Raw genomic sequence first — 115,343 nt, forward strand, 5'->3', positions numbered from 1 at the left:
CTAATGAAGTTCTGACTGCATCATAGCAGCTCTAATTAGGTGGCCAAATTAACTATGCCACTACACTGACTTTAAAAATGGCGAAATTGTGTATTTAGGATATCCAGCCCCATTGGGGGGCAATGATGTAAAGCTTTCGTAACCTTCTCTATATTTAGAGATGTACTCGAAAACAAATTTTCCTAAATTTTCAATTCCAATGCTCATATTTTCCTTTGGCATTTAACAGTTTAATAGACGGCGAAGCGCCGTGTTTAAACACGGCGCTTCGCCGTACTTTTACATCGCTATTTTGTAGCATGCCCCGACGCCCTTGCCTAGCAAGACTAATCAGGTTGCACCATCTTGGTGCTGTGGAAAGGCGGCGATGTTCCGCCCTATTGCTGTTATACGCTAACAATGGGTCGTCCTGCTCTTCTCCGTGCCCTCTGTGCCTCTGTGGTGAAAAATCTGTCCTAAAAACATAGATAACCACAGAGGCACGAAGAGCACAGAGTTTTTAAAGTGTTACTGCGCACTCAGCGTCACAGCGAGAAACCGATGTGCACCGCCGAGACGCAGAGACCCCAGAGATCTAAAGGGCCTGGACTAAAAAATCTCCTGCTCTTCTCCGTGCCCTCTGTGCCTCTGTGGTGAAATCTGTTCAAAAGCACAAATAACCACAGAGGCACGGAGAGCACAGAGTATTTGAAAGTACTAATACGAAATGAGTGTCACTGCGAGAAGCCTTTATTAACCGCCGAGACGTAGAGAATCCAGATATTTCAATGGCTTAGGTTAAAATATCTCCTGCTCTTCTCCGTGCCCTCTGTGCCTCTGTGGTGAAAAATCTGTCCTAAAAAACATAAACAACCACAGAGTTTTCAAAGGGTTATATCAGCGTCCGCCGTTGATTGCTTTACCGGCCTGCCATAAACGGCTCAGTGGATTAAGGCCTACCTGATAAGCCAACTGGTTGGGGTGGCTGATATCCAGCAATTGCATATCGGCCTGCATACCCACTTTTAACTGGCCGAGCTGTTCCTGTACGCCCAGCGCTTTGGCGGCATTTAAGGTAATGCCCTGCAAGGCTTCCAGTGGTGTCAGGGCGAACAGAGTACAGGCCATATTCAGCATCAGTGGCAGGTTCAGAATAGGCGAAGAGCCGGGGTTAAAGTCGGTGGCAATGGCCATAGGCACTTGATGTTTGCGCAGCAGGTCAATGGGCGGTTTCTGCGTTTCCTTCAGATAATAGAATGCGCCTGGCAATAGGGTAGCGACCGTACCGCTTTGGGCTATGGCCTTGACGCCGGCTTCGCTCAGGAATTCGATATGGTCCACCGACAAGGCCTGGTATTCGGCTGCCAGTTCGCTGCCACCGAGATTGGACAGCTGCTCGGCATGTAACTTAACTGGTAACCCCAGTTGCCTGGCGGTATCAAACACCTGGCGGGTATGCGCCAGACTAAAGCCGATATTTTCACAGAATACGTCGACGGCATCGGCCAGTTGTTGTTCGGCAATGGCAGGCAACATCTGCTGGCAGACCCTGTCGATATAGCCCTGGGCATTGTCCTGAAATTCTAGCGGCAGGGCATGGGCACCTAAGAAGGTGGTTTTTACCGTGATTGGCAGGTGTTTATCGATTTGCCTGGCCACCCGCAGCATTTTCAGCTCTGTGTCCAGATCCAAACCATAGCCGGATTTTACTTCCACACAAGTCACGCCCTGGCTTAGCAGCGTTTCGGCCCGTTTTAACGCCAGTGCTAACAGTTCCGCTTCACTGGCCTGCCGGGTAGCGCTAACCGTACGGCGAATACCACCGCCCTGTTTGGCGATATCGGCATAGCTGACACCTTGCAGACGCTGCTCAAATTCATCGGCGCGGTTACCGGCAAACACCAGATGCGTATGGCAATCGATAAAGCCGGGTAACAGCCACTGGCCCTGACAATCCAGCGCCTGTTTTACTTCGCCCAGGCTTGGCAGGTCCTGCTGTGGGCCCAGCCATTGAATTCTCCCTTCGCGCACCAGTAATGCGCCTTGTTCGATAATGCCGTAAGAGCCAAGAGCAGGGTCAAGGGTGGCCAAATTAGCATTGGTTAGCAGTAAGTCAGCAGAGTGGGTAACCGGCATGGCAAGTTTCCTTAACGGAGTATGTGTGTTGCCTATCTTGTATAGACAAGTTCTTTGTGTCAATTTATATAACCATGTTAATCGACAGTTAAGTACTTTGCAGGGGCGACGGGTGGCAGACAGCAAATACCAACAAATCAAAACCTATATTCTGCAGCAGATTGAAACCGGTCTGTGGGCTGAAGGGGATGCGGTGCCGTCTGAAAACCAGTTGGCCGCTGAGTTTGGCGTCAGCCGGATGACCGCCCGACGCGCCCTGCAGGAACTGGCGGAACAAGGCGTATTGCAACGCACTCAGGGTGCCGCCACCTGTGTGGCGCCGCTGAAAAGCCAATCGTCGATGCTGCAAATTCGCAATATTGCCGATGAGATTCGCGAACGTCAGCATCAACACCGTGCCCAGGTACTGGAGCTGGTCGAAGTGAAGGCCGACAAGGCGCTGGCAGTACATTTTGCTTTGCAACCCGGTGCCCCCTTGTATTACAGCCTGATTTGCCATTGGCAGGATGATGAGCCATTGCAACTGGAGCAACGCTACGTTAATCCGGCGTTGGCTCCTGACTACCTCAAGCAGGATTTCAGCCAACTGACCCCACACGAATATCTGTGCAGCGCCGCGCCGCTTACCGAAGCCGAGCACAAAGTGCAGGCCATGCTGGCCGACGCACTGGCGCAACAACATCTGGCCATGGCAGCGGGCGCGCCTTGCCTGAGATTACACCGTACCACCTGGAGCCGCGATGGCGTGGTCAGCCATGCACTGTTGACCCATCCAGGTGAAAAATACCAGCTTGGTGGTCATTTGACCTTTGTACCAGGTGAACGAATTAACAGGAGACAAGCATGAACAACCGACATGATCCGGCCCGCGTAATCCGCGCGCCCCATGGCAGCCAGCTGAGCTGCAAACACTGGCAGGCAGAAGCTGCACTGCGAATGCTGATGAACAATCTGGACCCGGATGTGGCCGAGCGCCCGGAAGATCTGGTGGTGTATGGCGGCATTGGCCGTGCGGCCAGAGACTGGGCCTGCTTTGATAAGATTGTTGAGGTGTTACAGCGCCTGGAACTGGATGAATCGCTGTTGATTCAATCCGGCAAGCCCGTTGGCGTGTTTAAAACCCATGCGGATGCGCCGCGGGTACTGATTGCCAACTCCAACCTGGTGCCACATTGGGCCAACTGGGAGCACTTCAATCAGTTGGATAAACAAGGCCTGATGATGTATGGCCAGATGACCGCCGGTAGCTGGATCTATATTGGTAGCCAGGGCATTGTACAGGGCACCTATGAAACCTTTGGAGCCGTCGCCAGGCAGCACTTCAATGGCGAAGTAAATGGAAAGTGGGTACTTACTGGGGGGCTTGGTGGCATGGGCGGCGCCCAACCTCTGGCGGCCACTATGGCCGGTTTCTCTATGCTGGCGGTGGATGTGGATGAAACCCGCATCGATTTTCGTCTGCGCACCCGCTACCTGGATAAAAAAGCGGCATCATTGGATGAGGCGTTGGCCATCATCAAGGCTTCAGCGAGCCCTGTGTCCGTTGGCCTGCTGGGCAATGCCGCCGATATCTTTGCCGAGCTGGTGGAGCGCAATATCACCCCGGATGTGGTCACCGACCAGACCTCTGCCCATGATCCATTAAACGGTTATCTGCCGCAGGGCTGGACTCTGGAACAGGCAGCCAACATGCGCCAGCAGGACGAAGCAGCAGTGGTAAAGGCGGCCAAACAGTCCATGGCGGTACAGGTTCGCGCTATGCTGACCTTGCAAGAGCGGGGTGCAGCTACTCTGGATTATGGCAACAACATTCGCCAGATGGCTTTTGAAGAAGGCGTAGACAATGCCTTTGATTTCCCAGGTTTTGTACCGGCTTATATTCGCCCGCTGTTCTGCGAAGGCATTGGCCCATTCCGCTGGGCGGCCTTGTCTGGCGATCCAGACGATATTTATAAAACCGACCAGAAGGTTAAAGAACTGATCCCCGATAATCCACACCTGCATAACTGGCTGGACATGGCCCGCGAGCGCATTCAGTTTCAGGGCCTGCCGGCGCGTATCTGCTGGATCGGCCTGAAAGACCGTGCCCGTGTCGCACTGGCCTTCAACGAAATGGTCAAAAATGGTGAGCTGAAAGCCCCGGTGGTGATTGGCCGTGACCATCTTGACTCCGGCTCGGTCGCCAGCCCCAACCGCGAAACTGAGAGCATGCTGGACGGCTCAGACGCCGTATCTGATTGGCCATTGCTAAATGCCCTGTTGTCCACTGCCGGTGGCGCGACCTGGGTTAGTTTGCATCACGGTGGTGGTGTAGGCATGGGCTTTTCACAGCACGCCGGGGTGGTGATCTTGTGTGACGGCACAGACGCCGCGGCCCAACGGGTAGGCCGGGTATTGTGGAATGACCCGGCAACCGGCGTGATGCGTCACGCCGATGCGGGTTATGAGATTGCCAAGCGCTGTGCCAGAGAGCAGGGCTTGGATCTACCGATGCTGGAGAATCAATAATGACAGCTTTAACGCTATTTCCCGGCCAGTTGAATCTGGCGCAACTGCGTGCCGTCAGCCGCGCCGCAGTAAATGTCAGGCTGGATGAGCAGGCCAAGCCAGCCATTAACGCCTCGGCCGCTACAGTGAAGAAAATCCTTGATGAAGGCCGGGTGGTGTATGGCATTAACACCGGTTTTGGTTTGCTGGCCAATACCCGAATCAAGCCTGAAGAGCTGGAATTGTTGCAGCGCAGTATCGTGCTTTCCCATGCGGCGGGTACCGGCCAGTTGATGGACGACAATACCGTCAGGTTGATGATGCTATTAAAAATCAACAGCCTGGCCCGTGGTTTCTCCGGTATCCGTTTGTTGGTGATTGAGAACCTGATCGCGCTGCTGAATGCAGACGTTTACCCTTGTGTACCGAAAAAAGGTTCTGTAGGCGCCAGCGGCGACCTGGCACCTTTGGCACATATGAGTATGCCACTGATGGGTGAAGGCCATGTGCGCTATAAGGGCGAGATTCTGACCGGGGCCGAGGGCCTGAAAATTGCCGGACTTGCACCTGTGACCTTTGCGCCTAAAGAAGGGCTGGCGCTGTTAAACGGTACCCAGGCTTCAACGGCTTTTGCCCTGGAAGGGTTATTCTATGCTGAAGACTTGTTAGCCGCTGCTACCGTGGGCGGCGCCATGTGCGTGGAAGCGGCGCTGGGCAGCCGTGCCCCTTTTGATGCACGAATTCATGCAGCCCGTGGTCAGCGCGGCCAGATAGATATGGCAGCGGCTTACCGTGATCTGCTGGGTGATGAGTCCGAAATTGGACAATCACACCATGACTGCGAAAAGGTGCAAGATCCTTATTCCCTGCGTTGTCAGCCGCAAGTAATGGGTGCCTGCTTAACTCAGATGCGCCAGGCCGCCGAAGTATTGCTGGTGGAGGCCAATGGCGTGACCGATAACCCGCTGGTATTTGGTGACGACATTATCTCTGGCGGTAACTTCCACGCCGAACCTGTGGCCATGGCGGCGGATAATCTGGCCTTGGCCATAGCCGAAATCGGGGCCTTGTCCGAGCGCAGAATGGCGCTGCTGATTGACAGCGGTTTGTCTAAGCTGCCGCCCTTTTTGGTTAATAACGGCGGGGTGAACTCAGGCTTTATGCTGGCCCAGGTAACGGCCGCTGCACTGGCTTCCGAGAACAAGACCTTTGCCCATCCTGCCTCGGTGGACAGCTTGCCCACGTCTGCCAACCAGGAAGACCATGTGTCGATGGCCACCTTTGCCGGTCGTCGTCTGGCCGATATGGCGGAAAATACCCGGGGTATTCTGGCGGTGGAATTACTGGCCGCTGCCCAGGGGATGGATTTTCGTCGGCCGCTACGTTCCAGCCCTAAAGTAGAGCAAGGCTATGCTTTGGTGCGTGAGCGGGTAGGGTTTTATGACCACGATAGATACTTCTCGCCTGATATAGAAGCCATCGCCTCGCAAATCGGCACGGGGGCTTACAACCATTTGGTTGAGGCGCTGCTGGTAAGTCATCAAGCCTAAAGTCGCTGCTTGAAAACAAAAAAAGGCCTGATATCTCAGGCCTTTTTGCTTTTCAGTGGTGGCTCAGAGAATATCCAGCAGTTCCACATCAAAAATCAGGGTGCTGTAAGGCTTGATCGCCGCGCCTGCACCTTGCTCACCGTAGGCCAGTTGATAAGGCACATACAAACGCCACTTGGCACCGACCTGCATCAATTGCAGGGCTTCGGTCCAACCTTTAATCACGCCACCTACCGGGAACTCGGCTGGTTGGCCACGTTCGTAGGAGCTGTCAAATACGGTACCGTCGATCAGCGTGCCATGGTAATGGGTACGTACGGTGGAAGAGGCAACCGGCTTGTCACCGCTGCCGGCATTCAGTACTTCATACTGCAGACCAGAATCGGTCACGGTCACACCGTCACGCTTGGCATTGTCGGCCAGGAAGTCTTCGCCTTCGGCAATCACGGCTTTGGATTGCTCAGCCTTGGCTGCCTGCATCTTCTGGTGAATGGCGTTAAAGGCCACGCGCAGGTCTTCATTGCTTACCGCACTGGGCAGTTTGTGAAAGGCGGTGGCCAGGCCGTCTTGTACCGCGTCAATGTCCAGCCCGTCAAAAGGGTTGGATGCCAGTTGTTCGCCCATTTGCAGGCCGATGCCGTAGCTGGCCTGCAGCTCTGGGGTGGTATAAGTCTTAGACATGATTATTCCTGTAGTTAAGGAGAGATGATTGGATATGGACCAATCTGATGAACTTAGCCGTATTGCTGTGGCGCAAGCATACCCGCTAATAGCATAAATTGACAGTTCAGCGCAGCCAGATAAGGGCAAAGCGTTGTCAGATTTTTTAACAGTTCAGTGTTAAATGTTTGCTTATCCAATTGAAATATAAGTGTAAAAATACAAGGCCTGAATTTTGCTTAAGGCCTCCCCTGCTCTTGCACAGCAGATTAGTAATAAAACAATAATAGGGAACAATAATGATAAAAAAATTAGTCGCAGCTATGGGGCTTGTGTGCCTGTCTTCTACCGCCATGGCAGGGGTAATTCGTCACGATGTCAGTGACGATATTTATAAAGCCATTGGCAGTAACCCGGCCTTTAACTCAGTGGGAGCCATTTTATTTGATACACCCGATGGTGGATATATTTGCAGTGGTACAGCTATTTCGTCCAACTGGATTCTGACGGCTGCACATTGCGTAGACGAAGCCACTAGTATGACATTCTATCAATATAACGGCTCCGGTATGGGCCATACGGCTTATCAGGCCAGCCGCTGGTTTGCCCATGAAAGCTGGACCGGTGACTTGCTGGCCGGTTGGGATATCGGCCTGATGTATGTAAAAGACGCGTTGACTGTGCCATTCGCCAAATTGTATGAAGGTGCCAGTGAGTTCTTGTCAATTGCCACTCACGTTGGCTATGGTGCAACAGGTACGGGCGAAACTGGCTCAACATTGCCATCTGGGGAGCGTCGTGGTGGACAGAATATTATTGATGACCAGTTTTCTACCGAAGGTAATGGTGATCATATTTTGTTCTCCGACTTTGATCATCCAACAAACCCGCTCTTCAACGCTTTAGACTTCGATGGTTATACTTTCGATGACTTAGCGATTGACTATGAATACTCCATTGCTGGTGGTGACTCTGGTGGTGGGCTTTTCATTGAAGAAAATGGCGAGTTTTTCCTGGCAGGTGTACATTCTCTCGGTTTTGATTGGGATGGAAATGGAGCCTATGCAGGCTATGGAGATGTTTATGGCTCAACACGGGTCAGTACATTTGTTGACTGGATCAACGCCAGAGCGGTACCGGAGCCAGGTACTATCAGTATGTTTGCATTAGCGTTGGGTATGTTGCTGATGGGGGGACGTCGCAAGGCGCTGTCCAAATAAGCTACCCAGCTAGGTAAGAAGAAGCCGCGCATTGCGCGGCTTTTCGTTTTTCGTTAGTGCGCGGCAGCGTAAGCTTCCACCTGGCGCCAAACCCTTAGCAGGTTACCTGACAGAATTTTGCGGATATCCGCTTCACTGTAGCCCCTGTCCAGTAAGCCCTGAACCAGGTTGGGATAAGTGGACACGTCTTTCAGATCGGTGGGCAGTGAATCGCCGACACCATCATAGTCTGAACCAATGCCTATATAGTCAATACCCACCAAATCACGCACATGGTCAATATGGTCCAGAACGATTTTCAGGGTGGCAAAAGGATATGGGTTATTCTGACGGTAGGTTTTGTCAAATGCCTCGCGATCTTTAACGTCGGCTTCCTTCATGGCTTCACTGCGTTTTTTGCCCCAGGCCTGTGCCTGATTGGAAACAAAACTGGAGCCGAAGTTAATCATCACTACCCCGCCATTTTTAGCCAGCGCCTTGATCATATCGTCGTTCATGTTGCGCTCAAAGCCGGGAGTAAACTTACGCAATGAAGAGTGCGAGGCAATCACCGGCGCTTTGGTCAATTCGATAACCTGATAAAAAGCATCGTCTGACACATGAGAAATATCGATCATCATGCCGATGTTATTCATTTCGGTAACCAGCTTCTTACCAAAATCGCTCAGGCCATGCCATTTGCGACGCAAGTCGTAAGAAGAATCCGAGATATGGTTTGCTTGTGAATGGGCCAGGGTGATGTAACGCACACCGCGTTGGTAGAAGTGCTTAAGGTTGTCAAAGCTACCTTCCAAAGGGGTGCCGTTTTCCATCCCCATGGGCAACGCGATTTTGCCATTCTTAAAGGCCGCTTCTACATCGGCCACCGAATGGGCAATGGCAAATTTGTCCGGGGCGCGGCCGACAATGGCCTCAACACTGTCGATTAAGCGGTTTGCCAACAATACACTGCCACCGGCCTCTTCATAGCCGGCCGGAATATAAATAGACATAAAGGGTGCATTCAGACCGCCTTCCACTGCTCTGGGATAGTCAAAATCGCCCTTGTCTGTGGCCAGCGTCACATCTTCCCATTCATCGTTCAGGCGGTAGGGTACGTCGATATGACCGTCAACAATGATAGTATCTTTGGCCAGCCGCTTCGCCTGTTCGGAAGGCTGAATGGCCAGCACACTGCCGGAAGCCAGCAAAGCAGCGATGGTCAGGGCAATTTTGTTCTTCATATTGTTATTCCTGTTGTTATTGTGACTCAGGCCAGGCCCAGATCCCGGGTCATGTTTTCATTCCTTTCCCGGTGTACGATGACGTTATCTTCAATACGGATACCGCCGAAGGGCCTGAAGCTGTCTACTTTGTCCCAGTTGATATACTTGGATTGCTCACTGCCTTTAAGGTCAGCCAGCAGACTATCTATAAAATACAGTCCCGGCTCAACAGTAAAGACCTGACGGGCTTCAACGAGACGGGTAGCGCGCAGAAACGGATGTTCTGCGGGCGGTGGTGCCGGAGTGCCGCGGTCATCATTCATCAAACCGCCCATATCATGTACCTGCAGCCCTAAGTGGTGGCCAATACCATGGGGAAAGAAAGTGCGGCTGATACCCTGTTCGACAATATCGTCGGCGTCCAGATTTACGATACCAAAGCTTTTTAACAGTGCCGCAACTTTGCTGTGTGCGGCAATATGTAAATCCGGATAAGGGATGCCGGGTTTCAGCATGTCCACCAGATCCAGGGTAACCTGGTCCATGGCCAGTATCAGGTCAGCAAAGTCGTTGTTGTGCCTGGCATAGGTGCGGGTAATATCAGCGGCATAGCCGTTAAACTGAGCACCGGCATCGATTAGAAACGAGCGGTGTTCGGCTGGCTTGTGCGTTTCCACTGTCATATTGTGCAATATGGCGGCGTTTTCATTCAGGGCCACAATATTGCCATAAGGCACATCGTTGATGCCCTGGCGCACGGCTGACAAATACGCCTGATTAATATCAAATTCACTTTGTTCGGCAAAAAAGGCGGCCCTGGCGGCCTGGTGCCCGGCCACTGCAATGCGGTTGGCTTCACGCAGACAAGCCAGCTCATAGTCGGTTTTGTAGGCGCGATGGTAATGCAGGTAATGCATGACCCGGTCCGGGTTCACCAGCTCAAAACCGAGTGCCTTTGCCACTTCAATGTACTCGCCGATGTAAGCGTAACGGCGTTTATCATAAGGCAGATGCTTTTCCACCAGGTTCGCCTGCGCCAGCAACACAATGTCAAACTGTTCGGCCCAGAAGTCACTGGGCGGTGGCGGGACCTTGTGCCAAAAATCCTTGGGGCGATAGAAGATAAGTTTGGGTTTGTCTGCACCGTTAACAATCAGCCAGCAGTTTGGGTTGTCCAGAACCGGCAACCAGGCCTTAAACTGCGGATTGACGCTGAAGGGGTAATCCATATCATCAAGGAACTTACGTTTGGCCTGGCCGGAATGAATAATCAGGCCGTCAATGCCTTCGCGCTGGATGGCTTCCAGGGTACGGGACTGAAGCTCGGCAATATGTTGCGGATAAAGAGACGCCAGTTGCTGCATAAAGTGCTCCGGGACAGAGAATTTTTGCCGGTACACTAGCATAACTGGCGCTGAACTCCTAACCCGTCCAATACCATTGGACGGCGCTTGGTGTCTACATAGCTGTCATGGATGATGAGATTTTCATATTGGCCAAATCCTCGAACAGATTCTGCTGTTGACCCAGACGCTGTTTATAGATCTGCTTATAGGCCATCACGGCTTTCACGTAATTACGGGTTTCCTTGTAAGGGATGGTTTCCACCCATACGTCCATGGGCACGTCTTCTTTTGGCAACCAGCGTTTAACCCTGCTCATTCCGGCGTTGTATGCGGCGGTGGCCAGCACCGGATTGTCCTGCATCTTGTCCATCAGGTAACGCAGGTACTGTGTGCCATATTCGACGTTTTTTTCCGGATCGAACAACACCTGGTTGGACACTTTTTTCTTGGCCAGATGTCTGGCGGTACCCGGCATCACCTGCATTAGCCCTTTGGCACCGACCCCAGAATTGGCGTCCACCATAAAGGAACTTTCACGCCGGGCGATGGCGAATGCCCAGGCCGGATCCACATGGTGTTTACTGGCGTTGTGCATCAAGGTTTGGTCGTAGGCCAGCGGAAAGCGGCGCTTTACGTCATCCAGATAGCCCAGACGCGAAAAAGCAAAAATGGCCTGATCATGCCAGCCCCAGCGATCGGCCAATACGGCTGCGGCCAGACCCTGTTGATAGGTTAACTGGCTTTGTAATTGGATCCATTCGCGGCGGGCTGCGGTGTAGCGTTTTAGTGCCAGTAACTCCCTGGCGCGTTTGGCAGCTGGCAAATTTTCAACGGTCGACAGCTCCAGATCGGAAATCTGTAATGGCGTATCCGCCAGGTTGGGCGCTTTGGCTAACTTACCCGCGGCCAGAAAGCCGTAATAATGGCGAACGTTAGACAGGGCGTCGTACTGGCGTTTGGCGTTGACGGGGTCATTCAGGTGTTCATAACTGCGTGCCAGCCAGTAGCGGCTGGAATAATCCTCTTCCAGTGCCGCAGGGGCCATGTTTACCACGTCGGCCACATGTTGCCAGTCCTGATGACGCAGCACATGGGTCAGGTGCCAGCGAAAAATCTCTTCGTTACCGTCGCCCCGGTTGGCGCGCTCCAGCCAGAATTCTGCCTGAGGATGGTCTTCCACCGCCATGGCAATGGCAAACCCGGCTGCCACTTCCTGTTCCTCGCTGGGGTCGAAGCGGTATTTGTCACTGGCTTGCTGCCAGGTTTTGATGGCCAGGGGTTTATCACGCCACACCAGTCGTTTAAGGGCATACAGAACAATTTGCTTTTCTTTGTCAGGGTACTTAACCGGAAAGCGACTCAGGCGGGCTACCGAAGATGGATTTCGTCTGGCATCCAGCCACAGGTCACCCAGGTATTGCTGAGGGGCAGGAAGTAGTGACTTCAGATAGGGCACCAGGGTGTGGTCGCCACCGTCAGCAGCCAGTACCAGGCGTTGCCAGATCATCTGTTCAGTGCGCTGACCTGCGTCTGTCCATTGCTTAAACACCTTGTCACAGGCTTTGTCCTGAGATTTACCCACCAGCCATAGCTCAGGTACCAGTGCAAAGGCTTGCTGACGGTTTTGTGTTTGATTCAGATGGTAGGCTGCATTGGTACAGCGCAATGTGTCATCGCCGGTATCCCGGTAGTACTTTAAGAAGCGTGCTTGGTCATTGCGTTTGGCCAGATAAGTCAGCCATTTTTCCCGCAATTCACGGTCAAGGGGGGTATCAGCATAATCTTGTAGAAACCCGGCAATGGCTTGCTCATTGTTTAGCTTCACACTGGCCAGTAACGCGGTTTGCTGCAAATAGGGCAGCAGCGGGTAATCTGCCAGATTCACCAGCGCATCCTGGTAGGCCTGGCTGTCCGGGTAATAGCTCCATTTCTCTGTATCGAGGAACTGAGCACGTTGTTGCTCAAGCTTGCTATCCGCCAACAAACTCAGGGGATACAAGGCCATGACAACCAGACAATTTCGCAATGTAGAGACGCTTAACACCACCAGCCTCCTGAAGCGCAGGGACCCTTTAGATTAATGATAGTCGCTGGATAATCAAGTATGTGACCAGCATCTTAGGTGTATATTTTGTCTGTTTTTTGTGCAGCCTTGCTGAAGGTAGGCTTAGCTAATTGACTTTATTCAGGTTTTTATCAGGATGAAAAATTATTTAAACGATTGTTTGAATTTCGGTTGAAATTTAATACGCCTTCAACAAGAATTGAGCCACCCTACACTTGCGTGCCGGTTTAAACCGGACGTTGCACCATCAGTATAGATGGCCAAAGGAGAGCAACATGATTTATCAAGGTAACAGCCTGTCTGCGTCCTTGCTGGAAGATGGCATTGCCGAAGTGGTGTTTGATGCCGCCGGCTCAGTCAATAAGTTTGACCAGCAGACGGTATCCGAACTCAACGAACTTTGCGCAGCACTGGAAGCCAACGGCGAGGTGAAAGGTGCGTTAGTGCGTTCTAACAAAGGCGCCTTTATCGTAGGCGCCGATATTACCGAATTTAATGGTTTGTTTGCCTTACCCGAGCAGGAAGTGCTGAGCTGGGTGGCCAAAACGTCCAAAGTGTTCGACCGCTTTGAAGACTTGCCTTTCCCCACATTGGCTGCCATTAACGGTTTCGCATTGGGCGGCGGTTGTGAAATGACCCTGGCTTGTGATTTTCGTCTGGCCGACAGCAGCGCCAGGATTGGCCTACCCGAAGTAAAACTGGGTTTAATGCCAGGCTTTGGTGGTACGGTGCGCCTGCCGCGTATCATTGGTGCCGACAATGCCCTTGAATGGATGACCAGCGGCCGTGACAAAAAACCTGAGCAGGCGTTAAGCGATGGCGCGGTGGATGCGGTGGTGGCTCCGGACAAACTGCGTGATGCGGCGCTTGCTATGTTAAAGCAGGCCATTGCCGGTAAGCTGGATTGGCAAAAGCGCCGTACCCAGAAAACCTCACCACTGAGTCTGAATGCCAATGAATCCATGATGAGTTTTGCCACTGCCAAGGCCATGGTCAGTGCCGTAGCCGGGCGTCACTATCCGGCGCCGCATATGATGGTTGACACCGTAGCCAAGGCTGCCGGGCTGGACCGTGAAGGCGCGCTGAAGCTGGAAAATGAAGGCTTTGTTGCGCTGTCTAAAACAGACGCTGCTACCGCGCAGATTGGCATTTTTATGGCCGATCAACTGGTTAAGAGCAAAGGCAAGAAACAGGCTAAAGCGGCCAATAAAGAGATCCAGCAAGCCGCGGTGCTGGGTGCCGGTATTATGGGCGGCGGTATTGCCTATCAGTCTGCGGTCAAAGGCACACCGACAGTGATGAAAGACATTCGTCAGGACGCGCTGCAACTTGGTCTGAATGAAGCGGCCAAGATTCTGGGTAAAGGTATGGAGCGCGGTAAGGTCGATGCTAAAACCATGGCCGCGACGTTAAACAATATCGTACCCAGTCTTGAGTACAGCGCGATCAAAGATGCCGACGTGGTGATTGAGGCCGTGGTGGAAAACCCTAAAGTCAAAGCAGCGGTGCTCAAAGAAACCGAGCAAAGCGTGGCGGCTGATAGCATTATCTGCTCTAACACTTCCACCATCTCGATCAACAGCTTGGCTGATGCCCTGGAAAAACCCGAACGCTTCTGTGGCATGCACTTCTTTAATCCGGTACATAAAATGCCGCTGGTGGAAATTATCCGTGGCGAAAAGACCAGTGATGACACCATTGCAGCCGTGGTGGCTTTTTCCTTGAAGATGGGTAAAACCCCGATAGTGGTTAATGACTGCCCTGGCTTCCTGGTAAACCGGGTGCTGTTTCCATACTTTGCCGGATTCAGTCAGTTATTGTTGGACGGCGCTGACTTTGTTGCCGTAGACAAGGTGATGGAGAAACTGTTTGGCTGGCCGATGGGCCCGGCTTACTTGCTGGACGTGGTTGGGCTGGATACCGCCGACCATGCGGCTGGTGTTATGGCTGACGGCATTCCTGAGCGTATGCAGCGTATTCAACAAGACCCGATTCAGAGTCTTTACCAGGCGGGCCGCCTGGGCCAGAAAAACGCTAAAGGTTTCTATGACTTTGGCGTGGATAAGCGTGGTAAGCCGACTAAAGCCCCTTCCGCCGAAGCCTATAAGCTAATCAACATTGAACACCAAGAGTTTGATGCAGAAGAGGTGATTGCCCGCTTGATGATCCCGATGGCCAATGAGGCGGTACGCTGTTTAGAAGAGGGGATCGTTGGTAGTGCAGCCGAGGCGGATATGGCCCTGTTGTACGGGCTTGGCTTCCCGCCTTTCCGTGGCGGTATCTTCCGCTATATGGAAACCCTGGGTCTGCAGAACTTTGTGGCGTTGGCCGACAAGTATGCGAGTTTGGGACCCATTTATCAGATCACCGACGGATTGCGCGAAATGGCCGCATCCGGCAAGTCCTATTTCGCTTAAGGTTGGGAGAACATCATGAAAGACGTGGTAATAGTGGATTGCATTCGTACGCCAATGGGCCGCTCAAAAGGCGGTGTATTCCGTAACGTACGGGCCGAAACCCTGTCCGCCCATCTGATGACTCAACTGCTTGAGCGCAATGGAGCATTGGATCCGGCTGAGATCGACGACATTATATGGGGCTGCGTGCAGCAGACTAAAGAGCAGGGCTTTAACATTGCCCGTAATGCGCAGTTGTTAACCAATATTCCCCGCTCGGTAGCCGCCGTTACGGTAAACCGTTTGTGTGGCTCTTCCATGCAAGCCTTACATGATGCTGCATGTGGCATTATGGCGGGCAAAGGGGATGTCTATATTATTGGTGGTGTAGAGCATATGGGTCATGTGCCCATGGACTTTAACATTGATTTTCACCCAGGGCTGGCCAAGCACACTGCTAAAGCGTCCGGTAATATGGGCATGACCGCAGAATTACTTGGGCGTCAGAATGGTATCAGCCGTGAAATGCAGGACGCCTTTGGCGCAAGATCGCATCAGCGTGCCCATCTGGCCACTGTCGAGGGCCGCTGGGCAACCGAAATCGCCGCTATCGAGGGGCATGATGCGGATGGTGCCCTGACACTGATTGAGTCTGATGAGGTGATTCGTCCGGATACCACTGTGGATACTCTGGCGGGCTTGCGTCCTGTGTTTGATCCGGTTAATGGCACAGTTACCGCCGGTACGGCATCCGCCATATCTGACGGCGCTTCTGCCATGCTGGTTATGTCAGCCGATAAGGCCAAAGCATTGGGATTGACCCCAAGGGCAAGAATCCGCTCTATGGGTGTGGCTGGCTGTGATGCAGCCATTATGGGCTATGGACCGGTACCTGCCACTAAAAAGGCACTGAAGGCCGCTGGTATGAGCATGGACGATATCGAAATCGCTGAGTTTAATGAGGCCTTTGCCGCACAGGCTTTGTCTTGTATTAAACAGCTGGGCTGGCTGGAAAGCTATGACGAGAAAGTCAACCTCAATGGCGGTGCTATCGCGCTGGGCCATCCGCTTGGTTGCTCGGGGGCGCGGATCTCCTCCACCCTGATTAATCTGATGGAAGCCAATAACAAGTCTGTGGGCCTGGCAACTATGTGTATCGGTCTGGGACAGGGTATTGCTACGGTGTTTGAACGCGTCTAACACTGCGTGTTAACAGCAACATAGCTCTATCCATGAACATAAAAAACGCCGCATTCAGCGGCGTTTTCTATTTGCCAGCACCTTAGGCGCTATATGGATGACGCAATACTATGGTTTCAACCCGATCCGGACCGGTGGAAACGATATCCACGGGTACGCCGGTGAGTTCCTCTATGCGTTTAATGTAGTCACGGGCAGCCTGCGGCAGCGCATCCAGGGACGTCGCACCGAAGGTGTTGTCCTGCCAGCCAGGCATCTCTTCGTAAACCGGCGTGACTTTCTCATAGCCGTCGGCAGCCATGGGGGGCACATCACGAACTGAGCCGTCGGGGAATTTATAGCCGACACAGATTTTCAGCGTCTGCAGACCGTCCAGTACATCCAGCTTGGTCAGACAAAAACCACTGATGCTGTTGATCTGCACTGCACGTTTCATGGCGACCGCGTCAAACCAACCGGTGCGGCGTTTACGACCTGTGGTGGCACCAAACTCGTGACCTTTAGTACCCAAGTGGGCACCCACTTCACAATCCAGCTCGGTAGGGAAAGGGCCTGAACCAACACGAGTGGTATAGGCTTTAACAATACCCAGCACGTAATCCAGATTTAGCGGGCCGAAACCAGCGCCTGTGGCTACACCGCCAGCGGTGGTATTAGACGAAGTTACATAAGGATAGGTACCATGGTCAATATCCAGCAGAGTACCTTGTGCGCCTTCAAACATAATGGCATCGCCATTTTTGCGGGCTTTGTCCAGCATGTCCGGCACATCCACAACCATGGCCTTAATAATGTCGGCAATCGCCATGGTTTGCTGCAGGACGTCTTCGTAGCTGACCGGCTCTACTTTGTAGTATTGCGTCAGGGCGAAGTTATGGAATTCCACAATCTCTTTCAGGCGGGCGGCAAAAGTCTCGGCACAGAACAAATCACCTACGCGCAGACAGCGACGGGCAATTTTGTCTTCATAAGCCGGACCAATACCACGGCCGGTGGTGCCAATGGGGTTGTTACCCCTGGCTTTCTCACGGGCCAGGTCCAGGGCGATATGGTAAGGCAGGATCAGCGGACAAGCTTCGCTGATAACCAGGCGTTCTTTAACAGGCACACCACGCTCTTCCAGCATTTTGATTTCTTTCATCAATGCTTCGGGGCTGAGAACCACGCCGTTGCCGATAACACAGGTGACATTGTCACGCAGAACACCAGACGGGATAAGGTGTAGTACGGTTTTTTCGCCATTGATAACTAAGGTGTGGCCAGCATTGTGGCCACCTTGATAACGGACGACGAATTTGGCCTTGTCTGTTAAAAGATCAACGACCTTACCTTTACCCTCATCACCCCACTGGGTGCCGAGTACTACAACGTTTTTTGCCATGGATTAAAAAGTGGTCAGAAAATTAGGCGGGGATTCTATCAAATTTCGACCAGCCAGATCACCTGTTTTCCGGTAATTCCCGGTCGGTGACAGCTAATTCCTTGCTACAAAGGGAATTTCCGGTTATTTCAACAGGAAATATAACGCCACCAATCCTATGGTCACCATGGTGCCTCCCATGGTACGCAACTGTTGTGCTGACTGACTGGCTAACTGGCGCATAAAGCTTTGCCACTTATTGGGAAACAGCATAGGGCCGATACCTTCCAGTATCAGCACCAACGCCAGGGCAACCCAGATCATCTCACTCATGGCATGTCCTGCAGGCAGCGTAAGTCATATTCGGCGGCATTATGGTAAAGGGCGAAGCCGAATCTTAACCTGTCTCCCCTGGCGTCCGTTATCACGCCATGTTTATGCAAATGTTGGTGCAGCGCCTGCACCCTTTGCTGACTGGCCAGCTTAAAGGTCAGGAAATGACCGTGATGATGGGGGTCAGCCATCAGCAGATTACCGCCGTGCAAATCGCGATGTCCTATGGCATCAAGCTTTTGCAGAAAAGCCTGTTGCAGGCCTTGCACATAGGCATGAATAGTGGCGACATCCAAGCCTTGTTGTTGATAAAGCGCCTGTACTGCGGCAAGGCGATAAAGAGGGGCGAAGTCCATAGTGGCACCGGCAAAGCGCATCCCATTGGTGGCATAGTTCACCTGACCGGTCTTGGCCTGGTCAAGTTCGCCAAACTCAGCAAACCAACCAGTATAGGTGGGCCTGAGCTGGCATTGGGGCGGCACGTGTACAAAACAGCAGCCTTCTCCACCCTGGGCGTACTTATAACTGCCGGCCAGATAAAATACCCTGTTGGCAATGGCAGATAAGTCAGTGGGGAGCGCCATAAAGCCGTGATAGCCGTCTATCACAAACAAGCTATGTGCTGCAGCTCTTGCCACTAAGGCATCCAGATTTCTGACTGCCAAAGCTGAATTAAAGAACACCTGACTGATAAAAATTAAATCCCAGCTGTCGCTTTCGATGGCATCAAAAAAACGCTGCTCAAAATTGTTGAAAGGCAAGGTTTCAATGCAGGTTAGTTGCAGATTGTCCAGTTCGGCCAGGCGCTGAATCTGCCGGTTGAAGCTGTGGAATTCACTGTCAGTGGTAAGAATTTTCAGCGGTTTCTGCCAATCCAGGCAACTGAGTATCCGATACAATAATTCATGGGTGTTCGGAGCAAAGGCTAACTGAGATGGCATGCCGGTATTCAGCGTGTCGGCGATATACTGTTGTACCTGCGGGAGCTTTTGCGAAAACAGATATTGCCATTTGTCGTCCACCATGGCGGCGGTGTCATCCCAATACTGCAACATAGCGTCACGGGTGACATCCGGCCAGTAGTGATGACTGTGACAGGCAAAATGCTGTTTACCTGGATTAGCGTCCAGAAAGCGTTGATACAGATGCTGGTACAAGGTCACGTCCCTCTCATAGCAAAAGGGCCCCTGCGGGCCCTTTTATCAGTTTTTCTTACCTTTAGTGTCGTTCATGTAGCGGAAGAAGTCGCTATCCGGCTCTAGAATCAACACATCCTGCTTATTGTTAAAGCTCTTACGGTAGGCATCCATACTGCGTAAGAAAGCATAAAACTCAGCATTTTTGGTGTAAGCGTCGGCATAAATCTTAGCGGCTTCGGCATCACCTTCACCGCGCAGTTTACGCGCATTACGCTCTGCATCCGCCAGCATAACCGTCACCTTGGCATCGATATCGGCGCGATGGATTTCCGCTTGCTCACGGCCTTGTGATCTGTGCTCTTTCGCCACAGCAGCCCGCTCAGCGCGCATACGGTCATAAATGGAGTTACTGATTTCCAGTGGCAGGTTAATTTGTTTTACCCGCACATCCACAATTTCAATACCCAGTTCCACCGCACTTTCAGCAGATTGTTTCATGGCTTTGTTCATCAGCTCAGAACGCTCACCCGATACAATTTCAGAAATGGTACGGCTACCGAATTCGGTACGCAGGCCGTTATTTACTTTCTGTTTCAGCAGGGTTTCCGCCTGATCCTTAAAACCACCAGTGGCCAGATAATAGGTAGCAAAATCCTTAATGCGCCACTTCACATAGGAGTCAACGATAAGGTCTTTCTTTTCAGCCGTGACGAAACGATTAGCGCCGTCATCCAAGGTCTGTACTTTGGATGTCAGTTGTTTAACCGTATCGATAAAAGGCAGCTTCAGGTAAATACCTGGCTCATACACAACAGTCTGGCCGGTTTCGCTATCACGGCGTACCTTACCAAACTGAATAACGATGCCACGATAGCCCTCTTCCACCACAAACACAGAACCAAAACCGAGGATCACCAGTACGATCAGTAGTGCGATAATAAAGTTCTTCATACCTTACTCCCTCCCGGTGCGGTATCTGTCAGATCTTGAGCCCGTCGTACTGCTACTGCCATTTGATGCGGACTGGTTCTGAGTATTGGTGCGCAGGCCTTCCAGGGTGTTGGATGACACTGGTGCCGCATTGTTTGCATTCTGGCGTTCCAGAATTTTATCCAGTGGCAGGTACATCATATTGCCACTGCCCTTGGTATCCACCATGATCTTACTGGTGTTGCCATAGACTTCTTCCAGAGTTTCCAGATACAGGCGCTGACGGGTCACTTCAGGTGCAGCAACGTACTGAGGAAGCAGTTCCTCAAAACGTGCCACTTCACCGCGGGCTTCCAGGGTTACTCGCTGTTTATAAGCGGTCGCTTCCTGTTCCATACGGTTAACCTGACCACGGGCACGCGGTTCGATCTCACGGGCGTATGCTTCTGCTTCACGGATGTAGCGCTGCTCATCTTCCTGGGCGGCAATGGCATCGTCGAATGCGGCTTTGACTTCCTCAGGCGGACGGGCATCTTTAAAGTTCACATCCAGAATTTCAATGCCCATGCCGTAAGGTGCGATGATACCGTTAAGTTCCTCGCGCACTTCCTGACGGGCCACTTCACGACCACGGGTCAGCACATCATCCATTTTGGAGTGACCAACAACGTAGCGAATGGCTGCATCCAACGCATGGCGCAGGCTCTCGTCAGGATCTACCACGGCGAAGGTATATTTGAACGGATCCATAACCCGATACTGGATCTCCATATCAACGCGCACCACGTTCTCATCTTCTGTCAGCATAAAGCCAGATGAGGGCATGGAACGTACCGACTGCACATTAACCGGATATACTTTATCAACAAAAGTTGGTTTCCAGCGCAGACCGGGCTCCTGGAAGCTATGGAACTTGCCGAAGCGCAGTACCACACCACGTTCTGCTTCTTTCAGGGTGTAAAAACCGCTGATAAACCAAACGGCGACCAGAATACCAACGATTAAGCCCAAACCCAGGCCGCCAAAGCCTTTACCTGATGACTTATTGCCGCCACCAAAACCGCCCAACTTATCGAAGAACTTCTTAAAGACTTCGTCTAAATCAGGAGGACCCTGATCGCGGCTACCGCGATTTTTCCAGGGGTCATTGTTGTTGCCTCCAGGCTCATTCCAAGCCATGTGTTTCTCCGTATTGATAGATAAAAAAATTGAGTTGCTCAGTGTTTATGGATGACGAAAGACGCCAGATTGCTGGTCATATGTTTTTCCAGCCTGTGCCAGTCTTTGGCCGGCATTCTTACATCCACCAACCAGTCGCCATCCTCTGCGTACGACTCTGCCGAGATACACTGCATACGATAAAGTGCACCGCGCAGTTTTCCTTCCTTGGGGGGAATTCGCAATTGATATTGCACCATACTGCGTCCCAGACATTCAGTCAGGGCCTGAAACAGCAGGTCAATACCTAATCCCTGATGGGCCGACAACCATACTCGCACAGGTCGGCCCTCATCGTCGTAGTCGATGCGTGGGGTGACTTCCTGTAATAGGTCTATCTTGTTACAAATCATAAGCTGTGGCACGTCACCCGCGTCGATCTCATCCAGCACCAGATTGACCTGGTCAATATTGTCTTTGTGCTGTTCATCGGCATAGTCAACCACATGCAGCAGCAGGTCAGCTTCCTGAGTCTCCTGCAGGGTGGCTTTAAATGCTGCCACCAGATCATGGGGGAGGTGGCGAATAAATCCAACCGTATCGGCGAGAATTGCCGGCCCCACATCTTGTAACTGAATCTTGCGTAGTGTCGGATCCAGCGTAGCAAACAGCTGGTCAGCGGCATATACGCCTGCGGCGGTCAGGGTATTGAACAAGGTGGACTTGCCAGCGTTAGTGTAGCCAACCAGTGATACGGTAGGGATCTCAGCCCGGGTTCTGGCTCGTCGTCCCTGTTCACGCTGTTTCTGGACCTTCGCCAGACGTTTTAAAATATGATCTATTCTGGCGCGCAGCAACCGGCGGTCAGTTTCCAACTGTGTTTCACCCGGTCCGCGCAGGCCGATACCGCCTTTTTGCCGTTCAAGGTGAGTCCAGCCGCGAATCAGGCGGGTTGATATATGTCTGAGCTGAGCCAGCTCAACCTGCAATTTACCCTCATGAGTACGGGCCCGCTGGGCAAAAATGTCCAGAATCAGACCAGTACGATCTAATACCCGGCACTTACACAGCTTTTCCAGGTTGCGTTCTTGTGAGGGACTGAGAGCATGGTTAAAAATAACCACATCGGCACCAGTCAGCTGTACCTGCTGGGCGATTTCATCTGCTTTACCGCTGCCGACAAAAAATTTGGCACTGGGGGTGGAACGGGAACCCGTCACTAAACCCACAGCTTCGACACCAGCAGACGAAACCAGCATCTGCAACTCGTGCAGGTCTTCTCTGCTGCTTTCGTCGGGGAAGTCTATATGTACCAGTACAGCCTGCTCGCCTGCTTCATAACGGTCAAACAAGCGTCATCTCCAAAAGGAATGGTTAGTCCTCGTCATTATCTTGGTTTGACTGAGGATTAGCAATCATTGGAATAGGACGGGCTGGCACTACTGTTGAGATAGCATGCTTATATACCATCTGGCTGACAGTATTTTTCAGAAGAATCACAAATTGATCAAAGGATTCCACCTGACCCTGCAGCTTAATGCCGTTTACAAGGTAAATAGAAACAGGCACCCGTTCCTTTCTCAGCGCATTTAAAAAGGGATCTTGCAGTGATTGGCCTTTCGCCATTTTCATTATCCTTTTATTTTTATTATCTCAGCGCCCCCGCACCACTTATGGAGACACCTCGCCAGCTTTTCGATTATACAGTTTTTGTCCCGCCTGTATAGCCGCAGCCCGTTAAGGGACGCGGCTTTTTAGCGTTTTCATCACCTGCTGCAGATTGTCCTTTGCAAAGGTATCCAGCCAGTGAATTGGTTGCCAACTGCGCAACCAGGTCAATTGGCGCTTGGCCAACTGCCGGGTGGCTACTATAGCCCGATAACGCATCTCCTGATGGTCATACCTGCCATCAAGATATTCCCACATCTGACGGTAGCCAACACATCTTACAGAAGGCAAGTTTAGATGCAGATCCGCCCGAGCGTAAAATTTTTTTACTTCCTCTTCAAAGCCTTGCGCCAGCATCTGATCAAAACGCAGTGCTATCCTGTTATGTAGCACGGCTCGGTCCTGTGGCGCTATAGCAAATTGGAATACCTGATAAGGTAATGGGGGTGATTTTTCCTCAGTCAAGACCGTCAGGCTTTTGCCGGTTAAATAGATCACTTCCAATGCCCGGGTTAACCTTTGGGGGTCATTGGGGTGGATGCGTGCCGCTGAGACCGGATCTTTTTCTGCAAGTTCAGCATGCAAAGCCTGCCAGCCCTCTGCGGCGGCACGAGCTTCAATTTTGGCCCTGACTTGGGCATCGGAGGAAGGTAATGGTGAAATTCCTTCCAGCAGCACTTTGAAATACATCATAGTTCCGCCCACCAGCAGGGGGATATTGCCTCTGGCCCGGATATCGGCCATTTCCCTGAGCGCATCATGGCGAAAATCTGCCGCAGAATAGGCATCGGCCGGATCCAATATATCGATTAAACGATGCGGTGCGGCCGCGAGTTCTTCGCTGCTGGGTTTAGCGGTGCCGATATCCATGCCTTTATAAATCATGGCTGAATCAACACTGATAATTTCACAGGGTAGATTTTGCACTAGGCTGATTGCCAGATCGGTTTTACCTGAGGCCGTTGGACCCATCAGGAATATGGCGGGTGGCAAATTAGTCTGCATTGTTTTGAATCCAATCTGCCAGGGGCAGTTCTGTGGCTTGCGCTGTCAGTATCTCGTTAAGCAGATTGCGTTGCTGACACCATTGCCACAATTGCTGCACTTGCTCGTGGGTATAGGACTGTTTGGTATCTGTCAGAGCACCGAGCAGGCAATTCAGTGCTTCTCCTGCTGGACAGTCTATCAACAAGGGCAGTAAATCAGGCCAGTGGTATTGGCGAAAGCCTGCAGGCACTTGCTTGAGCATCAGTTTATGTTTGTCAATTTTGACAACAAAACCCAGCGCCTCAAGTTCATTCTGCTTGTTGGTCAGGTTTGCTGCTGAGTCCGACAGATTGACTGCCACAGGCATTAAAAGTGGCTGGCTGACAGGTGCCTTCAGACTTTCTTTCAGTTGAGTCTTGGCCAGTTTTCTGACCTCAAGCAAATAAGCCTTTTGTTGCTGCTCTAGCAGTAGAAAACGGCCCTGCACTAATAACCATGGTGGGTTATTTAGCTGAGGAGCTGTGGCAGCTGTGGGGCTGGGGCGCATAAGCTGCTGATAGTTATCTGCTGCCCGGGCTGGTAAGCCAGTACCCCGATACATGCCGGTACTTTCGCCGACTTTGGCTTGTAAGGGGCGAATATAGTCATGTCTGGGCTCTGCGTCCGGCATCTGCCGTACTTGTGGCTGGGCTAATTCTTCTTCAAACTGGGGGCGCTCTATAGCATCCTGTAGTGCCCGAAAGATAAAGTCATGCACCAGTCTGGCCTGGTGAAAACGCACTTCATGCTTGGCTGGATGCACATTTACATCCACCTCTTTGGCGTCCAGTTGCAAATACAAAACATAGGCAGGGTGGCAATCAGGAGCGAGGATACCTTCAAACGCCTGGCGAATGGCGTGGTTAATCAGCTTATCGCGCATCATCCGGCCATTAACGTAAAAGTATTGTTGATCCTGGCTGGTGCTGCCCTGATTCAGTAGCCAGCCGTTCAATATCAAACCCTGATATTCACTCTGAATGCTCAGGGCTTGCTGGCCAAAGGCCTGTCCACATACCAGTGACAGTCTTTTTTGCCTGGCTACCTGCGATTCCGCTTTAGGATAGTGACGTAAGAGCTTGCCGTTATGTTTCAGGCTGAATGCCACATCAAAGCGCGACAAAGCAATACGTTTGACTGTTTCATCAATATGCTGGAATTCGGTTTTTTCACTACGCAGGAATTTACGTCTGGCTGGCGTATTAAAAAACAGATCCAGCACTTCAACGCTGGTGCCGTTTGGGTGTGCGACAGGTTGAAGCTGCACTGCCATGTCCCGTCCTTCGGCCCTGGCCTGCCAGGCTTGCGCTTGACTGGCGGGCTTGGACGTCAAGGTAAGGCGCGCGACCGAGCTGATACTGGCCAACGCTTCGCCGCGAAAACCGAGGCTAAGAATTTGTTCAAGATCGTCCAGACAACTTATTTTACTGGTGGCATGACGGCTTAAAGCCAGCTCCAGTTCGTCCTGAACGATACCGTTGCCGTTATCTCTGATCAGAATGCGCTTGTGGCCACCGCGGTCAATTTCCAGTTCAATTTTATCGGCGCCAGCATCCAGGCTGTTTTCAACCAGTTCTTTAATAACCGAAGCGGGGCGCTCTACCACCTCACCTGCAGCAATCTGGTTGGCAAGACGGGCGGGTAAGATTTGTATCGACAAGATATTGTTACTTTTAGTTGGGAATGGTCAGCACTTGTCCGATGCGCACCAAATCCGAGTCAAGATTATTGGCGGCCTTCAACTTGCTGACCGGCACATTGTAACGCTGTGCAAGCAGGGACAAAGATTCACCGGCTGACACTTTGTGGGTGCGGTTCTCTCTTTTCAGTTTGGCCCACATTGTGCCATCCGGAGGCATACGTTTGAAATAGCGTTGTACCGCATTGTACATGGCGTCGGCCAGATTCTCGCGGAACTTCGACCAATTAAGATTTTTCTCTTCATCTTTGTTAGAGATAAAGCCCGTTTCCACCAAAATGGACGGGATATCTGGTGACGTCAACACGGCTAAGCTGGCGGCCTGAGGAACGGATTTATGCAATTTGGTAATCTGGCGCATTTCTTTGAGTACTTCGCGGCTGACCTCGTAGCTGGTAGATATGGAATGGTCCATCGACATATCCAGCAAGGCTTGAGTCAGATAGCGCTCGCTGGCGGTATCCTGGATCACCTCGGCAGCGCCCCCCAGCAGTTCTGAATGCTTCTCGCTGTTTTCCAGCCAGCGGCCCAACTCTGAATTCGCCCGGCGCATAGACAATACCCATACCGATGCACCACTGGGTTGTGGCGTGGTGTAGGCGTCAGCGTGAATGGATACAAACAGATCGGCTTTTTGCCGTCTGGCCATATCCGCCCTTTTATTCGGGTGAATATAATAGTCGCCGGTGCGGATCATGGCCGCTTTCATGCCCGGCGTATTATCGATTTTCTGCGCCAGCATCTTCGCCACGCTGAGCGTGACATTTTTTTCGTAGCTACCAGCATAGCCAATAGAGCCAGGGTCTTCGCCACCATGGCCGGCATCGATAGCAATGATGATGTCCCGGTCAGCTAACTGGTCACTGCGTTTAACATTGCTTGACGCCGTTTCTCCTTTACTGCCGATATCAATCACCAGACGATTGCCGTAAGGGGCGGTAGGAGGTAAGGAAAAAATCTGCGTGTCGACAGCCTCATTCAGGTCAAATACCACTCTGATGCTCTGCTTATCCTTGGCATTGCTGTAACGCAGGCGCTTAATCAATTTGCTGTCGTTCTGGATCTTGTCAAAGTCCAGGCCTTTACTGGTGTCGGCCAGATCAATCACCAGACGGGTGGGGTTGCTGAGGGTAAAGTAGCTGTAATCGGGCGCTTCACGCATATCAAACACCACCCTGGTATTGGAGGGTGAAGGCCAGATACGTACGCCTTCCATCTTATTCTTGGCAAATGCCAGGCTGCTGAATAACATCAGCGCTGTTGCCAGCCAGGGAATCAGTCTTCTATGTGCCATGTGCTCTATTGTAGTTGTGCAAGCAACGCTTCTCCCTGTTCTGACAAGGGAAGCAGCTCAATGGTTCGGCCAGGGTCACTAAAAGCTATGTTAATCTGCAAATCCGCCGGGGCCAAGAGTTGACCACCTTTTTGTGGCCATTCAATCAAACACAGGCAGTCCTGTTCGAAATAATCACGAATGCCAATAAACTCCAGTTCTTCCGGGTCGGCCAATCGATACAAGTCAAAATGGAAAATACGCCAGCCGGCTGTTTCGTATGGTTCCACTAGCGTATAAGTGGGGCTTTTTACTCTGCCCTGATAGCCTAATGCCTGGATAAAGCTGCGGCAAAAACTGGTTTTGCCAGCTCCCAGATCGCCGTGCAAATAAATTACGGTTGCCTGCTTACAGGCCTTTGCCAGTTTAGCCGCCAGCTCTGCTGTACCTTGTTCGTCGTTAACTTGTATTTGTGTTGTCATTCAGCGGTTTACCAGCTTACGTATAAAGGGCAACAAATCGCTGGCCATCATACCACGTTCGCCATGCTGTTGTGCAGCCAGGTCGCCCGCAGCTGCATGCAGGCTTGCACCATAAACTGCCGCCGCGGCGCTATCCATGCCCTGGGCCATCAAAGCTCCAATCACACCGCTTAACAAATCCCCCATGCCGGGGATGGCCATTCCTGGATTTCCATTGCTAATGACATAGCAATGATCCTGACCTGATACCAGGCTACCGGCGCCTTTTAACACCACATGGCATTGATATTGTTGCTGCAACTGCTGAAGCGCTGCATACCGATCAGCTTGTACTTGTTGAGTGGTGATGGACAACAGTCTGCCCGCTTCTCCGGGGTGAGGGGTGATTACCACATTGCAAGAGAGTTTGCGGGGCACTTTTGCCAGCAGATTTAATGCGTCGGCGTCAAGCAACAGGGGTTTATGACTGGTTTGCTGATAGGTTAATACTGCATCAAATAGTTGCTGCGCCCAGTCATCCTGCCCCAGGCCGGGTCCCAGAACCAGACAGCTGGCCCAGTCCAGCAAGGCTGTTAGCTGATTCTGTTGCGCCAGCATCAGTTCGGGCCGCCCCAGGCCCACCAACATCTGATTATCCGGGTGACACAGGACGTTAACCAGCCCTGCCCCAGTGCGCAATGCCGCCTCACCTGTGAGTCTGATTGCCCCCGGCATGCCCAGGTTGCCGCCCAGGCACAGCAGGCGGCCAAATGCGCCTTTATGGCTATTCAGCGGCCGGGCTGGCAGAGGGGAAAGCTGAGTAAAGTCGACGATATGAGCACTGGGGGTAGCCAGTGCACCAAAGGACTCGGCGATGCCTAAATCGGCAAAGCTGAGTTTGCCGGAAAACTGCTTGCCCTGACCGGTGACAAGACCAGGTTTAATACCGACAAAGGTCAGGGTGTGTGTGGCGGTAAGCGCTATACCAGCTTCTGCACCACTATCGGCCAGTAGTCCAGAGGGCACATCCAGGCTTAAGACCGGAATGTCAGTGTTTTTCAGTACCTTGATCACACTGGCATAAGGTTCTCTGAGCTGCCCTTTGGTGCCGGTGCCCAGCATCGCATCCACAATCAGGTCGAAATCTGCCAGTGGCTGAGGCCAACAGCTGATTTCACCGCCAGCCTGTTGCCAGTTATTGCAGGCCTGCAACGTATCCGGACTAAACTTTGATTGGTCGCCCAATGATACCAGGCAAACCTTAAGGCCGGCTTTTTTAGCCATGCGCGCCAAGACAAAACCATCACCACCGTTATTGCCATGGCCACTCAACACTAATATACGTCTGGCCTGCGGGAATTCGCTTTGTAAGGTGACAAATGCCGCAGCCCCAGCTCTTTCCATCAGCTCATACATACTGATACCCACATGTTTGGCCGCAGTGACTTCATGTTGGTGTACCTGCTCCGCGGTAAAGGCTTTATATGCTAGACTGGCGGGCATTGTGATAGTGAATCGATTCAATGGCTGAACTCTGCGACAAGTTATTAGCTGACCTGACCGAGCATATCAAGAACCTGGGTAAATCGCTGGGTTTTCAGCAGGTCGGTATTTGTGATGTGGATTTAAGCCGCCATGAGGCGCATTTGCAAGCCTGGTTGGACAAAGGCATGCACGGTGAGATGCAATATATGGCAGAACACGGTATGAAACGCGCCCGCCCCCATGAACTGGTGCCTGGTACTTTGCGGGTTATCAGCGTGCGCATGGATTACCTGCCGCCGGATGCCGGCTTTGCCCGCAACCTGAAAAATCGTCAGCTTGCCTACATTAGCCGTTACGCGCTTGGGCGCGACTACCATAAGCTGATCAGACAGCGGCTGAAAAAGTTTGGCGAACAAATTCAGCAGAAAGTCAGTGAACTGGCTTTTCGCCCCTTTGTCGACTCGGCACCTGTTTTGGAACATGCGGTGGCGGAAAAGGCCGGTATCGGCTGGACAGGTAAGCATTCTCTGACCATTAACCGCGAAGCCGGTTCCTGGTTTTTCCTGGGCGAATTGTTTATTAACCTGCCTTTGCCGATAGACAGTCCGGTGGCTGAGGGCTGCGGTAGTTGTACCGCCTGCCTGACGATCTGCCCTACTGGTGCCATAGTAGAACCCTATGTGGTGGATGCCAGGCGCTGTATTTCTTATCTGACCATTGAGCAAAAAGGCCCGATTCCCGAGGAATTTCGCCCGCTGCTGGGTAATCGTATTTATGGTTGTGATGATTGTCAGCTAGTTTGCCCCTGGAATCGTTATGCGCAAATTACCGATGAAGCAGACTTTCATCCCCGTCAGCAATTGCATGGTAAAACCTTATTAGAGCTGTTTGCCTGGGACGAGCAGAAGTTTCTGAAAAATACCGAAGGCTCGCCTATTCGCCGTATTGGCTTTGAGTGCTGGCAACGCAATATTGCCGTGGGGTTAGGCAATGCACCTTATGCCGACGAGATTGTTGCCTCACTGCAAGCAGCCAGAGAGTCTGCCTCGGAACTGGTCAGGGAACATATTGATTGGGCGCTGGACCAGCAAGCACAAAGAAAGCCGGGGCAAGCAGACCGGCAGACCCTTAGGTTAATCCGTAGTGTGGAAAAAGGTCTGCCCAGAGACGCGTAATAGATGCCTGTTGTTATCAGTCAGCTCTGCTGATGGCTGATTTAACTGATAACTTTAAGCTTTGTGGTATTGCGCACTGTAGTGGTGCACGGCGTCAACAAATACCTTGGCATGTTCGGGCGGCACATCCGGGTGAATACCGTGACCGAGATTAAATACATGGCCCTCGCCCTGGCCAAAACCGGCCAGGATGGATTGCACTTCCTGCTCAATTCGATCTGCAGGCGCATACAGCATGGATGGGTCCATATTGCCCTGCAACGCTACTTTATCGCCGATTCGGGCCTTGGCGTCGGCAATATTGATGGTCCAGTCCAGCCCCACTGCATCACAGCCAGTGGCAGCAATGGCTTCCAACCACATGCCACCGTTTTTGGTAAACAGCGTGACGGGCACCCGGCGCCCTTCGTTTTCTCTTGTCAGACCATCGACAATTTTGTGCATATAACGAAGTGAAAACTCTTCATAATCCCTTGGTGACAGGACACCGCCCCAGGTATCAAACACCATTACCGATTGCGCACCAGCGGCTATCTGCGCATTCAGGTACAGAATGACTGAGTCGGCAAGCTTGTCCAACAGCAGATGCAATGCGGCAGGTTCGGCAAAGGCCATTTTTTTGATCAGGCTGAAGCTCTTGGTGGAACCGCCTTCCACCATATAAGTGGCCAATGTCCAGGGGCTACCGGAGAAGCCTATTAAAGGCACTTTACCCGCTAATCCCTTGCGAATAGTGCGAACCGCATCCATCACATAACCGAGCTCGCCCTCTGGATCGGGAATCGGCAGGGCCTGGATGGCTGCCATATCTCTGAGTGGCCGCTCAAACTTGGGGCCTTCGCCGGTTTCAAAATACAGGCCCAGGCCCATGGCATCGGGAATGGTCAGAATGTCTGAAAATAGAATGGCCGCATCCAGATCAAAGCGACGGAGTGGCTGCAGAGTCACCTCGCAGGCCAGTTCAGGATTTTTGCACAGCGACATAAAGTCGCCAGCCTGTGCACGGGTGGCCCGATATTCCGGCAGGTAACGGCCAGCCTGGCGCATCATCCATACAGGCGTGATATCCACGGGCTGCTTTAACAGGGCCCTTAGATACCTGTCATTCTGTAGTGCTTGCATGATGTTCTCCTGGTCGGCTGCGCTAAAAACCGGCGCATTCTACCAGCTATACGAGATGGATACATCAGACAATCCTTGCGTTGAATTTAAAGCCTCAAAAGGCCACCACGCTCTAGGTTAAAGCTGTAAATTAAATGTTATTCGTCCTATTTGAGGCATGAAAGCTTGCACTGCTTCGGTATTCTTTGCTATAAAACCGTTGCGCTAGTGAAATCTAAATAAAAGAAGCCCGGTCACGGGACCTCCACGCTAAAATATTTAAGCCTTACCTTTCGGGGTAAGGCTTTTTTATTTTCAATGGGGGAATGCCCGGGTTGACATCTTCTTCAAAAAGATTGGTCAGGCGCATTGATGGTAGTCTGGATTAATTGACCAGCAATGGAAAAGCTGGGTGGTATCAATGGTAGGTTGTTAAAGTCAAACCAGTCAGCCGCCAGAATTTCTTTACCATCTACCTGAATATCTCCTTCATCCCACTCGGCCAAAAAGCCGACCATTAGTGAATGGGGGAAGGGCCAGGGTTGGCTGGAAAAATAACGCAGATTCTTAACTTTTATCCCTACTTCTTCCATCACTTCACGATGTACGGCCTGCTCCAGACTTTCTCCACTTTCCACGAAGCCAGCCAGGGTAGAATACATGCCTCCTTTGTGGTGAGCTCCTTGCGCCAACAAAATTTGTTGTCCTTTTCTGATGGCGACGATAATGCAAGGAGAAATGCGTGGATAACAGCGGTGCTGGCAGCGATGGCAATGCATCGCCAATTCCCAGTTCACGGCTTCCATCTGGCTGCCGCATTGACCGCAATATTTGTGGGTACGAAGAAATAATGCGACTTGCCAGGCACGGGCCAGAATATTAAATGCGTCTTGCTGCTCACTCATCAGGGCGGCACGCAGACTAACAAGTTCGAGGTCGTCATGTTCAGGGGTTTCCTGCCCCAAATCCACCATATAGCAGTTGCTTTGGCGATACTCGCCAACCTTAACCACATCGTCGGCATAAGCAGAGATAAAAGATAACTCTGACCAGCTTTGCTTTATCAGACAAGCCTGTCCTTTGCTTTGTACCAGCTTGTCTTGCGACAAAATCAACCAGTAGGCTTGTTCATCTATATCGGGACGGTGTTTCATAGGCAATTCAGATAATCGGCTAGGCGGCAGACTTTAACATATGAGGGCTGAAGTACTGAATGCCAAGGAAATTTTCTTAAAATCTATACCTATAAGGGTTGACCAGCTTAGCGATTGATACCGACATTGGTCTGACCGAGAGGTTAAACGCTTTTGCAATTGAGGCATTTTGATATACTGGCATTTACAACTGATTTACCTCATCTGGTATTCAACCGGTGTGAGAGGGTAGCTATGCTGAATAAAGTCGAACAAGCCGAACAAAAATGGGGTGGCGCCCATGATGCCATTGACAACTGGATTGACGCCCGTAAGGCACTGCTGGTGGAATATTGCCGACTGGCAGGTTTGCCACCATTCGATGCGCGTCGACAAGCCTTGCCCAGCAAGGAAAGCGTAGAGACATTTTGCGAAATGTTGATGGATTATGTTTCGGCAGGTCATTTTGAATTTTATGACAAGATTGTCGATGGCAGTCAGGCCAATGGCGCGGGTAAGCAACTGGCTGATGAAGTGTATCCGAAGATTTCTGATACCACCGAGCAGGCACTGAATTTTAACGACTGCTATGCGGACATTGATGAAGACCAGGATATGCAGGGCTTCGATAAACATCTTTCAGAACTGGGTCAGGCAATGGAGGAGCGTTTTGAATTAGAGGACCGCTTAATCCACACCCTGTATCAGGACCATTTATAAAAAAGGCGCCAATCAGGCGCCTTTTATGTTCAGGATGAACGGTATGCCGTGGGTTCATGGAGGAACAGGAACGGCGATGTTCAGGATGAACGGGACGAAAAACTATAAGCTACGTCCCTGCAGCTTACCTGCAAAGCAGGCCAGCTAAAGCTGTTCTATAGCGTTCCGTACGCTATAGTGCTCCTGCGTTTTCGTCACTTCCACCATCCCTGGTGGTCGGCAAATAACAGCTCCTGCGTAATTTGCACTTCCACCATCCCTGGTGGTCGTATGCCGTGGGTTCATGGATGAACAGGAACGGCGATGTTCAGGATTAAAGCTAACTCTTCTGACGACGCATAGCGTCAAAGAATTCATTGTTGGTTTTGGTCATGGACAGCTTGTCGATCAGGAATTCCATGGCATCAATTTCTGACATCTCATGAACAATCTTACGCAGGATCCACATTTTCTGCAGCTCATCCTGAGTGGTCAGCAGCTCTTCGCGACGAGTACCTGAACGATTGAAGTCGATGGCCGGGAACACACGTTTCTCTGCAATCTTACGGTTCAGGTGCAGCTCCATGTTACCTGTTCCTTTGAACTCTTCATAAATCACTTCGTCCATTTTCGAGCCAGTGTCGATCAGGGCCGTAGCAATAATTGTCAGACTGCCGCCTTCTTCCACATTACGCGCCGCACCGAAGAAGCGCTTGGGCTTGTGCAGGGCATTGGCGTCTACACCACCTGTCAATACCTTGCCAGAGGAAGGAATTACAGTGTTGTAGGCACGGGCCAGACGGGTAATGGAATCCAGCAGAATTACCACGTCTTTCTTGTGCTCGACCAGGCGCTTGGCTTTTTCAATCACCATCTCGGCAACTTGAACGTGGCGGCTGGCCGGTTCATCAAAGGTTGATGCAACCACTTCACCTTGTACCAGGCGTTGCATCTCCGTTACTTCTTCCGGACGTTCGTCAATCAGCAGCACCATCAACACACACTCTGGGTAGTTGGCGGCGATACTTTGGGCAATATTTTGTAGCAACAGTGTCTTACCGGCTTTGGGCGGAGCCACAATCAAACCACGTTGGCCGCGGCCAATAGGTGAGGCTAAATCCAAAACCCTGGCGGTAATGTCCTCAGTACTGCCGTTGCCGCGTTCCATACGTAAACGCTCTTTGGCATGCAGTGGGGTCAGGTTTTCAAACAGGATCTTGTTGCGGGAATTTTCTGGGCGGTCAAAATTGACCTCGCTGATTTTCAGCAGAGCGAAATAACGCTCGCTGTCCTTCGGCGGTCGGATTTTGCCAGAAATGGAATCACCGGTGCGTAAGTTAAAACGTCGAATCTGGCTGGGAGAGACGTAAATGTCATCCGGACCGGCCAGGTAAGAAGAATCAGCTGAGCGCAAAAAGCCGAAGCCATCCTGCAGTATTTCCAACACGCCATCACCGAAAATGTCTTCGCCGCTCTTTGCATGGGCTTTGAGGATAGAAAAGATGATGTCTTGTTTGCGCGCGCGGGCCATGTTTTCCAGGCCCATTTTTTCGGCCAGTTCTACCAGCTCGCTGACGGGTTTATTTTTGAGTTCCGTTAGGTTCATATCGGTGGGTCTTAATGATTGAAAATGCTCTTAATGCAAGTATGTTCAGACTTAAACAGGGTCGTAAACGTCAGATTGCGTCGGTGTGACGCGGGGATTAAGCTCTGCGCTCCATGCGCCACCCGTCAAGCGGGCCGGCTGCAGGCGATAAACACTGTTCCAGACAGCCTTTTGTTCGAATCGAATGGGTTCGACGCTGAGAACGAAATCTAACTTAGCACCAAAAATTAACAGCGTCTAGTAATCTTTCGCTGCTAATTTATTCATTCGTGGTAGCTTTTTACAGGATGATTAAAAATGCCCGGCTTGGCCGGGCATTTTTAATCAGATATTTTCTTTCAAAAATTCGCTTAATTGCGTCTTAGAAAGTGCACCGACTTTGGTTGCTGCTACGTTTCCACCTTTAAAAAGCAGCAGAGTGGGGATGCCACGAATACCATATTTTGGTGGAGTCTCGGTATTATGGTCGACATTCAGCTTGGCAACTGTTAACTTGCCTTCGAATTCGTCAGCCACTTCATTTAGAATTGGCGCGATCATTTTGCACGGGCCACACCATTCCGCCCAGAAGTCAACTAGTACAGGACCTTCGGCGTTGATAACATCTGCCTCAAAACTGTCATCAGTCAACTGGATAATTTTGTCGCTCATTCTTTTCTCCAAACTTGGCTGCCTCGGCAGAAAAAGCCGGGCAAGCGATTGTGGCTATTTATATAGAAACTGTTTTTTAATGCAAGCACTGATAAGCTATAAGCTATGCAAACAACTCATCTAACTGAAACACATTTTTCTGACCTGCCGATGCATGCTGATGTTATTAAGGCATTGTCAGCGGCCAACTTTCAACATTGTACACCGATTCAGGCATTAAGCCTGCCTCCATTATTGGAGGGGCGTGATGTGGCGGGCCAGGCACAGACAGGTACGGGTAAAACTATCGCCTTTCTGACCGCGACTTTCCATCATCTACTGACTCACCCCCAACAGGAAAAAGCCCAGCCAAGAGCCATTATTATGGCTCCAACCAGGGAACTGGCGGTGCAGATCCATAAGGATGCGGAGCTGCTCAGTAAGCACACCGGCATCAGCCTGGGTTTGATATATGGGGGTGAAGGTTACCAGAGTCAACGTGAAAGCCTGGAAAAAGGGGTGGATATCATTATTGGTACCACCGGGCGAATCATTGATTATTACAAACAAGGCATTTTCAGTCTGGCGCATATTCAGGTGGCCGTGCTGGATGAAGCCGACCGTATGTTTGACCTTGGTTTTATCAAGGACATTCGCTATCTGTTCCGACGTATGCCTGCGCCGTCTGAGCGCTTGAGCATGTTGTTTTCTGCCACGCTGTCCATGCGCGTGCAGGAACTGGCATATGAACATATGAACAGTCCTGTGCATGTGCAGGTAGAGCCGGAACAAATGACTGCCAGTCGGGTGAGGGAGGAGCTTTTTTATCCTTCCAACGATGACAAGATGCTGTTGTTGTTAACTCTGCTGGAAGAAGAATGGCCCGAAAAAGCCATTGTATTCGCCAATACCAAGCACAGCTGTGAAAACATCTTTGATTGGCTGCAGGCCGACGGTCACCGTGTGGGACTGCTTAGCGGCGATGTTCCGCAACATAAACGTCTGCGTATACTGGACGGATTCAGCAAGGGCCAATTGGACGTATTAGTCGCTACAGATGTGGCGGCCCGGGGCCTGCACATTGAAAAGGTCACGCATGTGTTCAATTACGATCTGCCCGACGATGCCGAAGACTATGTGCACCGAATTGGTCGTACCGGCCGGGCGGGTAAGAGTGGCCATGCCATCAGTTTTGCCTGTGAAAAATATGCGTTGAATCTGCCCGCTATTGAGGAATATATTCGTCATACTATTGTGGTGACTGACTATGACCACAGCGCGTTACTGGACGACGTTAAAGCCCCGCGCCAGCAATACAGAAAACGTATGCAAAGTGGTAAGAATCTCAGTAAAGGTAAGCCCAGGAGCAGAAGTCCAAGAAACCGATGAGCAGAGAGTCCATGCTGGCCATGCCCGAGCCGCAGCAATATTATGCTGCGGTGGATCTGGGTTCTAACAGCTTCCATCTGGTGGTCGTCCGGGTGGTGCATGGTTGCATCCATATCGTCGGTAAAGTGAAGCAGAAAGTTCGCCTGGCAGCTGGGTTGGATCCGCAAATGCAACTCGATGAACTGAGCATGGAGCGAGGCTGGCGTTGCCTGGAAACCTTTGCTGAACGCCTTCAGGATATTCCAGCCACCAACATTCGGGTGGTTGCCACTGCCACGCTGCGTTTGGCTCGTAACGCCGAGCAGTTCCTGCACAAAGCCGAACAAATTCTTGGCCATCCCATCGATGTGATTAGTGGTGAAGAAGAAGCCCGGCAAATTTATCTTGGCGTTGCTTACACTTCGGCTAATCAGGGCAACAGCCTGGTGATTGATATTGGTGGCGCCAGTACCGAGATTATTCTGGGCAAAGACTTCACACCGAAGAAACTGGTGAGTCTGGACATGGGCTGTGTGACCTTTATGGAACGTTACTTTGCCAATGGTCAGTTAACCCAGGCCAACTTTGATTTAGCCCAGCAGGCCGCCAGAGACTTGCTTAGCGGGGTTGCCGGGGAATTCACCTGCCATCAATGGCGTCAGTGCCTGGGCGCGTCGGGTACACCGCAAGCCATCACCGAAATTCTGGTCGCACAGGGTATCAATGACACTATACGTTTAAGTTATCTCAAGGACTTGATGCAGCAATGTGTTGCCTGCGGTAGTCTGGGTGACTTGCATATTCATGGCCTGTCCGAGGCCAGAAAACCGGTATTTGCCAGTGGGCTGAGTATCCTCACTGTGCTTTTCGAGCTGTTAGGTATTGAACAGATGCAAATATCGGGCGGCGCACTGCGGGAAGGTCTGCTCTACGGCATGCTGGAAAATATTCACCACCATGATGTTCGTCAGCGCACGCTGGACTCGCTGACCCAACGTTTCCAGATAGAAGAGGCGCAGGCACACAGGGTGGCAGAAACGGCCTTATCCCTGTACCGACAATTGCCGCAGGACGCAATGGCCTGTCAGCTGGATGCCGAAGGTATACTGCTGGCGGCAGCCAGGCTTCACGAGATAGGTCTGCACATTGATTTCAAACACAGTCACTGCCACGGTAAGTACATCCTGTCGCATTTAAGTATGTCTGGCTTTACCAAGATTCAGCAGGAGTGCATTAGCGAACTGGTTGGCAGCCATCGTCAGGATATTAATCCGGAGAGCTTCGCTCAGTTCCAGCAGGAAGTGGCACAGCTTCTTAAGCTGCTGTGCCGTGTGCTGCGTATTGCACATGTGTTGTCTATTCGCAGAAAAGATAACTTGTTACCGCAGATAAAAACCAGTCTGGATACCGACATCCTGACACTGACATTTCCGGCAAATTGGCTGAAATCACATCCTTTACTGGATGCAGAGCTTGCCAATGAGAAATGGTTGCAACATCGGGCCGGTTGGGAACTGCAAATTCACTAACCGACCCGGTGGTCTGTGGTTACTGACGTTGCTGCATATAGTCCAGCGTCAGGTTAGTGAGCAATTCCACACCCAGTTTCATACCGGCTTCGTCAATTCTGAATTCAGGTGTGTGATGGGCAGGAGCCTGGTGCTTGGGTAAATCCACCGACTTTCCACCCACAAACAGATACAGTCCGGGGACTTCTTTTTGGAAAAATGAGAAGTCCTCTGCCCCGGTCACAGCTTTCACTTCCTGGACTTTTCCCTGACCAGCAGTACGATGCAAAGTCGGCAGCATTTTGTCCATCAGCGTTGGGTCGTTGTACGTTACTGGATAACTGTCGCCATAAGGTAAAATGACTTCTGCTTCGGCCCGCATGCTATCGGCAATGCCTTTGGCTTTGCGGTGCACCGCGGCATGCAAGTCCTCACGCATAGCATCATCCAGAGTACGGATGGTCCCCACCAGCTCGACCTGATTGGGGATGATATTGGAACGGTTACCACCGTGAATAGAACCCACGGTGATCACTGCCGCATCCTGGGTAAGAGGTAGCTCGCGACTGACGATAGTCTGCAACCCCATCACGATCTGCGCGCTGGTCACCACAGGGTCAACGCTTAACCAGGGATATGCCCCATGCGCCTGTTTGCCCTTGACCACGATTTTATAAGGATCCACAGCGGCCATGATGCCGCCGTGGCGATATTCTACCGTGCCTACATCAGTGTCAGAGCTGATATGCAGGCCGAATACAACATCCACACCTTTCATTACTCCTTCTGCCACCATGAGTTCTGCACCGCCTTTTTCTCCGACAGGTGCGCCTTCTTCAGCGGGCTGGAACACAAACTTTACTTTGCCGCTAAGCTGCGACTTCATGTCGGTGAGGATTTTGGCTGCGCCCATTAGCATGGCCATATGAGTGTCATGACCACAGGCATGCATTACCGGAACTTTTTCACCGTTATATTCGCCTATTGCTTGTGAGCGAAACGGCAGCCCGTTTTGTTCTTTTACCGGTAAACCGTCCATATCGGCCCGCAATGCCACCACTGGCCCAGGCTTACCCGTATCCAGTATGGCCACCACGCCGGTATGAGCCACGCCGCTTTGTACCTGCAGACCCAGTCCCTTAAGGTAGTTTTCGATATACTTGGCCGTTTCAAACTCACGGTTAGACAGCTCTGGATGCTGATGAAAGTGGCGGCGCCATTCGATAACCTGAGGCTCCAGTTGTGTGGCTTGTTGACTGACCTGGTCGGCAACTGCGGCGCTGCTAAGACAAATCAGGGCAATTGCGGATAAGGCGGTTTTCATTATTGTTCTCCTGTTGTTATAGCCCATCACTTTAGAGTCTGGCTCATATGGCGGTCAATGCGCTCTATTCAATCTTTTTGCGCAAAATGCTTATGTTGTCTTGAATCTGTCACTTTTGTCCCTAACCATTAAGACTATGGAAGAGAAAAACCAAGGATTAGCATTGCAAAGTAACACTGAGGTCGGCCCTGCTTTTGCCTTGGTGGCTGAAGGTGGGGGGCAGAAAGGCATCTTTACAGCTGGTGTACTGGATGCATTTTTAGAACAACAATTCTGGCCTTTTGATCTGAAAATTGGCGTCTCTGCCGGCGCGCAGAATCTGGCCGCATTCAGTGCCAGGGCAAGGCAATATGCCAGTCAGGCCATACAGCAACTGACCACTAAGCAGGATTTTTTTCGCCCGGCCAAGTTTTTTATGGGCGGCAATGTTATTGATCTTGACTGGTATTTCCGTCAGGTGCAGGAACAAGGCGAGATGCGTTTTCCAACCGATGTGAGTCATCTGAATGGGGAATCGGGTTTTTATGCTGTTGCCACCGATGCTGCCGACTTTCAGCCGGTCTATCTGCCAACCAATAACAGTAATCTTTTTCATCATCTGAAAGCCTCCAGTGCCATTCCATTTCTGTATCGGCCCGGTGTTTGGCTGGAAGGAAGGCAATTGGTAGATGGCGGAGTGGCAGACCCGCTGCCGGTACGCTGGGCTTATGCTCAGGGAGCCAAACGTATTGTGGTGATTCGCACGGTAGCGGCCGACTACTCAGGGCAGGTACCTTTACTGGAAAGGCTCAAACCCTTGCTGAAGAAGGTGCGTCATTCGCCGAGAATGATGGAAATGTATTTACATTATCAGCGTCAGTATGCTGATGCGTTAGCTTTTATCAATCAGCCACCGGATGGCGTGCAGGTATGGCAAATAGCGCCACCGCAAGAGTTGCGTAGTTTAGTGCTGGGTTCTCCACCGCAGGCCCTTAAACTGGATTATCTGATTGGCCGAAGAGAGGGACAGCGCTTTTTGCGTCAATGGAATAAAGATGAGCGAAGAATGGCGTGATTGGGTTAACACGCCCTATTCAAATCGCATCTGTACATCAGGGACAGTGGAATGCAATACATAAGGCGCCCAGTAATAAGGGCTACGATATCTGGGATGGCGACGAAGGTGACTGCGGGCATCTTTTAATGCTTCGGGCAGAGAGCCCTGCGTAAGCAGGCTCTGATAAAATGCCTGCATAAACAAGGCGGACGCCTTGTCTGCCACCGGCCACAGGGTTGAAACAACGTGTTTGGTGCCCTGAGCCATAAAGCCATGTACCAGTCCAACCATACCTTCCCCAGTTTGGGCTTTACCCATTGCCGTATCACAGCCATTGATGACTACCAATTCATTACTAAACGGATAGCTGAATAATTCAGGTAGCGTAACAAAACCTTCAATTGGTATTCCTGACTGATCCAATGCTGCTAACTGAAAGCCCATATTGTCGGGATTGACGGGATTGAAATAGCCATGGGTGGCAATATGCAGAACTCTTGCGTTGCGTACCTGGGCACTAAAAAGGTTACGACGGTTTGCTTCGGCACCCACATATAAGGTTGCCTTCTGATTGGTGAAAAGCCGGGCAATATCCCGGGCTTCTGTTGCAGTGTAGTGCAACGGGCTGACTCTCTCACTCCAGTTCCGAAACACGGCTTGTTCTGGCGCTGCAGTGCTTGCTGAGGAGAACAGCGGATCGGCGAAGAATGCCATTTCTCCGTTGTCATGTCGCACGGGTCTGGCCTGCAGAATCGTATTGGCAGAAGGAATTCGTGTTAAGGCGAATCGCTCTCCCAGTCTGGTCCCATTCTTTAGCGGCAGTGCAGCAAAAGGTAAGATATGCAAATTAGCATGTGGCACCAGCATCAGCTCAGTAATGTCTTGTTGGTCTGCCAATTCGTCAGGTATCAGCGACGCTAATGCGGTCATCGCACTACTGTGTATTTGCTTAAATTCCACCATTTGGCTGCGGGCCTGGGCAATCAGGGTATTTAGTTGATGCTCAGACAATGCCAGTTGCTGCATGTGCAGGCTGGTCTTGGTGAGGGTGAGTATGACCAAGCGTTGAGGCAATACCAGGTAATATAATATTGCCTGGCGGGGGGAAAGTTTAGCCTGGACTTGCGCCATATCCAGCAACTCGGGAGGTTGTTGAGGTGATTCTCCCAAAACTTGCCCACTATGCAGGGTTTCCAATAAGTAGAAATCCAGCGGCATGGCATGGCTGTTTTGAGCAGCACTGTATCCGGCAAGTTCGCTGGCCTGATTCATATCAGCGTTGCTACTTGGGTAACCTGTCGGCGTTTTTTGCAAGTGCTGACGTAAGCTGACGGCTTTAAATCGCTCAATTAAGTTGAACAGTGCAGAAGCTTTTTCATTGGCTGTTTTGTGCTGCTTAAGTAATAACTGCGCCTGCAGGTTATAGATGCTGTTGGTCTTATGACTCCAGGCCGGGCCGTATCGTTGCGCTTCCAGATGTTGATGTAATTGTTCAACCCCGTTTATGGCCATATTCCCTGCTTCAATGGCTGCCTCTGAATGCCCCTGTTCGGCCAGAATCTGGCTGGATAAGTGCTGCACCTCTATTTCCAGCGTCGCATCCCGGCTGATGGCGGCATCGTGTTGCGCTTGTGCAAGAGTCTCAGTGGCGGATTGCAAATCATTGTTTGCCGCTTGCTGCTTGGCCACTGCCATTTTGAGCCTGGTCGACAGGTCGGCATTGCTTAGCTTGTTCGCCAGTACCTGTATCTGATGCAATTGCTTGACAGCATCCGTGGTGATCAGCCCTAACCTTGCTGTCGCTTCGAGATTGGCATCACTTAGCGCCAATGCCATGGTCAGGCAATCTTGATAAGCATTGGTAGCATCATCCGGCATATTCTGCGCTTCGTGCAATTGCCCGATTCTGCAATGCAGTAATGCCGCTTCAACAGGTTCTGCTTTGTCGATGATGGACAACGCAGCATATAAAAATTGCCGCGCTTTTAAATAATCTCCCAGGTACAAACTAACCGTGCCCAGGTTTCTTAACAGCAACGCTTTAAGTTCTGGTTCATCCCTTTGCTCAATTCTGGACAAGGCCCGGGTATAGTAAACTAGGGCGCTACGCAGACCGCGATGGCGTTCGTGGATTGAGCCAATGTTATTCTCGATATTGGCCAGGTTGCGGTAAAAGCCTGCCTGACGGGCATAATCCGCCGCCTGCAATTCGAACTGTAACGCCTTAGCCATGGCCTTGTTTCTGTCTGATTGGGGCTTTCCCACGGATTTTTGCAGTTCAGCAAAGCTCAGATTACTGTGTACATAAGACAGAATTTTGAAGTCGTCTGGAGCCAGTTGTTGTGCGTTGCTAAGGTATGATTGACCCTCAGTAAGCTGGCCTGTTAACAGAGCTATCAAGCCTTTCAGAGTGAACAGTTCTGCTTTTTCGTTGCGCCTTTGTAGCTTATCGGCTGCGGCAATGGCTTTATCTGTCCATTGTCCTGCTTGTATGAGATCCCCTTTGGCCAGTGCTATGCGAGCTCTAAGTTCAGCCATTTTATGTAGTAATTCAGGGAGTTCCACTAAGGGAGCGTGTTGTAGCCTGGCGGTTGCTTTGTCCAATTGATGGCGGTGCGCATAGGCAAGAAGCAATAGGTGAGTTGCTGAATTTGCAAGTACCGGCGCATCCTGGTGCATCGCAGCAACGCGCTCATACAGTGCTAGCGCTTGTACTCTGGCGGCTGTGTGCTCTTCGGCCCAAAGCTGGCCTGCCTGCGATAACAGTTTGCCAGCCAGATCATTGCCTGGTGGCAGTATGACCTGACTGAAGCGCCAGTCACCTTTGACACTATGCGCAAAACTGGCATAGATGCAGGCTTGAATTTTGGAGCTGGCGGGGGGAAGAAAAAAATACTCAGTGCTGCTGCGGCCACCGGGTTGATCCAGGGTCAGGTCTTGCGTCTGAGTCTGGATATGCAGGGTGATATCCAGGTCTAATTGCTGCCACTGCAAAAGTGTTGGCTGTTGTGAGTGACTGCTGATGTGCTGCTGAGACAATAACGGGCGATGGCCTAAATAGTCCGGACAACCTTGCGCATCTAATGTCAGTGATACAAGCAGCAGAGCGAACAAGCCGCCCTGCCACCATCCATTTTTCAGGGGGTGCACTTCCAATTGCCGAGTTCGCCATCGGACCATAACAAGTAATGATTCATTTTATCCGCGGTAGCATTCCATTCTACAACCTCTGTCATGGAGAGTCCCGGTTGGATTTCAATCGGCGTCGATACCAGTCGCTCGCCGATTAAGAAAAAGCTGGCGGTGGACAGGGCGCTATTGATAGAAGGGTCACTGGACTCCATCTGAATCACCCAGCGGCCAAAACGCTGGACTTTATTCAGGGTAATTTGCGTACCCGCGGCTGGGTAATAAGGTTCTTTGGCGGGGTCTGTGGTATCAGGAAGATCACCCAGGGCGTGAAACTGGCCACAAAACATGTTGAGCTTTTGTTCGAGGGACATAGTTTTCTCCTTTTAAAAGGCCTTATTGTCTGAGTAAGTCGGCAATCCGATAAACGGCTTTATCCAGAAATTGCCCGCTACGGGTCAACCAAGTGAATGTTTCTCTTTCCGTTTCCAGTAAAACGGAGGGATGGCTTTGCAGGCAAAGGGATAACAACACTTCAGCGATGATTAAACTGCCTAACGGTCCCATGCGTACCCCCTGACCAACACTGTCGGCCTCTGCCAGCAGGTAATACCAAAGCGGGGTTTTGTGTGTCAGGCCGTGAGCCGGAAATGTTCTGGCCACCGCATCCATTATCCCCAGCTTCTGACCATTTTCATCACGCAGTATGGCGGGGTTTAACTCCAGGTCGGTTAGTTCGCGAAGGCCGATACGTTCGGCCAGTTGTTCATGCTGTTTGAACAGATGCCGTACCAATGACTGGCCATCCGGCAACCCTAATTCATTACCTCTGAGCAAATTGAGTACGGCCAGGTTAACGTGCAGGTCCTGGGTTTCTGACAGACGCACATCGACAGACGGATCTATGGCCAGAGCAAAATTGAAAAACCGCGGTAAAGTTTGATCTGCGGGTGGGAAGAACAAGTCCCAGTCAATCAAGTAGCTTGCAGGAAGGTAGGGACTGCCCAGCATGCCGCCCTTGCCGGTCATCTGAAACATTTCTTGTAATGTTGCTGCTTTGCCAGAGTTTAATGTGTAGCGGAATCTGACCATGGAGTGGCCAAACCTATAAGCCGCAGCAGAGAACTCTAAAGGGATACGGGGTTCTTCTGCAGCAATGGGATTAAGTAGCCCGGGTTGTTTGTCCAGCAGCAGATGGTGCAGCACCCTGGCATCCATCAAGGTCGGCATAAAATCATAAATGACGGCCTCCTGATAACATCGCACCATGGACTGCCTGGCGTTGTCGTACCAATGCTGAGGTGTACTGCGAGGCTCCAGTTGACGGTAATGCTGAACAAAGCGGTTATGTAACTTAATAAACTTAAGGTGCATCTGTGCGACAATCAGATTCTCATCATTGCGGTCGTCGCCAATCAGGGGGCGTTTGTCTGCGCTGGCTCTGGGTAGATCTGCACCAGCCAGCAGTCGGCCATCGTCTGCTATGGCGTGGCCCAGCAGTAACTCACCGGTACTGCTATTCAGGGGAATTGCGGGGTCTGCAAAACCCAGTCCATATATTGAATCCAGGTCCATTGCCGGGGTGCGCACCTGAATCAGTTGATCAATCGGTAGTTGCGCATCACCCGCTGGTTCGCTGCCACGTTTGAGCCGGGTAATATCATGGTCGACAAACTGGCCGAAGTAGACATAGCCAGCCGCTACTTTTTGCTGTCGTCCTGAAGGCGAAGCCTGTTTCATGGCTTCACCTAATGCAATAAGCACTGCCTTCTGATAGCGGGTAGCAGGCAAGTTAAATAGTGAATAAAACTGGCCGTTGAGTGGTTGTCCATGGGAAAGAGCCAAGATTGTCTCCTTTAAATTTCTGCCAACCCCCAACGCGCGTTAAATTTGCATTTCGCAGCAGAGCTTATTCCACAGTGGACAGGATAAGGTCAAACACCTGTGGTTGCTGATGCGCATCGGGCGTTAACAGTAGCTTATATTCACCGGCCTTCAGTCTTGATACGGGAACAGATAACGTCAGTTCACCGCTATCAGGTTGGGGGGCCAGATGTTCAAATTGGGCAACGGTGCTTTGGGTCGCCATTGCCTTTAACTCGACCTGATAAGCACTATCTGGGCTAACCGGCTGAACAGACAATACCAGCAGGCTCTGACCTGCACGTATTTGAATATGGTTGGCTGCCGTGCTCTGACTGCGGGTTTGCTCCAGGTAAAAAATATTAACATCGGCAAATTGAGTTGGCGTCATGGCATGCCAACTCAGAACACCAATCAGCAAACAACAGGCCAGGGTAACAAGACTGGCCCTGATTGGTGTAGAAAACAACTTACCCAGGCTTATGAAAGGCTTAGCACGCCGCCCTTGAGCAGGCAGTGCCTGAATCATCATTTGATCCAGCGCCAGTTGTTCCACCACATCGGGTTTATCCAATAGCCAGATTTCAAATGCCTGGCTTTCCTGCTCTGATAGCTCGCCTCTTAAATAACGCAAGGCCGTTTCTTGCTGCACTTGCAAGGATTCCATGTCCATTATGCTGTCCTTCCATTGTCTGATGAGTCTGTAATATCCTCCGAAACATCCATGCCAGTTTTGAAGCGGCTTGCAGAGGTGTCAGTCAAAAGGTGTTGGCTGACGGCATTTCCTCCCACTTTGTTTGAAAATAAATCGGGGAGCTGGGCAAAATGTGGTGTGGTGATGGCCAACGCCAATATCAACAGGCCGGGAATTTCCCCACTGGGTACCTTGTTATCCGGGTCCTGCAATTTATGCAATATGACTTGCTTTAGTCTTTGTCTGGCCCGCGACAGGATACGATCAAAATGATCGGCTTCTAATGACAGGCGGGCACAGATGTCCGCCTTACTTTGCTGATGTAAAAAGTAGCTGCGTAAAATATCCCGATCACGTTCAGTCGGCAGACTGTCCATCATTGCAGACACCCAGCCAACAACTTTATCGGCATAAACCTGTTGATACACTTCCATGCCGGGGTCTGGCACGGTGAACAGCCAGTCGGCCGAATCTGTTGCGCGGCGCTTCTCTTTACGAAAATATCCGCTAAGCAGATTGCGCCCAACCTGATGGATAAAGGCTGCCAGGCCAAAGGGATTGTCGATCTCTGCGCGCCTGGCTTTTTCCAGCACAATAACAAAGGTGTCCTGACAAATATCCGCCACCAGTTCAGGATCCTGAGTCTGGCGATGCAATATAAATTGCAACCCCCGCCAGAATCTATGCACCAGTTCTTGTTCAGCCGCTCTGTCACCGTCGGCAATACGTTCCAGTAAACTGGCAAAATCACAAGGGTCTGAGGTGTTATACGACCCTGACGGCGGACTCATAATATACCTCTGTCAGCTAAGCTGAGCGCTCAGGCACTCAGACGACCAGTCACCAAATCCAGCAGGGCCTGCGCTCGTACTTTCATACATACTTTCTGTAGTGGCAGATTATCCCAGCCCGGGTAGGGGAATTTCCTGTCATCTGGTGCAAACGTGGTTTGACCTATTGCCAGACCGTCCGTCACTACACGAATTCGTCCTTGTTCCACTTCGAACAGCGAAGGATCAAGAATATAAGCGATGGTGGATGGGTCATGTACCATACAACCTGCAATACCCAGTGTTTGCTGATAGAAGTCAATGTAGAAGTCGCTTGCCTGACGCAGGAATTCTCCCTGCTTGGGATTGAGCTGAGCGATTTTTTGCATATCGTCATGCTTAAGCAGTACCTGACTGGTGACATCCAGACCAATCATGACCACTGGCCAATTTGCAGTGAAAACCTTATCTGCCGCATGGGGGTCGCCCATAATATTGGCTTCGGCAACGGGGGATACGTTGCCACAATGGCGGGCTGCACCGCCCATTAGCACCACCTCTTTGACAAGGGCGGCCACATCCGGTGCTTTTTCCAGAACACGGGCGATATTAGTCAGGGGACCGAGCGGCACCAATGTCACTTCACCCGGATACTTACGTACCTGCTCAATGATAAAGTCGACGGCATGTTGGGTCTGCGCCTGTTTATCTGATTCAGGCCAGTTGATATTGCCAAATCCATCATCACCATGCACAAAGTCAGCATAAGGGGCAGGAGTTCGGGTGACTGGCACGGCTTCGCCTTTGTAAACCGGTATGTCATAGCCGGCAAACTCTGACAGTATCAGTGCATTGGTGGTGGCCTGCTCTACTGAGACATTGCCGAATACCGTGGTCAGACCCAATACGTTTAATTCTGGAGAGTTGGCCGCCATCACGATAGCCAGGGCGTCATCTACCCCAGGATCCGTGTCGATGATAATTTTTCTGCTCATTGTCATTCCTTACTTTTAAATCTGCGAAGCCTGAGCATCGCAAAGCATTATTATGGTTGTCTGGCCAGGAAATCATCGACTTCCTGACGACTGGGAATAGAGGGGATGGCGCCAGCACGGGTTACCGCCAGTGCGGCAGCAGCACTGGCTCTGGGCAGCGCATCTGATACCGCAAGTCCGGCAGTAAGACTAGCCAGGAAATAGCCGATAAAGGTATCTCCAGCAGCCGTGGTGTCGACAGCATCCACCTTAAACGCATTTACGCTATGGCGCTGGTTGCCCTGACAATAACAGGCGCCCTTTGCTCCTAGAGTGATCAGCAACGCCAGATCTGGCGCTTGCTGCTGCATTCTTTCAATTGCTGTATCCAGATCCGACGCGCCAGTTAAGTCCTGAGCTTCAATCTGGTTAACAATTAATAGATCCAGTTTATCCAACAGACTAAGGGTTAAATCCCGGTCCATTGGCGCCGGGTTAAATGCGACCTGCATACCCTTTTGCCTGGCCAATGTGGCGCTTTCATGCAGCAAGTTGGTTTCATTTTGCATTAGCAACCAATCCTGCTTTTCGGCTGACTGCAACTGGCTGACTATCCAATCCTGCTGTAATGCCCGATTCGCGCCCGCATGCAAAATTATGGCGTTTTCACCCTGATCATCAATCTGAATAAGTGCGTGACCTGTGGCGTGCTGATCCTGTTGGTAGATACCGCCTGTTTCTACGCCCAATTCCTGCAACTTGCTGAGCGCTGAATCGGCGCTGGCAACACAACCGATGTGAGTGACCTGGCCACCGGCTTTGGCAGCGGCCGCTGATTGATTTGCGCCCTTGCCACCAAGGTGCAGTGCATAAGCGCTGGACATCAGGGTTTCGCCTGGACGAACGAAGTGTTCAACTCTGTAGCATTGATCCCAGTTGATGGACCCCAGGTTGTAGATTCTCATGTAAATTGCCCGTATTACTTAGAAACCACAATCTACCAGCGAAAAGTGGCAATACCAACGACTATCGGCACCTAAATGGTGCGATTGCGTGGACAATGTGCAGTCGCCGATAGCAGATAAGAAACCCCTTACCTAAAGTTTAGACCTTTGCTATTGAATGCGATGATTAAACGGCTATGGTGTTGAATACAGTCTTAACAGGAGAGTCAGATGCTGGGAATAATCGACAGGGGCCTAATCAAATCAGCCGGTTTTATTAATGGCCATTGGCACATTGGTGACAAGCAGTTTGTGGTGTCTAATCCGGCTGATGGGCAGGAACTGCTCAAAGTGGCGGATTTGGGCCCTGAAGACGCTGAACTCGCAGTGCAGAGTGCGGCTGAAGCCTTTTCTGCCTGGTCAAAGAAGGCCGCCATGGAACGCAGTCAGTTGCTGCGAAAGTGGTTTGAACTGATGATGCAGCATCAGGACGATTTGGCCCGCTTGCTGACCCTGGAACAAGGCAAGCCCCTGACAGAAGCAAAAGGCGAAATTGCCTACGGTGCGCAATATGTGGAATGGTTTGCCGAGGAAGCCAAGCGCGTTTACGGTGACACCATACCCGCCCCGGGCGCAGATAAGCGTCTGCTGGTCATCAAGCAACCTGTTGGCGTGGTGGCCGCTATCACCCCATGGAATTTCCCCAATGCTATGATTGCCCGTAAAGCTGCCGCCGCCCTGGCTGCGGGTTGCACCTTTGTGGTTAAGCCCGCTTCAGAAACGCCCTTGTCTGCCCTGGCAATGGCCGAATTGGCTCAGCGCGCAGGCATTCCTGCCGGGGTATTTAATGTGGTGCCAGGCAAAGACGCCAAGGCGATAGGCAAGGTACTGACCGAACATCCGCTGGTGCGTAAGTTCAGCTTTACCGGCTCGACAGCCATTGGCAAATTATTGATAGCACAATGTGCCAGCACCGTTAAACGGGTGTCTATGGAGCTGGGTGGCAACGCGCCTTTTCTGGTATTTGACGATGCCGATCTGGATGCTGCTGTGCAAGGCTTACTGGTGTCGAAGTTTCGCAATGCCGGGCAAACCTGTGTCTGTGCAAATCGGGTTTTTGTGCAACAAAGCGTCTATACGGAATTTTGCCACAAGCTGTTGAAAGCCGTTGAAGGTTTAAGAGCCGGCAATGGTTTGGCAGAGGGTGTCAATATCGGCCCGCTGATTTCCCAGCAAGCGGTGGATAAAGTCGATGAACTGATAAAGCAGTCGGTTCAGCAAGGTGCGCAGGTAAAAGTGGGTGGACAACTGCACCAGAGTGGTGGTTGGTTGTATCAGCCTACTGTGTTGACCGGGGTAAGCAACCAAATGCCGGTGGCCCGTGAGGAAATTTTTGGTCCGGTGGCGCCCCTGATCCCCTTCGAAGACGAACAACAGGCGCTGCAAATGGCAAATGATACAGACTTTGGTCTGGCTGCTTATTTTTATGCCAGGGATATTGGGCGTATTTGGCGGGTTGCTGAAGGACTGGAGTATGGCATGGTCGGCATAAACGAAGGAGCAATATCCAACCCTGCAGCGCCTTTTGGTGGCGTGAAGCAATCCGGTAACGGCCGGGAGGGCTCTAAATACGGCCTGGATGATTATCTGGAAGTTAAATATCTTTGTATGGGTGGAGTTTAGAACCAATAAAAACTATTGCTTTTATAAGTGTTGTTGATAGTAGTTCTCGTTACATTTACCATTAAGCCTGTGTTTGTTGATTTGGCATTGGATAGATGGCGAGAATTTCCAACCGTTTCTGGTTCCAACTGCATGGCTGGTTCGCTTTACCAGTATGGCTGCTATTCAGTTTTATCTGTCTGAGCGGCACTATCGCGGTGCTTAGCCATGAGTTAACCTGGTTAACCAACCCGGCGGCCCGTGCCGATAATCCGCATAAGTTACCGGCTAAACCTGTTGCAGAACTGGTGCAGACGGTACAGCAGGCGCATCCCACTGCGGCAGTGGGAGCGGTGATGGTATTTGAACCCTATCTGGTAAATGCGGTGGTTTTCACCGACGCAGACAAGCCCCAGGCCATTGCCTACGTCAATCAATACAGTGGCGAAATTCAGGCGGTGGAACAAGGGCTGACCTTTATCGGCTTTATGCGCGCCCTGCATGGCTGGCTGCTATTTCCCTGGCATGGCAGTTACAGCATAGGCTATTACCTGGTTAGCCTGATGTCTGTGATGATGCTGGGCTCGCTGATTACCGGTCTTATTGTTTACAAGCATTTCTGGCAGGCCTTTACCCGGCCGAAAATACGCACCCATCAGGGCCTGCGTACTCTGCTGGCTGACCTGCATCGTTTAGCCGGCGTCTGGTCTATCTGGTTTTTACTGATAATGAGCCTGACCGGGCTTTGGTATTTAGTACAAGCGATATTCTGGCACGCGGATATCGATATTGAACCCCATGCGCCGCTGGTGGCAGCGTCTCAGTTACCCAGCCAGCTTGACTCAAAGCCCACCCCACCCATTGACTTTCAACAGGCGATGGACAAGGCCAAACAGTTGTACCCACAATTCGCCCCCGCCTACTTGCATTTGCCCGAGCACAATCGTGATATGTATCAATTGATGGGTGGTGGCGATCATATTTTCTATGATCAGTATGCTTACCAGGTCAGCGTTAATCCCTGGACCGGGGAAGTGGCTGACAGCCGCTCACCTGCTGATATGAATACTCTTCAGGTTATCAGCCATATTGCCGACCCTCTGCACTACGGTACCCTTGGCGGGCTGTGGACCAAGATCCTGTGGTTTGTATTTGGTTTAGTTTTAAGCGGCATGTCGATTACCGGCTTTATGATGTGGGGACGTCGCACCTTAAAAGGTGCCAGTAAGTCCAGGGCTCAGGTGGTACAGGCAGAGTTGGGAGAGACCGTCTGATGGCAAGGCTGAAAAACACCTTCTGGCAACGCAATAAATATAAATTAAGTGGTCTGATTCTGGTGCTCCCTTTCTGGTTTCTATATCAGAGCCTGAATCCGGAATTTCCACCTGCATTGGAAAGTCGTCAGGCGGGTCCTTTTTTGGTGACCCCTATGCCTTTTGATCACAAGCCACCTTATCAACATCACGATGAGTTTGTTAAAGACTTCCTGCTGACATTTAACCAGGGGGATATCGCCGATATTCGCCAGGCTTATCTGAATATTGGGCCAAGCCCGCTACCTTTAGCCACACTCCAGCAAGGTGAGTCCGGTATATTGCATGGCAGCCGCCATGGTCAGCATGTACATGCCATCGCCAAGCCAAAGTTAGCAGCAGAGGATCGCATCTGGCTGGTAATCGAAGACTGGCAGGGCAATCAGTACCAAGCGCAGTGGCCAGTGCCGACAGCGCTTTTTCTGCCATAGCATAGGTTGTCAGCAATAGGGTAAACTCCCGGTTTTTTTGCAAGAGACTACCAATGTCAGACGCTGTGTTAGCGGCAGAAGCAACGCCATCTGTACAACATATTAAGCTGGATTATGCCCAGGTTCGTCAGACCATGCAGGATGGCGACATATTGCTATTTGGCGGGACCAACGCCTTTTCTCGTTTAATCCGCTGGGCCTGCAAATCAGACTATTCACATGCAGGTATTGTGGCCTGGTGGGGCGAGCGACTGATGGTACTGGAAGCTAAGGGGCCGGGCGTAGTGGCCAGCCCGATCTCAGACAATCTCTGTCACTATGCTGGCAATATTGATTATTTCAGACTCAGGCCGGAACAAGCTCTGGACCCTGCTGCACGCAAGAAAATGCTGGATTTCGCTTTGTTACAGCTGGGTAAGAAATACAACTTCTGGCAACTGGTACCCTTCTTTTTCAGGCTGGTGTTGAACAAGCTGCACAAATACCGTGGCTGGCAAGATCACGATATTGCCAGCGCCTACTTTTGTTCTGAGTATGTTTCCGCCATCTATAGCAGAGCGGGTCGTGACTTGGATATTCTGTACCCTAATCATTTCACCTCGCCCCAGGCCATTGCGCAGTCCACACTACTGGAAAAAGTAGGGCGGCTGCGTTAACTATCTACTTGCTGGCGGCTCCCTGATAACCCCAACGGGCCATTAATTGCTGGTCGATATCAAGGTGGTCAAGGATACGGGCCACCACAAAATCCACCAGATCCTGGATGGATTGCGGTTGGTGATAAAAGCCCGGGCTGGCCGGCATAATGGTGGCGCCAAGATTTGACAACTTCAGCATGTTTTCCAGATGCAGGCTGGACAAGGGCATTTCTCTTGGCACCAGCAGCAGTTGCCCTCTTTCTTTAAGCACGACGTCCGCCGCCCGCTCAATCAGATTGTCGCTGGCACCCACCGCAATAGCAGACAAAGTGCCAGTAGAGCAGGGGCATACCACCATTTGCTTCGGAGCCGCAGAGCCCGAGGCCACGGGTGAGAACCATTCATCCTTGCCAAATACCCTGATTTGCTCTGGTTGGGCCTGATAACGCTCAATCAGCCAGGCGGCTGCTGCATCTGGCTTGGCCGGGATTTGCAGATTCTCTTCGGTGGCCAGTACCACTTTGGCCGCTGAGGAAATCAGTACAAATACCTGGCAATTAGCTCTTACCAGCAATTCCAGCAGGCGCAAGGCATAGGGCGCTCCCGAAGCACCGGTAATGGCCAGGGTAATCTGTCGGTCAAAGGCCATGCTGGTTCTCCAATGCATTGAGTAGTTTCTGATGCAGGCCGCCAAAACCGCCGTTACTCATCACCAGAATGTGGTCGCCGGGTTTGGCTTCGCGAATGACGGCTTGTTGCAATGCGTCCATATCGCGATACACCTGACTGGGTACGGTGCTGGCCTGGCAACTTTGCTGTAAGGACCAGCGAAGTCCCTCAGGTTCAAATATAAAGGCGCTGTCTGCCTGTTGCCAGGCGTTTGCCAGTTGGTCTTTAAAGATGCCCTGTTTCATGGTGTTGGAACGGGGCTCCAGCACCGCCAGAATGCGGGCGTTGCCCACCTTGGCGCGCAGTCCGGCAATGGTCAGGGCGATGGCGGTGGGGTGATGCGCGAAGTCATCATATAAGGTGATATCCGCTACCTTGCCTTTGACTTCCATACGACGTTTTACGTTTTTAAAGCTGTTCAATGCCTCTATGGCTAATGCAGGTTGCACCCCAGCATGACGCGCCGCAGCCACAGCCATCAGAGCATTGTGGCGATTGTGTTCGCCCTGCAGTTGCCAGTCTATGCGGCCCTGTTTGATGTCATTCAGCAGAATGTCAAAGCTACTGCCATCGGCCGAAACCTTGGCTAATTGCCACTCTTTACCGGTACGCTGTATGGGGGTCCAGCAGCCCATCCGTAATGTATTTTCAACATTGTCATCAACGGCAGGAGAGATCACCAGACCATTACCCGGCACCATACGCAGTAAATGATGAAATTGCTTCTGAATGGCGGCCAGATTGTCAAAGATATCGGCGTGATCAAATTCCAGATTATTAATAATCAGGGTGCGCGGGCGGTAATGCACAAACTTAGAGCGTTTATCGAAAAAGGCGCTGTCGTATTCATCGGCCTCAATGACAAAAAAAGGTGAGTCGCCCAGGCGGGCTGAGATACCAAAGTTTTCCGGTACACCGCCAATCAGAAAACCGGGATTAAGCCCGGCATGCTCCAAAATCCAGGCCAGCATACTGGCTGTGGTGGTTTTACCATGGGTACCGGACACGGCAAGCACCCAACGGTCTTTGAGCAGATTCTCCAGCAGCCATTGCGGGCCGCTGGTATAGGGCAGATTGCGATCCAGCACATATTCTACAGCCGGGTTGCCGCGGCTCATGGCATTACCTATGACTACCAGATCGGGTGCCGGGTTTAATTGCTTAGGGTCATAACCTTGCGTAAGACTAATACCCAACTGTTCAAGCTGAGTGCTCATGGGAGGATAAACATTGGCATCGGAGCCGGTTACGCGATGGCCGAGTGCTTTGGCCAGCGCGGCGATCCCGCCCATAAAGGTGCCGCAAATGCCGAGAATATGTATATGCATAATTAACAGGTCAATTCTAATCTGCGCCAAGCCTATCAGAAACTTCGACTTTGAATAATACCTGTGACCATGCCCGGCGACATCTGTGGTCAAACTGGTTACAATAAAAGAACAAAAATAAAAACAAAGCCCTACGGCTTAGATCCATGGGCAGTCCCTACATCAATAAAAATTCTCTAAGGTCTGAAGTTTATGAAACGACTCAACACACAGTTACAGGAAGACGGTTGTCCCCTTGAACTTATTCTGCTTATTCGCACCTTGTTGGCGGCCTGTAAGGAGATATCCTTCAGGGTCAGCCAAGGTGCTCTGGCCGGCGTACTGGGGTCTACCCTGAGTGACAACGTGCAGGGCGAAAGGCAAAAAAAGCTGGATGTGATCTCTAACCAAATTCTTAAGGATATCCTCAGTGAATCTGGCTATGTCAAAGCTATTTCCTCTGAAGAAGAGGACCATGTCATTGGTTGCAATCCTGACGGTAAATATCTGATTAGTTTTGATCCGCTGGATGGTTCTTCCAACACCGACATCAACAGCCTGATCGGGACAATTTTCTCTGTGATGCATGCACCGCAGTGGATGGAACCTGATGATCCATCTGCCTTTCTGCAGCCGGGCACTCAGCAAGTAGCTGCAGGTTACGTACTGTATGGCCCGTCTACCATGCTGGCCATGACCACAGGTCGGGGTACACATTTATATACCCTGGATAAAACCCACGGTGGCTTCCTGCTGACCCGCAACAATGTGCAGGTTCCGAAGGAAACCCAGGAGTTTGCTATCAATACTTCTAACCAGCGTCACTGGGAACCTTGCATGCAAGAGTATGTGGCAGATCTGCTGGCTGGTGATCAGGGCCCAAGGGGCAAAAACTACAATATGCGCTGGGTGGCGGCCATGGTAGGGGACATCCACCGGGTATTGTGCCGGGGCGGTATTTTCGCTTACCCCTGGGATAACCGTGAACCGAACAAGCCAGGTAAACTGCGCCTGATGTACGAAGCCAACCCAATGGCATTTCTGATGGAACAAGCCGGTGGCGGCGCGTCAACTGGTCGGGGTCGTATTCTGGAAGTGATGCCTACCGACATTCATCAGCGTGTACCTGTATTGCTTGGCTCGGCCGACGAAGTGGAAGCCTGTGTCAGCTATTACAAAGACTAATTGCGGCAAATGATTCACCCGGCCGCTTGGCCGGGTATCAGGGCTGTTTATCTTTCAAATATCGATCTCGTTCACATCCAGCCCCAGGCGTTATTGGATCAGGCCTGTTTCTTTTCCAACTTCACCACTTCGGCTTTTTCTTCTTCCAGTAAACCGGCTGCGGCACTTCCTTTAAGCAGCTTGCCAACCGCATCTTTGTTTTGCGCCAGCATAACGGACAGTTCTTCCATTACAGACTCTTCCAGTTTAATGCCCTTGGCCTGAATATAGTCAGCCAGGTTGTCGGCAACATCCAGCATCTTGTCATAGAGATCCGCCTCTTTTTTATCTGTTGTCACCAGCTTCTCTACCCCTTTGTGCTCAACCACATAGCGTACGATGATGGCCATCACAGCCTCCTTTGTTGGAAATCTGTTCAGAAGATTAACATGATTACTGTATAAATAAACAGTTATTTTTTGTGATTAAGATTAAATCTTCTATGCAAACGAAAAAGGCTGCTACTGCAGCCTTTTTGGGGGATAGCGCTTAAAGCAGCGGTGCAATCACCAGACTGACAATGGCCATTACGTTAATCAGGATATTCATGGCCGGCCCGGAGGTATCTTTGAATGGGTCACCTACAGTGTCGCCCACCACGGCGGCAGCGTGTACTGGAGATCCTTTGCCACCGTGATTGCCCTTCTCAACATATTTTTTGGCGTTATCCCAGGCGCCGCCAGCGTTTGCCATCATCAATGCCAGCAGCACACAACCCAGCAGTGCACCGCCCAGCATGCCACCTAAGGCATGGGGACCAATGCCAAAGCCAACCAGTGGCGGTACGGCAACAGCCAACACCCCAGGTAGAATCATTTTCTTTAATGCTGCGGTGGTGGCAATGTCCACACAGCGGGCAGTATCAGGTTTGGCGTCGCCTTCCATCAGGCCTTTTATCTCGCGAAACTGGCGACGAATTTCGTGGATCATTTCAAAAGCAGCATCACCCACAGCGGTCATGGTAATTGAGGCAATTAAGAACGGCAGGATACCGCCTATAAACATACCCACCAGCACTTCAGGATTGCCTAAATGCAAAGTGAAACCGGGATAGTGATGGGTCATAGTTTCCACAAAAGCGGCGATGATGGCCAGCGCAGCAAGGGCCGCCGCGCCAATGGCGAAACCTTTACCGATGGCCGCAGTAGTGTTGCCCAGTTCATCCAGCGAGTCGGTAATTTGCCGGGTTTCTTTGCCTAGCCCACCCATTTCTGCGATGCCGCCAGCGTTATCAGCCACCGGGCCGTATGCATCAATGGCCATGGTGATACCCACGGTCGCCAGCATACCCACGGCCGCGATACCTACGCCATACAGGCCAGACAGGCTGGTGGAAATATAGATAATAGCACTCAGCGTCAGCACCGGGATCACCACAGACTGCATACCGACCGACAGGCCGGTAATCATGACGGTTGCAGGGCCGGTTTCACCGGATTTAGCTATTTTACGAATCGGAGAAGCCGCTGTGTAATACTCTGTCACCAGACCTATGACAATACCACCCACAGCGCCAGTGACCACTGAGCACCAGACATGGTAGTCAATGCCCACCTGCTGAATAACAAAATAAGCGGCCACGACAAACAGTACTGCTGCACCTATGGTTCCGGCACGCAGTGCAACATCGGGTTTACTGGCCGACATGGCCTTGACCAGTAAAATACCCAACACCGAACACAGTAATCCGGTTGAAGCGAGCGCCAGGGGCAGAAACATCATAGACTCCCGGCTGCCGAGACCATCCAGCGCCATGGTGGAAGCAATAGCGATGGTCGCAATCATCGCGCCGCAGTAAGACTCGAATATATCTGAGCCCATTCCAGCCACGTCACCCACATTATCACCCACATTGTCGGCAATTACGCCTGGGTTGCGAGGATCATCTTCAGGAATGCCGGCTTCAATTTTACCGACCAGGTCAGCGCCTACATCTGCGCTCTTGGTGAAAATTCCGCCACCGACCCTTGAAAACAATGCCACACTGGAAGCTCCCATACCAAAACCATGGATAACATGGGCCGTGGCAGGATCTCCACCAAAAAACCAGTACAGCATGCCCAGTCCCAATAACCCCATGGATGCCACACATAATCCCATAATGGAGCCGCCCATAAAGGCGACGGACAGGGCTGCGGCTGCACCCTGGTCGTGTGCGGCCTGGGTGGTACGGACATTGGCCTTAGTGGCGGTGAACATACCTATATAGCCAGCCAAAGCAGAACAAATGGCACCTACAGCGAAAGCGATAGCGGTATTGGCACCAAGTGACAGATATAAGGCAATGCCCAGAACCAGGGCGAAAATAAACAGCATCTTGTATTCACGGTGCATAAACACCATTGCGCCGAGGTGTATCTGATCAGCAATGCTGCCGATAGCTTGATTGGTAACGGGTATGCGTTTAATCAGTAGATAAATAATTAACGCGAAGAGCAGGCCAACAAGACCCAATACGGGCGGTATATAGAATATTTCAGTCATAGCTTCCCCAAAATTAAACAAGGCACAGCCGTGCGATTTGCACGGTGGGCTGGTCTCAGGGGCCTGGCTACAACCTCAACAAAGTAGCTAACCCCTTTGTTTTTACTTGGCTTTTTTTAGCAACAGTCGCAACCACTATAGACCCCTGATGGAAGCTTGTCAGCAATATTTGCAGAAATTTTGCCCACCTAATCAGACCGCTGTTGAGTTCTGAGTTGTTTAAACAGGTAAACTAATGAGCTGTACATTCCTGTAAGACATTCAGTCACTTAGACCAAAGTCTTTCCGTGAGGTTGGTTTGAAGCTGTTTATTTGCCGTTTAAAAAACGTATAATCCGCGCACTTCCCGTTTTGTTAAAGATAAGGACCCGCCATGAGTTTAAATGCCGTTCCTGCAGGTAAGAACCTGCCTGAAGAAGTGAATGTAATTATTGAAATCCCGGCTCACTCCGACCCGGTTAAATACGAAGTGGACAAGGAGTCTGGCGCGATTTTCGTTGATCGCTTTATGGCCACCTGCATGCACTACCCAACTAACTACGGTTATGTGCCTCATACTTTATCTGAAGATGGTGATCCGGTTGATGTACTGGTTATCACACCCTTCCCTCTGCTGGCGGGTTCTGTGATTGCGTGCCGCCCGGTTGGTGTACTGAAGATGACAGACGAGTCAGGTACCGACGCTAAGGTTTTGGCAGTACCAAAGGACAAGTTGTCTACTATCTATCGCAATGTAAAGGACATCGAAGATGTACCTGAATTACTGCGTAATCAGATTGAACATTTCTTTGAGCATTATAAAGATCTGGAACCCAACAAGTGGGTGAAAATTGACGGCTGGGACAACGCTGAAGCTGCCAAAGAGGAAATTGTGTCCAGCGTTAAACGCTACGAAGATACGCCGGATAAACCAGCGTTCTAAGGCGAATTCCATATATAAATCGGGCCAGCATTGCTGGCCTTTTTTATGGCCTAAAGGCTACAATTGCCGTCCGTTGTCCCGGCTTTGGGTTACCCATGCCATCCTTGCAAGCTATCCGTCAGAATCCGCAATTTTTACTGTTGGCCATGGCCTTTGTCATGCCACTGACCTTCTCGGTATGGAATGCGTTACTGAATAACTTTGTTATCGACGCCGCACAATTTAATGGTGCGCAGATTGGCCTATTGCAAAGCTTGCGGGAAGTGCCTGGGTTTCTGGCGTTTACTGCCATTTTTGTGCTGCTGGTACTCAAAGAACAAACCTTTGCATTAATTTCCCTGGCGGTGATGTCCATCGGCATCGCACTGACTGGCTGGTTTCCGTTTGAATATGGCCTCTACGCCACCACAGTATTAATGTCTATTGGTTTCCACTATTTTGAAACGGTTAACCAGTCACTGACCCTGCAGTGGCTGGACAAGCAGCAAACCGCAGAGTTTATGGGACGTCAACTGGCAGTAAAAAGCTGTGCTTCGCTGCTGGCTTACGGTGCTATCTGGATTCTGATGGAGTGGTGGGGTATTAGCTATAATGCAATGTATATGCTGGCAGGTGGTGCGGGACTGATTATTGTACTGACCCTATGGTTGTTGTTCCCGCGTTTTTCCCAACCTAGCACCCAGCATAAGCAACTGGTATTGCGTCGTCGCTATTGGCTGTACTACGGCCTGACATTTTTCAGTGGCGCACGGCGGCAGATCTTTGTGGTGTTTGCCGCCTTTATGATGGTGGAGAAATTCGGTTACAGTGTGGGCGAAATCAGCTTACTCTTTATGCTCAATTATGTGTTTAATTTGTTGTTTGCCCCGAGCATAGGTCGCTTTATCGCGCGAGTGGGTGAAAGACGGGCGCTGGTGGTTGAGTATGTCGGTCTGATCATACTGTTTATCAGCTATGGCCTGGTGGAAACCGCCTGGTTGGGTGCGACATTATATGTTATCGACCACCTGTTGTTTGCTATGGCCATTGCCATGAAAACCTATTTTCAGAAAATTGCCGATCCTCGTGATATTGCCTCTACCTCGGGGGTGAGCTTTACCATTAATCATATTGCGGCGGTGGTGATACCGGCGCTACTGGGCATGGTATGGCTGGTATCGCCTAGTATGGTGTTTTTTGTCGGCGCGGGGTTTGCCTGTTGTTCGTTGTTGTTGTCGCTGAATATTCCGGCCCTGCCGATGTCGGGAAATGAGGTGCGCAGAAATCCATTTGGTTGGGCTAATCAGCCAGATCTTGCAGTTGAAAAGGTGTGAAGTGATGAGAATGCTAATGGTTGTCCTGGGGTTGTTGCCAATGCTGGCAATGGCTGAGGCCAAAGACTTGTATTGGGAAGATATGGTACCCAAAGATTACGTGGCACCTGAGCAAAGTATCAGCCACGACGGCGACAGTATGGCACAAATGAATCTGGATGCGCCGGTAGTGGCTGAACTGGATGGTCAGGAAGTCAGAATTCCGGGCTTTGTGGTGCCTTTGGAAGGTGATGACCAGAAGCTCACGGAATTTTTGCTGGTACCTTATTTTGGGGCCTGTATACATGTTCCACCCCCACCACCTAATCAAATTGTTTACGTAAAATTTGCTGAGGGTACACCGGTTGAGAGTTTGTATGATGCTGTCTGGATAACCGGCAAATTGTCTACTAAGGGCTGGAGTGGTGATATAGCCACGGTCGGCTACAGTCTGCAAGGGATAAAGGTTGAACCTTACGAATAGGCAACAGCATACACAGGGTGCCTGAAGCACTCTGTGTATGGCTGCTTGAAAGGCTTCTTCAGAAAGTGCCGACCACTTTCACATCTGCTGTGACCTTGGCGGCATCGATGTAACCAATCATATTGGGATTGGCCGCGATCAGACTTAACATCTCGCTGTCCGTTGCCACGGTTTTGGGCGGATTTGCCTTGCCCGTAAACACCAATTTTGCCCAGTAAGCTTTTATCTGGGATGTGTCGCGGCTAAGCACATTACTAACGAACATATCTTTAACCGCAACCCCATCGTCGAAATCTATCGGCACTGCTTGCGCACCGCTTGGGAATGTTTTGGTCTTTGCCAGGAATACTCTTTGTATTTCGTCCTGACTCAGACTGTCTCCATTGGACGGATGTACAATCACGGCCACCTCAGCCTGGGCAGCCAGACTCATGCCAAACAATACCGCACCTGTTACTTTGAAGATTGATTTCATGGTCTGTTCTCCTCAGAAGATAAAGTCGATGCCGACCCGGAATTGATCCATGCTTTCTTTATGATCCTGACTACCAACCTGGGTGGCCGCATTTCTATCCCATATATCATCATACTTAGTATATTCAGCTTTTAACGCTGCACTGTCATGGAAATCCCAGCGAATACCAAGCCCTGTTTCGGTAAATTCATACATCTGGCCATCAAATGCGGCCTGAATACCCGGCCTGAACGGTGCCGGAAACATGGCTGCCGTTGTCGTATTTCGGTCTGTTTCAGCTTCACCATAGTAAACATAGGGTTGTAGTGAACGCACCCGATAGCCCAGGTTTACATACCACTGGTTGTTGACCAGATTTAACGAGTCATCAATATCGACCCGGGACTTCTCAGCATTAAATACCAGGCTGCCATCGTCATAGCTTAGTCCATAGCCGAGGAAGGTGCCTTTATCGTCATTAATGCGTAAGTTGTCTGTAATGCTGACCGGGACACCGGCTTGATTTAACTGTGCGGCTAGTCCTTCAACCGTGACCACCGGAATATTCACATCTGTTTGCATATAAGTGGCATAGGCGGTGAAAGACTGCCATGAAAGCTGGCTGTTTATGCCCATTGCGTTGTTTAGTTTCCCCGCCGTTGGCGTGGTGGTGCTAAAGAACGTTTCTTCCACCCGCCCGGCGTAGGCATTAACGCTGACGTCGATACTCGAGAGGCTGAAGTTGTGCAGCACACTGACACCGTCATAGGTGGAAAAAAGCAGGCTGTACATGGTTCGAGGCGGTGAAATAAAGGGATAGGCAAAGCCCACATCCAGATAATCCGAATAGCGATAAAAAGGAATACGCAATCTACCGGCCCGCAGTGTTGTTGAATCATTTACCGCGTAGCTAAGGTAGGCCCATTCAAAATTAGCATCAAAATCATCTGCGCCTTTCGCCAGAATCTGAGCCGTGACCGACAGGTTTTCGCCCAGATCGGCCATAGCCTGCAGCGCAAATTTACTTTGTGGCTTAAAGCCAATGTCTTTATCGTAGAGATTGTTGCGAAAGTTCAGATCATCGCTGACACCTACCACCACTGACCCGAAACCGTTAATGGTCACTTCGGCTGACAGTGGCAGTGAGACGATAAGCAGCGAGACAACAGGTAAAGACCTGAGTTTCATCTGTGTACTCCCATATGCTTATAGTTTAGTTGTGCTGACAATCTAACTATATGCAATGTCTAGAAATTCGCCATGAAATGAAAAACGAAAAAATCTTGCAAATGCCATGTTCTTGGCTGTACTTGGTTAAACCTCTGTCTTATACGAGGCAGTAATGTAGTGACTGACTGAATTTTTGACATTTTTGCAGCAATTTCGATTTCAACTGAGAAAGTTTAATAAAGTCAAAGTGCTACAGTTAAAAAAGCAGACTATGTTTAACAACAGTGGCAGCACATTAAAGGCCAGGATTCAGCATGAACATACTTAACAAAATGCCTGTGGCGACGAAAATTTTCCTAATTCCTGTTATTGCGACCTTAAGTTTTGTTATCTACCTGCTTATTACCGTTTCTACGGCGCTGAATAACAGCACTATGCTGGATCAGGCCAGGGAAGTGCAGTTTCCAGCTTTGCAAAGCTCGGCGTCTACTTTGGTGCAGATGCAGAAACTCAGAGACACTCTTAGCAGTGCGGTTACCACGGGGGATGAGGATGCCATTACTGCTGCCAGCAACATTGCCGCAGAAGTAAGGAACGCATTGGATGACATCGCAGCCATGAGTGCGGATTTCAGTGCGGACATTCAAAAAATCGGTGGTAGCTTTGATAACTACTATAAAGTGGCATTTGGTCTGTCGGAGTCCATGGTGCAGGGGACAGCTGACTTTTCCAAAATTGGCGAATTATCTGAACAGATGAACCAGTCCTATGACAATGCCATAGGCCACATGGCGACGTTCCGGGATCAGCAGCAACAAGCTTTTGAGAAAGCTTTTCAGAACTCCAACGAAGCTAACGATACCTTAATTAGTACAGGTATTGTGATGGCACTGATTACCACAGTGATATTGTTTGCTACTGCATTTCCCATTGTGACTGGTATCAAAGGCAGTATTGTGGAAGTGGTACGTTCGCTTAAAGACATAGCCAGAGAGGATGGTGATTTAACCGTCCGTATTCAAACCAAGAGCCAGGATGAAATTGGCGAGTTGGTACATTGGTTCAACCAGTTTATGGAAAAGCTGCAGACCGTGGTTAAAGACATTGTGAATGCCAGTCTGCCACTTTCACAATTAGCCCAGAACCTGCACCAACTGACCGAAGAAACAAACCGCACCATAGATGTTCAACAGAATTCCGCGACCCATGCCAAACGAGCAGTGGATACTATGAGTGAATCGGTCGCCAGTGTTGCTCAAAGTGCCGCTCTGGCAGCGGATGCCGCAGGGGAAGCAAGTGGTGCTGCCGGGCAGGGTCAAAAAGTCGTGGATGAAACGGTGCAGAGCATCCAGCAACTGGCGGACAATGTCAGGGCGTCAGCCGAGGTGATACAGAAGCTTGAAACGGATTCTAACAAAGTCGGTACGGTACTGGATGTGATTAAAGGCATTGCTGAACAAACTAATTTACTGGCCCTCAATGCAGCCATTGAGGCTGCCAGGGCGGGGGAGCAGGGGCGAGGTTTTGCGGTCGTGGCGGATGAAGTCCGTACCCTGGCATCCCGTACCCAGCAATCCACAGAAGAGATTCAGGCGACCATAGAACAACTGCAAAATGCGGCCCGTTCGGCCGTAACTGTAATGGAAAAAGGTACTGAACGCGCCAATGGCAGTGTACAAACCGCGAATAAAGCTGGCGACAGTTTGAGCGTTATTACTTCAACGATTAATCGCATTACCGATATGAACCGACAGATTGCCGGAGCCACGGATGAACAACAGTCGGTGGCCAGAAGTATTGTCGGCCATGTAGATGAAATCCATCATCGCACCGAACAAACTTCTGCCAGTTCGGCCAAGCTGGCGTCGGTCAGCCGTGAATTGGCCGAATTGGCGGGTAATCTGGAAGCTATCGCTAAACAGTTCCGGGTTTAAGCTGTATATATTTGCTCTGCGGGGTTAAACAACACCCAGGAGGTCAGGATATATTTGTCGTTAGAGCGTGGCACCTGACCTCTGTGGGTATGGGTAAAATAGGCCGGAGCAATAACCATTCTACCAGCCCTGGGTTGAATGGACACATCCTGGTAGTAGAAGTCAGTTTCTCCGCCCTCTTCGACGTCGTTTAAATAGAACATAAACAATAGAATACGATGTAAGGCATCATTGGCGCCCGCCTGCGGATAGACTTCTGAATGCCAGTAGGGGTAACCGCCACGAGCCACGGGATACTTTTGCGCATTGATGTCGCCAAGGCGAAACAAATACTGCACCAGATTGGCCAAATTCGGCAGGCCGACTTCTGCAAAGTTGTCCTGGCTGAGCTTGACGGGTTCGCCTGTTTTGGGGTGTCGTACGGTCAGGCCAATAGGACCAATCAGGGCAAAAAAATATTTGGCAAAATAGCCCATCACCTGTTGGGTGGTGGTTTGCAGCACCTGGGGAAGCAAGCCTGCAAACTCAGGTTGGCTGGTGATAGAAATATCCTCACTAACCTTTTTACTGGTGTCCACACCGCCACCTGTGCGGCCCGCATGACGATTAGGGCTGTTGTCTATCTGCTCGACCAGTGCCTGGCAAAGCGCCGTTGGCAGGGCATTATCGATAATTTCAATAAACTGGCTCATGCGGCCTCCGTGCTCAGCTTTATCAGTTCACTGCGTACCTGCTCAGATATGGCTTTGGACGACTGAGTTGCATAGTCAAAATGTACCATAGTGGTAATACCCGTGGCGCATTGTTGCTCGTCCTGCCAGATTTCCTGATACACATCGAATGAACTTTTGCCTATGCGGCTAATACCTGTGCGTACCTGCACCGGTTTGCCGTAAAAAATCTGCCTGAGAAAATCGATTTTGTAACTGGCCAGAATCAATGGCCAGTTGGTCAGATCTAATTCTGGGCTAAAAAGCCGGAATATGGGTTCTCGGGCAGCCTCAAACCAGCCTGCCAACACAGTATTGCTGACATGGCGTAAGGCGTCTGTTTCGTAAAAGCGTACATCATATTCCTGGCTTAGCATGCTTGTCCCTCTTATCCGCTTTTCTGGCTCAGACTGCCAGCATAGGTTTCAGAAAACGTCCGGTATGGGATACCGGTGAATCCGCCACCTGTTCGGGCGTACCCTGGGCTATTATCTGCCCGCCGCCACTACCACCTTCCGGCCCCAAATCCACCAACCAGTCGGCGGTTTTAATCACATCCAGATTGTGTTCTATCACCACTACGGTGTTGCCGTGGTCGCGCAATCTGTGCAGTACCTGTAATAATTGCTTGATGTCGTGGAAATGCAAACCCGTAGTGGGTTCATCCAGAATGTACAGGGTTTTACCTGTATCCCGTTTGGAAAGCTCGCGGGCCAGTTTAACCCGTTGTGCCTCGCCGCCAGACAAAGTGGTGGCACTCTGACCAAGTCGAATATAAGACAATCCCACATCCATCAGGGTCTGAAGTTTTCTGGCTAAGGCTGGAATTGCATCAAAGAACTCGCGGGCATCTTCCACCGTCATATCCAGCACTTCCTGGATGTTCTTGTTTTTATATTTGATTTCCAGAGTTTCACGATTGTAGCGCTTACCTTTGCAAACATCACAAGGTACGTAAATGTCGGGCAAGAAATGCATTTCCACTTTGATCACACCGTCACCCTGGCAAGCCTCGCAGCGTCCGCCCTTGACGTTAAAGCTGAAACGCCCAGGCTTATAACCACGGGAGCGGGCTTCCTGGGTACCGGAAAACAACTCGCGAATCGGCGTGAAAAGTCCGGCATAGGTGGCTGGATTTGAACGTGGTGTGCGGCCAATCGGGCTTTGATCGATATCCACCACTTTATCCAGATGCTCCATACCTCGCACGGCTTGATAGGGCGAAGGCTCGCCGACAGTGGCACCGTTCAGCTCTTTGTGGGCTATTACATACAAAGTGTCGTTAATCAACGTTGACTTACCCGAACCGGACACTCCGGTAACACAGGTCATCAAACCAATGGGCAGGCGCAAGTTAACTTCTTTAAGATTGTTCCCCGTGGCGCCATCCAGTTCTAACCAAAGGTTGTCCGGGTTTGGTGTGCGCGTCGCAGGCACTTCTATTTTTTCTCTGCCTGACAGGTATTTTCCGGTAAGTGAATGCTCGCTTTTCTTTATGTCTTCCAGGCTGCCCTCAGCGACGATCTCGCCGCCATGCACACCGGCTCCGGGGCCGATATCCAGAATATAATCGGCTTCCCGGATAGCGTCTTCGTCATGTTCAACCACAATCACGGTATTGCCCAGATCGCGTAAATGGATAAGGGTGCTGAGCAAACGTTCATTGTCGCGCTGGTGCAGGCCGATACTGGGCTCGTCCAACACGTACATAACCCCGACCAAACCTGCGCCAATCTGACTGGCCAGGCGGATTCGCTGAGCTTCACCGCCGGACAGGGTGTCGGCACTGCGGGACATTGACAGGTAATTCAGGCCCACATTAACCAGAAAGTTCAGCCGGTCACGGATTTCCTTCAGGATCTTTTCGGCAATCTGTGCCCGCTTGCCGGTCAGTGCCAAACTTTCAAAAAACGCCAGGGCTTCGGCGATGGACATATCGGTGACGGTGGGCAGGCGGATTTCGTTGATAAATACGTTTCTTGCTTCTAAGCGTAAACGGGTGCCTCCACAACTACCGCAGGGCTGCTGACTGAGGTATTTGGCCAGTTCTTCCCGCACGGCATTGGACTCGGTTTCCCGGTAACGCCGCTCCATATTAGGCAGGATACCTTCGAACGGATGTTTGCGTTCCATCACGTCACCGCGATCGTTGATATAGCGGAACTTAATGGATGTTCCTTTGCTGCCATTTAGCACCACATCCCGGGCTTTGCTGTCCAGCTCATTAAAGGGCTTGGTGAGATCAAACTGATAATGTTCTGCGACCGCCTGTAGCATCTGGAAATAGTAATAGCTGCGTTTGTCCCAGCCACGAATGGCACCACCGGCCAGGCTCAGTTCCTCATTGACTATCACCTTACTGGCATCAAAAAACTGTCGGGTGCCAAGGCCGTCGCAGGTCTGACAGGCGCCAGCCGGGTTGTTAAAGGAAAATAATCTGGGTTCCAGCTCTGCCATACTGTAGCCACAATGAGGACAGGCAAAGTTGGCGGAAAAGACGATTTCTTGTTTGCCGGGCTCATCCATCCAGGCGATTTTGGCTGTGCCGCCCGACAGCCCTAAGGCCGTCTCAAAGGATTCGGCCAAGCGTAATTGCAGATCGTCACGTACCTTGAATCTGTCTACCACCACTTCGATAGTGTGCTTTTTATGCAGATCAAGGGTTGGCGGATCGGATAAATCACAGATTTCGCCGTCGATGCGGGCCCGGATAAAGCCCTGCGCAGCCAGATTTTCCAGGGTTTTAATATGTTCCCCTTTGCGCTCTTGTACCACAGGGGCCAGCAACATCAGCTTGGCACCCTCTTCCATGGTCAGGACCTTGTCCACCATCTGGCTGATGGTCTGGGCATCTAACGGCACATTGTGATCAGGGCAGCGAGGCTCCCCTACTCTGGCAAACAACAGACGCAGATAGTCGTAAATTTCGGTTATGGTACCCACGGTAGAGCGCGGGTTATGTGACGTGGATTTCTGTTCTATGGAAATGGCGGGCGACAATCCTTCGATATGATCCACATCGGGCTTTTCCATCATGGACAAGAACTGACGCGCATAGGCAGAAAGGGATTCAACGTAACGGCGCTGCCCCTCAGCATACAGGGTATCAAATGCCAGGGATGACTTGCCGGAACCGGACAGCCCGGTGATCACAATCAGCTTGTCCCTGGGCAGGGTTACACTGATGTTCTTAAGGTTATGAGTGCGCGCGCCACGTACTTCTATTTTGTCCACAAAAAACACACCTGAGCAGGGAAACGAAACCCCTAGTATTGCATAACCCTTGCCCTGGAAACGAACAAAATATCTGAATCCTGCTTTTTCGTTCTGCCTTAGTGTCTGCTGTGTTACACTGCGCGGCCGAATGGGAGCTGCAATCTGCTCTGTGAAGAAAACCTGATATAAAACACTAAGTTGTTGTGAACAATACCGAATTGCGAGGGGCGTTGTCCCTGGCCACCGTTTATGTACTGCGAATGCTGGGCCTGTTTATGGTGATGCCGGTATTGGCTGTGCTGGCCCTGTCTTACCCTGATTACTCTCCGTTGTTGGTCGGCCTGGCGATTGGTGGGTATGGGCTGACGCAGGCCATGTTACAAATTCCAATGGGCTTGCTTTCCGATCGCCTTGGTCGAAAACCCGTTATTATTCTGGGGTTAGTGCTGTTTGCACTGGGCAGTCTGGTCGCTGCTCAGGCAGATACGCTGCTGTGGGTTGTTATCGGGCGTATTATGCAGGGCGCCGGTGCGGTGGCCGGTGCGGTTATGGCGCTGGCCGGCGATATCAGCCGAGAGAACCAGCGTCCCAAAGTCATGGCCATTATCGGTATTGCCATCGGATTCTCTTTTTATCTGGCCTTGTTGCTGGGTCCATTATTGGCGGAAAAACAGGGGCTTGCCGGCATCTTTGGCTTTACTGCTGTGGCGGCTCTGCTCTGTATACCGTTGGTATTGTTTGTGGTGCCCGGGGCACAGAATATTTCACCCAGTGGTGACACGCTTCCCAAGCTGGCTGATGTGGGCAGGTTACTGGCAGACAAGGCCCTGCTGCGGCTGAATATCAGCGTCGCCCTATTGCATATGCTGATGACGCTGATGTTTGTTAGCTTACCTAAGCGTCTGGTTAGTGAAAACTGGCCACTGGCCGAGCACTGGATGCTATATTTGCCTGTACTGTTGTTATCGGTATTTGCCATGGCACTGCTGATGCGCATGAGTCGGCAAGGCCGGCAAAAATCGATGATTTATCTCAGCATTATATTGCTGGCTTCAAGTATGCTGGCGATGGCCTGGCAACAAGCACCATTGGCTGCTCTGTTGGTGTTTTGCTGGTTGTTTTTCACTGGCTTTAACTACCTGGAAGCGAACCTACCTGCTATGGTGTCGAACCTGGCGCCAGCAGGCAAAAAGGGATCTGCCATGGGAGCCTATGCCAGCTTCCAGTTTTTCGGAGCCTTCGCCGGCGGCCTGGTTTCAGGCCTGTTGAATCAGTTCAGTGCTGGTCAGTTCAGCTATTTGTTTGCTGCACTTATGTGCCTGTTGTGGCTGGGGCTGATCAGAGATTTAGGGAGTGGTAGTATCCACCTTAAGCGTTATGCGCTGAGTTTGGATCCACGAATTCAGCCTATTCAGGACAGCCTGAAGCAGGTTTCGCAAATGGCAGGGATACGGGATATCACCTTGGTTGAAGACGAAAGCGTTTTGTACCTTAAGGTGGATAGTCGCGAGTTCAACCTGCAAAAGGCCAGGCAACAACTGGGTCTGGTAAGTTAACGTAAATTTATGACGCTGCAGCCGTATTTGGGTTCAGCGGACAAGAGGAGCAATTATGGCAAGCAAAGGCGTCAATAAAGTCATTCTGGTTGGTAACCTGGGGCAGGATCCTGAAGTGCGTTATATGCCTAACGGAAACGCCGTGGCCAATTTGAATCTGGCGACATCGGAAAGCTGGAAAGATCAAAGTGGTCAAATTCAGGAGCGCACGGAATGGCATCGGGTGACCATGTACCGCCGCCTGGCGGAAGTGGCTGGTGAATATTTGCGTAAAGGCAGCCAGATTTATATTGAAGGTAAGCTGCAGACCCGCAAATGGCAGGACCAAAGTGGCCAGGACAGATATACCACAGAGATTATTGCCGACCAGATGCAAATGCTGGGCGGTCGCGCCGGTGGTCAGGAAGGGGGCCAGTATCAGGCCCGCCCCAATCAGGCGCAGCCTCAGCAAGGTGGCACTCCGAGTCAGGGCTTCGCTCAGCCACAACAAAACCAGTATCAGGGTGGTCAGTATCAGGGCAATCAATATCAGCAGAATGCCAGCCAGGGCCGTGGGCAGCAAAATACGCCTCAGCAGCCAGGCAATATGCCTGAACCTGATTTCGATTTTGATGACGATATCCCATTCTAACGTTTACTAAAGGCCTCAACTGAGGCCTTTTTTATGTTCAGGATGAACGGGACGAAAAACTGCTCCTGCGTTTTCGTCACTTCCACCATCCCTGGTGGTCGTATGCCGCGGGTTCGGGGATGAACAGGACGAAAAACTATAAGCTACGTCCCTGTAGCTTACCTGAAAAGCAGGCCAGCTAAAGCTGTTCTATAGCGTTCCGTACGCTATAGTGCTCCTCGGCTCGGTCTCCTGATTCGCTCTACCTCCTCCATCCTTGGAGTCGTGCGTTTTCGTCACTTCCGCCCTCCCTGGTGGTCGGCAGATGACAGCTCCTGCGTAATCTGCACTTCCACCCTCCCTGGTGGTCGGCAGATGACAGCTCCTGCGTAATCTGCACTTCCACCCTCCCTGGTGGTCGTTTACGGTGGGGCAAGGAATAGCAGGAACGGCGATGCTGGCTTGCCAAGGTCAGGGTAAGGCTGGGATAAAATATGTCTAAACTGTAAGGATGGCAAAGGCAGTAAACCTATTTGGCACGAAATTCTATCTATTGGTTAGTGCTGGTCTGACCCTGTTTTGAGCACGACCAGAAAAACTGGTTAAATAGGTAAATGTCTGATGTAATTAGTGGAAATAATTATAATGACTGCAAAGTGATGATGCGTCTTGGTTGGGGGGATGTCTTAAAAAGCAGGTTCCGAAAACCTGCAAACTATTATTCGGTTGGTCTGGAATTTGGCCAGCGTAGTCTCCTCTTGTCTCTTCTTGCCCTCAAGGATGGTCAGCCATATTGGGTCGCGCAACATAAAATCGATATTCATGACTGGCAATCCGGCCTGACGGATTGGGTTAACGATAACCGGGCGCAAAATACGCCCTGTCATCTGGTTTTTTCTACTAACAGATATCAGCTTTTACAAGTGGAACGGCCAGCCGTGCCAGACAGCGAACTGGTCCAGGCGCTGCGTTGGTCAGTAAAAGAGTTACTGGCTACTGAAGAAGATATGTTGGTGGACTATTTTGATATGCCTGCCCAGGCCACGGGAATGAACAAAATTAATCTGGTGGCTGTGCCTCGCATATTAGTGGAAGAGGTGGTTGAGGGAGTACATAGTGCTGGATTAACACTCAACAGTATTGGCATAGAAGAACTTAGTCAGTGTGACCTGCTTGAAGCCTGCGCAGAAGCTCAAATCACCTTATTGCAGGAACCCGGTGAAGAAATTTCCCTGAGTATTATCAAAGACGAAAAACTTTATTTTACCCGTCGATTACGCGGATATGAGCAACTGAGCAGCTACGGCCTGGAACAAATTCATCAGGGCGTGGCAGACAGTCTGAGCCTGGAAATCCAGCGCTCAATGGACTATTTCGACAGCCAGTTGCGTCAGGCGCCGGTTAAACGTCTGCTGGTTTGTATTGATACTCCCTTTCTTGACGAATTGTCGCAACTGTTACAGCAAGCGACCTTGCTGGAAACCCAGGTCATCGAACCCAGACTGACCAAAGAGGACGGCCTGATATTTTCCTCTGAGAGTGTGACCAGTTTAGGAGCGGCCATGCGACAAATGCATGAGGGGCAGTGATGAAATTTCGGGTCAATCTTTATCCACAAGAACTGCGACCAAGATATGAATTGATCACCCTGTCTTTTGTGTTTTGTATCTGGATATTAGCTATCGGCCTGGTTGGTGGCATTTGGTGGTATGCAAGTGACCAGTTGACGCAGTGGCAAAGTTTGGATAGCAGTCAGGAGCAACGCCTGCAAGCTGAACGGACAAACTTGCGTAACCAGGCACAACTTATGCACCAAGAGCCAAGCGAAACTCTCGCACAACGTGTGGTGGAATTGCAAAAGCAAGTCGCATTGCGACAGCAAATTCTGTCGTTGTTACAGAAGCAGCATCAGCCCAACGGTGGATATGCCACGCTGATGCTGGACCTGGCAAAGTATCACCACGAGAAGGTATGGCTAAACAGAATCAGGGTGGTGGACGATCAACTGCTCCTGCAGGGAGGAACAACAGAAGGGAGCGCCGTACCAGACTGGCTGGCGCAGTTGGCACAATCGCCAAACTTTCATGGCCAGGAGTTTGCCACAATCCAACTGAACCGGGATGAGCAGGACAATTTGCAGTTTATGCTCAGTTCCGAACTGGCCAACAAGGAACAGCATGAAGCGTTTTCAGAAAATCAGTGAAAGCTTCGCTGCCCGCACCTTAAGGGAGCGTGTCGGCACGCTGCTGGCCGGGCTGTTGCTGATTGGTTACGGCGGTTGGATGATGCTGGTTGCGCCTTTGTTCGCCAGCATACAACAGCTTGAAACTCGCCATACTCACCGAATAATGGAAATTGACACCGTGCAGGCGCAGATTAGCGAACTCAAGGCGGCCAGTTCCGACCCGGATGCACCACTGAACAATCGTATTGCCGCTTTGTTGCAGCAGCAGGATGTGCTGAATCAAAGGTTTTTGGCGCAGAGCAGTGAACTTATTCCGGCATCCAGAATGAAAGAGGTGCTGCAACAATTACTAGCTCAGCACAATGAGCTGAAATTAGTGGCGCTTTATTCCCTGCCACCACGTAGCATGCTGGATGCCGAGATGAGCACGGAAGATATCAGTTTATATCAGCAGAGTTTGGTGCTGGTCGTGGAGGGGCGTTATTTTGCCATTCAGGCCTATCTGCAGCATATCCAGTCGTTGCCCTGGCGTTTTTATTGGCAGGAGTTTGATTACAAGGTAACCGAATACCCACTCGCGCAATTGCATATACAGCTTTATACCTTAAGTACGGGTAAGGCCTTCGTGGGAGTATGAGGATGCAAAGACTGTTTTGTTGCTGTGTAGCGTTGATTGCCATTGGTGCACAGGCACTGCCTGATCCTACCAAGCCGCCAGACATACAAGTCCAGAGCGCTTCCGGGCCGTCAGGGGGGGAAGCGGCCATCCAAGTCAGCGCCATATTCCTGGGTAATGACAGTGCGTACGCTATCGTAAATCAACGAATTTTACATGTTGGCGATGAGTTTAACGGCATGCTAGTCACGGCCATTGACCGTCGGGGCATCAGCTTTCAGCAGCAAGGTATTGAAAAGCGGGTGACATTTAAACATGCCGCAATCATTAAGGATAAGTTTGATGGGTTCTAGATTCTGTTTGCTATTGGTTGCTCTACATCTGGTGGCCTGTCAAAGCAATGATGCGGGAAAAACCACAGCGGCTAAGCTGGAGCAGGCAGTGACAGAGCAAAGTGGCCAGCAACCCGCCAGCCGTACACCACTGCAAGAAGTGCCCGCGGCTGTGGCGGCCGCACTGGCAAGCGGGGCTGGCAACAGCAACCCGGAACCCTCACTGTTTGGCGATGACAGGTTCGATATCAAGGCTGAGCAGGTCGATGCCGCGACATTTTTTTCCGGCTTGGTGCAAGACACACCCTTTAGCGTCGCGATTCATCCGCAAGTACAGGGCAAGGTCACTCTGGATTTGAAACAGGTCACTTTGATGGAAGCCATGGATTTGACAGAGGAACTTTATGGTTTTGACATTCAGCGCAGCGGCAGTGTTTTTCGGATATACCCCTCAGGGATGCGCACCGAAACGTTTTCGGTGAATTACCTGCTGATGAGCCGGGATGGCAGTACCCAATCCAGTATTATGTCTGGTGGTGTGTCTCAGTTCGACAGTAACAATAATCAAGCCAATAACGGCGGTTCGAATAACTTTGGCGGTAACAGCCAGACGGGTGGTAATCAGTATGGCAATAACAGCAACCTGAATAACAATATCAATGGCACCAATATCCTTACCCGCACCCAGACGGATTTCTGGAAAGATCTTAAGGAAGCCTTGCGTGCTTTAGTGGGTTCCGACAATGGTCGTAGCGTGATTGTTTCCCCCCAGGCAGGTTTGGTGACAGTGCGGGCGATGCCTGATGAGCTGCGCAGTATCCGTGACTATCTTGAACGCTCGCAACAAACCGTACAGCGTCAGGTTATTCTGGAAGCCAGGATTATCGAAGTGTCGCTCAATGATGAGTATCAACAAGGCGTAAACTGGAATCAGGTGCTGGCACATGTGGGCAGTACGGATTTTCGTTTTTCCACCTCCGGTTTTAATCTGGGCAACAATATCAGTAGCAGCCTGGGCGGCGCTGCCAGTCTGGCCTTTGTTAATCAGGACTTTAACGGCGTCATCAACCTGCTGTCCACTCAGGGTAATGTGCAGGTGCTGTCCAGCCCCAGAGTAACAGCCATCAATAATCAGAAAGCCGTAATAAAAGTGGGGGATGACGAGTACTTTGTCACCGATGTGTCCAGTCAGAGTACCATCAGTTCCTCCACCACAGCGGTTACGCCCAATATTGAACTGACCCCATTTTTCTCCGGCATTGCCCTGGATGTGACGCCGCAGATCGATCAGGAAGGCAGCGTATTGTTACATGTGCATCCGTCGGTGATTGAAACCCAGGAACAGGAGAAAGTGGTCACATTGAATGAAGAGCGTTTTGTACTGCCTCTGGCGCAAAGCAACATTCGTGAATCAGACACTATTATTCATGCCCGCTCCGGTGAAATTGTGGTGATAGGCGGTTTGATGCAAACCATCATTAGTGAGAGTCATTCCAAAACGCCGGTACTGGGTAGTATTCCGCTACTGGGCGAATTGTTTAAAAACCGCCGCGAAATAGAGCAGAAGAAGGAGCTGATCATCCTGCTCAGACCCACAGTGGTGGGACCGGATACCTGGCGTAGGCAATTGATGCAAAGCCGTGACCAGGTACAAGACTGGATTAGCACAAACTGACTATGTATTTGTATCATTTCGGACTCAGAGAATTGCCCTTTACGCTGACCCCCAATACCAGCTACTACTTTGGCTTGCCGAGTCATAAACAGGCCATAGAGGTGCTTACCCTGGCACTGAAAACCGGCGAGGGCTTTATCAAAGTGACGGGTGAAGTAGGAACCGGCAAAACCCTGTTGTGTCGCAAATTGCTGAATGAGTTACCCGACCATTTTGTGTCTGCCTATATTCCCAATCCCTGTTTATCACCTGCTGAGTTAAGAGCCGCAGTAGCCCGTGAATTGGACGTGGCTTTTGACGGACCGGTAGACCAGCAGGAATTTACGCTACGTATAGAGCAGCGTTTGATCGAGATTCATCGCCAGGGTCAGGCAGTGGTATTGATTATTGATGAAGCGCAGGCATTACCGGTGGAAAGTATTGAGGTACTAAGGCTGTTCAGCAACCTTGAAACCGAATCCCATAAATTGCTGCAGGTGGTGCTGTTTGGTCAGCCAGAACTCGACCAGAAATTGGATTTACCTGAACTTCGTCAATTAAAACAGCGTATTGGATTCAGCTATCGTCTTGATGTTATGGACCTTGAACAACTGGTGCAATATGTGCATCACCGCTTGCAGGTAGCGGGTTATCGGGGTTCAGACGTTTTTAGCCGGGCATGTTGCAAGATGCTTTTCCGGGCGTCACAAGGCACCCCCAGACTGGTCAACGTGCTCTGCCATAAAGCGCTAATGCTGGCCTTTGGTGAGGGCAAACAGCAGGTTGAGCCTGGCCATATGCAGCTCGCTATCATTGATACAGAGGCGGCTGTCAGGCGTGATGGGCACATATGGCGGATCTGGTCATTGGTGTTGCTTTGCTCGGTTTTGTCAGTCGCAGCGGGTTACTGGCTGTGGGTAAGATATTTATGAGTGTCGTCAATAAAATGCTGCAGGACCTGGAAAAGCGTCAGGTAGCTGGAAATGACTATCGTGGTGAGTATCAGCCACCCGCCAGGCGTCGCTCACTATGGTGGTTATTTGGGGTGTTGCCCCTGGGTTTGTTACTGCTGCTCAGTGTCTGGCTGGCACCCCATTGGTTAGACTTTTCAACTGCACCCACGCCATACCAGGGTTCTGAACAGCCACAGCCACAGCCACAGTCGCAGCCAACTGCTAACACTGAGGCACAAAGTTTAGCGGCGTCCATCCCCGGGGAAGACAAACCAGAAGCCCCAATACAACCAGCCCCGCAACAATCAGCGCCGAATAGCGATGCCACTGAAAATGCGGTTGTGCCAGAACCAGACGTAGCAACATCAAACGTGGCCGAACCCATAGAGCAAAAGCGCGAATCCACACCCAAGGGACAACTGAGTATTTCTGCCAGAACGCCAGAGAGAGACAGGGGTTGGGCTGAATTAAAGGCCAGGGCAAAAATCGCGTTGGATGAAAAGCGCAATGCCGATGCCGAAAGGCTTCTGATGCAAATGCTGGAGATGCGACCCGACGCGCATGGCGTTCGTCAGCATTTGGCGGAACTACTGTTTGCTCAGGGTAAATCGGCCCTTGCCAGAAAGTTATTGGAAGATGGCTTACAACAGGATGCTGACGATTACCGAACACGCCTGATGCTGGCCCGCTTACTGATAGTAGAAAAGCTGCCTGAACAGGCTTTGACTGTACTGATGGCTAAGCAACCTGCATTGGTGTCTGGCGCCGACTACTATGCTTTGCGAGGCCAAATTGCCCAGCAGCAGGGTATGATTAATCAAGCCGTTGCGGACTATCAAAGACTCACTCAATTTCAGCCTGACAAGCCTGAGTGGCGGTTGGGCCTGGCTGTCAGCCTGGACCAAATGGGGCAATTCGCTGAGGCAAGGGCACATTATCTGTGGCTGAGCCGGGACAGTCGCTTATCAGCGCCGTTACTCGCCTTTGTTGAACAACGTCTCAGGGCGCTGGGGGAGGAATAGCATGCAGCCAAAACTGAAAATGCGTCTTGGCGATCTATTGGTTCATGAAGGTGTTATCAGCGAAGAGCAATTGCAACAGGCATTGAACGCTCAGCGGCAGTCAGGTCGCAAGTTGGGTCATACCCTGACAGACCTGGGGCTGGTCTCTGAAGAGCAACTACTGAGTTTTTTGTCTCAGCAACTGAACGTGCCCTTTATTGATATCAGCAGTCGTCCATTACAACCTGAGGTGGTGAAACTATTGCCAGAGGTACAGGCCAGGCGCTACCGTGCGCTGGTGCTGGAAAACCACCAGGATCATATGCTGGTGGCGATGAGCGATCCGGCTGACCTGGCAGCGCTGGATACCCTGGCCGGGATCTTGAAAAAGCCTATTCAGGTTGCTGTGGTCCGCGAGTCACAATTGTTGTCGGCCTTTGACCGACATTATCGACGTACCGAAGACATTGCATCTTTCGCTCAGGAACTGGCCAGTGAAAACCGCGAGGCGGAAGAATTCGACTTTGCCGATCTTGGCACTGAAGACGAAGACACCGCGGTCGCCCGCTTGCTTAAATCGATTTTCGAAGATGCGGTACAGATGCAGGCGTCAGATATTCATATCGAACCTGACGATAACATGCTGCGTATTCGTCAGCGGGTGGATGGCGTGTTGCAGGAAAACCTGATCAAAGAACGCAATATTGCTTCAGCACTGGTATTACGCCTTAAATTAATGTCCGGTCTGGATATCTCTGAAAAGCGTTTACCTCAGGATGGCCGTACTCATATAAAGGTCAAAGGACATCAGATTGATGTGCGTCTTTCCACTATGCCAGTGCAGCATGGTGAATCTGTGGTAATGCGCTTGTTGGATCAATCGGCAGGTCTGCTCAGCCTGGAAGAAACCGGTATGCCCGCAGAGCTGCTCAAGCGTTTTCGCCAGTTACTAAAACGCCCCCATGGTATGGTGCTGGTCACCGGGCCCACAGGGTCAGGAAAAACCACCACATTGTATGGTGCATTGAGTGAGCTGAATCAGCCAGGCGTTAAGATCATCACAGTAGAAGATCCGGTGGAATACCGACTGCCCCGAATCAACCAGGTGCAAATCAACCACAAAATTGGTTTGTCGTTCTCCAATGTTTTACGCACCACCTTACGTCAGGACCCGGATATCATCATGGTGGGGGAAATGCGTGACCATGAAACAGCCGAAATCGGCCTGCGTGGCGCCCTGACCGGCCACCTGGTGCTGTCAACCCTGCATACCAATGATGCCATCAGCAGTGCGGTACGTTTGCTGGATATGGGCGCACCGGGGTATTTGGTGGCCAGTTCACTGCGGGCGATTGTGGCGCAGCGACTGGTCAGGCGGGTATGTCAGCGTTGTGCGCAGCCTTATCAACCAGACAGAGATGAGTTGTTCTGGCTAGGCAGTCTGGCCGATGATATTGCCACCATCCGGTTTCAGCAGGGGGTCGGTTGCGATGAGTGTCACCAGACCGGTTATCGTGGGCGGGTCGGGGTATTTGAATTACTGGAAATGACGGAAAGTATGATGAATGCCCTGAAAAACGCTGACACCAATAAATTCAGTGCGGCCGCCAGAGCCAGTGCGGGCTATCAACCATTGTCCAAAATGGCATTGCACTACGCCCGACAAGGCTTAACCACAGTGGAAGAAGTGTTGAAACTGGTAGAGATGGTGGCTGAGGAACTACCAGCGCCTGCAACTGCGAATGTGGGCCAGTAACATGCCGCTATTTCAATATCAGGCCAGAACCCGCAGTGGTACTTTGCAAAGTGGTACGTTGGAAGCTCAGGATCAGGCCAGTGCTGCGCAAGCCTTGCTGAACCGCGAACTGGTGCCTATTGCGATCCAGCAAAAAGCACAAAGCACACAAAGTCAAAGTCTTCGGGCGTTATTCATTCCCAGAGTAAGCCTGGATGAACTGGTGATCTTTGCCAGGCAAATGTATTCGCTGACCAAGTCAGGCATTCCTATTTTACGCGCAATTGGCGGTTTGGCTGAAAGCACCGCATCCAGGCGTATGCAGGCAACATTGTCAGATGTGGTTGAACAACTTGAGCGGGGCCGCTCTTTGTCCAATGCGCTGCACAGGCATAAAGCGGTGTTCAGCAGCTTGTTTGTGGCAGTGGTGCATGTTGGTGAGAATACCGGGCGACTGGACGAAGCCTTTCGTTTACTGGCCCTGTATCTGGAGCGGGAGCAGGAAACACGCAAGCAGATAAAGGCGGCTACCCGTTACCCGATGTTCGTGCTGATTGCCATCGTTGTGGCCTTAGTGGTGATGAATATCTGGGTTATTCCTACCTTTGCCGGGATGTTCGCTAAGTTAGGCGCTGATTTGCCGGTGACGACCAGAATATTGATAACTATGTCTGACATCTTTGTTCATCACTGGCCCTGGATGCTGCTGGCCATTGCTGCTGGCTGGGCATTGCTGCACCGTTACCTGCGTACCGATGCGGGGCAACTGCGCTGGGACAAATATAAGCTGAGGATCTATGCGGTAGGCAGTATCCTGCAGCGTTCGCTGCTGTCCCGTTTTGCCCGCAGCTTTGCCATGATGGCCCGGGCAGGCGTGCCTGTTACCCATGCGCTTAGTCTGGTGGCCGAAGCCGTGGATAACAAACATATGGCCAGACAGATACTGGATATGCGCAGGAATATTGAAAAAGGTGAGAGTCTGTCCAGAGTCTGTGCCAGCAGTAAAATGTTTACGCCACTGGTGCTGCAGATGATTAATGTGGGCGAAGAAACCGGGCGGGTGGATGAGCTGCTGACGGATGTGGCGGAGTTTTATGAGCGCGAAGTGGAATTCGATTTAAAAAGCCTGACCGCCAAGATTGAACCTGTTTTGATTGCCATTGTGGCCATCATGGTACTGGTGCTGGCTTTGGGTATCTTCACACCTATGTGGGATATGGCCCGGGCCTACCGGGGGGGATGAAATGAGCGACCAATCCGTCAGTGACAACAACCTGCAACGCCTGATGATACAGATAATCATAGTGGTGGCCTTTGCCCTGCTAATGGTGTTTTTTATCTGGTATCTGAATGACAGCGAAGACGATATCAAAAAGGTCAGTCTGGAAATGCTGGCCGATGAAATGGCTGAAGCGGTTGTCAGCGCCCGCTGGCAGTGGGAAGCAGAAGGCCGCCCCGCGCGGATTTTGCAAATCCGCTACAACAGCCAGGGCAAAGAGGTAGACCGGCGCCCTATTGCTATGAGCCATATTGGCTGGCCAAGAGTAGAGCCTAACAGCGAAGGATGTGCCGCTCTGTGGCAATCGGTGTTGAATGTGCCTCTTGAGGTAGAGAGCTTTAAGGTTTATCCGGAATATTTTGACGGCGTGGCTATTAGTGGCAAGGCGCTGGACAGTACCTGCCGCTTCAGACTGTCCACCGGGCCTTTCTTTGAATATCGCATTTACACCGGTCAGGTGATTAAACAACAGTAACAGGCTGCGCAAGCAATGTGACAAGGGGATGGATAATGACTAAAAACCATAGATGCAATCAGGGCTTTACCCTGATTGAATTGGTTATCGTAGTAGTGGTGCTGGGCCTGCTTGCTGCGGTGGCATTGCCGCGGATGCTGGAAGTAACCGAAGATGCAGAAAGTGCCACGGTTGAAGGTGTGGCAGGCGGCTTTGCAACCGGGGTTGGCTTGATTCGCGCCCAATGGGAATTGGAAGGGCGTCCGGCGCAAAACGGCGGTGCTAACAGTACCTATGTCACCGTTGGAGGCATTCAAATTGGTATTGATAAGGATACCGGGTATCCCACTGGGGAACTGGCCAATGACGGCAGCTCAGAAGACACCGCACTAACCAATCTGGACTGTGTCAGTGTGTTTAATTTGATTATGCAAAGCGCGCCTACCATCACCCCTGACTGGAACCAAAGACCATTTGCCAACCACAGATACTATACTCAGGCTGGGAATGGCGCGGGTTCGGGCGGCAATGACGTATGTTATTACTATCTTACCCTGTCGGTGAAAAACCGCAGCAGCGCACCCACAGACAATAATGTCGGTGACGGTTTTGTCTATGACCCGCGCATTGGCCAGGTAGTCGTTTTCAGTAACCAGTAAAAAATGAGTAATAGCAAGGATTTACAGTTGCTTTCAGGGCAGAACGCAGCAGAATAATAATCAGGGAATTTAGCGGTTTGACTTAACGGGGTAAAAAGTATGAAACAACGTGGTTTTACATTAATTGAGTTGATTATTGTTATAGTGATTTTGGGTATTCTGGCGGTAACGGCCGCACCTAAATTTATTGATATTCAGTCTGATGCCAGTAGAGCGACCTTGCAAGGGTTGCAATCATCGATAAAGGGGGCAATTAGCACAACTCATGCAAAATCGCTGGTAGAAGGTGAGCAAAACCAGAGTACCAGTAGTATTGCAGTGCCTGGTGGTACTGTTGCCATGGCATATGGTTACCCTACTGCCGCTGCGGCCGGTATCGTTGCTGCAATGGATATCCAGGCGGGAGCTGCAGGCAGTGTCGCCAATGCTGAGTGGGGATACTTTGTCGGTACGGGCACAGTAACCTTTGCGCCATATAACAAAATTACCTGGTCTGCGACTCCAGCGGCGACAGATATAACTAATACCAACTGCTATCTCACTTATACCGCAGCAACGGGCGCTGGTACACCACTTGTAGTGACGCCAGCCAATAGTGTGATTAGCAATTCAACAGGTTGCTAAGCTTAAACAGCTGCAGGTTACCAAGCATATGGCTTCTGATAGGTTAACCTTAAGTGGCATAACACTGTGAAGACCGCCGGATTTACCCTGTTAGAACTGATTATAGTGATCATTATTCTTGGGGTACTGGCGGTGTCGGCCTATAGCCGCTTTGCCGGTAAAGATGGCGTAGTGGAATATACCTATCAGGCCCGGCTGATATCCTCGTTGCGCGCTATGCAAATGCGTGCCATGCAGGATACCCGTGATGGTTACTGTTTTCAGGTGAACCTTAGTGCCGCCGCGTTTGGTCCGCCGGATTTTACCCATACTGCCCCGGGCAATCCCAATCTGGCCTACAAACTAGCTGGTAGCGCGGCAGAAATTGCCAGAACCTGTTCTACTGCCATCGGCAGCCTGACTCCTGATTACTTGCGTACCAATGGTAATGAAATGGCTGAGGAAGGGCTGAACCTGGATGGTATTGCTTCCATAAACCATATTGGTTTTGACAGTCTGGGACGGCCGGTAAATAACAGCAACCCTGCTAACCCGGTGGCGCAGTGCACCTCAGGCTGTCGAATTGATATAAAAGGGGTGACCAGTGCGGGGGTGTGTATTGAACCCCAGGGGTTTATCCATGCCTGTCCCTGAACGTGGTTTTACCCTGATTGAGCTGATTATCGGCATTACCGCCTTTGCCGTGGCGCTGACTTTGATCAGCAGTTTGATTTTGCCCCAGGCTAGCCGCAGTGTGGAACCCATTTATCAGGCCAGAGCGGCAGAGCTGGCCCAGTCATTGCTAAATGAAATCAGTGGCCGGGCGTTTGATCACCATTCCGACAGAACAGGCGGTTTGCTGCGCTGTGGGGAGGATGCTGACTTTCCAGCAGATGGTTTGCAGGCCGATGAGCTCTGCACTGCGCCAGCCAATCTGGGCTGTGAAGAAGGTGGCACAAACCGTGAAGCCTTTAACGATGTGGATGACTATATCTGTCTGAGCGGGTTAAACGCAGCGCAAATTCTCAACCCAACGGGCGCCGCTAATCCGATGCTGGCCAAGGATATTCAGCTGTATCAGGGCTTTGAGGTGCAGATCGCGGTGTTCTATGACGCAAACAAGGATGGCAGCAATGATAACGCTATAGGTGACTTTAAACTTATTAATCTGTCGGTTACTACCCCGGCAGGAGAACAGATTGCGTTTTCCACTTATAAAGGCAACTACTGAGATGTCAGGGGGCAGCAAAGGTTTTACCCTGATGGAACTGATAGTGGTGATCACCATCTTAGGCGTGGTGTCACTGACGGTGTTTAGTTTTATTGGTCTGGGCACACGTATTTACGTGGATGCCACCGAGCGCGACCAACTGTTAAGTGAAGCACGCTTTGTGGTGGAAAGACTAAACAGAGAATTACGCAACGCCGTGCCTGGCAGTATCCGTACCCGCCAGGCCAATACCAATAGCAGCCACTGCATTGAGTTTGTACCAATTAAGTGGAGTGGCTTTTATACCGATATTCCTGTTGCCCCGGAAGCGCCTGTCAGCACTTTTCAAGCCGTGGAATTGGCCGCCACCATGGACAGCTATGTTTTTAGCTCGGGCGACAGGGCGATAGTTTATCCATTGACCAGCCGGGATGTGTATAACAGTACCGATGTGCCCCGTGAGCAATACCCTATCAGTTCGGTGTCAGGGCCGGATGCTGATGGTCTTATGAGTATTCAACTGAACGGCGCTGTGCAGTTTGCCAATGATTCACCAGCGTCGCGTTTCTATATTGGTGGCCAGCCAGTGGCCTATTGCTTTTGGCGCGAAGGTGGTGTGTCAGATACCTGGCTCTATCGGTACCAGGGGTATGGGTATATTTCCTCGCCCACCAATAGTGCATCGGTGATTGCACTGATCCGAGCCGGCCAGTCATCATTAATGGCGAAAGGCGTGCATCCTTATTCAACCCTGGCCGCAAATGACGAGCTACCATTTAAGGTGCAGGCGGCTACCCTAACCAGAAATGCCTTGGTGCAGATTAGGCTAAGATTTGAACTGAATGAGGAAATTGTCACTTACCACTATGAAGTGCAGGTACCCAATGTTCCCTGAGCACAGAAAGCAGAGAGGTAGTATGCTGATGATTACCTTATTTGTGCTGGTAGTGATGGCGCTACTGGGCTTTGCCTTAACCCGGATATTATCGGCATCCAGCGATACCATAGTGACCGAGGTGTACGGCGTGCGCGCTTTACAAGCGGCCAAAAGTGGTCTGGAAAGTCAGCTGGTGGCGGTGTTTCCATTGGGTGTGGCTGGCAGTGATCCTAATGGCTGTGCGTCGGATACCGGATATCAGCCGATACAGGCCGCAGGCCTGGTAAATTGTTCGGTACGAAGCCTTTGCCAGACACAGGAGTATCCCATAGCTGGGGTAAGGTACTACCGTTTTAGCGCCGAAGGGGCGTGCGAGGCCGGTGATGCTGTGGTTAGTCGCAGGCTATCCATAGATGCCAGGGTATCGCTATGATTAGACTGATTGCTGTTTCAGCCTATCTGTTCCTATGCTCAACGGCCTGGGCTGCAACATATAATCTCGCCTCAGGTTCGCTGCCTGGTGGCTGTGCCAGAAACACCAGCACCAACACGGTAACATGCGGCAATTTAACCCTTTCCAGCAACGATTCAATAACCATAAGTAGTGGTAGCTGGCTGTTAAATATTACCGGCAGCGCCAGTTTAGGCGGGGCGGCCATTAACAATGGTGGCAGCGCGTCGCAATTAACTGTCAGAGTGGCAAGCAGCTTAACCACAGGAACGGGGTTTACCGCCAAAGCAAACTTTGAAGTGGCGGGCTCTACGACCATTGGTTCGTCCAACCAGATCGTCGGTAATCTCAGTGTTACCACCTTAACCGTGGGGAGTAGCTCGACAATCACGGGTAATGTTCAGGCAACCGGTGCTGTCACCAATCATGGCTCAGTGATCGGTTATATCAGTGCCAAGGGCTGCATGAGTAACAATGGCTCTATAAGCGGGGATGCCAATTCCCCTTGCTTACAAAACAATGGCACCATTGGCGGAACCCAGTGCAGCATCAACGACAATGTGGGGCCTTGTGGCCCGGTGTTAACCTGCTTTAACGACGACTTTAACAGTGCCTCGGCTTTCCCACAGAACTGGACCTTGTCTACCAGTTCTGGTTCATTTGTACCCACCATTGCTAGCGGCAGAGTCAGGCTGACGGAAGCGGCGCAGGATCAGGCCACCCGAATTACCATGAATCGGCGTTTCCCCGCCGCCAATAACAGAGTGGAAATTGAATTCGATTACTACTCATACGCAGGTAACAGTGCTGATGGCATTGCGGTAGTTTTTTCTGATGCCACGGTAACACCTCAGTCTGGCGGGTTTGGGGGCTCATTGGGTTATGCTCAGCGCACTGATCATGGTAAACCTGGATTTGCCGGAGGCTGGCTGGGAATTGGTATGGACGAATACGGGAACTTCGCCCGGGCCGTAGAAGGGCGTGTTGGTGGCTATACCGGTTCATTGCAACCAGACAGACTGGTCATCAGGGGATCAGCCAGCAGTCAGTACCGGTATATCACCCGTTCCGGCACCCTGAGTCCGGGTCTGGATAAAACGGGTACCAGTGCCGGACCTGGTCACAGATACAAAATTATTATCGACTCTACCTCTGTAGGTCAGTCCTTGGTCAGTGTGCTGCGCAATACTGGCAGCGGCTTTGTGGAAATTATCAGCCCTTTGGATATTCTGAGTTTTGGCTTCCAACAGAACGTACCTGAAAAGCTGCTACTCAGTTTCACTGGTAGTACAGGTGACGTCTACAACCGCCATGAATTGGACAATCTGCAGGTTTGCGCAGCCTTGTCTGAGCCAATTGTTCTGGCCCCTGATCATTATCGCATTGAAAAACCACCCAAAGGCTATTTTTGTGGCGACGCCAGTATCAAGGTGAAGGCGTGCGACGATGCAGCTTGCAATACCCTGTACAGTAACCCGGCCGGTCTGACACTAACCACCAATAAAGGCAGTTGGGACAACAGTAATCTCAATATTAATGGTGAGATAACCGCAAAGCTCAGGGTTGACCAAAGCCTGGCGGATGGTAGTGGCGTTGCTCTGGTCACCATGGGGGGAATAAACCCCAGTCCTTCCGCGCCGGTTTATTGTTATAGCAATGGGCTGCAGACCGATTGCAAGCTGTCGTTTGAAGCCATGGCGCTGGCATTTAGTCAGGGTAGTAAAAATCGTCCGTTTACTGCTATTAGCAGCAAAAACGCCCAGACCGCATTCACTCAGGATATTTATGTGGGATTGGCCGCACCAGAAAGTTGTGAAGCAGACCTAAGTGGCCAGAGTTTGTTATTAAGTATGGATTGCGCTGATCCTGCCGTCTGTCATGCCTTGCAGTTCAGATTCAATGGCAATGCGGTGAGTGAAGGCAACTATATCAATACCCAGCTAACTTTTGATAGTCAGGGTTTTGCCCGCATTCCGGCAAATTCGCTACGTTATGATGATGCCGGTACGATTAATTTGTTGGCGAAAAATTCCGATCAGGATGCAGAAGGCGTCAGCAACAACTTTGTCGTTAAGCCAACAGATTTGCTGCTTAGTGTCGCTATGGACAATCCTCATGTGGCTGGAAAAGATTTCAATATCAGGGTAGAGGCCGTGGGGGCAGCCGGGCAGATCACTCCAAACTACAACGTCAGCGACGGCATTAACACCAATAGCAGTGATTTGCAGGTTACGCTGGAAAAACTCTTGCCTGCCAGCATAGGAAGCCAGGGACGTTTATCCCTGGGTAGTATTCAGAGTCAAAACCCTGGTTCTGCCAGCTTTCAGGCCATCAGCAGCGAAGATTCCCTTAGTTTTAGTCAGGGCGTTGGCCAGGCCATTGTTAACTACAGTGAAGTGGGGCAGATCAGGCTGACTGTGCGTGATAGAGACTATCAGGGCGCGGGAAGCATTGTGTCCAATAGTCAGACACTGACAAACTTTATTCCCGCCTATTTCAGTTTACCTGTTGCAGGAGATGTGCAACCGGGTTGTGGCGAATTTACCTATATGGGACAAGAGTTTGCTATTAGTGGGCAGGTTGAGGCCAGAAATCTGCAGGGAGTTCGCACGGCAAACTATTTTGGTTCACTGGCCAGCGGATTATTGTATGCCAGGTTAAGCAATGGCAGCACTGAGGTGAATCGATTGCAAAATACCGGGCCTTTTGCCCTGAACTGGAATAATGGCCTGGCAAACTTTTCACAATCGCTGGTGTTTAGTCGTGCCACTGCAGCAGACGGCCCTTTTGCAAACATGCTAGTGGGTGTATTGGTGCAGGATGATGACGGCGTGCAGATGCAAATCCCCAGCACCGGCTTTGTTAGTGCGGTGGCATTGGAAAACCGGGCTGAATTTGAATTTCGTTATGGCAGGGCCAGGCTGATTAATGCATATGGTCCGGAAACCGAAAACCTTCCTGTTCCCCTGGAAATACAATATTACAACAACGGTGTCTGGCAACTGAACCAACAGGACAGTTGCACCCGCTATCAGGCCAGTAAGTTGGTTGCAGGTACCATGACCACCAGAGTCAATGGCATCACTAGTGGCGATGAAACAGTTGATAAAGGCAAGCCAGTGATGCCGCAAATGAGTTTTGTGCTGGATGCCCCGGGTGTCGTGCCCGGCACCAATCCCACGAGTTTAGAATGGCAAGTCGATGACTGGCTCAAATTCAACTGGACGGGGGCTGGCCCCAGCAATCCAACTGCCATTGCCACCTTTGGCACTTACCGTGGAAACGACAGGCTTATCTTCCAGCGTGAAGTTTTTTAGGTGCAACAACCAGCAAGATTTGAACAAAAGTGCTACTCGCCACATAAACGGCGGGCGGATAAAAACGCCAAATCGCTGGCTTTAAGGGGTTTTTGCTAAATAACACCGCAAAAACGGAATTTTTCTCACTTTTTTATACCTAATGCCTGACCTGTCAACTTGTGCAGGGGCGGGGGCATTGGTAAAGTTAACCAGTTTGTCGTAAATGCTAAATTAAGCCCCATTTTCGTTAAATGGCGGGCGTAAAGGACCGGGTCAGTACATGTTCAAAAAGCTTCGCGGAATGTTTTCCAATGACTTATCTATCGACCTGGGTACAGCCAATACTCTTATTTATGTAAAAAACCAAGGCATAGTTCTGAATGAGCCCTCTGTGGTGGCCATTCGTCAGGAGCGTGCCGGTGGTCCCAAGAGTGTCGCAGCGGTGGGCAGCGAAGCCAAACGCATGCTGGGTCGTACCCCGGGCAACATCAAGGCCATTCGGCCAATGAAAGACGGTGTGATCGCCGACTTTTATGTTACCGAAAAGATGTTGCAGCACTTCATCAAGCAAGTGCATGACAATAATTTTTTACGCCCCAGCCCGCGTGTGCTGGTGTGTGTACCTTGTGGTTCTACTCAGGTGGAGCGTCGTGCCATTCGTGAATCGGCCCTGGGCGCCGGTGCGCGTGAGGTATTTTTGATTGATGAACCCATGGCGGCGGCTATCGGTTCAGGCTTGCCGGTTTCTGAAGCCACAGGCTCCATGGTGGTAGATATCGGTGGTGGTACCACTGAAGTTGCGATTATCTCCTTAAATGGTGTGGTGTATTCCTCGTCGGTACGTATTGGTGGTGACAAGTTTGATGAAGCCATTATTAACTATATTCGTCGTAACTTTGGTTCACTGATAGGTGAAGCCACTGCCGAGCGAATCAAGCATGAAATTGGTGCGGCTTACCCTGGTGAGGAAGTGCGCGAAATTGAAGTACGTGGTCGTAATCTGGCCGAAGGGGTACCCAGAAGCTTTACGCTGAACTCCAATGAAATTCTGGAAGCGCTGCAGGAACCACTGACAGGCATCGTTTCTGCAGTGATGGTGGCGCTGGAACAATCTCCTCCCGAGTTAGCTTCAGACATCTCCGAACGCGGTATGGTACTGACCGGCGGTGGTGCCCTGCTTAAGGATCTGGATCGCCTGTTAATGGAAGAAACCGGTATTCCTGTGGTGATTGCTGACGACCCGCTGACCTGTGTAGCCAGGGGCGGCGGTAAAGCCCTGGAAATGATCGATATGCATGGTGGCGATCTGTTCAGCTACGAATAATCGATAACTACTTGAGGCGGCGTAAGCCGCCCATTCGTTTTTAGGCCTCTGTCTTGGATACTATTTTTACCCGCGGTCCTTCTCTGACCAGCCGACTGGTGCTTGCCACTGTGCTGTCGGTGCTGCTTATTGTGCTGGACGGCAAGCTGGATACCTTCAGCAATGTGCGGGTTTATCTCAATTCCCTGGTAAGTCCATTGCAATATATGGCAAACCTGCCCGGTGAAGTGCTAAACCAAACATCCCGAGCCCTGACTACCCAACGGCAGTTGCTGGAGAATAATGCACAACTTACCCGCCAGAATATTCTGATGAGTGAGCAACTGCAGCGTTTTGAAGTGCTGCGGCAGGAAAATGATCGCCTGCGTACTTTGCTGGGCTCCCCGGTGCGTGCCGACGCGCGTAAGATGGTCGCTGAATTAATGGCGGTAGATAACAATCCCTACAGCCATCAAATCGTGATCAATAAGGGCACATTACAAGGTGTATATGAAGGGCAGCCTGTGCTGGACGATAAAGGCATCGTTGGGCAGGTAATGCAGGTGGGTACTACCACCAGTAGGGTATTATTGATTGCTGATGTCACCCATGCGGTGCCGGTCCGGGTATTGCGCAATAATGTTCGCATGGTCGCTTCGGGATCGGGGCAGTTAAACCGTTTGGTTATCAACCATGTTCCTCATAGTACCGATATTCAGCGCGGTGACATGCTGGTTTCATCCGGGCTTGGACAGGTGTTTCCAGAAGGTTATCCGGTTGGCCGCATCACCGATGTTATCCGGGATGAAAGCCGTCCTTTTGCTATTATCAGGGCAGAACCTGCTGCACAGTTGGACAGGTTAAAATATTTATTGTTGTTGTGGCCTGCCGATGCACCCCAGGCTCCGATAGATCAGGATGAGGCGGTTAATGAGTCTTAGTCTAAGACACTACACTATTGCCATCAGTTTGCTGGTGGCGCAAATGCTGCAAATTATGCCGATGCCGATTCTGGTAGACCCATACCGGCCGGATTGGGTATTACTGGTGTTGGGATACTGGACACTGGCGCTGCCACAGCGGGTCAATGTGGGGGTGGCCTTTTTGAACGGCTTGGTACTGGACATTTTGCTCGGTACCGCGCTTGGCATTCACAGTCTGGCCCTGAGTCTGGTGGTGTTTATTCTGGCTGCCAATTATCAGCGTTTGCGTAACTATTCTGTCTGGCAGCAGGCCTTTATGATTGGCTTGTTGGCTGCGCTCTATCATCTGGTAATCTTCTGGTTGCAGCATCTGCTGACGGATATTTATTTTCTCTTCGATTACCTGTGGCCGGTGTTGACAACCATGTTGTTCTGGCCCTGGTCCTTTATGATTCTGCGCAAAGCGCGCAGACAACTGAAGGTAAGCTGACATGTTGATTTTAGCCTCTGCTTCTCCCCGTCGTGCTGAGCTTCTGCATCAACTGCAGGTACCGTTCAGGCAAATCAGCGTTAATCTGGACGAGTCAGTTAAGCCTGCCGAGGAACCCATGGATTATGTGGTCAGGTTGGCCCGTGCCAAGGCTGAAGCCGGCTGGCGTCAGGCTGGCCACGTGGACCCTGTGTTGGGTTCGGATACGGCAGTGGTATGTCAGAATCGTATTTTGGGTAAACCGGTCGACAAAAGTGACTTCCAACGTATGTTCGCACTGTTGTCAGGCGCTCACCATCAGGTCATGACAGCAGTGGCACTGCGCAGTGATCGTGGTCTGCAACACCGGCTGGTGGTAACCGATGTCAGCTTTAAAGTGTTAAGTCAGGCTGAAACAGACTGGTACTGGCAAACCGGCGAGCCGGCAGATAAGGCCGGTGGCTACGGAATCCAGGGCTTGGCCGGACGCTTTGTGACCCGCATCCAGGGTAGCTATAGTGCCGTAGTTGGCCTGCCACTTTACGAAACTGCTGAACTACTGAAGGAGCAAAATCTGCTATGAGTGCCGAGCTGTTGATCAACGTTACCCCTTCTGAGTCCAGGGTTGCCCTGATCGAAAACGGCATCTTGCAGGAAATCCATGTCGAGCGGCATACCAAGCGGGGCTTGGTGGGCAATATCTACCGAGGCAAGGTCAGCCGGGTATTGCCCGGTATGCAGGCGGCATTTGTGGACATTGGTCTGGATAAAGCGGCCTTTCTGCATGCGTCAGATATCGTTATTCACAATGAGCTGGTGGGTGAGGTATCAGAAAGCCATATGTCCAAGCAAGACATTCGCGAGCTGGTGCGTGACGGCCAGGACATTGTTGTACAGGTGGTGAAAGACCCACTGGGCACCAAAGGTGCGCGTCTGACTACCGACATTACCCTGCCCTCGCGCTACTTAGTATTTATGCCCAGTGTTTCCCATGTTGGCGTGTCTCAGCGTATTGAGGATGAACAGGAGCGGGAACGTTTAAAACTGCTGGTGCAGGATTTGTGCAGTGAAGACGGTGGTTTTATTCTGCGCACGGCCGCCGAAGGCGTGGGGGAAAGTGAGCTGCAGCAGGATGCGGAGTTTTTAAAGCGTTTATGGGCCAAAGTGCAGCAGCGCATGAAAAAGCGTAAGGCCAATGTGTTGTATGAAGATTTGCCCCTGGCTCGTCGCGTGCTGCGTGATTTTGTCGGCACTAAGCTGGACAAAATCCGTATCGATTCCAAATTGGCTTTCAGTGAATTGCAAAGCTTTACTAAAGAATACGCGCCAGAGCTGCATGAATTGCTGGAAGTCTATCAGGGCGAACGCCCCATCTTTGATCTATATGATGTGGAGAACGAAGCGCAGCGCGCCCTGGAAAGGCGAGTGGAGTTGAAATCAGGAGGCTACCTGATTATTGACCAAACCGAAGCCATGACCACCATTGATATCAATACCGGCGCATTTGTCGGCCACCGCAATCTCGAAGAAACTATCTTCAATACCAATATCGAAGCCACGGCCGCTATTGCCCGGCAGCTCAGACTGCGCAATCTGGGCGGCATTATTATTATCGATTTTATTGATATGACCGACCAGGATCACCAGCGTCGTGTTCTGCACAGTCTGGAAGTTGCCACCGGCAAAGACCGGGCAAAAATTAATATTCACGGCTTTACAGCACTGGGTCTGGTGGAGATGACCCGTAAACGCACCCGAGAAAGTTTGGAACATATTCTGTGTGGTGAGTGTCCAGTATGTAAGGGGCGAGGTTCGATCAAGACGGTGGAAACCATTTGTTTTGAGATAATGCGTGAGATTGTGCGCGTGAACCGGGCCTATGATGCAGATAAATTTGTGGTTTATGCCTCACCAGCCGTTGCAGATGCGTTGCTGGGCGAAGAGTCGCATATGCTGGCGGAATTGGAAGTCTTTGTATCCAGACAAATCAAAGTGCAAACCGAGCCATTGTACAATCAGGACAAGTACGACGTGGTGATGATGTAATCATCTTAGCTACGAGCTACGAGCTACGAGCTACGAGCTACAAAGCGCTGCGGTGGTGTTTCCCTGAGCTTGCAGCATAGTGCTGCATACAGATAACTGAATTATTGTGAAGAAAGCTGTTTTTTATTTGTCCTACATCGTCCGTAAACTGTGGACCTTAAGTGCGATACTGCTGGTTACTCTGGCCGTATTGCTGAGTCTGCTGCGTTACAGCCTGCCGCACATGGACAGTAAAAAACACTGGCTGGAAGATTACATTAACCAGGAATATGGCACAGACCTGAAAATTGGCAGTATCTCGGCTGCCTGGCAAGGTACCGGACCGGCTATTGTTCTGCGTGATGTGGCACTGAATAATCAGCTTGATTCACCTCTGCAACTCAACATCCGCGAAACGCAAATTCAATTGGATTTCTGGGGCTCGGTGACGAGCGGTTCTCTGCAGTCTCAGCGTTTTAATCTTGACGGTCTGACACTGTCATTGGACATTCCCAGATTGGAATCGGGCGACGCTGAATATCCGGTGGTAGATGCCTTACAGGCACTGTTTCTTGAACAATTGCAGCGCTTTTCGGTTAACGACAGCGATGTGTTTTTAGCCAATGATCAGGAACGGCAGCATATTCAGATTCAGCAATTAAGCTGGTTGAATAAAGAGCAACGCCACCAGGGCGTTGGTTTTATGCGGGTCGCCGAGCTGACCCGCAACTCAGCCAGGTTTATTCTGGATTTGCGCGGTGGCCGCGACAACCTCAGTGGCACATTCCATGCCGATGCCAAAGAGCTGGATATCTCACCCTGGTTGGCGCAGATCAATCCCAGTCAGCGTGAACTGGCAAGCAGTCGCCTGAATTTTTCCATGTGGGCCGAGATCCGTGATTCTCAGGCTATCTCACTGCAGGCCAATCTGAATGACAGCCAAATCAGCTTTAAAGGTGAGCAGCCCTTAAATCTTAAAGTGGCCAGTGCCAACTTATATGCCCAGCCGGATAGCAATGGCTGGCGTTTTTCGTTGCAGCAGGCCGAACTGTTAAGTAACGAAGAGGATAGCCTGATAGTCGACCTTAGCGGTCATATTAGCGACAAAGGCGAATATCTGCTGCGCAGTTCTAATCTGCAATTGGAAAGACTTCGTCCCATACTGTCCGGCTTTATTAACGAGCAGGACGCCGCCTGGCTGGCACAGATGTCGCCTAAAGGGGAGTTAAACCAACTGGCCCTGCGCCTGGATGAACAAGGCGTTGCCGCCACGCTGGCATTTAACAATCTTCAGTTGTCTCCCACCGCCCATCTACCCGGAATCAGCAGCCTGCAAGGGCGGTTGGATTGGCGTAATGGTTATGGACGATTAGAGGTTGCCGGTCATGACGGTAAATTGCTGACGGACAGCATTTTGGACCATCAGCTAAGTTTTGATGCGCTCAATGCGAATCTGTTTTTCAGTGTTGCTGGGCAAGGGCTGGACTTGAGTATGCCTGAACTGGCTTTTGAGTCCGATGTGGTGAGTTTCCGCCAGGCCTTGCATTATCAAAGTGCCGATAATGATCTGGCGCTGGTAACGCAAGTCGCTGGCCTGACAGTCGCTGACGCGAAAAAGCTTTTTCCAGGTGAGTTGATGGGTAAAGAAACCAAAGCTTATCTGGATAAATCACTGGTATCCGGCACCATCAATGCAGCCAGTCTGTTGTGGCGTGGTCAACCCGCCAATTACCCCTTTGCCGATAATAGCGGTATCTTCCAGGCCAGCGTTGATATGCAGGACAGCGAGTTTTTATTTGACAGCGACTGGCCGCCCTTGACCGGCCTGTCTATGCAACTGTTGTTTGAAAATGAAGGCCTGTGGATGAACAGCAGTAAAGGCAAACTGCGCCAGCTCAACGTGGGGCAGGTAAGCGCGGTTATTCCTGAACTAACCGAAGATTCAATTCTGACCATCAACCTGCAGGAGCAGGCTGATGGGGCCGCCGTGACGGACTTAATGCTGCACAGTGAACTGGCAGATTCGGTGGGCGCTGCGCTACAGGAAGTGCAAATCAGTGGTCCACTGCAGGCCGAGCTGGAGCTGACTATCCCCTTAAGTGGTCATGATGTGGTTGCCCGCGGTAAGGTGGGGTTCAAAGATAATCTGGTCAGTGTCAGCAGTCTGGCACTGGACCTGCACAAGGCGCAGGGTGAACTGACCTTTGTTAACGATAAAATCCGCAGCGATAGGCTGCAGGTTGAGCTACTAGGGCAACCCACCACACTGGCCTTGCAAGGCGCGCAGCGACAGAATGGCTATCAAACTGATATTCAGTTGACGGGGCAATGGAACTGGCATCAGTTTCTGCTCGCTCAGCATGCCAGTCTCGAACCCTTCGTCGCGGGTGTTACTCCCTGGCAGGCCGATTTAAGTCTGAATCTGCCTGAACAAGGGTATCAATACGAATTTAATCTGCGTTCTGACATGCTGGATGCCGTATCCAGTTTGCCGGAACCCTTTGCCAAAGGGGCCGGCGTGGCCATGCCTTTGCATCTGGACGTCAGCGGTGATGAGCAGGTGTCTAATGTGCGGCTGCAACTAGGTAATAAAGTACGATTTAACGGCCTGCTGCCTCATCAGGAAATGCGCTTTTCCCGCGCCCATCTGGCATTGGGGGAAAGTGGTTTTGCGGGAATGGGCAACGGGTTCAGTATTTCAGCCAATTTGCCCGTGATAAACGTAGAGCAATGGCATAGTACTATCGAGGCGCTGCTGGCTGGCCAGAGCAGTGAAAACGGGCTGTTTCCGGTACCTGAACGTATTTTTGTTAACGCCGGTAACCTTGATGTGCTGGGCCTGGTGTTAAACCAGGCTGAGGTGAATTTCAAGTATTCCGATCTGGCCTGGCTGGCCACACTGAGCGCCAAAGAAGGCCGGGCTGAGCTGGAGATTGGTCATGACTGGTTAGGCCGGGGGATCAGTATTCAAGCCGATTACCTCGACCTGCCTGCCTGGCAGGGCAGCGATAAGCCAGCTAATCGCGATCTACGTCAGGTGCCACCCTTAGTGCTGGAATGCAAACGCTGTAGCTATAACGAATATGAACTGGGGCAACTCAGCCTGAAACTCAGCCGGGCTGAGCAAGGCATGAAAATAGAACGACTGGATGTCAGATTGCCTGAAAGCCGATTGAGTGCCATGGGTGATTGGTATATTGGCCAAAGCAATACCAGTACCCGACTGACAGGTAATATGGAGAGCAAAGACTTCGGTGCCATGCTCAAGCATTTTAAGTTCGATGCTGGAGTACGTGATTCCGGCGCCAGAATGGACTTTGACTTAAGCTGGCAAAATGCACCTTACGAATTCAACTTTGCCAGCCTGAATGGCGATATTAAGTGGAGCTTGTCTGACGGCTATTTAAGTGAAGTGAGTGATAAAGGTGCCAGACTATTTTCCATTCTCAGTCTGGAATCGCTGGTGCGTAAATTGACGCTGGACTTTCGCGATGTGTTCGCCAAGGGCTTCTTCTACGACAAAATGGCGGGTACTTTTCAGCTTGAGAATGGCCGGGTGCATACCCAGGACACCAGTATTGATGGTGCTGCGGGTAAAATGGTACTGGCCGGTTATACAGATTTAAACGACAAAAATCTGGATTATAAAATAGGCTTTACCCCTAAAGTCACCTCCAGTCTGCCAGTGATTCTGGCCTGGATGGTAAATCCAGCTACAGCGCTGGCCGCCTTTGCATTGGACGAGGTCCTGACCTCGGCAAAAGTGATTTCCAATATTGAGTATTCCCTGACCGGCACTATTGATCAGCCGGTACTGCAGGAACTGGGCCGTGACAGCCGCGAGGTGCAACTGCCCGCCAGAGCCCAGCCCAAACAAGAACAGCCACTGCCACCACAGATGCCGCTTAAGGTGACCTCTAATGGTTAATCTGGCAGCCATACAACTGGTGTCATCACCAAAGCCGAGCGAGAATCTGGCTCAGGTCAGCAAGCAGCTCAGCGAGCTGGATACCTCATGCCCATCCCTGGTGGTGCTGCCTGAGTGTTTTGCCTGTTTTGGTGGCAGCGACAAAACCCAGCTTGAACTGGCTGAAGCCCTTGGGGAAGGGCCAGTTCAGAGTGCGTTATCTGCCATGGCGGCTGAACATTGCATTTGGCTGGTTGCCGGTACCATACCCATCCGGGTACCGGACAAAGAAAAATTCACAGCCTCCAGCTTGTTGTTTGGCCCCAAAGGACAGCAATTGGCTCATTATCAGAAAATTCATTTATTTGATGTGGAAGTGGCTGACGGTACCCGCACTTACCTGGAGTCCAAATATACCCAGCCCGGGTCGCAGGTGGTGGTTTTTGACACGGCCTTTGGCCGAATTGGTATGGCGGTGTGCTATGATCTGCGTTTTGCTGGTTTGTTCCAGGCCATGGGTGAGGTGGATATTCTGGTCTTACCCGCAGCTTTTACCCAGGTAACAGGCCAGGCCCACTGGTGGCCATTGCTTAAAGCCCGGGCGATAGAAAAGCAGTGTTTCGTGGTGGCTGCGGGCCAGGGTGGTGTACATGCCAATGGTCGGGAGACTTTTGGTCATTCCACCATCATATCCCCATGGGGTGAAGTGCTGATGAGCCTGAGCAAAGGGCCTGGATTAGTGCAGACCAAGGTGGATTTTGCCCAGATGCAGGAAATTCGCCGCACTATGCCAGTGGCACAACATAACCAATTCAGGAGCGAACTGATTGAATCCGATAGTTGAGCAGAACTTGCTGGCAGCCTCTGAGCTGAGCCAGACCGACCTGCAACAGGCCCTTGGTCTTATTTACCAGCATGACAATGACTTTGCTGATCTGTATTTCCAGTCCAGCCAGCATGAGAGCTGGATATTAGAAGACGGCATTATTAAAGAAGGCAGCTACAACATCGAGCGTGGTGTAGGGGTGCGGGCCGTCAGTGGTGAAAAAACCGGTTTTGCCTATTCAGACGAAATATCCAAACCGGCGTTACTGCAGGCCTGTCAGGCTGCCCGCAGTATCAGTGCGCAGGGCGGTAATCATCAGGTAAAAGCGTTCAGTGCGGCCAGGCAGAATAAGGCCTTATATGAAGGGCGAAATCCTATTCTGGACCTATCCGATCAGGACAAGATCAATCTGCTGAAAAGTATGGACGCCTATGTGCGTGCTCAGGAGCCGAATATCAGTCAGGTGGTGGTCAGCATCAGCGGTGTTTATGAAGAAGTGCTGGTAGCCGCAACAGATGGCACCCTGAGCAGCGATATCCGTCCATTGGTAAGACTGAATTGCTCAGTTCTTATTGAGCAAAATGGTCGTCGGGAGCGCGGCAGCGCCGGTATGGGCGGCCGTTATGCTTATGCCAGATTTCTGGAACTGGATGCGGGTGTTCCCCGTTATCAGCAGCTTGCAGATGAAGCTCTGCATATGGCCAGGGTCAATATGCAAGCAGTGGATGCGCCTGCCGGCCTGATGCCCGTGGTGCTTGGCAGTGGCTGGCCTGGTGTATTGTTGCACGAGGCCGTTGGCCATGGCCTGGAAGGAGATTTCAATCGTAAGGGATCATCTACTTTTAGTGGTCGCATTGGTCAGCAGGTGGCAGCCAAAGGGGTCACGGTGGTGGATGACGGCACGCTGGCAGAGCGGCGTGGTTCGCTGAGTATTGACGATGAAGGCAACCCAAGCCAGTACAACGTATTGATTGAGGATGGCATACTCAAGGGCTATATGCAGGACAAGCTGAATGCCCGTTTGATGGGCGTGCCCGTGACAGGCAACGGTCGGCGTGAATCTTATGCCCACCTGCCGATGCCTCGTATGACCAACACCTATATGCTTGGTGGCCAGTATGAGGCAGAGGAAATTATCAGCACCATCAAAAAAGGCATCTATGCGCCTAACTTTGGTGGCGGACAGGTAGATATCACCTCTGGCAAGTTTGTGTTTTCCACGTCCGAGGCCTACCTGATTGAAAACGGTAAAATTACCACCCCGGTCAAAGGTGCCACACTGATTGGGAATGGCCCGCAGGTCATGCAAAAAGTATCGATGATTGGCAACGATATGAGCCTGGATCGCGGTGTAGGTGTGTGCGGCAAAGACGGTCAGAGTGTGCCTGTTGGCGTGGGCCAGCCGACCTTAAAAGTGGACGAACTCACCGTTGGCGGTACAGCCTGACGGCATCTTTTTAAATCCAGGGCAGGAGCCCCTGCCCTACTGATTCTTTTCCGTTGAACTACACACTGGTTGGCTAGCCGCGCATCTCTACCCTGAATAGCAATTGTGTTTGTGTTGTTGAAGACGGGGCTGTGGCCCTAATAGTCAGCCAGTAAAGACCAGGTGCACCATCATTGGTTAAACTAAACCTGAGTTGGCTGGCATCATTCGTGAAGGGTGTATTTGGCACGCTAAAGGTGCCATTCTCCACAGTCCCTGATTCACTGGTAACATTGATGCTGGTGCCATTGGCCAGCACCTGCCCGGCAGTATCGAGAAATTCCACGATAAACTCCCGCTTTTCCCCGGCATTTAAGCTGATATCCGCAATATTAGGGTCAGTGTTTGGCGCAATCTGCGAACCATTGGCTTGTTGTAATGTCAGCACGGCTTCAGAACTGGACATAATCAGCAGGGCCGACGCGCGCAGGCTGATGCTTTGCGCCTGGCTGTCGCAATATTGATCGGACTGACAGTGCGGACCGTTAAATTTACCGTCGGCTAAATCAAACAAGCCATTACCGTTGTGATCGTCAAACCACTCGCCAACATCGCGCTCGCCGCTTTCGTTGGCATCCAGCCAGGCTTCACTCATATCCACAAAGCCGGTCAGGGTACCATTCTGGTTATCGTCTTTGCCAAAGCCATTGTTGCTAACTGAGGAAATTGCGCTGCCATCCTCATCGTCAAAGTAATTATTGCTGTTTGCATCCCACAAGGTTTCATGGCCGTCGGTATAGGCCAGAATGGTGACTCTGTGATCCGTAGGTATCGGATGCTGGCCTGTCCAGGTGACCGAACAGGCACCATTTTGGGTAACACAGCGCTCTTCTATCTGCCCACCTTCGGTGACAAAGTTCACCGCCGTGCCGTCGGCCACCGGGTTATTGAACAGGTCCGATAGTCTGACGGTCACCTGCGAGGTGGCACCTTGGTAAAGAGCGGCTTCGACATTATGTACGGTCTTTGCGATGGAAAAACTGTTCTGGTCGGCCAGGCCGGTATTGATGGTCAGCAAATTGGACTGGGTGGAAACGCTTTTCCCTGCAGCGCTCTGAGTACTGGCCGTTACCCTGACCACTGCAGGGGCAATACCTGCTATCACCCTGGTGCTCACCGTGCCATCCCCATTGGTCATGGCGCTGGAAGGTTCTACTTTTACACCACCTGCCGAGGTGTTCAGGCTGAAGTCAACCTGTTGCTGGGCCAGCGGATTGTCCAGTACGCCCCTGACCTGAAACGTTAAAGTTGAAGTAGAAACATTATTCTGTCCACCCGTACCCTGGATCAGGATTTTATCTGGTGTGGCAGAAACAAAGGTCAGTTTCTCCAGTTCTTCTGCGGCAATATCCACAGACACAGTGGCTTGCAGTGCGGTGGTATTGTCGGTCAATGTGGCCGTTATGGTATCGGTGCTGCCATGGGCTCCGGCACAACTGATGTCCTGATAATCGGTACGGGCAATTCCGCTCACCGTGGATACCGAACTGGCCAGGCTGGCGGCGCCGGCCAGAGCACAATCTGAGCTTAAGCTAATCTGCAAGGCCTGATTAACCGCCTTGTTGTCGGCACCTACTACCACCAGAGTCAAACCCAGCGTGCCACCTGCAGATAGCTCCCCGGCCATACTGACACCGATTTCACCCTGAATAAAATTATTGGCTGCATCGAAATGGCCTAGCTTTAGGTCACTTAAATCGGTATCCGTGCCAGGGTTAAACGGGGTACTGCCGTTATCGCCCGAGGTGCCATTGCAAGCGGCCAGGGTCAATCCCAGCGAGACAGTTAACAATCCCTTTAACAGCCAATTTGTCATACTTATTCTGTAGCCTCGCGCAGATACTGAAAAATTTCCCGGGCCGCTTTGGGCGGTTTGTTTTGTTGCTGCTCTTTTTGCGCCTGGCGGCTTAACTGGCGTAGTTTCTGCCGCTCAAGCGTTGGATAGCGTTCCATGACCTGATCAATAGCCTCATCGCCCCTGGCCACAATATCATCCCGCAGCCTTTCCAGCTTATGGAACTGAGCGGTCGCCTGCTGGTGCTTGTTTTCCAGCAAATCAATGGCTTGCTGGATTGGCTCGACGTCACGATTACGCATCAATTTGCCAATAAACTGCAGTTGACGGCGATAACCTTCCTTTTTTCTGTCGATGCGTTTTGCCAGCTTTACGGCGTCGCTTAATTCCTGATCCATGGGGATCTTATCCAGCGCTGCCGGGCCAAGGCCAACTAACTTTTCCCCCAGTTTTTGCAGGTCCTGCATTTCATTTTTTAACTGGGTTTTACTCTTGGAATCGAATTCCTGATCGTCGTATTCGGTCATCTTGTTGTCTTTAATGATAAACTAGCTATCCAATTGTAACCTTTAGCCCGTTGGAAAACCTAATTCCCATGAATGCACAACAAAGTCTCGCTGAAATCCAGTCGGTTGTCGATGATGTCCTGACTCTGGCCAAAAAGCTTGGGGCCAGTCAGGCCGAAGCCAGTATGAGTAAAGTACAGGGCATTGCCGTTTCCTCACGTATGCAGCAGGTTGAAACTCTGGAGTTTACTAACGACGGTGGTTTAGGGATCAGCGTTTATGTCGGTAGCAAAAAGGGCAGTGCGTCTACTGCAGATCTCAGTCCGGCTGCCCTGCGCCTAACGGTTGAAAAGGCGATTGAGATTGCCCGCTATACCAGTGAAGACCCTTGTTCAGGTCTAGCTGACGCCGAGCTGATAGCGCGGGATTTCCCTGATTTAGATCTTTATCACCCCATTGAGTTAGATGCCGAAGCCGGTATTGCCATGGCCATTCGCGCCGAACAGGCCGCCTTTGCCGCCGATCCGCGCATTAACAACTCTGATGGTGCTTCTTACAATGCCAATCTTGGCGTAAAGGTGTATGGCAACAGCCATGGTATTAACGCGGGCTATCCAAGCAGCAGATACAGTCTCAGCTGTGTTCTGATTGCAGAGCAGGACGGGGATATGCAAAGGGACTATGCCTATAGCGTGAGCCGCGAAGCCCACTGCCTGGACACGCCCGAACAGATAGGCATCGAAGCGGCAAAGGCCACGGTATCCCGCTTGGGCGGGCGCAAAATGAAGACCGCTAAGGTACCGGTGTTGTTCCACCGTGAAATTGCTTCCAGTCTGTTTGGTCACTTTGTGTCGGCTATCAGTGGCGGCAGCCTATACCGCAAATCTTCCTTCCTGCTGGATCATTTAGGCAAACAGGTGATGCCTGACTGGCTGCGTATTGAGGAACGTCCTCTGTTGCTCAAAGGGCTGGCCAGTTCGTCCTTCGATCATGAAGGGGTGCAAACCCGGGATATGGACATTGTTGAACAGGGCATACTGCAGCACTATTTGCTGACCAGTTATTCTGCCCGCAAGCTGGGCATGCAGAGCAATGGTCACGCCGGGGGCATTCATAACTGGCTGGTGCAGTCCTCAGGCCAGGGTTTTGAAGAATTACTGCAGCAGATGGGCAGCGGCCTGCTGGTCACTGAGCTGATGGGCCAGGGAGTGAATATTGTCAATGGTGATTATTCCCGCGGTGCGGCAGGATTCTGGGTAGAGAATGGCCAGATCCAGTATCCTGTTCATGAGGTAACCATTGCTGGCAATCTTAAAGACATGTTGATGGGCATTCAGGCGATTGGCAGCGACACCGAGAAACGTGGTGCAGTACAAACCGGCTCTGTGTTACTGAGCCCTATGCAAGTGGCGGGTGATTGATAAGCTTGTCTGCCCTGGAGCAAGTGGCCAGTTGTCAGTGAACAGGGTTCAGACTGACAACTGGCAGCTACTGTCTGATAACTTATCAGGCGTCAACAGCGCCACAGAAGCGATAGCCTTCACCGTGCACAGTCACAATCAATTCTTCTGCGCTAGGCTCTGACTCAAAATGTTTACGGATACGGCGAATGGTCACGTCCACCGTTCTGTCGTTGGGGCGTAGCTCACGACCAGTCATTTCCATAATCAGCTGTTCGCGAGTAAGGATTTTGCCTGGGTGACGCAAGAACAGGTGCAGGGCCCTGAATTCACTGCGAGGCAGGCGGAATTCCTGGCTCTTGGGTGAAATCAGACTGCGGCTGTCACTGTCCAATGTCCAGCCGTTAAAGGACACCTTGCTGGGCAGATCGTCATCTTCACTGCTGTTCAGCGTACGAGTCAGCAGGTTTCTGGCGCGAATGGTCAGTTCTCTGGGATTGAAGGGTTTGGTCAGATAATCATCGGCACCAATTTCCAGGCCCAGAATACGATCTACGTCGTTATCACGGCCGGTCAGGAAGATCAGACCGACATTTTTACGATCCCGCACTTCGCGAGCCAGAATCAGGCCATTTTTACCAGGCAGATTGATATCCATAATTACCAGATTGATGGTATGTTCAGCGAAAATGTTGTGCATTTCCTCGCCGTTTTCAGCTTCAAAAACCTGATAGCCTTCGGCTTCGAACAGACTTTTCAGGGTTGTTCTGGTAACAACCTCGTCTTCGACAATGAGAATATTAGGGGTTTGCATCTTTTAAAGTTCCACGCTTTGTTAGATTTTTGTAAGTTTACCAGATAATAGTCATTCTCATAAGTGGTCTGGGCCAACAGAATTGCGCGCTGGGCTTATTCTGTCTGTTGTTGAGCCCGTATGACCCACATCATCAGCGAAAGTTCACCCGCTTTAATAAGGCAGAGCTAAACTTCAGGCTGGTTTGTTCATACACATCCTGATTGAAGAAAATCTTCATCTTGGATTGTAGCGGGACAATGGCCATCATGCCGCCACGCTGGATAAAGTTAATGGACTCGCCAATAGAGACTGTTTGCTGGTTCACTTTTGCCAGGCGTTCAAAGAGTTCATCACTCTCCATACTTTGGCCGACAAACAGTACCTGACAATCCTGCCCATCTATTTGTGTGGCCTCAGCCAGCTCCACCAGTTTAATCGGTCTTTGTTTCACTTGTTGGTTAGGTGAACTCTGAAACACCTTGGCATGGGCATAGTTCTTATCTTCCAGAAAACAAAAGTTCACCGGCAATTGGCTGTCTTCATCAACAAATTGCGTAAAATTGGCTATGTGCAGCAGGAACGGGGCGCGCAGTTGTTCAGAACTGAAGCCCTGTGAAAATGCAGCCGTTGGCAACAATAGCGCACAAAGCAGCAGTAGTTTGTGAAGTGTCGGCAATCCCTGTCGCATTATGAACTCTTAGCAATATCTGAATGTTCCAGCTTCCTGACCGGGAACAGAATTTGAAATTCAACACCATGACCTTCTTCGCTGGTTACCGTAATGGAACCATTCAGGGCCTGAGTCACCAGGTTGTACACCAGGTGCATACCCAGGCCACTACCACCCTGGCCGCGCTTGGTAGTGACAAAAGGATCAAAGATGCGTTTACACAGATGCTCCGGTATACCTTTACCATTGTCCTCATAACGCAGTGACAGTTTGTTGCCACCCTGCAATTCTACCCAAATATCAATCTGGCCTTTTTCCATAAATTCAAATCCATGAATAATGGAGTTCATAATCAAATTGATCATGATTTGGTTGATTGGCCCGGCTTTACTTTCGATGGTCAGCTCCGGGTCGCAATGCAGGACAATTTCGTGAGGCAGCTTTTTCAGTTTGGGGCGCATGGACAGCAGAATTTCGTCCATTAATTGTTTGAAGGCAAACACTCTGGCCGTTTCACTGGTTTGGTCTACAGCGACTTGTTTGAAGCTGGATATTAGCTCTGCAGCACGGTTTAAGTTGCGGTAGATAATATTGAGATTTTCTTCCCCTTCCTTAAGGAATTTTGCCAGAGCACTGGCCTTGAGATTTTTGTTCTCAAAATCACTCTGCAGTTGGGTCAATCGGTCCAACATCATGGTGGAAGCGGTGACGCCCAAACCGATTGGAGTGTTAACCTCATGCGCAACCCCGGCCACCATATCACCCAGTGAGGCCATTTTTTCGTTCTGGACGATCTGACGTTGAAACTGATGGAGCTTTTCCAGAGTTTGAATCAGTTCTTTGTTGGCTTCTTTAAGGGCTGTAGTGCGCTGGCTGACCTTTTCCTCCAGGCTCAGGTTAAGCCGACGGTATTCCTCTTCGGCTTGCTCCTGGCGAAGAATATGCTGCTGTATGGTTTCCAGCATGCCGTTAAAGGCATTACCCAGAATATCCAGCTCCTTAAGGCTGGATGAACGGGCCCGGCTGGAATAATCCTTCTGCTGACTAATCTGCTGAACCAGATAAACCAACTCTTCAATGGGATGGGTTACTGAGCGTTGCAACCTCAGAGTCAGCAAAAAGCTCAGGATTAGGGCCAGCATCAGGACCGAAAACGTGATCAGCACGGTGTTCAACGTCAGTTTGTTGAGGGCATCTACCGAGGCGCGAATATAGGTGAAACCAACCCGATCCCCTTCCAGGTTAACCGGCATCATATATTCCAGTGCATCGGCGCTGAAGGTAGGCAGGGCCAGCTCTTCTGTTCTGCCAAACATGGCTCTTACCGGGGCCTGTCCGGTTTTATTGTAACTGGCAAAGAATTCCAGTTCATTGGCCGGGTTGAGTTTGTAGATATGTACGTTGTTGATAAATGCCGCGGCTGAGAGCGCCTGCAAGTTTTGTTCTTCGGTGACATTGTCATTAAACACAATGCCACTGGCAGCATTGGTACTGATCAACTCTGCAAAAGTTTCCACCTCGTTGATCATTTCTTCTTTATAGTTACTGATTTGAACATAGAGAGATATGCTGGATGCCAGAAGCAATGCCGCCGCAGTGATGGACATTACTACCCAGATGAACAGGCTTTTTATCGATAGGACTTTCTTTTGTTGCGCCATGTGCTCTGATTCAGCCCTGAAATATCTTTATCGTTTCTTGATCAAGCTTATCACCATATTGATACAATCTTTTGAAAAATGAAAATAATTACAAGACCGGAAGGGAAAAGATGAGCAATAGCGAACAACAACAAACAACATCCAGGCTATGGCAACTGTACCAAAATACGATTTTTGTTTTATCTGAACGGCCGGTAGAGGCCGAGCAGAGGTGCATTGTCACTGCCTGCAACCCCGGCGGCAGTGTGCTGTCAAAAAGCGAAAACACCCTGTTACAGGGGCAACTGGCTGGTCGTTTAAGCCGTCAGGGCTTTCGTTGCAGTGAGTTAATTGGTGCAGGCGCAGATCTTAAGCATCAGGAGCCCAGTTATCTGATTGCCTGCAACAAGTTACAGGGCCTGGAACTGGCCAGGCACTTTAAGCAAAACGCATTTTATTGGCTGGATGGTGAGCAGGTGTGGCTGCTACCGGCAATGCTGGAGGGGTACAATGCTGTTGCCCTGGGAAACTTCAGGGCAAGGTGCAGGGGCTGCGAGCAGCCCCTAGTAACGAATTAGCTCGAGTAAAGTCTGTTCGTCCATATTTAACTGGGCGGCCAGGCTTTTCAGGCGCATTCTCTGCCTGACCCGCTCAGCTTCGCTGCTTGGTTGCGCTTGTAAGTCGGCAAAGTCGCTCAGGCAAACACAGACTAACTGCTTGGTGTTGTTGCCCTGTTTGTCTGTTAATTGCGCCTGTTTGTAAATCAGATGCGGACAGGGCTGAGTGCGGGCAGGGTCCTGCAGGCATTGCTCAGGCACTGCCTGCACGCTGAACGTACAAATCAACAGCAGAGCGGCTCTTGTGACAGCCACTGAATCAGTTATCCATCGGCAGACAATGCTGATACAGGGCCTGATAATTCAGTGCCGCGTCATACCAGGTGAATTTTTGCCGCATTGCACGTTTCTGCATTTGTACGAAACGGTCAGGGTATTCATGGTAAAACAGCATGGCCCGACGTACACAGTTTAACAGTGCTGAACTGTCCGGTGCTTCAAACATAAAACCGGTGGCTTGCTCCGGCAGCATTTGCAGATCCAATACCGTATCTCGCAATCCCCCTACGGCACGAACAATGGGGATAGTGCCATAGGCCAGACTGTACATCTGATTCAATCCGCAGGGTTCAAACAACGACGGCATCAGGAAAAAGTCGCTGCCAGCTTCCAGCAAGTGTGCCATACGGGTACTGAAGTCGTTGCGAAACACCAGCTTGTCGGGAAATTGTGCGGCATTGAACTGTAATACGTCGCTGATCACAGGATCCCCTGTGCCTATAACCAGAATCTGCACATTATGTTGCAATAACTGGTTTAGCACGGGTAGTAAATAACCAAAGCCTTTTTGTTCCGTCAGGCGGCATAGCATGCCAATCAGCGGCACATTGGCCTTCTCCGGCAATCCGGCTTCCTGCTGCAGGGTTTGTTTACACAGGGCTTTGCCCTGCAGCGCCTCACCCGTGTAGTGCGCGGGTAAAAATTTGTCTGAACCAGGATCCCACTGCTGGTAGTCGCAGCCGTTCAGAATACCACTGACATCATTGGCCCGATGTTGAAAATCGTGATAGAGACTGTGGGACCCCAGTGGTGTGAGCAGCTCCCTGGCATAGTTGGGGCTGACCGCATTTATCTTGTCAGCATACTGAATACCCATTTTCAGAAAATTCAGATTACCCTGACTGTCGATTTGTGCCGCCAGTTCCGCATGAGGACGCAAGAAACTGATATCTGCAAACCTGTGTACGCCCTGATAGGCGCCATTGTGAATAGTCAGCAGGGTGCGGCAGCGGGCAAAAAAGCCGCTATCGTCACGCTTGATAAAATACGGGCAAAGCGACGTATGCCAGTCGTTGCAATGCACTACATCGGGCTGAAAATCCATGGCCTGTGCTGTACGCAATGCCGCCATTGAAAAAAAGGCAAACCGCTCGGCATTGTCGCCAAAAGCTTCATAGCCATCGGAATAGAGACCCGCGCGATGGAAGTAGTCAGGATAATCCACGCAATACACCGGAACGGTTTCCAGTTCCAGTCGCTTGATATTAAAACGGTACTCTTTGTCGCCTGCGCGCAGAAGCTGCTCGTCGGCAACATTGCCAAGTTTGAATTTCTCGGCAAGCTGCTTGTAGTAAGGCTTCACAATGCGTACATCGTGACCAAGCGCCTTCAGGGCAATGGGCAGTGACTTGGCAACATCTGCCAGGCCACCGGTTTTAGCCAGGTCTTCTACTTCAGAAACGACAAAAAGTATTTTCATTCAAATCCAACCCTCATGCCTTTGGCGATCACGGTCAATCCTTCTTCGGTCACGGTCAGGCCGCGGGCCTTGTCCTGCTCTGGATTAACACCTATCTCGGTGCCGGGCGCAATACTCACTCCTTTGTCGGTGATCACCCGATTCAGGTAGCTGCCGGCACCTATATGCGCTCTGCCGAGGATAACGCATTCCTGCAACCTTGAACCAGCCCCCAGGTGCACATTAAAACCTAATACTGAGCGCTCCACCCTGGAACCGACAATTTTACACCCGGAAGAGATCAGCGAATTGAGTATGGTGGAGTGATTGCCTTTCTCATCGGCCAGAATACGCGCGGACGGTACCGGCGGGTGGTAGCTGCGCAATGGCCATTTTTCGTTATTGAGTTCAAATTGTGGTTCACATTCCAGCAGATCCATATGGGCTTCCCAGAACGAATATAACGTGCCTACATCCCGCCAGTAGTGGGTATTGGTTTCGCCCTGAATCTTGTTCTGAGTAAAGTCGTAAACCTGTACTTGCTTGTCTTTATACAGCTTGGGAATTATGTCATGGCCAAAATCATGGTTAGAAAGCTTATTTTCTGCATCGGCGTACAGAGATTTATAAAGTACTTTGGCGTCAAACACATAGTTGCCCATAGAGACCAGTGCCATGGTTGGATTGCCAGGCAGGGGCTTGGGGTGAGTGGGTTTTTCCTCAAAGCCGGTCATACGGAAGTTTTCATTCACTTCGATTACCCCAAAGCGGTGCGCTTCCTCGATGGGCACACGGGTAGCACAAACGGTCAGGGCAGCGCCGCTTTTCTCGTGGTAACGCACCATCTGGCGTACATCCATCTTGTAGATATGGTCGCTGCCGAAGATGCATACGTTGTCTGGATCATGCTGTTCTATCAGTCGAATATTCTGGTAGATAGCGTCGGCAGTGCCTTCATACCAACGTTTACCCATGCGCATCTGCGCAGGAATGGCGTCAATAAAATTGCCAGTTAAGCCTGAAAGATACCAGGCTTGCCGCAGGTGGATATTCAGTGATTGTGATTTGAACTGGGTCAGCAAATAAATTTTCAGCAGGTCGGAATTCACGAAATTATTCAGAACTAAGTCCACCAGGCGCAAGCCACCGGCGAAAGGGACGGCCGGTTTGGTGCGGGTCTGAGTCAGCGGGAATAAGCGGGTGCCGGCACCGCCAGCGAGGATCATTGCAAGAGTTCGAGCCATTTTGTCTCCTGAGACCGAAGGAATTGTGGTGCTTGTGCATGCGCTGTCCACCTGATGACCAGCCCGTCTGCGCGGAGTCAATAGTGGACAAAATGCAGTATAGACAAAGCACGAAGCGGCATCGGACTGGGTTGCTGATCCCGATCAAGGAATATCTGGTCTGGCAATCAAGTATGCCTTGCCACAGGAGAGGGCTCCGTCCATGAGCCATGCTTGCCTGGAAACAGAATTAAATCAGGCGGATTTTCTAAATCGAAGCGGTCGCAGTCTGGCCAACTGGTGTTGTTGCTCATGAATTTGTTGCAACAGCGCATCGCGCTCCAATTCGTGAAAATATCTGAACTCTGGCTCCTCGCGGATAAGCTCATTGCAAAGGCTTACTCTCACTTCCAGCTCGCAGATGTTCTGTTCAATGGCCACCGCGGTGGCATTCTGGCCAAACCGAATAGGGACAAGAAGTGCATCTGACATATGGATTTCCTCCAAGATAAGGACAGGACCTGCGTCTTGCCACTGTCATTGCAATCAAATTCAATGCCAAAGCAGTCAGAAATGTGGCTGAAAACGCTAAATTGCCCGGCAATCAAGGCCATGCAGCTTAGAACGAGGGCATGACAATTTGATTAACCGGGGATGAAAATCTGGTGAATTGCGTTATATGAGCCGGGCTGGGGCGTGGTCGCACCCGATTGGTGCGACCAGCAACTTACTTGATACAGCGATAAACACGGAATTTTGGAGTGTCGGCCAGCCATTCCACCTTGCCCAGACTTTGCTCCAGCAGTGGTGGATATTTAAGGAAGCTGTTTGCCACCAGGTATAGCGGGGCTTTTGCTGACATCATTGCCGGAATACGGCGGATAAAGTCTTCACTAACCTGGTAATCGGTTTGTAAACCGGTATGAAAAGGTGGGTTGGTATACACTGCGGCAAATGGCCCTTGTATAGCTGCCAGCCCATGACTGGCAACCACTTGCGCATTGATACCATTGTCTTTGGCGCTGTGCTCGGCACAATACAGTGCCAGGGCACTGACGTCGGACATCAGGACTTTGGCTTGCGGGTTTAGCTTACCCAGATAGCAGCCAATCACCCCTGCGCCGCAGCCGAAATCTAGCACCTGGCCCGTTGGTACATGGTCAATCTGTTCCAGTAACAAACGGGTGGCTGGATCCAGCTCGCCCTGGCTGAAAACCCCCGGCAGGAAACTGATGGTGAGTTGCTGAGTAGCCACCGACAGACTGGTTTTCTTCAGCCATTGGCTTAGGGTAAAGGCTTTGGCGGGTTTGTCTGGAATTGCACCATACAAAGCACAATGGCGGGCAGAATCCAGCTTATTACAATGCTCAGCATAGGCTGCCATTAACTTAGGTGCCGCTTTTACCCCACCTTTATTGTCGCCCACCAACAATAACTGACCGCCCGGCAGCAGACAGTGCACCAGATTGGCAATCAGCATTTGCGCTTGTTCTTTGGCCTTGGGCATGTAGATCACAATGCCATCGAACTTCTGTTCGCAAGGGTACTCAGCACCGAAATAATGATGTTCCGATTGGCTTATCTGGCAGGCATGTTGGTAGATATCAAAATACTGGTGATAGCCGAATAGCTGTTTATTACCCAGTTCGCGAAATACCTGGGCATCTAGGGGATTGACCAGCAGCCAGCGGCCAGTGGCAAATTGTTCGGCGTTTCTGACCAGTACCTGGCTGGGCGCACTCAACATCAGGCAATCCTCTCAAACATTAAATCCCAAACACCATGACCCAACCTGTGGCCACGCTGTTCAAATTTAGTCAGGGGACGAAAGTCCGGTCTGGGCACATAGTCGCCGCTGCTGGATTGGTTTTGATAGCCTTCCGCCTGGCTCATGACCTCTAGCATATGTTCGGCATAATTCTGCCAGTCTGTGGCCATATGCCAGACACCGCCAATGGCCAGCTTCTGGCGCACTTTCTGAGCAAACTCGGCTTGTACTATGCGGCGCTTATGATGGCGCGCCTTATGCCAGGGGTCAGGAAAATATAACTGCATTCTGGCCAGGCTTGCGTCCGGAATACACTGTGCCAGGACTTCCACTGCGTCATGTTCGAACAGGCGAAGATTGGTCAGGCCTGCAGCTTCTGCATCGGCCAGACAAGCACCTATGCCCGGGCGGTGTACTTCAATACCAATAAAATCTTTATCCGGCTCGGCCGCTGCCATGGCGACCAGTGATTTACCCATGCCAAAACCGATCTCCAGCACCACGGGGGCCTGGCGGCCAAATACCTGGTTAAAATCCAGCATGCCAGTATCCACCGATAAGCCCATGGCCGGCCAGTTGGTCTCGATGGCGCGGGCCTGACCTTTAGTCAGTCGCCCCTCGCGTTTGACAAAGCTGCGAATCTTACGAAGATAAACCCCTTCTTTTTCGGGTTGTGGATTTTGCTGTTCACTCATACTGTTTATCTCTGTTGTCAAAACACATGCCGTCTCGGCGAAAAAAAGGGCGCGTATTATGCCTTGTTGGTTAAAGGATATCCATGTATGACGGTGTTTTTAGATGCGGCTCTGCAAGTGCAGGGACAGGGCCTTTGGCTGTTCCAGCGGCAGCATATGACCAGCGCCGCTGAAAACCTGCATGCTGCTATGTTTTATGGCCTGATGCATAGTCTGCATAGCGCCAAGCGCTGCAACCTCATCGCACTCTGAGGCAATTATATGTACAGGGAATGCCGCTTGCGCCAAATCTTCCGTTAAATCCGGACGGGAAGAAGCTGCGATAAGGTGATACTTAAGTACCGAGCCACCCAAATCCTGCTCCATCTCTCGCACTACCTGCTGTGCAAATTGGTGGTTCGGGCTGTGTGGGTTAACCATCATGGCCAGACGCTGGGCCGACATAGGACGAAACTGCCCCTTATCCAGCGCGCGGATAATCAACTGACGTTGCTGCAGTTCCTGTTGGTTCAGACCAGCCGAACAAAAACCAATCAGGGTCAGGGACGCCACTTGGTCAGGATTCGCCAGGGCAAAGCGGCAGGCAATATAGCCACCCATGGAAAACGCCACCAGATGTACCTTATCACCAGCCACGGCATGCACGGTTAAACCATCCATTTGCTCCAGGGTTTCGGCCCATTGCAGCGGTATGTAGCGGCGATCCGCTATTGTCATTTCGCGCCAGACCGGCAACCACAAGCGCTCGTCACACTGAGTGCCTGGAAAAAATACAACGGGCAAAGAATGGCTCATGTAATTGCGGTGTTGGTGTATTTGCTTGCTATCATAGCAGCTTGAATGAGTTCAGCAGTATTCAGGATTGCCTTTTGTTACATACCCAAGCCGCCTTTGCCGACAGAATTCTTGCCTGGTTTGATCAACATGGACGCAAAGACCTGCCCTGGCAACAGCATAAAACTCCCTATTCTGTCTGGGTGTCGGAAATCATGCTGCAGCAAACCCAGGTCAGTACTGTTATCCCCTTTTATCAGCGCTTTATGGCGCGTTTTCCCGATGTGCTGAGCCTGGCCAATGCACCTCAGGATGAAGTGCTGCATCACTGGACCGGGCTTGGCTATTATGCCCGGGCCAGAAACCTGCAAAAAGCCGCGCAGCAGATTCGGGATAATCACAAAGGGCAGTTTCCAACGGATTTGCACCAGGTTATGGCACTGCCGGGTATTGGCCGCTCCACGGCCGGTGCCATACTCTCTTTGGCGTGCGGGCAAAGCCACGCTATTTTAGATGGCAACGTAAAGCGGGTACTAGGGCGTTTCGCCGCGATAGAAGGCTGGCCCGGTGAGAAAAAAGTTGAGACTCAGATGTGGCAACTGGCTGAGCGGCTAACCCCGCTCAGCAGAACCGGGGACTACACCCAGGCTATGATGGATATGGGCGCCACCTTATGCACCCGCACTAAACCCAAGTGTCATGCCTGCCCCATTAGCGATGATTGCCAGGCCAAGGAGTTGGGTCGCCAGAGTGAATTTCCCGGTAAAAAAGTCAGGAAAGCCATTCCGACCCGCCACACTATTATGCTGCTGCCTAAGTGGCAAAATCAGGTGTTGGTGTATAAACGTCCCCCAGCGGGGCTATGGGGAGGTTTATGGGGGTTCTTTGAGGTTAGTCAGGAAAGCCAGATTGCCGGGCGCGCCATTGAATTAGGGCTGCAAGATTTTACCCTAACCGAACTGGCGGGCTTTCGCCATACCTTCAGCCATTTTCATCTTGATATACGCCCTGTTTTGCTGGAATTGCACAGCGCTCCTCAGGCAAGCAGTGTGCAGGAACAAGAGTTGTTGTGGTATCAGCTTGATCATCCAGCCAATATCGGATTGGCCGCGCCAACCAAAACGCTTTTTAGTACACTGAGACAAATTGACACCAGCGCAGCCTGAGGCTGTATTGCGAAAGAGGATTGTATGAGTCGCACGGTTTATTGCCAGTTCCTGAAAAAAGACGCCGATGGCCTGGATTTCCAACTTTATCCTGGTGATTTGGGTAAACGTATATTTGACAATATCTCCAAGGAAGCCTGGGCTTTATGGCAAAAGAAGCAAACCATGCTGATCAACGAGAAAAAGCTGAATATGATGAATGCCGAACATCGTAGCTTCCTGGAACAGCAGATGGCGGCCTTCTTATTTGAGGGCCAGGACGTAGAAATTGAAGGATATGTGCCGCCCAAAGGCGAATAAGCTGCCATTCGCCCGGAAAAACCGCACTTTGCTGGTTTTCTGCGCACTCAACTTGAAATGGCAATAAATCTGCAAAAAAGGAGTTGACTTAAGTCGGCGGAATCCGTTTAATACGCACCCACGACGGCACGGCCACAAAGCCGGTCAGTCAACCGAATATTGCCCAGATAGCTCAGTCGGTAGAGCAGGGGATTGAAAATCCCCGTGTCGGTGGTTCGATTCCGCCTCTGGGCACCATATAAAACAAAGGGCCTCTTCGAAAGAAGGGGCCTTTTGTTTTATGCGCTCCAGAAGGTGGATGAGAATCACCGCGGTTCGACAAAAATGTCAGGAGCATTTTTGGACGCCCGGAGGGCGGGCCTTTAGGCCGAGTCCCAGGGATGGGACGAGCATTCCGCCTCAACAATCCTTCAACTGCCCCATTAACTTTTTTAACCGGGGCTTTTTATTTATGGCTGCGCCAGAGGCTCTCACCAGGCTAAGCACCGGGTTCGATTGCAAAGTGGCTCCCTGCACTTTGCCCTGCGGGCCATCCTTCGGATGTCCAAGATTGCTCCTGGCAATCTTGTCCGCCTCTAACATCTGCGATCTGATCAACCTTCAGCTATAAAGGGGCCTTTTGTTTTATGCGCTCCAGAAGGTGGGTGAGAACCGCCGCAGTTCGACCAAAATGCAGGAGCATTTTTGGACGCCCGGAGGGCGGGCCTTTAGGCCGAGTCCCAGGGATGGGGCGAGCATTCCGCCTCAACAATCCTTCAACTGCCCCATTAACTTTTTTAACCGGGGCTTTTTATTTATGGCTACGCCAGAGACTCTCACCCGGCTAAGCACCGGGTTCGATTGCAAAGTGCCTCCCTGCACTTTGCCCTGCGGGCCATCCTTCGGATGTCCAAGATTGCTCCTGGCAATCTGACAAACACTCATTTTTGTGTCATCTATTCTCTTACCCCATCTCGGTGTTTATTTATTGGCTTTTATCTTTCGATCAGCTTTATTCTTGATATGGCAGCGAAGGTCTTAGTCTGAACGAACAACATTATGTGCGGGCGACTCAATATCACTGATGACCCTTTTGTTATCGGGCTTTGTGAAGCCTTAGGGGTTAGTATTTTCCCAGATAAGCAAAAGCCAGAGATTAAGCATTTACCTGACGGACGTCCAATTTCCCCGTACTTTTTTAAACGTTTTATTCGCGCTACAGAACAAGTGGGTATTGTTCGCGAAGTAGCGGGAAAGCGTGTTTTTGAGCTGGCCACCTGGTG

Annotated in this window: 102 protein-coding genes and 1 tRNA gene (1 of these 103 running past the window's edge); 53 read left to right on the forward strand and 50 right to left on the reverse strand. The window is 51.1% G+C overall.

All coding sequences use genetic code 11. The annotated features are described in order from the left end of the window. Window positions 1–876: 876 nt before the first annotated feature. On the reverse strand, window positions 877–2,115 hold the full coding sequence (gene hutI / locus ABD028_RS21270) for an imidazolonepropionase (RefSeq protein WP_343847391.1): 1,239 nt from the start codon (window positions 2,113–2,115) through the stop codon (window positions 877–879). 112 nt (window positions 2,116–2,227) lie between these two features. On the opposite strand from hutI, the gene hutC reads away from it, so the two are divergent. From hutC to hutH, 3 genes are read left to right on the forward strand one after another with little or no spacing between them, the layout of a single operon-like run. Then, window positions 2,228–2,962, forward strand: a complete 735-nt coding sequence (gene hutC / locus ABD028_RS21275; protein ID WP_343847392.1) for a histidine utilization transcriptional repressor HutC — start codon at window positions 2,228–2,230, stop codon at window positions 2,960–2,962. After that, the gene (hutU, locus tag ABD028_RS21280) at window positions 2,959–4,623 is read left to right on the forward strand and encodes a urocanate hydratase (RefSeq protein WP_343847393.1); all 1,665 of its coding nucleotides are present in this window, start codon (window positions 2,959–2,961) and stop codon (window positions 4,621–4,623) included. The genes hutC and hutU overlap by 4 nt, the downstream gene beginning before the upstream one ends. Further along, window positions 4,623–6,152, forward strand: coding sequence for a histidine ammonia-lyase (gene hutH / locus ABD028_RS21285; protein WP_343847394.1), 1,530 nt, complete (start codon window positions 4,623–4,625; stop codon window positions 6,150–6,152). The genes hutU and hutH overlap by 1 nt, the downstream gene beginning before the upstream one ends. A 63-nt stretch (window positions 6,153–6,215) precedes the next feature. Here the strand turns inward: hutH and bamJ are convergent, their stop codons facing one another. Continuing rightward, on the reverse strand, window positions 6,216–6,833 hold the full coding sequence (gene bamJ, locus ABD028_RS21290; RefSeq protein WP_343847395.1) for a BamJ family beta-barrel-assembly machinery protein: 618 nt from the start codon (window positions 6,831–6,833) through the stop codon (window positions 6,216–6,218). Between the two features lie 278 nt (window positions 6,834–7,111). Here bamJ and ABD028_RS21295 point away from each other — a divergent pair, with 278 nt between their 5' ends. Continuing rightward, window positions 7,112–8,032 carry a trypsin-like serine protease gene (locus ABD028_RS21295; RefSeq protein ID WP_343847396.1) on the forward strand — a complete coding sequence of 307 codons (921 nt, stop codon included), beginning with the start codon at window positions 7,112–7,114 and terminating at the stop codon, window positions 8,030–8,032. Window positions 8,033–8,085: 53 nt separating this feature from the next. Here the strand turns inward: ABD028_RS21295 and ABD028_RS21300 are convergent, their stop codons facing one another. The 3 genes from ABD028_RS21300 to ABD028_RS21310 all read right to left on the reverse strand — a co-directional run bounded on the left by ABD028_RS21300 (window position 8,086) and on the right by ABD028_RS21310 (window position 12,627). Beyond that, on the reverse strand, window positions 8,086–9,255 hold the full coding sequence (locus ABD028_RS21300; RefSeq protein WP_343847397.1) for a dipeptidase: 1,170 nt from the start codon (window positions 9,253–9,255) through the stop codon (window positions 8,086–8,088). A gap of 26 nt (window positions 9,256–9,281) precedes the next feature. Next, a complete protein-coding gene (pepQ, locus tag ABD028_RS21305) occupies window positions 9,282–10,601 on the reverse strand; it encodes a Xaa-Pro dipeptidase (RefSeq protein ID WP_343847649.1) in 1,320 nt (439 codons plus the stop codon). A gap of 94 nt (window positions 10,602–10,695) precedes the next feature. After that, a complete protein-coding gene (locus ABD028_RS21310; RefSeq protein WP_343847398.1) occupies window positions 10,696–12,627 on the reverse strand; it encodes a transglycosylase SLT domain-containing protein in 1,932 nt (643 codons plus the stop codon). Between the two features lie 296 nt (window positions 12,628–12,923). Here ABD028_RS21310 and fadB point away from each other — a divergent pair, with 296 nt between their 5' ends. After that, window positions 12,924–15,065: a fatty acid oxidation complex subunit alpha FadB gene (gene fadB / locus ABD028_RS21315; protein ID WP_343847399.1), complete on the forward strand. Its 2,142-nt coding sequence runs from the start codon at window positions 12,924–12,926 to the stop codon at window positions 15,063–15,065. Window positions 15,066–15,080: 15 nt separating this feature from the next. After that, window positions 15,081–16,244 (forward strand): acetyl-CoA C-acyltransferase FadA, encoded by a 1,164-nt coding sequence (fadA, locus tag ABD028_RS21320; RefSeq protein ID WP_343847400.1) that lies wholly within the window; start codon window positions 15,081–15,083, stop codon window positions 16,242–16,244. 82 nt (window positions 16,245–16,326) lie between these two features. Here fadA and ABD028_RS21325 read toward each other — a convergent pair whose 3' ends face one another. The 12 genes from ABD028_RS21325 to ABD028_RS21380 form a co-directional block, all read right to left on the reverse strand. Further along, the gene (locus ABD028_RS21325) at window positions 16,327–17,625 is read right to left on the reverse strand and encodes an adenylosuccinate synthase (protein WP_343847401.1); all 1,299 of its coding nucleotides are present in this window, start codon (window positions 17,623–17,625) and stop codon (window positions 16,327–16,329) included. A gap of 123 nt (window positions 17,626–17,748) precedes the next feature. After that, on the reverse strand, window positions 17,749–17,937 hold the full coding sequence (locus ABD028_RS21330; RefSeq protein ID WP_102794544.1) for a DUF2065 domain-containing protein: 189 nt from the start codon (window positions 17,935–17,937) through the stop codon (window positions 17,749–17,751). Next, window positions 17,934–19,100, reverse strand: a complete 1,167-nt coding sequence (locus ABD028_RS21335) for an aminotransferase class V-fold PLP-dependent enzyme (RefSeq protein WP_425542144.1) — start codon at window positions 19,098–19,100, stop codon at window positions 17,934–17,936. The genes ABD028_RS21330 and ABD028_RS21335 overlap by 4 nt, the downstream gene beginning before the upstream one ends. A gap of 39 nt (window positions 19,101–19,139) precedes the next feature. Continuing rightward, the gene (gene hflC / locus ABD028_RS21340; protein WP_102794543.1) at window positions 19,140–20,027 is read right to left on the reverse strand and encodes a protease modulator HflC; all 888 of its coding nucleotides are present in this window, start codon (window positions 20,025–20,027) and stop codon (window positions 19,140–19,142) included. A gap of 3 nt (window positions 20,028–20,030) precedes the next feature. Continuing rightward, window positions 20,031–21,185, reverse strand: a complete 1,155-nt coding sequence (gene hflK, locus ABD028_RS21345; RefSeq protein WP_343847402.1) for an FtsH protease activity modulator HflK — start codon at window positions 21,183–21,185, stop codon at window positions 20,031–20,033. Between the two features lie 38 nt (window positions 21,186–21,223). After that, complete coding sequence (gene hflX / locus ABD028_RS21350) at window positions 21,224–22,516, reverse strand: ribosome rescue GTPase HflX (RefSeq protein WP_102794541.1); 1,293 nt, start codon at window positions 22,514–22,516, stop codon at window positions 21,224–21,226. Between the two features lie 22 nt (window positions 22,517–22,538). Beyond that, window positions 22,539–22,790, reverse strand: coding sequence for an RNA chaperone Hfq (gene hfq / locus ABD028_RS21355; RefSeq protein ID WP_102794540.1), 252 nt, complete (start codon window positions 22,788–22,790; stop codon window positions 22,539–22,541). Between the two features lie 111 nt (window positions 22,791–22,901). Further along, on the reverse strand, window positions 22,902–23,837 hold the full coding sequence (gene miaA / locus ABD028_RS21360; protein ID WP_343847403.1) for a tRNA (adenosine(37)-N6)-dimethylallyltransferase MiaA: 936 nt from the start codon (window positions 23,835–23,837) through the stop codon (window positions 22,902–22,904). Further along, the gene (gene mutL, locus ABD028_RS21365; RefSeq protein ID WP_343847404.1) at window positions 23,827–25,518 is read right to left on the reverse strand and encodes a DNA mismatch repair endonuclease MutL; all 1,692 of its coding nucleotides are present in this window, start codon (window positions 25,516–25,518) and stop codon (window positions 23,827–23,829) included. Before mutL ends, miaA begins: the two co-directional genes overlap by 11 nt. A 13-nt stretch (window positions 25,519–25,531) precedes the next feature. Then, entirely contained in the window at window positions 25,532–26,851 is a 1,320-nt protein-coding gene (locus ABD028_RS21370) for an N-acetylmuramoyl-L-alanine amidase (protein WP_343847405.1), read from the reverse strand. Window positions 26,852–26,856: 5 nt separating this feature from the next. Then, complete coding sequence (gene tsaE / locus ABD028_RS21375; protein ID WP_343847406.1) at window positions 26,857–27,312, reverse strand: tRNA (adenosine(37)-N6)-threonylcarbamoyltransferase complex ATPase subunit type 1 TsaE; 456 nt, start codon at window positions 27,310–27,312, stop codon at window positions 26,857–26,859. Beyond that, complete coding sequence (locus ABD028_RS21380) at window positions 27,313–28,794, reverse strand: NAD(P)H-hydrate dehydratase (RefSeq protein WP_343847407.1); 1,482 nt, start codon at window positions 28,792–28,794, stop codon at window positions 27,313–27,315. Between the two features lie 20 nt (window positions 28,795–28,814). Between ABD028_RS21380 and queG the strand changes: the two genes are divergently transcribed. After that, window positions 28,815–29,951 (forward strand): tRNA epoxyqueuosine(34) reductase QueG, encoded by a 1,137-nt coding sequence (queG, locus tag ABD028_RS21385; protein ID WP_343847408.1) that lies wholly within the window; start codon window positions 28,815–28,817, stop codon window positions 29,949–29,951. 54 nt (window positions 29,952–30,005) lie between these two features. Here the strand turns inward: queG and hemE are convergent, their stop codons facing one another. Continuing rightward, complete coding sequence (gene hemE / locus ABD028_RS21390; protein ID WP_102794533.1) at window positions 30,006–31,073, reverse strand: uroporphyrinogen decarboxylase; 1,068 nt, start codon at window positions 31,071–31,073, stop codon at window positions 30,006–30,008. Between the two features lie 326 nt (window positions 31,074–31,399). Next, entirely contained in the window at window positions 31,400–32,206 is an 807-nt protein-coding gene (gene nudC / locus ABD028_RS21395) for an NAD(+) diphosphatase (RefSeq protein ID WP_343847409.1), read from the reverse strand. Between the two features lie 234 nt (window positions 32,207–32,440). Between nudC and rsd the strand changes: the two genes are divergently transcribed. Then, a complete protein-coding gene (gene rsd, locus ABD028_RS21400; RefSeq protein ID WP_102794531.1) occupies window positions 32,441–32,905 on the forward strand; it encodes a sigma D regulator in 465 nt (154 codons plus the stop codon). Window positions 32,906–33,224: 319 nt separating this feature from the next. Here the strand turns inward: rsd and rho are convergent, their stop codons facing one another. Together rho and trxA are read right to left on the reverse strand one after the other, a co-directional pair. After that, the gene (gene rho, locus ABD028_RS21405) at window positions 33,225–34,490 is read right to left on the reverse strand and encodes a transcription termination factor Rho (RefSeq protein ID WP_102794530.1); all 1,266 of its coding nucleotides are present in this window, start codon (window positions 34,488–34,490) and stop codon (window positions 33,225–33,227) included. Window positions 34,491–34,814: 324 nt separating this feature from the next. Beyond that, the gene (trxA, locus tag ABD028_RS21410) at window positions 34,815–35,141 is read right to left on the reverse strand and encodes a thioredoxin TrxA (RefSeq protein ID WP_102794529.1); all 327 of its coding nucleotides are present in this window, start codon (window positions 35,139–35,141) and stop codon (window positions 34,815–34,817) included. A 105-nt stretch (window positions 35,142–35,246) separates the two neighbouring features. On the opposite strand from trxA, the gene rhlB reads away from it, so the two are divergent. Both rhlB and ABD028_RS21420 read left to right on the forward strand, forming a co-directional pair. Continuing rightward, complete coding sequence (rhlB, locus tag ABD028_RS21415; protein ID WP_102794528.1) at window positions 35,247–36,509, forward strand: ATP-dependent RNA helicase RhlB; 1,263 nt, start codon at window positions 35,247–35,249, stop codon at window positions 36,507–36,509. Beyond that, complete coding sequence (locus ABD028_RS21420) at window positions 36,506–38,017, forward strand: Ppx/GppA phosphatase family protein (protein WP_343847410.1); 1,512 nt, start codon at window positions 36,506–36,508, stop codon at window positions 38,015–38,017. The genes rhlB and ABD028_RS21420 overlap by 4 nt, the downstream gene beginning before the upstream one ends. A gap of 19 nt (window positions 38,018–38,036) precedes the next feature. Here ABD028_RS21420 and ABD028_RS21425 read toward each other — a convergent pair whose 3' ends face one another. Beyond that, on the reverse strand, window positions 38,037–39,320 hold the full coding sequence (locus ABD028_RS21425; RefSeq protein ID WP_343847411.1) for an amidohydrolase: 1,284 nt from the start codon (window positions 39,318–39,320) through the stop codon (window positions 38,037–38,039). Between the two features lie 163 nt (window positions 39,321–39,483). On the opposite strand from ABD028_RS21425, the gene ABD028_RS21430 reads away from it, so the two are divergent. Continuing rightward, window positions 39,484–40,374 (forward strand): patatin-like phospholipase family protein, encoded by an 891-nt coding sequence (locus ABD028_RS21430; RefSeq protein WP_343847412.1) that lies wholly within the window; start codon window positions 39,484–39,486, stop codon window positions 40,372–40,374. A 15-nt stretch (window positions 40,375–40,389) separates the two neighbouring features. On the opposite strand, the gene ABD028_RS21435 is transcribed toward ABD028_RS21430, so the two are convergent. The 7 genes from ABD028_RS21435 to ABD028_RS21465 form a co-directional block, all read right to left on the reverse strand. Continuing rightward, complete coding sequence (locus ABD028_RS21435) at window positions 40,390–43,506, reverse strand: CHAT domain-containing protein (protein WP_343847413.1); 3,117 nt, start codon at window positions 43,504–43,506, stop codon at window positions 40,390–40,392. After that, on the reverse strand, window positions 43,494–43,859 hold the full coding sequence (locus tag ABD028_RS21440) for a hypothetical protein (RefSeq protein WP_343847414.1): 366 nt from the start codon (window positions 43,857–43,859) through the stop codon (window positions 43,494–43,496). Before ABD028_RS21440 ends, ABD028_RS21435 begins: the two co-directional genes overlap by 13 nt. Before the next feature lie 22 nt (window positions 43,860–43,881). Beyond that, window positions 43,882–45,330: a peroxidase family protein gene (locus ABD028_RS21445; protein ID WP_343847415.1), complete on the reverse strand. Its 1,449-nt coding sequence runs from the start codon at window positions 45,328–45,330 to the stop codon at window positions 43,882–43,884. Between the two features lie 64 nt (window positions 45,331–45,394). Beyond that, window positions 45,395–46,021, reverse strand: coding sequence for a hypothetical protein (locus ABD028_RS21450; RefSeq protein ID WP_343847416.1), 627 nt, complete (start codon window positions 46,019–46,021; stop codon window positions 45,395–45,397). Continuing rightward, window positions 46,021–46,833 (reverse strand): RNA polymerase sigma factor, encoded by an 813-nt coding sequence (locus ABD028_RS21455; RefSeq protein ID WP_343847417.1) that lies wholly within the window; start codon window positions 46,831–46,833, stop codon window positions 46,021–46,023. The genes ABD028_RS21450 and ABD028_RS21455 overlap by 1 nt, the downstream gene beginning before the upstream one ends. Window positions 46,834–46,862: 29 nt before the next feature. After that, entirely contained in the window at window positions 46,863–47,807 is a 945-nt protein-coding gene (locus tag ABD028_RS21460) for a nucleoside hydrolase (RefSeq protein ID WP_343847418.1), read from the reverse strand. A gap of 50 nt (window positions 47,808–47,857) precedes the next feature. After that, on the reverse strand, window positions 47,858–48,751 hold the full coding sequence (locus tag ABD028_RS21465) for a ribokinase (protein WP_343847419.1): 894 nt from the start codon (window positions 48,749–48,751) through the stop codon (window positions 47,858–47,860). Window positions 48,752–48,961: 210 nt separating this feature from the next. Here ABD028_RS21465 and ABD028_RS21470 point away from each other — a divergent pair, with 210 nt between their 5' ends. The 4 genes from ABD028_RS21470 (at window position 48,962) to ABD028_RS21485 (ending at window position 52,792) form a co-directional block, all read left to right on the forward strand. Next, window positions 48,962–50,413: an NAD-dependent succinate-semialdehyde dehydrogenase gene (locus ABD028_RS21470; protein ID WP_343847420.1), complete on the forward strand. Its 1,452-nt coding sequence runs from the start codon at window positions 48,962–48,964 to the stop codon at window positions 50,411–50,413. A gap of 95 nt (window positions 50,414–50,508) precedes the next feature. Continuing rightward, the gene (locus tag ABD028_RS21475; protein ID WP_343847421.1) at window positions 50,509–51,666 is read left to right on the forward strand and encodes a PepSY-associated TM helix domain-containing protein; all 1,158 of its coding nucleotides are present in this window, start codon (window positions 50,509–50,511) and stop codon (window positions 51,664–51,666) included. Next, entirely contained in the window at window positions 51,666–52,136 is a 471-nt protein-coding gene (locus ABD028_RS21480; RefSeq protein WP_343847422.1) for a hypothetical protein, read from the forward strand. The genes ABD028_RS21475 and ABD028_RS21480 overlap by 1 nt, the downstream gene beginning before the upstream one ends. Before the next feature lie 53 nt (window positions 52,137–52,189). Then, window positions 52,190–52,792, forward strand: coding sequence for a YiiX/YebB-like N1pC/P60 family cysteine hydrolase (locus ABD028_RS21485; protein WP_343847423.1), 603 nt, complete (start codon window positions 52,190–52,192; stop codon window positions 52,790–52,792). 4 nt (window positions 52,793–52,796) lie between these two features. Here the strand turns inward: ABD028_RS21485 and ABD028_RS21490 are convergent, their stop codons facing one another. Both ABD028_RS21490 and mpl read right to left on the reverse strand, forming a co-directional pair. Beyond that, window positions 52,797–53,423 (reverse strand): flavin prenyltransferase UbiX, encoded by a 627-nt coding sequence (locus tag ABD028_RS21490; protein ID WP_343847424.1) that lies wholly within the window; start codon window positions 53,421–53,423, stop codon window positions 52,797–52,799. Next, entirely contained in the window at window positions 53,413–54,771 is a 1,359-nt protein-coding gene (gene mpl / locus ABD028_RS21495; protein WP_343847425.1) for a UDP-N-acetylmuramate:L-alanyl-gamma-D-glutamyl-meso-diaminopimelate ligase, read from the reverse strand. Before mpl ends, ABD028_RS21490 begins: the two co-directional genes overlap by 11 nt. A 192-nt stretch (window positions 54,772–54,963) precedes the next feature. Here mpl and ABD028_RS21500 point away from each other — a divergent pair, with 192 nt between their 5' ends. Beyond that, on the forward strand, window positions 54,964–55,935 hold the full coding sequence (locus ABD028_RS21500; protein ID WP_102794512.1) for a class 1 fructose-bisphosphatase: 972 nt from the start codon (window positions 54,964–54,966) through the stop codon (window positions 55,933–55,935). A gap of 98 nt (window positions 55,936–56,033) precedes the next feature. On the opposite strand, the gene ABD028_RS21505 is transcribed toward ABD028_RS21500, so the two are convergent. Both ABD028_RS21505 and ABD028_RS21510 read right to left on the reverse strand, forming a co-directional pair. Next, a complete protein-coding gene (locus ABD028_RS21505; protein WP_102794511.1) occupies window positions 56,034–56,324 on the reverse strand; it encodes a YebG family protein in 291 nt (96 codons plus the stop codon). A gap of 139 nt (window positions 56,325–56,463) precedes the next feature. Beyond that, window positions 56,464–58,458, reverse strand: a complete 1,995-nt coding sequence (locus tag ABD028_RS21510; protein WP_343847426.1) for a sodium-translocating pyrophosphatase — start codon at window positions 58,456–58,458, stop codon at window positions 56,464–56,466. A 373-nt stretch (window positions 58,459–58,831) separates the two neighbouring features. Between ABD028_RS21510 and ppa the strand changes: the two genes are divergently transcribed. From ppa to ABD028_RS21525, 3 genes are all read left to right on the forward strand, one after another. Beyond that, window positions 58,832–59,380 (forward strand): inorganic diphosphatase, encoded by a 549-nt coding sequence (gene ppa, locus ABD028_RS21515; protein ID WP_343847427.1) that lies wholly within the window; start codon window positions 58,832–58,834, stop codon window positions 59,378–59,380. Window positions 59,381–59,475: 95 nt separating this feature from the next. Further along, window positions 59,476–60,693 carry an MFS transporter gene (locus ABD028_RS21520; RefSeq protein ID WP_343847428.1) on the forward strand — a complete coding sequence of 406 codons (1,218 nt, stop codon included), beginning with the start codon at window positions 59,476–59,478 and terminating at the stop codon, window positions 60,691–60,693. A gap of 4 nt (window positions 60,694–60,697) precedes the next feature. After that, window positions 60,698–61,156: a DUF3299 domain-containing protein gene (locus tag ABD028_RS21525; RefSeq protein ID WP_102794506.1), complete on the forward strand. Its 459-nt coding sequence runs from the start codon at window positions 60,698–60,700 to the stop codon at window positions 61,154–61,156. A 58-nt stretch (window positions 61,157–61,214) separates the two neighbouring features. On the opposite strand, the gene ABD028_RS21530 is transcribed toward ABD028_RS21525, so the two are convergent. After that, a complete protein-coding gene (locus tag ABD028_RS21530; RefSeq protein ID WP_102794505.1) occupies window positions 61,215–61,631 on the reverse strand; it encodes a type 2 periplasmic-binding domain-containing protein in 417 nt (138 codons plus the stop codon). 12 nt (window positions 61,632–61,643) lie between these two features. Next, window positions 61,644–62,798: a porin family protein gene (locus ABD028_RS21535; RefSeq protein WP_343847429.1), complete on the reverse strand. Its 1,155-nt coding sequence runs from the start codon at window positions 62,796–62,798 to the stop codon at window positions 61,644–61,646. Window positions 62,799–63,094: 296 nt separating this feature from the next. Here ABD028_RS21535 and ABD028_RS21540 point away from each other — a divergent pair, with 296 nt between their 5' ends. Continuing rightward, entirely contained in the window at window positions 63,095–64,714 is a 1,620-nt protein-coding gene (locus ABD028_RS21540; protein ID WP_102794503.1) for a methyl-accepting chemotaxis protein, read from the forward strand. Here ABD028_RS21540 and ABD028_RS21545 read toward each other — a convergent pair. The 3 genes from ABD028_RS21545 to uvrA are packed head-to-tail and all read right to left on the reverse strand — an operon-like array spanning window position 64,711 to window position 68,658. Beyond that, window positions 64,711–65,406, reverse strand: a complete 696-nt coding sequence (locus tag ABD028_RS21545) for a 2OG-Fe(II) oxygenase (protein ID WP_343847430.1) — start codon at window positions 65,404–65,406, stop codon at window positions 64,711–64,713. The two genes, ABD028_RS21540 and ABD028_RS21545, sit on opposite strands and share 4 nt — an antisense overlap. Next, window positions 65,403–65,801 (reverse strand): acyl-CoA thioesterase, encoded by a 399-nt coding sequence (locus ABD028_RS21550; RefSeq protein ID WP_102794501.1) that lies wholly within the window; start codon window positions 65,799–65,801, stop codon window positions 65,403–65,405. Before ABD028_RS21550 ends, ABD028_RS21545 begins: the two co-directional genes overlap by 4 nt. Window positions 65,802–65,829: 28 nt before the next feature. Next, the gene (uvrA, locus tag ABD028_RS21555) at window positions 65,830–68,658 is read right to left on the reverse strand and encodes an excinuclease ABC subunit UvrA (protein ID WP_102794852.1); all 2,829 of its coding nucleotides are present in this window, start codon (window positions 68,656–68,658) and stop codon (window positions 65,830–65,832) included. Between the two features lie 185 nt (window positions 68,659–68,843). Between uvrA and ABD028_RS21560 the strand changes: the two genes are divergently transcribed. The 27 genes from ABD028_RS21560 to tldD all read left to right on the forward strand — a co-directional run bounded on the left by ABD028_RS21560 (window position 68,844) and on the right by tldD (window position 99,014). Further along, complete coding sequence (locus ABD028_RS21560; RefSeq protein WP_343847431.1) at window positions 68,844–70,196, forward strand: MFS transporter; 1,353 nt, start codon at window positions 68,844–68,846, stop codon at window positions 70,194–70,196. A 55-nt stretch (window positions 70,197–70,251) separates the two neighbouring features. Beyond that, window positions 70,252–70,827 carry a single-stranded DNA-binding protein gene (locus ABD028_RS21565; RefSeq protein ID WP_102794499.1) on the forward strand — a complete coding sequence of 192 codons (576 nt, stop codon included), beginning with the start codon at window positions 70,252–70,254 and terminating at the stop codon, window positions 70,825–70,827. Between the two features lie 737 nt (window positions 70,828–71,564). Beyond that, a complete protein-coding gene (pilM, locus tag ABD028_RS21570; RefSeq protein ID WP_343847432.1) occupies window positions 71,565–72,395 on the forward strand; it encodes a type IV pilus biogenesis protein PilM in 831 nt (276 codons plus the stop codon). Beyond that, complete coding sequence (locus ABD028_RS21575) at window positions 72,395–73,009, forward strand: PilN domain-containing protein (protein WP_343847433.1); 615 nt, start codon at window positions 72,395–72,397, stop codon at window positions 73,007–73,009. Before pilM ends, ABD028_RS21575 begins: the two co-directional genes overlap by 1 nt. Then, window positions 72,984–73,628, forward strand: a complete 645-nt coding sequence (gspM, locus tag ABD028_RS21580; RefSeq protein ID WP_343847434.1) for a type II secretion system protein GspM — start codon at window positions 72,984–72,986, stop codon at window positions 73,626–73,628. The genes ABD028_RS21575 and gspM overlap by 26 nt, the downstream gene beginning before the upstream one ends. 2 nt (window positions 73,629–73,630) lie before the next feature. After that, window positions 73,631–73,960 (forward strand): hypothetical protein, encoded by a 330-nt coding sequence (locus tag ABD028_RS21585; RefSeq protein ID WP_343847435.1) that lies wholly within the window; start codon window positions 73,631–73,633, stop codon window positions 73,958–73,960. After that, window positions 73,950–75,614, forward strand: a complete 1,665-nt coding sequence (gene mshL / locus ABD028_RS21590; protein WP_343847436.1) for a pilus (MSHA type) biogenesis protein MshL — start codon at window positions 73,950–73,952, stop codon at window positions 75,612–75,614. The genes ABD028_RS21585 and mshL overlap by 11 nt, the downstream gene beginning before the upstream one ends. A 2-nt stretch (window positions 75,615–75,616) precedes the next feature. After that, window positions 75,617–76,525 (forward strand): ExeA family protein, encoded by a 909-nt coding sequence (locus ABD028_RS21595; RefSeq protein WP_343847437.1) that lies wholly within the window; start codon window positions 75,617–75,619, stop codon window positions 76,523–76,525. Further along, window positions 76,444–77,568 (forward strand): tetratricopeptide repeat protein, encoded by a 1,125-nt coding sequence (locus tag ABD028_RS21600; protein ID WP_343847438.1) that lies wholly within the window; start codon window positions 76,444–76,446, stop codon window positions 77,566–77,568. Before ABD028_RS21595 ends, ABD028_RS21600 begins: the two co-directional genes overlap by 82 nt. Before the next feature lies 1 nt (window position 77,569). Further along, the gene (locus ABD028_RS21605; RefSeq protein ID WP_343847439.1) at window positions 77,570–79,303 is read left to right on the forward strand and encodes a GspE/PulE family protein; all 1,734 of its coding nucleotides are present in this window, start codon (window positions 77,570–77,572) and stop codon (window positions 79,301–79,303) included. A 1-nt stretch (window position 79,304) separates the two neighbouring features. Further along, window positions 79,305–80,525, forward strand: a complete 1,221-nt coding sequence (locus ABD028_RS21610; protein ID WP_343847440.1) for a type II secretion system F family protein — start codon at window positions 79,305–79,307, stop codon at window positions 80,523–80,525. Between the two features lies 1 nt (window position 80,526). Then, window positions 80,527–81,036 (forward strand): hypothetical protein, encoded by a 510-nt coding sequence (locus tag ABD028_RS21615; protein WP_102794490.1) that lies wholly within the window; start codon window positions 80,527–80,529, stop codon window positions 81,034–81,036. A 35-nt stretch (window positions 81,037–81,071) separates the two neighbouring features. After that, the gene (locus tag ABD028_RS21620) at window positions 81,072–81,674 is read left to right on the forward strand and encodes a prepilin-type N-terminal cleavage/methylation domain-containing protein (protein WP_343847441.1); all 603 of its coding nucleotides are present in this window, start codon (window positions 81,072–81,074) and stop codon (window positions 81,672–81,674) included. A gap of 99 nt (window positions 81,675–81,773) precedes the next feature. After that, on the forward strand, window positions 81,774–82,298 hold the full coding sequence (locus ABD028_RS21625; protein WP_343847442.1) for a prepilin-type N-terminal cleavage/methylation domain-containing protein: 525 nt from the start codon (window positions 81,774–81,776) through the stop codon (window positions 82,296–82,298). A 66-nt stretch (window positions 82,299–82,364) separates the two neighbouring features. Then, window positions 82,365–82,931 carry a prepilin-type N-terminal cleavage/methylation domain-containing protein gene (locus ABD028_RS21630; RefSeq protein ID WP_343847443.1) on the forward strand — a complete coding sequence of 189 codons (567 nt, stop codon included), beginning with the start codon at window positions 82,365–82,367 and terminating at the stop codon, window positions 82,929–82,931. Then, a complete protein-coding gene (locus ABD028_RS21635; RefSeq protein ID WP_343847444.1) occupies window positions 82,918–83,508 on the forward strand; it encodes a type IV pilus modification PilV family protein in 591 nt (196 codons plus the stop codon). The genes ABD028_RS21630 and ABD028_RS21635 overlap by 14 nt, the downstream gene beginning before the upstream one ends. Further along, entirely contained in the window at window positions 83,477–84,382 is a 906-nt protein-coding gene (locus ABD028_RS21640) for a PilW family protein (RefSeq protein ID WP_343847445.1), read from the forward strand. Before ABD028_RS21635 ends, ABD028_RS21640 begins: the two co-directional genes overlap by 32 nt. 22 nt (window positions 84,383–84,404) lie before the next feature. Then, the gene (locus tag ABD028_RS21645) at window positions 84,405–84,797 is read left to right on the forward strand and encodes a type II secretory pathway protein (RefSeq protein ID WP_343847446.1); all 393 of its coding nucleotides are present in this window, start codon (window positions 84,405–84,407) and stop codon (window positions 84,795–84,797) included. After that, window positions 84,794–88,132, forward strand: coding sequence for a DUF6701 domain-containing protein (locus ABD028_RS21650; RefSeq protein ID WP_343847447.1), 3,339 nt, complete (start codon window positions 84,794–84,796; stop codon window positions 88,130–88,132). Before ABD028_RS21645 ends, ABD028_RS21650 begins: the two co-directional genes overlap by 4 nt. Window positions 88,133–88,394: 262 nt before the next feature. Then, on the forward strand, window positions 88,395–89,438 hold the full coding sequence (locus tag ABD028_RS21655; RefSeq protein WP_102794482.1) for a rod shape-determining protein: 1,044 nt from the start codon (window positions 88,395–88,397) through the stop codon (window positions 89,436–89,438). A 53-nt stretch (window positions 89,439–89,491) separates the two neighbouring features. After that, on the forward strand, window positions 89,492–90,358 hold the full coding sequence (mreC, locus tag ABD028_RS21660) for a rod shape-determining protein MreC (protein ID WP_102794481.1): 867 nt from the start codon (window positions 89,492–89,494) through the stop codon (window positions 90,356–90,358). Next, a complete protein-coding gene (gene mreD, locus ABD028_RS21665) occupies window positions 90,348–90,830 on the forward strand; it encodes a rod shape-determining protein MreD (RefSeq protein WP_102794480.1) in 483 nt (160 codons plus the stop codon). The genes mreC and mreD overlap by 11 nt, the downstream gene beginning before the upstream one ends. A 1-nt stretch (window position 90,831) precedes the next feature. Continuing rightward, window positions 90,832–91,392: a Maf family protein gene (locus tag ABD028_RS21670; protein ID WP_102794479.1), complete on the forward strand. Its 561-nt coding sequence runs from the start codon at window positions 90,832–90,834 to the stop codon at window positions 91,390–91,392. After that, complete coding sequence (gene rng / locus ABD028_RS21675) at window positions 91,389–92,855, forward strand: ribonuclease G (protein ID WP_102794478.1); 1,467 nt, start codon at window positions 91,389–91,391, stop codon at window positions 92,853–92,855. The genes ABD028_RS21670 and rng overlap by 4 nt, the downstream gene beginning before the upstream one ends. Window positions 92,856–92,961: 106 nt before the next feature. After that, window positions 92,962–96,762, forward strand: coding sequence for a YhdP family protein (locus ABD028_RS21680; protein WP_343847448.1), 3,801 nt, complete (start codon window positions 92,962–92,964; stop codon window positions 96,760–96,762). Beyond that, window positions 96,755–97,585, forward strand: a complete 831-nt coding sequence (locus ABD028_RS21685) for a carbon-nitrogen hydrolase family protein (protein WP_343847449.1) — start codon at window positions 96,755–96,757, stop codon at window positions 97,583–97,585. The genes ABD028_RS21680 and ABD028_RS21685 overlap by 8 nt, the downstream gene beginning before the upstream one ends. Next, window positions 97,569–99,014: a metalloprotease TldD gene (gene tldD, locus ABD028_RS21690; RefSeq protein ID WP_343847450.1), complete on the forward strand. Its 1,446-nt coding sequence runs from the start codon at window positions 97,569–97,571 to the stop codon at window positions 99,012–99,014. The genes ABD028_RS21685 and tldD overlap by 17 nt, the downstream gene beginning before the upstream one ends. A 73-nt stretch (window positions 99,015–99,087) precedes the next feature. Here the strand turns inward: tldD and ABD028_RS21695 are convergent, their stop codons facing one another. Further along, entirely contained in the window at window positions 99,088–100,869 is a 1,782-nt protein-coding gene (locus tag ABD028_RS21695; RefSeq protein ID WP_343847451.1) for a hypothetical protein, read from the reverse strand. A 2-nt stretch (window positions 100,870–100,871) separates the two neighbouring features. Next, window positions 100,872–101,375, reverse strand: a complete 504-nt coding sequence (yjgA, locus tag ABD028_RS21700) for a ribosome biogenesis factor YjgA (protein WP_343847452.1) — start codon at window positions 101,373–101,375, stop codon at window positions 100,872–100,874. Between the two features lie 68 nt (window positions 101,376–101,443). Between yjgA and pmbA the strand changes: the two genes are divergently transcribed. Further along, a complete protein-coding gene (gene pmbA, locus ABD028_RS21705) occupies window positions 101,444–102,775 on the forward strand; it encodes a metalloprotease PmbA (RefSeq protein ID WP_343847453.1) in 1,332 nt (443 codons plus the stop codon). Between the two features lie 85 nt (window positions 102,776–102,860). On the opposite strand, the gene arcA is transcribed toward pmbA, so the two are convergent. The 3 genes from arcA to ABD028_RS21720 form a co-directional block, all read right to left on the reverse strand. Next, window positions 102,861–103,568 (reverse strand): two-component system response regulator ArcA, encoded by a 708-nt coding sequence (gene arcA, locus ABD028_RS21710; RefSeq protein ID WP_102794471.1) that lies wholly within the window; start codon window positions 103,566–103,568, stop codon window positions 102,861–102,863. Between the two features lie 133 nt (window positions 103,569–103,701). Next, complete coding sequence (locus tag ABD028_RS21715; RefSeq protein WP_343847454.1) at window positions 103,702–104,238, reverse strand: YfiR family protein; 537 nt, start codon at window positions 104,236–104,238, stop codon at window positions 103,702–103,704. Then, the gene (locus ABD028_RS21720; RefSeq protein WP_343847455.1) at window positions 104,238–105,881 is read right to left on the reverse strand and encodes a sensor histidine kinase; all 1,644 of its coding nucleotides are present in this window, start codon (window positions 105,879–105,881) and stop codon (window positions 104,238–104,240) included. The genes ABD028_RS21715 and ABD028_RS21720 overlap by 1 nt, the downstream gene beginning before the upstream one ends. A gap of 110 nt (window positions 105,882–105,991) precedes the next feature. On the opposite strand from ABD028_RS21720, the gene ABD028_RS21725 reads away from it, so the two are divergent. After that, entirely contained in the window at window positions 105,992–106,438 is a 447-nt protein-coding gene (locus tag ABD028_RS21725; RefSeq protein ID WP_343847456.1) for a DUF3293 domain-containing protein, read from the forward strand. On the opposite strand, the gene ABD028_RS21730 is transcribed toward ABD028_RS21725, so the two are convergent. From ABD028_RS21730 to ABD028_RS21760, 7 genes are all read right to left on the reverse strand, one after another. Then, window positions 106,424–106,732, reverse strand: coding sequence for a hypothetical protein (locus ABD028_RS21730; protein ID WP_343847457.1), 309 nt, complete (start codon window positions 106,730–106,732; stop codon window positions 106,424–106,426). The genes ABD028_RS21725 and ABD028_RS21730 overlap by 15 nt on opposite strands. A 4-nt stretch (window positions 106,733–106,736) precedes the next feature. Next, window positions 106,737–108,176, reverse strand: coding sequence for a glycogen synthase GlgA (gene glgA / locus ABD028_RS21735; protein ID WP_343847458.1), 1,440 nt, complete (start codon window positions 108,174–108,176; stop codon window positions 106,737–106,739). Further along, window positions 108,173–109,399, reverse strand: coding sequence for a glucose-1-phosphate adenylyltransferase (gene glgC, locus ABD028_RS21740; RefSeq protein ID WP_343847459.1), 1,227 nt, complete (start codon window positions 109,397–109,399; stop codon window positions 108,173–108,175). The genes glgA and glgC overlap by 4 nt, the downstream gene beginning before the upstream one ends. A gap of 234 nt (window positions 109,400–109,633) precedes the next feature. Then, on the reverse strand, window positions 109,634–109,870 hold the full coding sequence (locus ABD028_RS21745) for a hypothetical protein (protein ID WP_102794464.1): 237 nt from the start codon (window positions 109,868–109,870) through the stop codon (window positions 109,634–109,636). A gap of 235 nt (window positions 109,871–110,105) precedes the next feature. Further along, complete coding sequence (locus ABD028_RS21750; protein WP_343847460.1) at window positions 110,106–111,125, reverse strand: methyltransferase; 1,020 nt, start codon at window positions 111,123–111,125, stop codon at window positions 110,106–110,108. Continuing rightward, window positions 111,125–111,841: a tRNA (guanosine(46)-N7)-methyltransferase TrmB gene (gene trmB / locus ABD028_RS21755; protein ID WP_102794462.1), complete on the reverse strand. Its 717-nt coding sequence runs from the start codon at window positions 111,839–111,841 to the stop codon at window positions 111,125–111,127. Before trmB ends, ABD028_RS21750 begins: the two co-directional genes overlap by 1 nt. A 99-nt stretch (window positions 111,842–111,940) precedes the next feature. Continuing rightward, entirely contained in the window at window positions 111,941–112,636 is a 696-nt protein-coding gene (locus ABD028_RS21760) for an alpha/beta fold hydrolase (RefSeq protein ID WP_343847461.1), read from the reverse strand. Between the two features lie 74 nt (window positions 112,637–112,710). Between ABD028_RS21760 and mutY the strand changes: the two genes are divergently transcribed. From mutY to ABD028_RS21780, 4 genes are all read left to right on the forward strand, one after another. Continuing rightward, a complete protein-coding gene (gene mutY / locus ABD028_RS21765; protein ID WP_343847462.1) occupies window positions 112,711–113,781 on the forward strand; it encodes an A/G-specific adenine glycosylase in 1,071 nt (356 codons plus the stop codon). A 24-nt stretch (window positions 113,782–113,805) separates the two neighbouring features. Beyond that, window positions 113,806–114,081 carry an oxidative damage protection protein gene (locus ABD028_RS21770; protein WP_102794460.1) on the forward strand — a complete coding sequence of 92 codons (276 nt, stop codon included), beginning with the start codon at window positions 113,806–113,808 and terminating at the stop codon, window positions 114,079–114,081. A 161-nt stretch (window positions 114,082–114,242) separates the two neighbouring features. Further along, window positions 114,243–114,318: transfer RNA gene (locus tag ABD028_RS21775), tRNA-Phe, on the forward strand. 801 nt (window positions 114,319–115,119) lie between these two features. Then, on the forward strand, window positions 115,120–115,343 hold the start of the coding sequence (locus tag ABD028_RS21780) for an SOS response-associated peptidase family protein (RefSeq protein ID WP_343847463.1). 520 nt of this gene lie beyond the right edge of the window; the window shows 224 of its 744 coding nt (coding positions 1–224); the start codon lies at window positions 115,120–115,122; the stop codon falls past the right edge of the window.

The organism is Bowmanella denitrificans, assembly GCF_039522935.1.
GTDB lineage: Bacteria > Pseudomonadota > Gammaproteobacteria > Enterobacterales > Alteromonadaceae > Bowmanella > Bowmanella denitrificans.

Excerpts from the sequence above, each read along its gene's own strand:
- hutI (WP_343847391.1), bottom strand. The coding sequence starts at position 2,115 with ATGCCGGTTACCCACTCTGCTGACTTACTGCTAACCAATGCTAATTTG.
- hutU (WP_343847393.1), top strand. The coding sequence starts at position 2,959 with ATGAACAACCGACATGATCCGGCCCGCGTAATCCGCGCGCCCCATGGC.
- hutH (WP_343847394.1), top strand. The coding sequence starts at position 4,623 with ATGACAGCTTTAACGCTATTTCCCGGCCAGTTGAATCTGGCGCAACTG.
- bamJ (WP_343847395.1), bottom strand. The coding sequence starts at position 6,833 with ATGTCTAAGACTTATACCACCCCAGAGCTGCAGGCCAGCTACGGCATC.
- ABD028_RS21295 (WP_343847396.1), top strand. The coding sequence starts at position 7,112 with ATGATAAAAAAATTAGTCGCAGCTATGGGGCTTGTGTGCCTGTCTTCT.
- ABD028_RS21300 (WP_343847397.1), bottom strand. The coding sequence starts at position 9,255 with ATGAAGAACAAAATTGCCCTGACCATCGCTGCTTTGCTGGCTTCCGGC.
- pepQ (WP_343847649.1), bottom strand. The coding sequence starts at position 10,601 with ATGCAGCAACTGGCGTCTCTTTATCCGCAACATATTGCCGAGCTTCAG.
- fadB (WP_343847399.1), top strand. The coding sequence starts at position 12,924 with ATGATTTATCAAGGTAACAGCCTGTCTGCGTCCTTGCTGGAAGATGGC.
- fadA (WP_343847400.1), top strand. The coding sequence starts at position 15,081 with ATGAAAGACGTGGTAATAGTGGATTGCATTCGTACGCCAATGGGCCGC.
- ABD028_RS21325 (WP_343847401.1), bottom strand. The coding sequence starts at position 17,625 with ATGGCAAAAAACGTTGTAGTACTCGGCACCCAGTGGGGTGATGAGGGT.
- ABD028_RS21330 (WP_102794544.1), bottom strand. The coding sequence starts at position 17,937 with ATGAGTGAGATGATCTGGGTTGCCCTGGCGTTGGTGCTGATACTGGAA.
- hflC (WP_102794543.1), bottom strand. The coding sequence starts at position 20,027 with ATGAAGAACTTTATTATCGCACTACTGATCGTACTGGTGATCCTCGGT.
- hflK (WP_343847402.1), bottom strand. The coding sequence starts at position 21,185 with ATGGCTTGGAATGAGCCTGGAGGCAACAACAATGACCCCTGGAAAAAT.
- hfq (WP_102794540.1), bottom strand. The coding sequence starts at position 22,790 with ATGGCGAAAGGCCAATCACTGCAAGATCCCTTTTTAAATGCGCTGAGA.
- miaA (WP_343847403.1), bottom strand. The coding sequence starts at position 23,837 with ATGCAGACTAATTTGCCACCCGCCATATTCCTGATGGGTCCAACGGCC.
- ABD028_RS21370 (WP_343847405.1), bottom strand. The coding sequence starts at position 26,851 with ATGGCACATAGAAGACTGATTCCCTGGCTGGCAACAGCGCTGATGTTA.
- tsaE (WP_343847406.1), bottom strand. The coding sequence starts at position 27,312 with ATGACAACACAAATACAAGTTAACGACGAACAAGGTACAGCAGAGCTG.
- ABD028_RS21380 (WP_343847407.1), bottom strand. The coding sequence starts at position 28,794 with ATGCCCGCCAGTCTAGCATATAAAGCCTTTACCGCGGAGCAGGTACAC.
- queG (WP_343847408.1), top strand. The coding sequence starts at position 28,815 with ATGGCTGAACTCTGCGACAAGTTATTAGCTGACCTGACCGAGCATATC.
- hemE (WP_102794533.1), bottom strand. The coding sequence starts at position 31,073 with ATGCAAGCACTACAGAATGACAGGTATCTAAGGGCCCTGTTAAAGCAG.
- nudC (WP_343847409.1), bottom strand. The coding sequence starts at position 32,206 with ATGAAACACCGTCCCGATATAGATGAACAAGCCTACTGGTTGATTTTG.
- rsd (WP_102794531.1), top strand. The coding sequence starts at position 32,441 with ATGCTGAATAAAGTCGAACAAGCCGAACAAAAATGGGGTGGCGCCCAT.
- rho (WP_102794530.1), bottom strand. The coding sequence starts at position 34,490 with ATGAACCTAACGGAACTCAAAAATAAACCCGTCAGCGAGCTGGTAGAA.
- trxA (WP_102794529.1), bottom strand. The coding sequence starts at position 35,141 with ATGAGCGACAAAATTATCCAGTTGACTGATGACAGTTTTGAGGCAGAT.
- rhlB (WP_102794528.1), top strand. The coding sequence starts at position 35,247 with ATGCAAACAACTCATCTAACTGAAACACATTTTTCTGACCTGCCGATG.
- ABD028_RS21420 (WP_343847410.1), top strand. The coding sequence starts at position 36,506 with ATGAGCAGAGAGTCCATGCTGGCCATGCCCGAGCCGCAGCAATATTAT.
- ABD028_RS21425 (WP_343847411.1), bottom strand. The coding sequence starts at position 39,320 with ATGAAAACCGCCTTATCCGCAATTGCCCTGATTTGTCTTAGCAGCGCC.
- ABD028_RS21440 (WP_343847414.1), bottom strand. The coding sequence starts at position 43,859 with ATGTCCCTCGAACAAAAGCTCAACATGTTTTGTGGCCAGTTTCACGCC.
- ABD028_RS21450 (WP_343847416.1), bottom strand. The coding sequence starts at position 46,021 with ATGGACATGGAATCCTTGCAAGTGCAGCAAGAAACGGCCTTGCGTTAT.
- ABD028_RS21455 (WP_343847417.1), bottom strand. The coding sequence starts at position 46,833 with ATGAGTCCGCCGTCAGGGTCGTATAACACCTCAGACCCTTGTGATTTT.
- ABD028_RS21460 (WP_343847418.1), bottom strand. The coding sequence starts at position 47,807 with ATGAGCAGAAAAATTATCATCGACACGGATCCTGGGGTAGATGACGCC.
- ABD028_RS21465 (WP_343847419.1), bottom strand. The coding sequence starts at position 48,751 with ATGAGAATCTACAACCTGGGGTCCATCAACTGGGATCAATGCTACAGA.
- ABD028_RS21470 (WP_343847420.1), top strand. The coding sequence starts at position 48,962 with ATGCTGGGAATAATCGACAGGGGCCTAATCAAATCAGCCGGTTTTATT.
- ABD028_RS21475 (WP_343847421.1), top strand. The coding sequence starts at position 50,509 with ATGGCGAGAATTTCCAACCGTTTCTGGTTCCAACTGCATGGCTGGTTC.
- ABD028_RS21480 (WP_343847422.1), top strand. The coding sequence starts at position 51,666 with ATGGCAAGGCTGAAAAACACCTTCTGGCAACGCAATAAATATAAATTA.
- ABD028_RS21485 (WP_343847423.1), top strand. The coding sequence starts at position 52,190 with ATGTCAGACGCTGTGTTAGCGGCAGAAGCAACGCCATCTGTACAACAT.
- ABD028_RS21490 (WP_343847424.1), bottom strand. The coding sequence starts at position 53,423 with ATGGCCTTTGACCGACAGATTACCCTGGCCATTACCGGTGCTTCGGGA.
- mpl (WP_343847425.1), bottom strand. The coding sequence starts at position 54,771 with ATGCATATACATATTCTCGGCATTTGCGGCACCTTTATGGGCGGGATC.
- ABD028_RS21500 (WP_102794512.1), top strand. The coding sequence starts at position 54,964 with ATGAAACGACTCAACACACAGTTACAGGAAGACGGTTGTCCCCTTGAA.
- ABD028_RS21505 (WP_102794511.1), bottom strand. The coding sequence starts at position 56,324 with ATGGCCATCATCGTACGCTATGTGGTTGAGCACAAAGGGGTAGAGAAG.
- ABD028_RS21510 (WP_343847426.1), bottom strand. The coding sequence starts at position 58,458 with ATGACTGAAATATTCTATATACCGCCCGTATTGGGTCTTGTTGGCCTG.
- ppa (WP_343847427.1), top strand. The coding sequence starts at position 58,832 with ATGAGTTTAAATGCCGTTCCTGCAGGTAAGAACCTGCCTGAAGAAGTG.
- ABD028_RS21520 (WP_343847428.1), top strand. The coding sequence starts at position 59,476 with ATGCCATCCTTGCAAGCTATCCGTCAGAATCCGCAATTTTTACTGTTG.
- ABD028_RS21525 (WP_102794506.1), top strand. The coding sequence starts at position 60,698 with ATGAGAATGCTAATGGTTGTCCTGGGGTTGTTGCCAATGCTGGCAATG.
- ABD028_RS21530 (WP_102794505.1), bottom strand. The coding sequence starts at position 61,631 with ATGAAATCAATCTTCAAAGTAACAGGTGCGGTATTGTTTGGCATGAGT.
- ABD028_RS21535 (WP_343847429.1), bottom strand. The coding sequence starts at position 62,798 with ATGAAACTCAGGTCTTTACCTGTTGTCTCGCTGCTTATCGTCTCACTG.
- ABD028_RS21540 (WP_102794503.1), top strand. The coding sequence starts at position 63,095 with ATGAACATACTTAACAAAATGCCTGTGGCGACGAAAATTTTCCTAATT.
- ABD028_RS21545 (WP_343847430.1), bottom strand. The coding sequence starts at position 65,406 with ATGAGCCAGTTTATTGAAATTATCGATAATGCCCTGCCAACGGCGCTT.
- ABD028_RS21550 (WP_102794501.1), bottom strand. The coding sequence starts at position 65,801 with ATGCTAAGCCAGGAATATGATGTACGCTTTTACGAAACAGACGCCTTA.
- ABD028_RS21565 (WP_102794499.1), top strand. The coding sequence starts at position 70,252 with ATGGCAAGCAAAGGCGTCAATAAAGTCATTCTGGTTGGTAACCTGGGG.
- ABD028_RS21575 (WP_343847433.1), top strand. The coding sequence starts at position 72,395 with ATGAAATTTCGGGTCAATCTTTATCCACAAGAACTGCGACCAAGATAT.
- gspM (WP_343847434.1), top strand. The coding sequence starts at position 72,984 with ATGAAGCGTTTTCAGAAAATCAGTGAAAGCTTCGCTGCCCGCACCTTA.
- ABD028_RS21585 (WP_343847435.1), top strand. The coding sequence starts at position 73,631 with ATGCAAAGACTGTTTTGTTGCTGTGTAGCGTTGATTGCCATTGGTGCA.
- mshL (WP_343847436.1), top strand. The coding sequence starts at position 73,950 with ATGGGTTCTAGATTCTGTTTGCTATTGGTTGCTCTACATCTGGTGGCC.
- ABD028_RS21595 (WP_343847437.1), top strand. The coding sequence starts at position 75,617 with ATGTATTTGTATCATTTCGGACTCAGAGAATTGCCCTTTACGCTGACC.
- ABD028_RS21600 (WP_343847438.1), top strand. The coding sequence starts at position 76,444 with ATGGCGGATCTGGTCATTGGTGTTGCTTTGCTCGGTTTTGTCAGTCGC.
- ABD028_RS21605 (WP_343847439.1), top strand. The coding sequence starts at position 77,570 with ATGCAGCCAAAACTGAAAATGCGTCTTGGCGATCTATTGGTTCATGAA.
- ABD028_RS21610 (WP_343847440.1), top strand. The coding sequence starts at position 79,305 with ATGCCGCTATTTCAATATCAGGCCAGAACCCGCAGTGGTACTTTGCAA.
- ABD028_RS21615 (WP_102794490.1), top strand. The coding sequence starts at position 80,527 with ATGAGCGACCAATCCGTCAGTGACAACAACCTGCAACGCCTGATGATA.
- ABD028_RS21620 (WP_343847441.1), top strand. The coding sequence starts at position 81,072 with ATGACTAAAAACCATAGATGCAATCAGGGCTTTACCCTGATTGAATTG.
- ABD028_RS21625 (WP_343847442.1), top strand. The coding sequence starts at position 81,774 with ATGAAACAACGTGGTTTTACATTAATTGAGTTGATTATTGTTATAGTG.
- ABD028_RS21635 (WP_343847444.1), top strand. The coding sequence starts at position 82,918 with ATGCCTGTCCCTGAACGTGGTTTTACCCTGATTGAGCTGATTATCGGC.
- ABD028_RS21645 (WP_343847446.1), top strand. The coding sequence starts at position 84,405 with ATGCTGATGATTACCTTATTTGTGCTGGTAGTGATGGCGCTACTGGGC.
- ABD028_RS21650 (WP_343847447.1), top strand. The coding sequence starts at position 84,794 with ATGATTAGACTGATTGCTGTTTCAGCCTATCTGTTCCTATGCTCAACG.
- ABD028_RS21655 (WP_102794482.1), top strand. The coding sequence starts at position 88,395 with ATGTTCAAAAAGCTTCGCGGAATGTTTTCCAATGACTTATCTATCGAC.
- mreD (WP_102794480.1), top strand. The coding sequence starts at position 90,348 with ATGAGTCTTAGTCTAAGACACTACACTATTGCCATCAGTTTGCTGGTG.
- ABD028_RS21670 (WP_102794479.1), top strand. The coding sequence starts at position 90,832 with ATGTTGATTTTAGCCTCTGCTTCTCCCCGTCGTGCTGAGCTTCTGCAT.
- rng (WP_102794478.1), top strand. The coding sequence starts at position 91,389 with ATGAGTGCCGAGCTGTTGATCAACGTTACCCCTTCTGAGTCCAGGGTT.
- ABD028_RS21685 (WP_343847449.1), top strand. The coding sequence starts at position 96,755 with ATGGTTAATCTGGCAGCCATACAACTGGTGTCATCACCAAAGCCGAGC.
- ABD028_RS21695 (WP_343847451.1), bottom strand. The coding sequence starts at position 100,869 with ATGACAAATTGGCTGTTAAAGGGATTGTTAACTGTCTCGCTGGGATTG.
- yjgA (WP_343847452.1), bottom strand. The coding sequence starts at position 101,375 with ATGACCGAATACGACGATCAGGAATTCGATTCCAAGAGTAAAACCCAG.
- pmbA (WP_343847453.1), top strand. The coding sequence starts at position 101,444 with ATGAATGCACAACAAAGTCTCGCTGAAATCCAGTCGGTTGTCGATGAT.
- arcA (WP_102794471.1), bottom strand. The coding sequence starts at position 103,568 with ATGCAAACCCCTAATATTCTCATTGTCGAAGACGAGGTTGTTACCAGA.
- ABD028_RS21715 (WP_343847454.1), bottom strand. The coding sequence starts at position 104,238 with ATGCGACAGGGATTGCCGACACTTCACAAACTACTGCTGCTTTGTGCG.
- ABD028_RS21720 (WP_343847455.1), bottom strand. The coding sequence starts at position 105,881 with ATGGCGCAACAAAAGAAAGTCCTATCGATAAAAAGCCTGTTCATCTGG.
- ABD028_RS21725 (WP_343847456.1), top strand. The coding sequence starts at position 105,992 with ATGAGCAATAGCGAACAACAACAAACAACATCCAGGCTATGGCAACTG.
- glgA (WP_343847458.1), bottom strand. The coding sequence starts at position 108,176 with ATGAAAATACTTTTTGTCGTTTCTGAAGTAGAAGACCTGGCTAAAACC.
- glgC (WP_343847459.1), bottom strand. The coding sequence starts at position 109,399 with ATGGCTCGAACTCTTGCAATGATCCTCGCTGGCGGTGCCGGCACCCGC.
- ABD028_RS21745 (WP_102794464.1), bottom strand. The coding sequence starts at position 109,870 with ATGTCAGATGCACTTCTTGTCCCTATTCGGTTTGGCCAGAATGCCACC.
- ABD028_RS21750 (WP_343847460.1), bottom strand. The coding sequence starts at position 111,125 with ATGTTGAGTGCGCCCAGCCAGGTACTGGTCAGAAACGCCGAACAATTT.
- trmB (WP_102794462.1), bottom strand. The coding sequence starts at position 111,841 with ATGAGTGAACAGCAAAATCCACAACCCGAAAAAGAAGGGGTTTATCTT.
- ABD028_RS21760 (WP_343847461.1), bottom strand. The coding sequence starts at position 112,636 with ATGAGCCATTCTTTGCCCGTTGTATTTTTTCCAGGCACTCAGTGTGAC.
- ABD028_RS21770 (WP_102794460.1), top strand. The coding sequence starts at position 113,806 with ATGAGTCGCACGGTTTATTGCCAGTTCCTGAAAAAAGACGCCGATGGC.